Source organism: Campylobacter sp. JH32 (genome assembly GCF_017846535.1).
GTDB lineage: Bacteria > Campylobacterota > Campylobacteria > Campylobacterales > Campylobacteraceae > Campylobacter_D > Campylobacter_D coli.
Map to the genome: position 1 here is coordinate 57,672 of NZ_JAEQBS010000002.1, position 111,283 is coordinate 168,954.

A 111,283-nucleotide genomic window follows, 5' to 3' on the forward strand; every position below is an offset into this window, starting at 1 on the left:
GTTTAAAAGCACGCCCTGCAAGACCAACTAAGCTTTATCAAAAAGATAAAACTTTAGTATTGATTTTACCAGGAAATCCTATGGCAGCTTATCTTTCTGCTTTTATCTTTGCTAGAAAAATCATCGCTTTACTTTACGGGAATTTAGAAAATCCTTTACAAATTCAAGCTTTTATGGGGAGTGATTTAAAAGTAAAAAGTGGAAGAAATAATCTTATCTTAGGGAATTTAGAAAAGGGTATTTTTTATCCTTTTAATGATAATAAATTTGGTTCAGGGATGATACTGCCTCTGATTCAAAGCGAATTTTTACTCATCAGTGAAGAAGAAAAAGTAGATTTTCAAAAAGATGAAAGAATCATGCTTTTTAAACTTTAATATATTAAGATGGTTATTTTAAAAAGTGGATTTATTTTAAAAGATATTTTAGATAAATGAAAAGAAAAATAAATTTGTGAAGTATGGAGCGGGAAACGAGATTCGAACTCGCGACCCCAACCTTGGCAAGGTTGTGCTCTACCCCTGAGCTATTCCCGCAATTTGAAGTCAAATTATAATAAATTTTAATAATTTTTGTCAATAAATTTCATATTTTATTGATAAAAATTTATAGATTTTCACTTTTTTCCAAAACTTCAAAATATTCGCTTTCTAATTTTTCTAATTCTTTTTGTGCTTGTTCTAGCTCTTCATAAAGAGTGTTTATGCCTATTTCTTGATATACGCTTGGGTTTGAAAGATCACTATTGAGTTTAGAAATTTGTTTTTCAAGCATTTCGATTTTTTCGGGATGATTTTTTAAAATTTCATTTTCTTTATAGCTTAGTTTTTTGCTACTTTTTTCTTTTTGCATACGAGTTTGCTCTTGCAAATCAAGACTTGAAACATAATCATCAAATTCTTGCATTTCTTTTTCATTTTCAAGATATTCAGTATAAAGCGTATGCAAAATATTGATCTTAGCGCCGTTCTCAAAAGCATAAAGTTTGGTAGCAATTTTATCTACAAAATATCTATCATGAGATACTAGCAAAATGGCTCCTTCAAAGCTAAGCAAGTACTCTTCTAAAATATTAATAGTCGCTATATCAAGATCATTTGTAGGCTCATCTAGGATTAAAACATCATATTCTTCTGTAAAAAGTAAAGCCAAAGCAACGCGATTTTTTTCTCCGCCACTTAAAATGGAAACGCTTTTATCTAAAAATTCTTTAGGAAATAAGAAATTTTTTAAATACCCATAAACATGCATATTTTTTCCGCGTACTTCAACCCTGTCGCCTCCATTAGGGCAGAAAATTTCAAGCAAGGTTTTATCTGAATTTACAAGACTTCTAGCTTGATCAAAATACCCTATTTTAATCTCTCCACGCTTGATCTCTCCACTATCTTGCTTTAATTCTCCTAAAAGTATTTTTAAAAAAGTAGACTTTCCACAACCATTTTTGCCTACTATAGCAATGCGTTCACCTTGTAAAATACGACTTGAAAAATCTGCAAAAAGAGCTTTTTCTCCTAAATTTTTACTTACATTTTTAAGCTCAAAAAGCATTTTTTTGCGATTAGGAATTTTTTCTCCTGTAAAATTTAAAGCTGCCCTTGAAATTTCAAGCTTTAAACGCTTGATGGAACCAGGATTTTTTTTAGCTTCTTCACGCATTTTAAAAATACGCTCCTTGCGCCCTTCATTTCTTTTAAGTCTTGCTTTAACACCTCTTCTAAGCCATTCTTCCTCGCTTTTTAAATGCTTTAAAAGTGTTTCATGGCTTTTAGCTAAACTTTCTAAAATTTGAGTTTTTTTCTCTAGGTAATTCGTATAACCACCCTTAAACACACTAAGTTTACCTTGATCAACTTCTACACATTTATGCGCAATTGCATCGATGAAATATCTATCATGCGAGATAAAAATCACACACATTTTTGAATTTTTTAACAAATCCTCCAAAAAGCTTGTCATATAAACATCAAGGTGGTTTGTAGGCTCATCAAGCAATAAAATATCAGGATTTTTAAGTAAAAGTATACAAAGACCTACTCTGCGAATTTCACCACCGCTTAAAGTGCAAACCAAACGATCAGAGTAATCTAATAGGCTGAATTCTTTTAAAACACGCGTGATTTTAGCTTCGATATTCCAAGCATCTTTGCTATCGATTAAAGCAATTAAATCATCCATCTGTTTTAAATACTCTTTGTTTGTAGGCTCTTTTTCGAGTTTGCTTTGCGATGCTTCATATTCTTTTAAAGTATTATAAATTTCTTCAAGTTCGATTTTTATGGCTTCTTTAACGCTTAAATTTGCGTTAAAATCAACGGTTTGCGAAAGCATGGCTATACTTTTTCCATTTTGCCTTACCACTCTGCCGCTATCTAGAGCTAGAGTGCCTAAAAATGCTTTTAAAAGACTTGATTTTCCTTCTCCATTTTTTCCTATGATGGCTATTTTTTCGCCTTCATTAGCGCTAAAATTTGCCTCATTTAAAACAATTTTTTCCCCAAATTTTTTTGAAGCGTCAATTAAATCAATAAGTGCCATTTTTTTCCTTAATGAAGTTTAAAACTGAATTTAGAACCCTGCGATACAGTGCTAGAAATTTCTAAATAGCTTTTATGTATGCTTAAAATTTTTTTTACCAAAAAAAGCCCAAGTCCAAAAGAATTATTGCTCTTAGTGTCAATTTTATAAAATTTTTTCGTAATAAATTTTAATTGATTCTTTTCTATACCCTTGCCAAAATCCAAAACACTAATCTTTTGATCTTGCGCAATCAAAATAACCTCTTTTTGGCTGTATTTTAGAGCATTAGAAAGTAAGTTAATAATCACTTGCTCGATTAAAAACTCATCCGCTTTTACTCTAGTGCTTTTTCCGCGTAAAATCACTCTTTCAAAACCTGGGTTTTTAACAATTTTTTCACACAAAGTAAAAAGATCAAATTCTTGCATTTGCAAGGCTTCGTGGTTGAGATTAAAAACAAAATTAAGCTTATGTGTTAAAGCATTCAACTTTAGGCTTTGGCGTGAAATTTTTTCTAGTAATTCGTTTTTGAGTTTTTCATCTTTTAAATTCTCATCCTTAAGCATTTCTAAGCTAAGATCAATCACACTTAAAGGATTTTTAAGCTCATGAGAGATAGCAGAAATAACACTTGCTAATTGAGTATTTTTAAGAGAAATCTTATCACTTTGTTTTTTGTTTTTTTGAGTATTTTTTAAGATTTTTTCCTTTGTTTTTAAAAGTTTTTTGTTTAGTAAATTTAGCTCTTTAAAAATACTCTTTTCTAAAATAATGGGTTTTGAATCGTTGATAAAATTTAAAAATTCTAAAATTTTTTTAAAACTTTTTGCTAGTTTTCTTCCCATAAAAAATACTAAAATAAAAACAAGCATGAAATAAATCCCAAAACTTATGCTGATTTTTAGCCAAAAATTTTGCAAATTTAAAAATCTTGGATAAACAATGATCATATATTTATAGTCTTTATAGGTAAATTTTTTTACAAGAACTCTTTTTGAATTTAAATCATAAATTTTGTTTTCTTCTAAATTTAAAAATAAATCCGCATTTAAAACCGAAGAAATCTCAAAATCATCTTTCAAAATAATAAAATCCGCCCTTGTATCTTGTGCAAATTCTTTGATATTGTTAGAATTTAAATCTTCTAAAAGAGAAAATTTTAAAACATCATCAAGGCTTTTGATTTTTTGTTCGTATTGTTTTAAGAGTAAAAAATTCAAATAAGAATTTGTAAGCGTATAAAATATCACACCAAAACACAAAATCAACAAAACAAAAAAAGTTATAAAAATATTTTTAGTTTTCAACATATCTTATAACCAATGCCCCTAACGCTTATAATATGCTCTTTAAGCTTTGGAAATTTGTTTCTTAGTCTTGTTAATGCTATATTGATCGTCTTGTCACTTGTGGTATCATCTTTCCATACATTTTCACTTAAAAATTGTCGTGTCAATAAAGTATTGGGATTTTCAAAAAAACATTTTAAAAGCTCATATTCCAAATTTGAAACATCTAATTTCTCATTCTTGTAGAAAAATTCATAATTGATCAAATCCAAAGAAAAATCTTTAAAAACTAGCTTTTCTTCTTCTCTTTTGTGGCGTTTTAAAATAGCTTTAATACGAAGTAACAATTCATTAAAATCAAAAGGTTTGCACATATAATCATCGCAGCCACTCTCAAAACCTTCAAGTAAATCTTGATGCAAGGTTTTAGCGGTTAGAAAAATCACCGCTTCTTTATAACCTTGCTTTCTTAGCTCTTTAATCCTATCTAAAGAATCCCCGCTTGGAAGATTTCTATCAACTATCAAAAGATCGATTTGCTCACTATCTAGCAAATCTTCAACTCCTTTAAAATCTAACAAGGAAAAAATTTGATAATCGCAAGCCTTAAGTCTTAAACTAAGCAAATCATTTAAATCTATATCATCTTCTATGATAAGAATTTTAGATTTCGACATATTGTACAAATATACACGCCTCTAGTTGTCTTAATTCTTCTAAAACTTCTTTTTGCACTTTTTCGTCGATCAATACCACTGCTAAAGCATATCCAAAACCATCTCTACCCAATCTAAAATCAGCGATATTGATATTTTTAGATGCTAAGACAGAGCTGATTTTAGCAATAACCCCTGGGATATCTTTATTTTTGAAAATAATCATTTTTCCTTTTGGCTTGAAATCAGTTTGAAAGCCATTTAATCCAACTATGCGTTGTTCATTTTCATTAAATACAGTTCCTGAAACATTAATATTTGAATTCTCTGTGATGATTTTAACACTAAGTTTGTTGTTATAACCGCTATTTGGAAGGGTTTCGCAAGATAAATCTACACCTTTTTCTTTGGCAACAAATTCAGCATTAACATAATTTATTTTTTCACCTAAAATTCCACTTAAAGCTCCTACAGCAGCAAATGTAAGCATTGAAGTAGCATATTCGCCTATCACCCCTTCTGCTTCTAATTTAATACTTTTTATAGGATTTTTATCAATTTGAACTGCTAAAAATGCCATCTTAGAAACAAGCTCGATGTAAGGTGCTACAAAAGGTGGTAAATCCTCAGTTTTAATAGGTAAATTAAGAGCATTAGGATATGCCACACCTCTAGCCGCATTTAGGGCTTGTTCACAAGCTTCTCTTGCAATATTGTCTTGACTTTCTAGAGTATTAGCTCCAAGATGAGAGGTTACTGAAACATTTTCAAAATCTAAAAGAGGATGGTTGGTAGCAGGTTCTTTTTTGAAAACATCGATACCAAGCCAAGCTATTTTACCACTTTTTAAGCCTTCGCATAGAGCTTCTTCTGTATATAAGCCCCCGCGAGCACAATTAATAAGTCTTATACCATCTTTCATTTTTGCGATTTCATTAGCACCAATCATACCATCAGTTTCTTTAGTTTTTGGCGTATGGATGGTGATAAAATCGCTTTGAGTAAGAATTTCATCCAAACTTTTTGCTTGCTCCATATCTAAGTCTGTGATTTTAGAAGCTGAAATATATGGATCGTAGGCTAGAATTTTCATACCAAAAGCTTTGGCACGGATGGCTACACGCGAACCTATATTTCCAAAACCGATAACACCCAAGGTTTTACCCATGAGCTCTACGCCATACCACTTTTCTCTTTCCCATTTTCTTTCATTCTTTAAAAAATTATGTGCATTAACAAAACTTCTAGCAGAACTTAGAAGATGAGCCATAGTAAGCTCTACTGCAGCAATGGTATTAGCAGTTGGGACATTCATTACTATAACACCGCGTTTGGAACATTCAGGGATATCAACATTATCCACCCCTACTCCTGCGCGTATAAGAGCTTTGAGTTTTTTAGCATGATTTAAAAAATTGACATCTACATCAGTAGAACTTCTAGTAATAGCGACTTCTACATCTGCAAGCATATCCATTAACTCATTCTTTGGAACTTTAGCAGCTTCTATAAGCTCAATATCCTCAGCTTTTCTTAAAAGCTCTACACCCTTATCTAAAATTGCATCACAAACAATAATCTTTTTTTTCATAACCAAATCTCCTTCGCTTCTGTGTTAATTTTATATTTTTTAAGTTCTTTGATAATATCATCAATTAAATTTTTATTGCCCGTATCTAAAAAGATTTCAGGACTTTCGCCGGATTTTAATAAAAAATACTTCACGTTAAAAGAATTTAAAGTCTGTCTTAAACAAAACATGGAGTAAATATCATGCTTATTAACAACAAGTTGATAGTATTTGTTTTTTTCTTTAAGCTCACTAGTATCTGCATCAAAATGTAGAGTAAATTGCTCTACGGCTGGAGTAAAATCTTTACTAGGCCATTTGGCTAATTCTTCTCGCCAAGTGAGTTCTTGGGTTTGCCTTTCTTCAATCTGATGCGTATTTGTATCTTTAGCAAATTCGGGAATAAAGTTAGAATTTGCTTTAAATTTCCAAAGCAGTACAAAAACGACAATAAGCAAGATGAGTAATAAAATACTCAAAATGCTTATAGTTGCATATTTTTTCATCATTAAGCTAACTGATCTTTAATGATATCACCTAAAGTTACTTTATCGTCGCTATTGATTTCATTTAATACTTCTCGCTCTTTAATTCTAACCAAATTCTTAACACTTAGGCGAATTCTGTTTTTCTTTTCATCGATAAATGCAATTGCAGCTTCAATTTCATCACCAATTTTTAAATTCTCAAGAGTTGAAGCACTAATATCTTCTTTATGAATAAGCGCATCTACATTTTTATTGAGTTCTACAAATACTCCAAAATCTTTGATATCTCTAATTTTTCCTTTAACGATATCGCCTACTTTATGATTTTTAGCATATTCTTGAACAGGTGATTCGCTAAGTTCTTTAATGCTTAAAGAAATTTTTTGACCCTCTTCGTCGATTTTGATAATCTTAACTTTGATAATATCACCATTGTTAAATTTATCTTTACATTTTTCATTTCTGTCCCAAGATGCATCTTCATTATGCAAAAGACCCTCTACAGAACCAATTTTTACAAAAGCACCAAAAGAAGTCGTTGAAGTAACTTCTCCTTCTATCACATCACCAATTTTGTGATTTTTCATAAATTCGTCAAAAGGTTTAGAAAGTAAATTTCTTAAAGATACTCTTAAGCGTCTTTCATCTGAATTGATTTCAATAACTTCAACATCGATTTCTTGGCCCTTGCTAATATAATCTTTTGGATTTTTTATATTTTTATCCCAAGAAATTTCGCTAATATGCAAAAATCCTTCTATATCGTTACCCAAATCAACAAAAGCACCATATGGCTCTATATTTGAAACAATAACCTTAATGGTATCACCCACTTCTAAGCTGTCTTTAATTTCTCCCCAAGGATCAGGTAAAGCCGCTTTGATAGAAAGGGATAAATGTTTGCGATCTTTGTCATATTTTACTACTTTGACAGGAACTTTATCTCCTTCTTTGTATAAAATACTAGGATTTACAGGTCCTTTATATGAAATTTCACTATAGTGAACAAGTCCATCAACACCACCCACATCAACAAACATACCATAAGTTGTAATTTTTTTTACAACACCTTCGATAAGCCCTTCTTGCTGAGCGATATTATTAATAAGTTCTTTGCGTTTTTTTCTTTCATCATCTAAAGTTTTCTTTCTAGATACAATAATGCTTTGCTCTTCTTTATCAACTTTGATGATTTTAACCTTAAAAGTTTTACCTATAAGATTGTTATTTTCTTTGAAGCCGTATTGTGATTTTGGTAAGAAAAATTCTACATCATCATCATTTACAACAACAAGTCCGCCTTTATTCTTTCCTACTACTTTTACTTCAAAAATATACTCATCATCTTCTTTATAATTTTGAATAAAATCGATAACTTTTTCTTTTCTTAAAGCTTTTTTGTGAGAAAGTAAAGATCTACCACCACGAGAGCCTACAACAGCAACTTTAATGCTATCACCTACTTTAAATAACAAATTAGCATTTTCATCTTGAATTTCATTTAATGCTAAAATACCTTCTGATTTTCTGCCTATATCTACATAGACTTCATCATTTTTAATCTCTACGATTACACCTTCAGTTATAGTTTCTTCTCTTGACTTGTCAAAAGCTTCTAAAAGCTGCCCAAAGTCTTCATCTTCAAGATAGTCCTCTAAATTGTTTTGAACTTTTTTGTTCACCTCGCTCATCATGGTCCTTTTGAAAAAAAATTAAAATTTGACTGATTTTACCTTATTTTTCTTTAATTAGTGTTAAGAATTTTAATTTTTATTAATTTTTTTTAAATTGTAGTTTTATTTACTTTTTGAAAAAATAAAATATCACAATTTTAGCACTTAAACGATTCTATTTTGGCTATAACTTTTTTAATAATCCAATCAGGCGTACTAGCTCCAGCGCTAATTCCGCAATGTGTTTTATTTAAAAACCATTCTTTTTGCAATTCTTCTTCGGTTTCGATCAAATAGCTATCTTCGCAGTTTGCCTTAGCTATTAAAAAAAGTTGTTTGGTATTGGCTGAATTTTTACCTCCGACAACTACCATCACATCACTTTTGACAGAAAGTTCTTTAATAGCATCTTGATTTTTAAAAGTTGCGTCACAAATTGTATTAAAAACTCTTACTTCTTTAACCCTAAGAATTAAAAAATTAACTATTTCCATAAAATGTTCAGGTTTTTTAGTCGTTTGACTTACAACTGCTATTTTATTAGGTAATTTAATATTTTCAAGATCTTTTTTATCTAAAACTACATAAGCTTTTGTGGCTACATAGCTTCTTACACCCTTAACTTCAGGATGATTTTCATCGCCAAAAATTACCACATCGTAGCCTTCTGCACTCATTTGTTCACAAATTTGCTGTGGTTTGGTTACAAAAGGACAAGTTGCATCAAAAATTTCAATATCTTTCTTTTTAAGCTCTTCTAAATCTTGCTTAGTAATTCCATGTGTTCTTATAATGGCTTTTTTTTCATCACTTAAAGCTCTTATGTTCTCTAAGGTTTTAACATTGAAATTCTTTTGCAAGCGAGCAATTTCTTCATTATTATGGATAAGCGGCCCTATGGTTGCCGCATCTTTAATTTGTTCAGCTTTTTTAATTGCTCTTTTTACACCAAAACAAAAGCCATAATTTTTAGCTAATTCAATAATCAATCCTAGCTCCTATTTTTGTAAGAATATCCATAAAGTTAGGAAAAGAAGTTTTAATACACTCACTTTCATCAATCTCCATTCCGCAAAGTAAGCCTAAAATCGCAAAACTCATGGCAATACGGTGATCCCCATAGCTTTTTATTTTAGCTTTTTTGATTTGAGAGCCTTCGATTTCAAAACCATCTTCAAGTTCTTTAGCATTTACTCCACAAAGTTTTAAATTTTCAACCGTAGCAGCAATTCTATCGCTTTCTTTTACCCGAAGTTCTTTGGCATTGATGAGTTTAGATTTACCCTTTGCTAAAGCAAATGCTATAGCTAAAGCGGGTGCTTCATCTATAAGCCAAGCTATATTTTCTTTAACTTCTACTGCTTTTAACTCGCTTGAGCTTGCATGAATTTCGCCTATGGTTTCAAAATCATTTTGTGTAATTTTTATTTCAAGTTTTGCACCCATTTTTTGCAAAATTTTGTAAGCCTCAATACGTGTAGGATTGAGTAAAATATTTTTTAAAACTACTTTAGAATTAGGTAAAATAATCGCAGCTAAAGCAAAATAAAAAGCCGAAGAAGGATCGTTAGGTATAAGAATATCTTGAGCTTTTAAAGCTTGATTTAAAGGAGAAATTTCAAGGCTTAAATAATCATCACTGATTTTTAAAGGTGCATTCATAGCTTTTAGCATGTTTTCACTATGATTTCTACTTAAAGATATCTCGCTAAATTTGGAAGTTTTATCCGCTCTAAAAGCAGATAAAATCATAGCTGTTTTAACTTGAGCTGAAGAAATTTCACTTTTATAATCAAAAGCTTTTAGTTTTTGTCCTTCTATACAAAGTGGAGCTAAATTTGCTTGTTCTCTGCCGTAAATTTTTGCACCAATTTCACTTAAAGGTTTACAAATTCTTTTCATGGGGCGATTGTTAAGATATTTATCGCCACTTAAAACAAAAAAGCCTGAAACACCCGCTAAAAATCCTATCATCAAGCGCATTGCAGTGCCTGAATTTCCGCATTCTAAAACACAATTAGGAGAAAGTATCTCACTAGGCGGCATAATACTTACACTAGAACCTTCTCGCTTTACTTTAGCTCCTAAATTTTCTATTATTTTCAGAGTATTTAAAGTATCTTCAGCTAAAAGATAATTTTTAGCCCTATTTTCACTTTGGGTTAAAAGTGAAAAAATAGCAAAACGATGAGATATGCTTTTATCTGCTGCTATATCAGAAATTTCAGTATTAAAAGATTCTAAGGCATTTATTTTCATCTTAATTCAAGCCCCATTTCTTTAAAGCTTTGTAAAATTTTATCCATATGTTCTGCAACTTGAGCCTCTTCTAAGGTTTTATTCATATCTCTAAAAACAAATTTAAGAGTTAAACTATAAGAATTTTCAAGGCTTGCGTCGCTATACAAATCAACCAAGCGGAAATTTTCTAAATTTTCTAAATCTAATTCTTCTATGCAATTTTTAATTTTTTCATATTCAAAACCCTTAGGTATAAGTATGCTAAGATCTCTGCTAATGCTTGGGAATTTAGAATAAGGTTTAGCCAATTTAAAATGATGTTTAATCAAATTTAAATCAAGTTCGCAAATATATGTTTTTAGCAAATCTCTTTCGTTTTCTATTTTTAAATGCAAGCGACCTGCAAAACCTATTTTTAAATCTTTTAAGTAAATATCAGCTTGCTCGTAAGGACTTAAAATATCATGCTTTGAAGCTTTTAATTTAAAATCTCCTATGATATTTTTAAGATCTAAAAGAAAATCATAAAAATTTACCAATTCAGGCTTTGCTTTATTCGAAATTTTAGGCTCTTCCTGATAGCCTGAATGTACAAAAGCTATATGATTGAGTTCTTCATTATTAGTTCCAAAAACTACTCCAAGTTCAAAAAGCTTAATAATCTTTTTAGAATTTTTCGCATTTAAACTTGCTGCGTTTAAAAGATGGTTTAAAAGCGTTGTTCTTAGAGTGTTTAACTCTGCAGTAATTGGATTGATAAGTTTTAATTTTATAGGATTAAAACCAAGAGATTTTAGCTCCTCTTCATTATCTAAAACATAATGCAAACTTTCAAAATATCCGTTAGCTACCGCTTTTTTTCTAAGTTCTACTAGCTCTTTATAATTTTTATAAGTGGAATTTAAACGATTTTTTTCTGCAAATTCCAAACCTTTTGAAGCGATATTATCAATACCTATAATACGCACTACTTCTTCACAAATATCAGCTAGATTTTTTATATCAGGGCGATGCATAGGGGCTTTAACATTAACAAGTCCATCAGCGGAAATTATAAGTTCAAAACCTAGTTTTTTAAGAATTTTTAAAACTTCATCCTTATCGATTTCTTGACCTATAGTCTTATTAATGCTTTCAATACTGATTGCTATGTTAGACAATTCCTTATTTGTTATAATTTGTTGTGAGGAGCTATAAATAATCAAATTTGGATTTTGTTCTAAAACGCTCAATAAAAAATCCATACCTAAATTCAATTTAGGCTCACTTCCTCTAAAACTTCTATAAATAGTTTGCTCATCTTGCTTTTTATAAGCCATTTTTGCATCTGCAATAATCATTGGATCAGTATAATTTGCCTCGATGATGATTATCTTAGAATCTTCTTTGCATTTAAATTTTTCTTCTTGGTAAATTCCGCTTACACTAAGAAGTTCATCTTGGTAAGAAATTTTAGTCTCACCCCGTGTTTCTTTGACTAAGCTAAAAGTAAATTCTTCATTTTCCTTATAAAAAGAATTGAGATCATAAGCATTAAAGAGTACACCTGTAGAGTGTGTTGCGTAATTTAATAAATTTTCTATAGGGTTTTTTCCAAAATTTTCTATTTGTGCCAATCTTAAACTAATGAGTAGATTGGTTTGAATTTTTTCTTTTAATTCTATAGCTCTGTAATTATAAAGACTGTTTAATTCTTTTTCAGCACTCAAGCGTAAAATACGACCTATGCCTAAAACATTTTCCCCTTCTTTAAAAGGTGGTTTTTCTTTTAAGTTTAAATTCAAAGCCACTGCTAAATCGCGTGCTATACCATAAATACTAAGACAATCTCCCCTATTTGGAGTTAATTCAACTTCGATCAAACCATCATTAAAAATTTCATAAGAATTTAAAGCTTTTCCAAGCTCTAATTTGCCTATACTATCGTCTAAAAGCATAATGCCATCATTGATTTTTTCAAAGCCTAATTCTGTGCTAGAACAAAGCATACCGCAAGAATCTACTCCTCGTAATTTAGCCTCTTTGATCTCCATACCATTTGGCATTAAAGCACCTTTTAAGGCCACTGCGACAAATTGCCCTTGTACGACATTTTGGGCTCCGCAAACTATTTGCAAGATTTCATTTCCAACATCAACTTGACAAATGCTTAATTTGTCAGAATTTTCATGCTTTACTTTTTCTTTGACAAAACCCACTACGATTTTATCCGGCACTTTTAAGGTGCAAATTTTATCTACTTCTATACCTATAGAATTTAATGTATGCGCTATATCATCTAAACTTTTATCTTCAAAATCTAACCAATCACTTAACCAACTTTTAGTAATTATCATCTAAATTGCTCCAATAGTCTTAAATCACCTTCAAATAAAGATCTTAGATCAGGAATTTGATGTAAAAGCATTGCAAAGCGTTCTACACCAAGACCAAAAGCATAGCCACTTACATCTTTATAACCTACAAAATTAAATACATTAGGATCTACAACCCCGCATCCTAAAACCTCAAGCCAACCCGTTTGCTTACAAACCCTACATCCACAACCCTTGCAAAATACACACGAAATATCAACTTCTGCTGATGGTTCTGTAAATGGGAAAAAACTAGGACGAAAACGCACTTTTACATCTCCAAACATATAACGCAAAAAGTCCTCTAAAATACTTTTTAAATTTGCAAAACTTACTCTTTGCCCTTCTTCTACTACAAGCCCTTCTACTTGATGAAACATAGGAGTATGGGTGATATCAAAATCTCTTCTAAAAACTGCTCCTGGAGCTATCATTCTAATGGGTGGTTTTTGTGCAAGCATGGTTCGAATCTGCACAGGAGAAGTTTGAGTTCTTAAAAGTCTTTTATCGTCAAAATAAAAAGTATCTTGCATATCTCTTGCCGGATGAGATTTTGGTAAATTTAAAGCTTCAAAATTATGAAAATCATCTTCTATTAAAGGGCCTTTTTCTATGCTAAAATTTAAATTTACAAAATACTCTATAATTCTATCCATAGTACTCATAACAGGATGTAAAGCACCATTTGTAGGACTTTCATCAAAATAGTTAAAATCAAGAGCATCTTGCTTCATTTTTTCTTCTAAAGCAAGATTTTCCAAAATTTTAAATTTTGATAAATAAGCCTCATTAAAAGCATCTTTTTGAGAATTTAATTTAGCTGCAAATTCTTTCTTTTCTTCGCCCGCTAAATCTTTTAGTTTTGCAAAACTCTCTGTTAAGATACCTTTTTTTCCAAGGACAGCAACTCGAAGAGCCTCTAAGTCATTTAAATTTTTACATTCTTGAATTTGTTCGATAAAATTTTGCAATTTTCTACCTTAATAAGTTATTTTTAGTTTTAATTTTATTAAAAACTATTTTAAATTCAGCATAAAAACTAAAGTTTAAAGATATAATTGTATAAAATTAACACTAAAGAAGGATAAATAATGAAAGAAAAAACTGTTTTTGAACTCATTGTTGAAGGAAAAATTCCTTGCAATAAAGTACTTGAAAATAATGATTTTTTAGCTTTTCATGATATAGCTCCTAAGGCGCCCATTCATATACTTATTATCCCGAAAAAACATTTTAAAGATTTTCAAGAATTTGATCCTAAGCTTATGGAAAAAATGACAAGTTTTATACAAGAATTGGCTGTACTTTTAGGAGTGGATAAAAGTGGATATCGCTTGGTAACAAATTGTGGCAAAAACAGCGGTCAAGAAGTTTTTCATCTACATTTTCATATGTTGGGTGGCTTTAGACTTCCTAAAGAAAAAGATGAGAATGAAAATCCTCAAGCTTTATTTTAATTTATGATAGTGTTTTTTACACTATCATAACAAAATGCTTATTTTGTTAAAGGAATAAGCAAACCTTCATATAATGAATTATAAATTTCATCACCGCATAGTTGCTTTGCAAGCTCTAATCCAAATAAAATAGCCGTTGCAGGACCTGCACTTGTAATAACATTTTTATTTACAACTACAGCTTTATTCACTCTATTTCCTTGAAGACCTGTTTCGCAACTTGGATAGCAAGTAAATTCACCCTCTAAAACTCCAGCAGCATTTAATACTATAGGAGAAGCACAAATTGCAGAAACAATCTTGCCTTCACTGTGTAGTTTTTTAATAATACTTAAAATTTCATTTGAATTTTTAAGATTATTCATACCATCAAAACCACCCGCCAAGGCTATTGCATCGAGATTTTTAGTGTCTACAGCTTCTAAAGAACAATCCGCTTTTATGCTGATCCCATTTGCACCTTTTACCAAAAGTTCATTATCCAAAGAAGCGATAATAACTTCCAAATTCCCACTTAATTCCGCAGCTCTTTTTAATACATCTGCTATACCTATAAACTCAGCTTCTTCAAATCCTTGAGCCAAAGGAATCAATACTTTTTTACTCATTTTTTTCTCTCCTTATTTTTAAATTTTTCTTCCCGAATTTTAGCTTTTTCATTCATTTGATAGTTAAATCCCACTATCAAAAATATCATAAAAAGCACAAAAGCTACGATTAAAATAAAATCTAAAACTATCATATCGCAAAACCTTTTTTAAAATTCTATCATATTATTACAAATCTTTAAAGAAAAATCAAACGATAATTTTATAGAATTTAAGTTAAAAATTTTTGAATAAAGGTTAAGATTTGAATCAAAAAAATATAAGAATATTTGTATTTTTCGCCATCATTCTTTTTTGGGGATATTTTTCTTTTCCTATTGAAATTTTACAAATTAAAGAAGCGGATGGGGCTATAAATTACGGATACACTCCAAATGCGCAAGCTTACATAAAAAGTTATTTTATCACTCTTTTACTTACTGCTTGCTCGGCAATTATTGGTGTAGTTGTTGGTTTTAGTCTTGCCATTTTACACTTTTCAAAGATAAAAGTTTTAAATTTTATCATAGATGAATATATTGATATTATAAGAGGAACCCCTGTAATATTACAACTTATGATTTTTGCTTTTGTAATTTTTACTTTTATTGATAATCTTTATGCAGCAATATTTGCCCTAGGGCTTAATAGCTCTGCTTATATAGCAGAAATCGTAAGAAGCGGGATTAATAGTGTCGATAAAGGACAAATGGAAGCAGCGCGTGCTATGGGGCTTGATTATAAAACTTCAATGAAAGAAATTATATTACCACAAGCGACCAAAAACATTTTACCCGCTTTGGCTAATGAATTTATTTCTTTGTTTAAAGAAACTTCCGTGGTTGGATTTATAAGCGTTATTGATATTACTATGCAAAGCCAAAGCCTTCAAGCGGTATTATACAATCCAAAACCTCTTATTTTTACAGGACTTGTGTATTATGTAAGTGTAAAAATTTTTAGTTATTTTGCTAAAAAACTTGAGTTAAGGATGAGCAAAAATGATTGAGATTAAAAATTTAAATAAAAAATATGGAAATTTAGAAGTTATTAAAAATATCAGCACCAAAATTTCCAAAGGCGATATTATATCCATCATAGGTCCAAGTGGGGGTGGAAAAAGTACTTTTTTGCGTTGTATTAACCGCTTGGAACTTGCAGACAGTGGAGAAATTCTTATCAAAGGACGCAATATCTTAGATGAACAAACTGATATTAATAAAATTCGTCAAAAAGTCAGTATGGTATTTCAACATTTTAATCTTTTTGCCAATAAAAATGTATTGCAAAACTTATGCTTAGCCCCAGTAAAAACAGGAATCTTAAGCGAAGATGAAGCTATAAATAAAGCTGAAATTTTACTTAAAAAAGTAGGATTATCCGATAAAAAAGAGGTAATGCCGCACAAACTTTCAGGCGGACAAAAGCAACGCATTGCCATAGCAAGAAGTTTGATGATGAATCCTGATGTAATTTTATTTGATGAGCCTACTTCAGCACTTGATCCTGAAATGATAGGAGAAGTTTTAAGTATCATGAAGGATTTGGCCGCTGAAGGGCTTACTATGATAGTAGTTACTCATGAAATGGGTTTTGCCAGAAATGTCGCTAATCGCATTTTTTTCATGGATAAAGGAGAACTTGCAGTGGATGCAAGCTCTAAAGAAGTATTTGAAAATCCAAAAAATGAAAGATTGAAAGAATTTTTAAATAAGGTTTTAAATCACTAAAAAGCCTTAAAATTAAGGCTTTTTAATCAGTCCCAGCATTCAGCATTTTTAATACCTAGTTTTAAAGCGCTGAATTTTGGATTTATTTTAGAGTCTTGTTGGGTGTTGAAATCTTTCAATACTTTATTGACTATACCCCCTAAAAGAAGTAAAGAAACAATATTTGTAACTGCCATAAACGCCATAGTTAAATCCGCTAAACTCCAAGCAAGTTTTAAATTCATTTGAGAACCTATAAAAATCATTGCTACAGCAGTAATTCTAAACAAATTCATGACTAATTTGGAATTTGTAAGATATTTTACATTAGCTTGGGCATAATAGTAATTCCCTATCAAAGAAGTGATAGCAAATAAAACAATAGCTATAGTAATAAAATGGACTCCAAAACCGCCATAATATTCACGCATTGCTTCTTGTACTAAAGGCATTGCGGTTAAAAGAGGTTTTCCATCGGCTCCAACATTAAAATATGCCATAGAAAAAAGAACCAAAAATCCTGAACTTGTGCAAACAATAACATCAATCAAAACCGAAAACGCTTGTATAATACCTTGTTTTGCAGGGTGACTTGTAAGAGCAGCAGCGGCAGCATTTGGAGCAGAACCCATGCCCGCCTCATTTGAAAAGAGTCCTCTTTTAATTCCTATAACCAAAGCAGAACCAGCAAATCCACCCAAAATCGCTTTAAAATCAAAAGCACTTTCAAATATAAGCACTATTACAGAAGGAATTTTTTCAAAATTAATCAAAACAGCTATAAAGGCAAGTAAGATATAAGCTAATGCCATAAAAGGGACGATTAAAGAGCTTACTTTACCTATTTTTGTATGATGTGAAAAAAACATCCAAATTCCAAAAAGGGTTAAAATAATACCAATAATCATAGGCCAAGAACTTGAAGCAAAATCTGTTGTAGCATTAGGATTAAACATATCATAATAAACTTTAAAAGCCGAAGTCATAGTTTGACTTTGAAGTCCGTTAAATCCATAAGCATAAGTAATAATAAGAATAAAAGCAAAAAAAGCTCCAAAAAAATGAGAACCTAAAGCTTTTTTTATATAATAAGCAGGACCACCTTTAAATCCTCCTGTATTATCTTTAGACTTGTAAATTTGTGCTAAAGTGCTTTCTGCAAAAGCTGAAGCACCACCAAAAAACGCCATAAACCACATCCAAAATAAAGCACCCGCTCCTCCTGCAGCGATCGCGATAGAGATGCCTGCAATATTTCCTATACCTACCCTAGAAGCTGTTGATATCATCAAAGCTTGAAAAGGAGATATGTGCTCTTTGGTATGGTTTTCATTTCTTTCAGTTAGAATTTTAAAAACGGATTTTAACATGCGAAATTGTACAAATCTAGTTAAGAAACTATAGTAAATTCCGCAGATTATAAGTAAAACTACCATTATAGTATCAGTATATGGCAGAACATATTCGAGAATTTTTAATATCTTTTCATCGAATGGAACTGAGGGGTTTAAAGTTAAATTTTGCTCACCCATATTTCTCCTTTAAAAAAGTAAAATTCGCTACAACTTTAGCATATTTTTTATGAAAAAATATTGATAATTTACAAAATATTTAAAAAAATATAAAGTTAAGTAAGATTATAAACTAAAACGATCAAAATTTTGACGCAAGGCTTCATAAGAAACAATGCCGACACTTGTGGCCAAATTTAAACTTCTACCACAAGCTTTCATAGGGATTGTAATGGCATTATCCCAGTTAAGCTGCATTAATTCCATCGGTAAACCATAGCTCTCGCTACCAAAAAATAAAAAATCATTTTCTTGAAATTTGGCTTGAAAATAAAATTTATTACTTTTTGTTGTCGCAAAGAAAAAACGATCTTTGTAAATGAGATTGTGTTCAAGAAAGATATCTAAACTTTCCCAAATTACAGGCTCAAGCTTTTCCCAATAATCAAGCCCTGCTCTACGCACTGCTTTTTGAGAAATATCAAAAACTATGGGTTTGACAATATGCAATTTAAAACCCGCATTAAAACACATTCTACCTATACTGCCAGTATTTTGAGGAATTCTAGGATGAACTAAAACAATATTAAACATATTTACACCAATACTCTTGGGATATCAGGATGGAGTTTTACTAAAATTTCATAATTGATAGTATTGAAAAAATCTGCCCAAACATCTGCATTATCAAACACACATATTTCCTTTCCAAAATCTTGACAAGAAAAACTATCCATTGAAATTTTACCTAAAATTTTTTGTTTATTGGCTAGCAATAAATCTCCCTTGCCATCATAACGAAACAAACCATCTGCATAACCCAAATCATAGGTAGCTATTTTGATTTTTTCTGTCGCACTAAAAGCTCCACCATAACCTACACTTTGACCTATTTGTAATTCTCTATGACTTAATCTATGAGCATATAAACTTAAAACTTTTTTTAGACTTTCATCACCATAACCAAATTGCGCTAAGCCTGTTCTACAAAGCTCATCTTCGGGTATTTTTACAGCTCTAAATAAAGCCGGGGAATTATGCGAGTGAAATATCAAATTTTTATAAATTTGTTTAGCAATATCTTTAGCTTTAGAAAATTTTTCCCTTTGAATAAAAAAACTTGCATCCATTTCATCTGCACCTGCAAAATGTGTAAATATACCCTCTAGCTTCAATGCAGAACATTTGATTTTCAACAAAGCTTCATTTAAATCCTCAACGCAAACTCCATTGCGATGCATTCCTGTGTCTATTTTAAGATGTATTCTTGTATCGTTTTGATAAGCATTGATTTTATCTATATCATTTAGAGCATAAATAAATTTAGAATTTTCTTTGCCATGTGGATGGTGAGAAAGAATTAAAATATTATCAAAAAAATCTTCGAGCTCATAAGCTTCTTTTTCATTTTTAACTGCTATAAAATTAACGCCCAAAGTACTAGCAATCGGAGCTAAAATTTTTGCTCCATGCCCATAAGCATTATCTTTAAAAACACAAATCAATCTTGAAAAGCTACCTATTTTTTCAGCTATAATTTTTAAATTGCTTTCATAAGCTTTTTGATTGATTTTAATTAAAGACATTATTGTTCTGCTAAGATTTTCATTTTTCCCTTGCTATCAATTTTAACATATAAGATTTTATCCCCTTTAAATTGATAGTTTTTAGTATAATAATCCTCATAAAATGAAATTCTATACATAGTCTCATTTTCTACATTCGGATAAGGGCTGATATTTATATCCGAAAATTTAATCTTTTTGTCTTCTTTTCTAGAAAAAATAGACTTTTTCATAGAAGCAAATTGTTCAAATTTCATTTTATCAAAACGCTTAAATTGTTTCTCATCGTAGAAATTTAAATAAGTATTTATATCGCTATCTGTCCAAGCTAGCTTCCAAGCAAAAAGATCTGCAAGTAAAGCAGCTATATCTTCTTTTTTGGCTCTTACTTTTTCTTTTTCCTCTGTCATAGCAAATACTTTTTTATCTTGTACTACTTTTGCAAATTCTTCAAGATTTTCATTAAATAAGGCTATGCAACCACGCGTTTTAAATTCATCCAATCTTGTTCCATCTAAAGGATAGCCATGTATCCAAATCCCTCCGCCTGTTTTGCCTTGAACTTTATCAAGTAAATTAGGATAAGTTGTTGCAAACGCAAAAGGACCATAATAAGGATCCCCTGGATTAAATTTGCGTCCAAGTTCATAAAAGCCTACTGGAGTTTTTAAATCCCCCTCAACTTGTTTATCCCCCATAAGTCCTGTAATGATAGCTTTTTGTTCAAAGTCTTGTTTAATCTTCCCATCACTATAAGAATAAACACGGAGAATTTTATCTGTCTTATTTGTAAGCACAATAGCAACATCATCATCGTAATATCCTAAAGAGATATTTCTATCGCCTATTTCATCTAACCAAAAATCTTTATTTGTTAATTCTTTTTCAATTGCTACACCTACAGCATCTAAACCCTGATTTAAATAAATTTTTACCAAATCAGAAGCCCCAAGAGCTGAAATGCATATAAAGTAAAATGCTAAAATCTTTTTAAGCAATGCTTTTCCTTAAAACTGTATTTATAATATTTTTTGACAAAAATGTCTGTGATTATATTATTTTTTTTCTTAAAAAATATTAATTATATTAAATTTTTTGTAGAATATCCCAAATCACGAAAAAATCAATTTTAAAGGCATTGTTTTATTATCATGAAAAATTTTTTTATAGCAGCAATATTTCTGATTATATTTTCATTAACCTTTTATATTTTATATGATAAAAAAAGGATAATGTGTTTAAACTCAATACCTGCCTTCCATTAAAATATGATTTAAATTCTCAAGATTACACCTTTTTGTTTAAAGGAAAATAAATTTTGGTATCTGCTTATCCTAAACCTATAAAAATCTTTAAAAATACCGCCATTAAAGTAAGTAATTTTCCCTTTGATCCAAATTTAAAAATTAAAATTTATAGTTTAAACTCATATATAGGAAACATTATCCCACAATTTACAAACACAAAGGATTCAATTATTATAAATTTTACAGGAAAAAGTGTTACAGATGATTCTCGCTTTAGGGTTGAGTTTTTAAACAATGATAAACCCATAGGCTTTTTCTTTGATTTTGATGTTACTTTGCAAAAAATATACAATAGTGCAATCTTACCTCAAAATTAAATTTAATAAAAAATTTCATTTTTTAAAAAAATAATTGATTATTTTCTTTTGTTTTGATATAATTAATAATTATTTAATACTAAAATAATAAGGATAAAACATGAAAAAAATTATCACTTTAAGCGCTTTGCTTGCATTAAGTCTTTATGCTAAAGATATAGAAATCAAAGATGCATTTATTAAACAAACTCCACCTAATGCTGTTAATAGTGCTATATTTCTTACCATTGTTAACAATACCGATAAGGACATCTCTTTAATAGATGCAAAAACTGATATCAATCAAGTGAGCGAATTACACACTCATGAACATAAACATGGTATGAAAGCTATGATACAAATTCCTGAGATACCTGTTAAAGCACATTCTAGTACCGAGTTAAAACCTGGAAGTTATCATATTATGCTTTTTAAGCTTAATCAAGCTATTGATGAAAATACTAAAGCGAATTTGACTTTAACTTTTGACAATAATCAAAGTTTAGAAGTTCGTGACATAGGATCAAAAAAGTTATAGATAATGAAAAAAATATTTTTTATTTTGGCCTCAGGCCTATCTCTTTTAATTCTTTATATCATATTTGATTTTTATGTTTTAAAAGATAGAACGACTTTAAGTCAAACTGAGGTTTTATCACCTCTAAGCTGTGATTTAAATATCGAAAATTGCACTTATAGTTTTAAGGATAGAGAGGTTTTGATTTCTATGGATCCAAAACCTCTCCAATCCTTAGAAATCACCAATTTAAAAATTAAAAATTTAGGAAATTATAAAAATTTAAAAATTAAAATTTATGGCTTAAATATGTTTATGGGAGATATAATGCCTAGAGTTACTAAAATAAATGAAACAGATTATGAGTCAAGATTGGTTTTAGCTGCATGTGTTCTTGAAGTTATGCGTTTTAGAGCTGAAGTTTTTGAAGATGATAAACCTATAGGTTTTCATTTTGATTTTGATCTAAAAAGATGAAAAAGGTTTTTTTATTTGCAGTCGCCTTTGTTGCGATGGGTATACTAGCTTTTTGTTTGATAAATAAAAACCAATACGACTTTAATCTAAGATCTGCCTTTAAAGAGCAAACTACTTTAGAGGATTTTAAGGGCAAGAAACTTATAGTTTATTTTGGTTATACTTTTTGTCCTGATATTTGCCCCTCTACTCTCTCTTTAATCGGTAAAAATTTAAAAGCCCTTAAAGATCCAAAAGCTCATGTTCTTTTTATTTCTTTAGATATTTCTAGAGATGGTAATTTAACTTCAACTAACGAATGGTTAAGATATTTTTATCCCAATGCGGACGCTCTTATTGCAAAAAATGATAGCGTTTTAAAGAAAGTGGCTAAAAATTATGGAGTTCAATATCAAAAAATAGATATCAATGATTCTGTGATGAAATATTCCGTTGCGCATAGTAGCGAAATTTTTCTCATCGATGAAAACGGAAAGCTACAAAAGATCATTAGAGATTTGAATCCTGAAGAAGTTGCAAAAGAGCTTAAAAATTTTCTAAGCTCTAAATAAAATTTTTAAGCAAAAAGATCGGTTGAAAGATATCTTTCAGCTGTATCATTTAGCATAGTAAGAATTTTTTTATCTGGAAATTTTTTAGCCAAAACACTTGCTGCAAACACATTTGCACCACTTGAAATTCCTACCATAAGACCGTTTTTAGCAAGCTCTTTAGCTGTATTTATAGCATCTTCATTGCTAACTGGGATGATTTCATCTATAATATCTTTATTTAAGATAGCAGGGATAAAATTTGCACCTATACCTTGTATCTTATGACTTCCAGCTTCACCCTTACTAAGTAGCGGAGAGGCTAAAGGTTCTACAGCAACGACATGAATTTTTCCTAATTTTTCTTTTAAAATTTCACCAACTCCACTGATAGTTCCACCTGTTCCAAAACCCGCTACAAAAATATCAAGATCATTATCCAAATCTTTTAATATTTCTAAGGCAGTAGTTTTGCGGTGTGCATTTTTATTGGCCAAATTGTCAAACTGCGATGGCATAAAAGAATTTGGGGTATTTTTTAAAATTTCATTAGCTTTATCCACTGCACCTTTCATACCTAAACTTGCAGGAGTTAGTTCAAGTTGTGCTCCAAAAAGAGTTATCATTTTGCGTCTTTCTATACTCATAGATTCTGGCATAGTGGCAACAAATTGAAGTCCTAAATCTGCACAAATCATTGCTAATGCAATACCTGTATTTCCGCTTGTAGCTTCGACTATAACAGTCTTAGAATCGATTTTGCCCTCATTTAAAGCGCTTTGGATCATTGCAAAAGCTGCTCTGTCTTTAATTGAATGACTTGGATTTAAAAATTCGCATTTAGCAAAAAGATTTGCACCAAATTTCTCTAATTGTATTATAGGAGTATTGCCTATAAGTTCATTTACTTTTTTATAAACTCTCATAAAACCAACCTTTCAAAAACTTAGTTTCAAGTAAGTTTATAAAAATAAAGTAAATAAAGGATATAAATTGTCGGATTAATTTAAATTTTTTATTTAAGCAGGGCTAGAAAAATTTCTAGCCTTAATATTATTTTTTCTTTTTAGCTTTTGCAACAGCGTCTTTAAGGTTTTTACCCACTTTAAATTTAGCAACTCTTGTTGCAGGAACCTTAATGGTTTTACCAGTACTTGGCACTCTTGCTTCTCTTGCGGCTCTTTCGGCTGTTGAGAAAGTACCAAAACCTATAAAGCTAACGCTATCACCTTTAGCCAATACATCAGTGATAGTAGAAATAACTGCATCAGTAGCAGCAGTAGCATCTTTTTTTGTTAGCCCAGCAGTTTGAGCAACTTGCGAAATGAAATCTGCTTTAGTCATAAAAGCTCCTTTGTTTTATATTGAAACGCCTAATTCTAGCATATTTAGAAAACAATATCAAGTAAAAACATGTTTTTTAGGATTTTTTTTGCATTTTATAGCGCTCAAATTCCCCACTATTGTCAATTTCATTGCCTATTTTTTCATATAGATCATAGTAGAATTGAACAAATTCTTTGCATTCTGGATGAAGAGGCATAAAAATATCGTTTTTTAAAGCACAAAAACGATTTAAAAATTCTTTAGCATCAAGCTTTAAAGCATAATGTTTAGCTAAATCATGATAATTTTTTAAAGTTGCATCTTTAAAATTTTCATAATATTCCAGATTAAAATTAACATTTAATCTATTGTTTTCAAATTTCAAAACTCCACTTTGAAATAATAGTGATAAATGAATAAGTCCTTCTGTATAATAAGGCTTAACCTCTTCAACTCTTTGCCAAGCTATCAAAGATACAGCTCTTTTAATAAGTTCATGAAAAACAGGTAATTTCAAATCCTCTTGTTCATGATAAAAGAAATTAACAAGTCCGCCACTTGTTGCCTTATATTCTTCGATATTTTTAAAAAAACCACTTTGATTCATAAGTTTTTCACTGTCTTTAGCGATAAAAAATATATGACCAAATTCATGTCCTATAGTAGAAACCTCATAAACTCTTTTCCAAATTTTTTCTTTGAAAAATAAAATATCTCTTCCATAATCCAAAAAATCTTTATTAAAAATTTCACTAGCAATTCTCATAAAAGGTTTTGTTTTAGCATTTTCATAGACAAAATTTAAAAAAGCAAAGATTTTTTTGCCTGCAATAGAACTTACAAATTCATCATTAGGAACAACTTGCGCAGAAAACAAACCCTTAAGCTCAGCTCCATAATAAATCATTGGCGCACAAACATAAAGCTGTGTTTTATCAATATTATGCAAAACTTCATTTTTAAGTTGCTCATCTTGAATTCCGATATTTTCATATACGCGCATAAAGCTTTGCTTGATATCTTTTGAAAATTTCAAGGCATCAAAATCACTCTCATCTTCTATTCTTATATCCCACTCTAAAGCTACAGCATGAGTGTAATTATCTTCATAGTATTCTAAAGGATGACCTACTTGTAATGGAGATTTGACTTTCATCCATGCAAATTCAGCCTCTTGCCACGCTCCTATAACCTTTTCTTCTTCCTTTTCACAAAAAGCTAGTTTTAGCTTTTGAAAATACTCTATATAAGCTAACTCATCTTCATTTTTAGCTATTTGTTTTAATTTATCAATCATATCATCAAAAGCAAATTCAAGTTTTAAAATTTCATCTTCAAAAAATCTTGCATAAGGAACAAATTTCCACATATTTCCTATTCTTACCAAAACACCATAGCTTCTTTCGCAAATATCACCCTTTGGAGTTGTTTGATAGAGTTGATTTTTTCGTAAAAATTCCATCGCATCGTTTAAATTTGGAAATTGAGTTGCTAAAATTTTATTGTTTTTTTCTATAATCTCTTTAGTCCAAGAAACTTCAAAAGCATTGATAACTAAGCCTATATTATGCACTCCTTGGATAAGAACTTGATAAAAATCATTTACGATTTTTCTTTCTTTGATCTCATAGATTAGCTCTTGATGCTCTTTTTCATAAAATTTTCTTATCTCTTCATAGAATTTATGCTTAAGCTTGGTAATTTTTTCTTCTTTGAAATTATTTTTTTTCCACTCCTGTATCAAATTTTCCTCTTTAAGATCTACTAAGCGTCTTAATATAGCCAAAAGAGTTGTTTTATCTCTTTTCAACTCACTAAGAGTTAAAAGTCTCTCAAAATACTCGCCCCATTGCTCAGAATCTAAAAGATCATAAAAAAGATTGATATTTTCTTTACGATTTTTTACAAGTTTTGCTAATTCTTTGAAATTATTCATACTTTTATTCTCCTTTTTTAACTTTATTGAATTATAATTCATTTTTTAAAATAAGGAGTAAAAAATGAGAGATATGGGAGAACCAAAATTAAAAATTGTTGCAATGCCAAGTGATACCAATCCCGCAGGTAATATTTTTGGTGGATGGATACTTTCACAAATTGATTTAGCAGGCGCAATAGCAGCTAGAGAACTTTCTCCTGAACGCGTCGTAACTATATCTATGGATAAGGTAGTTTTTAAAGAGCCTGTTTTTATAGGTGATATAATTTCTTGCTATTCTAAGATTGTTAGCGTAGGAAAGACTTCTATAGGTGTAGAAGTAGAAGTTAGTGCTCAAAGAGTGGATTCACAAGGCTGTACTTCTTGCATAAACGTAACCTCTGCCTTAGTTACTTATGTTAGCGTTACAAGAGAAGGAAAGAAAAAGCCTATTAGTGAAGAATTAAAGAAAATTCATGGATTTACAAATACTTAAAGCTTAATTTTTTGTATGATAAAAACTTTATCCTTGTTAAGCTTATCAGCATTTATTTAAACCGCCGCTGTTATATTTTTTATCTAAACATTCCTTGAAAAATTCTCCTCTAGTTTTTGGGGTTTTTTCAGGATGTTTGTGTTTCATGTGTTCTAAATACTTATCATAACTCGAAAGTCCCACTAAGGGATGAAAAAACCTTTCGGCTTTTTCATAGTAGTGTTTAAACTTTTTGAAATTCATCAAGTTTAATATATTTGGTTTCTTTTAGTGGAATTTTAATCTTACCTAGGCAAATTCCTATGCAAGAGAGTATGACAAGCAATGTGGCCAACATGAAAAACACACAAAGAATGGCATTGATTAAATTTCCGATCTTACTTTGAGTAGCTACAGAAATTTCTTTTTCAATTGCTGCAATTTCATTTTCATCTTTGGCATTGTTTAATTTCAATTCTAAATCTTGAATTTTTTGACTTTGTATAGTAACTGCTGCCACATGGCTTACAGCATTTCCTACTTTATTTCCTTCTTCGTAAGGCATAACTTTTTGTATTCCTCCATATAGGGTTGCTACCAAAACAAATGTAGCAGGAATTAAAGTTACCCAAGTGTATTTTGCCTTGCCCATTTTTACAAGTATGGCTGTAGCAAGAAGTAAAGCCATACCTGCAAGCATTTGATTGCTTACACCAAAGAGAGGCCAAAGGGTATAAATACCGCCTTTAGGATCAATCGCACCTTGATAAAGAAAATATCCCCATCCTGCAACACTCAATGCGGTTGCTAAAAGTCCAGCTGGATAATTATGAATATTTCCCAAAGGTTTATAGACATTACCTAAGATATCTTGCACCATAAAACGGCAAGCTCTAGTTCCAGCATCCACAGCTGTTAAGATAAATAAAGCTTCAAACAATATAGCAAAATGATACCAAAAAGCCATTAGATCAATACCACCAAAAAGCTCATGTAAAATTAAAGCTACACCTATAGCAAAAGTTGGAGCCCCACCTGTTCTAGAAAGTATAGTGTATTCTCCTATATTTGCAGTTAAAGTAGAAATTTCTTCAGGAGTGATACTAAATCCCCAACTTGAAATAGCTTGCGCCGCACTTGCAACATCAGATCCTATTAAAGCAGAACTTGAATTTATAGCAAAATAAAGTCCAGGATGTAAAATACAAGCACAAATTAAAGCCATAATTGCTACAGCACTTTCTGCAAGCATAGAGCCATATCCAACAGGCAAAGCATGAGTTTCATTTTCAAGCATTTTTGGAGTAGTTCCACTTGAAATAAGAGCATGAAAACCACTAATAGCACCACAAGCAATGGTTATAAACAAAAATGGAAAAATAGCACCCGCAAATACAGGACCTGTTCCATCAAAATACTGAGTATTTGCTTTTGGCATTTGCAAATCAGGTGCAACGATAATAATAGCTACAGCCATTACAACAATAACACCAATCTTTAAGAAAGTAGAAAGATAATCTCTTGGAGCCAATAAAAACCATACAGGTAAAACAGCTGCGATAAAGCCATAAGCCATCATAATAATTGCCAAAGTTGGAGCTTCTAATGTGAATATTTTCGCCCAATAAGGATCAGAAGCTATAACACTACCATAATGAATTGCTAAGATTAAAAGCACAAAACCTATAATCGAAGCCTCACCTACTCTACCTGGGCGAATAAAGCGCATATATACTCCCATAAAAATTGCTATAGGAATAGTCATTGCAATGGTAAATAATCCCCAAGGTGACTCTGCGAGAGCTTTTACAACTACCATAGCTAAAATAGCGATGATAATAAGCATGATACCAAAAATTGCTACCATTGCAACACCACCGGTAAATTTACCCATTTCATCTTTGATAATTTCGCCTAAACTTCTACCTCTTCTACGAGTGGATATAAAAAGCACAACAAAGTCATGAACCGCACCTGCTAAAACACCTCCCACTAAAATCCAAAGCATAGAAGGTAAATATCCCATCTGAGCAGCCAAAATAGGACCCACTAAAGGACCAGCACCTGCAATAGCAGCAAAATGATGTCCAAACAAAACTGTTCTATTTGTAGGAACAAAATCGCGTCCATCATTTTCTAAAACTGCAGGTGTAGCACGATTTTTGTCAAGTTCTAAAACCTTATACGCTACAAAGCGTCCATAAAATCTATATCCTATCATATAGATACACACAGCAGCAACTACTAGATAAATTGCTGATACACTCTCGCCATTTTGTAAAGCTAAATGAGCAAAACAAATAGCACCTAAAGCTGCGACAAACAACCATAAAATTTTAGTTCCAAAACGAGCCATAGTTCTCCTAAAATAATAAAAATATTTCAAAGGATACCAAATTTATAAATAAATTTAATAAAATGTTTGTTTAGTTTTTTTACATCGTATAAAAAAATATTCTTTTTGTTTCTTTAAGTGACATTTTCAAAAAAAATAAACATGCAATCTTGTATTATTTTTTATGACTATTTTTAAGACAAGTTTTATTAAAGTTAAAAATATTTATAGAATATTGCTTTATTTTGTTAAAAGTTTGCTTTTATTTTTTAAGTCGTTATTATATTTAAAGATGCACTATCAAATATTTTTTGTCATTAGTAAAAGTAAAAAAATCATAGAACTATCAAAGAGATAGTTCTGATTTATTTTATATTAATATAAGATATTTAAAAAAATATAGAAAATTAAATAAAAAGAGAATTTACACTTTCATTGTGGTAAACGCGGCGTATTACTTCAGCAAATACAGGAGCTACGCTTAAAACTTTTATATTAGGCAATTGCTCTCTTAAAGGAATGGTATCAGTAACTACAAGCTCATCGAGCGCCCCTGAAGCAATTCTTTCATAAGCTTTACCACTTAAAACCGCGTGAGTACAACAAGCCATAACGGATTTTGCACCTTTGTTTTTTAAAGCTTCAGCAGCCTTTACAATAGTACCTGCAGTATCAATAATATCATCGACTAAAATCACCTCTTTATCTTTAACATCTCCGATAATATTCATAACTTCGCTCTCATTAGCTTTTTCGCGTCTTTTATCTACTATCACTATATCAAGTCCTAAATTTTTAGCCACACTTCTAGCTCTTGCTACACCCCCTATATCAGGACTTCCAACAATTGCATTTTTAAAATGCTTGGTTTTGATATAATCATTAAATACTATACTTCCATAAAGATTATCAACAGGTATATCAAAAAAACCTTGAATTTGCCCCGCGTGTAGATCGATAGTAGCCACACGATCAATCCCTGCTGCTTCGATTAAATTGGCAACAAGTTTAGCAGTAATAGGTACCCTTGGATTTGCTTTTCTATCTTGTCTTGCATAACCAAAATAAGGAATAATAGCTGTAATAGAATTTGCACTTGAGCGTCGCAAAGCATCTGTTAAGATTAAAAGCTCCATTAAATTATCATTGGTGGGTACACAGGTGCTTTGGATAATGAAAACATCTTTACCACGTACGCTTTCATCAATTTGAACGCTAATTTCTCCATCGCTAAAACGCTTTACTCCAGCATCACTTAAAGGCAAAGAAAGATATTTAGAAATCTGTTTTGCAAATTCTACATTAGCCGAACCTGAAAAAATTTTATAACCGCGCATAAAAGACCTTTTACTAAATAATATTAAAATAAGATTTTAATAAAATAAAATTTAAAAAATGCTGTAAATTCCATTCTCTTTTAATTAAAATACATATTTTCTAAGAAACATAAGCGGTTTTTTTAGCATAATATCTTACAAGCATGGATAATGAAAAGCATATAGCAAAATAAATCACAGCAACAAAACCTATAGTAGCTAAAATTTCATCAAAACTCGTAAGTCTAGCCAAAATATTTTTAGAATTATAAGTCAGTTCTGCTATTTGTAAACCCGCCAAATAGGCCGTATCTTTTACAGTGGTAACAATTTGAGAAAGCAAAGACGGAACAACCTTTCTAAAAGTTTGAGGTAAAATAATATAAAAAAGAGTAAAAAATTTACTAAATCCTTGAGAATAAGCTGCTTCAAATTGTCCTTTTGGAATAGAATTTAAACCACCACGTATAATCTCAGCCATAACTGAACTTGTGTATAGCGAAAATCCTATAGTTCCCCAAAAAGCTTGTGGCATTTGTGGAAAAAATGATGGCAAAACAAAACAAGCAGCAAGCATCCATAAAAGCAATGGAGTATTTCTAAATATATCAATGTAACAAGTTGCTAATAACCTGCTGAATCTATCTCCATAATTTTTAGTAATAGCTAAAAAAGTTCCAAAAATGATAGATATAATACAAGTCGCCAAGGCAATTTTAAGGGTAAGGACTAGACCTTGCATTAAAAATTCAATATTTTGAGCATTAAAAACATTTTCCATACCAAACCCCTTATCTTGTTAAATGAGCTTTCTTAAGCTTGTCTTCGTAAACTTTTGCAAAATATGCCAAAGGATAACAAATGATAAAATATAAAATCGCCGCAAAAATATATGCAGGTGCGTAATTTCCATAGTCAGCAGCATAACTATCTGCAGAATGCATAAGCTCTGCTCCACCTATAATCAATAATACAGAAGTATTTTTAATCAAATTTACCATTTGATTTGTCATAGGCGGCAGGATAATTTTTATAGTTTGTGGAACTATAATATAACGCATTTGCTGTACATAGGTAAAACCTTGAGAGGCTGAAGCTTCGAATTGTCCCCTAGGAACAGATAAAATTCCACTTCTAACTACCTCACTTACATAAGCACCATGATAAGCACCTATACCCAAAACACCGATGGTAAAAATATCAAGATGAATTCCTAAGCCAGGCAAAGCAAAATATAAAAAGAAAATTTGTATTACCAAGGGAATATTTTGAAAAAGCTCAACATACACTCGAGTGTAGGCTCTTAGGATTTTAATTTTACTTGTGGCCATCACACCACCTATAGTTCCAAAAACAATCGCTATAAGTAATGCAAGAATGCTCACTTCTAAAGTATAAATAAAACCGCTAATAAAAGCATCTCCATTGTCCAAAGCGTCTAGAAATTTCCAAATTGCAAAAGGATTTGTACTACTTTCATCATACAAACCCCAAGAACTAAGGAGTTGCCTTAATTTATCCACAAAGCCTACACTCTCATTCATTTTATAAACCCCATTTTTTAGCTAAAGCGTCGATTTCAGTTTTGTTTTGTTTTACAAAATCATTGACATAATTTGAAAAATTTGCATCATCTTTTTTTGTAACTATGCCATAACTTTGAGGATCGAAACTATCAGGTAAAATTTCATTATTCTCATCTTTATAACCTAGTAAAATAGATTTATCAACTGAAAACGCATCAATTCTTTTTGCATCTAAAGCTGCTTTTATGCTAGGATAATCAGGAAATTCGCTGAATTTTACTTTAACACCTATTTTTTTAGCCGCAGTATTGATAACTTTTTTAGTAGTTGCTGCTTGAGCTACCCCTATAGTAGCACCATTCATATCTGCTAAAGATTTATAATTTTTCTCTTTTAAAACTAAAAGCCCTACAGCATCTTGATAATACGGCTCTGAAAAATTATACACTCTTTTTCTCTCTGGAGTGATAGTAAAAGTTGCTATAACCGCATCAACGCTACCATTATCAAGTAATGGACCTCTTGTTTTAGCATTTACTGCTATAAGTTTAACTTTATTTTCATCTCCTAAAATACTCTTAGCAAGCATTTTAGCAACATCAACTTCAAAGCCTTTAATTTCGCCTGTAGCTTGATCAAGTAAAGCATAGTGTGGTACATCATTTTTTACACCTATAACCAACTCTCCTTTAGCCTTGATAGCTTCAAGTTTTCCTTCAGCTGCATTTGCACTAGTAAAAGCCATACAAGCTCCTAAAGCAAGTGCTGCTAATTTTAATAAAGAATTTCTAAAAACCATTGTTCTCTCCTTTTAAAATTTGGTTTAATTTTTAAGAATTTTTCCTAAAAAGAGTCTTGCTCTTTCAGTTTTAGGATTGGAAAAAAACTCACTAGGAACATTTTCTTCCACAATAGCACCATCTTCCATGAAAATAATTCTATCGGCAACTTCTTTAGCAAAACCCATTTCATGAGTTACCACAACCATAGTTGTATTTCTTTGTGTAGAAATTTCTTTCATTACATCTAAAACTTCTTGTATAGTCTCAGGATCAAGTGCTGAAGTAGGTTCATCAAACAAGATATAAGGTTTTTTAGTACATAGCGCTCTTGCGATAGCAACACGTTGTTGCTGACCACCTGAAAGCGTGGCTGGATAAACATTTGCCTTGTCTACAAGTCCAACCACCTTAAGATATTGATAGGCTGTTTCTTCGGCTTCTTGGCGTAATTTTTTTTGAAGTTTCATAGGAGCTAAAGTTAAATTTTGCAAAACAGTCATATGAGGATAAAGATTGAAATGTTGAAAAACCATAGCACAATATTTCCTACAAATTTCAATCTTATTTTTATGATTTAAAACAAGATTATTTACAACAACTTCACCCGAACTCACCTCTTCAAGTCCATTCATGCAGCGAATAGTAGTACTTTTTCCACTTCCGCTAGGGCCTATGATAACAAGTTTTTCACCTTCTTTAACACAAAGGTTAATATTTTTAAGAACATGATGGGTTCCATAATATTTATTTACATTTCTTAACTCTATCAAAATCTTTCCTTTTTTGATTAAACTTAAAAATTAATAATAACAAGGGTTTATTATATTGACAATATTATAGCGCCAAAATCAAAATTTAAGCTAAAAATAGTAACTTTATTTTAGCGAAGATATAAAAAAGTGTAACTTTTTGTAAAATTTAAGAAAATATAATCAAATTTTTTCATAGTACACACCTCGAGGTGAAAAAACTTTCTTAAAAAATGTGGTTTCAGGAATCAAATCGGCATTGCCCACATACAACCTACCGTTATCAGCTAAAATTTGATAAAAACGCTCCATTAATTTAATTCTAGAATCATAGTCAAAATAAATCATCATGTTCCTAGAGACAATAATATCAAATTTACCCAGTCTTAAAAATTTATCTTCAAAAACATTACATAATTCAAATCTACATGTACAAAGTTCGCTTTTATTAAGGCTAAATGTTTGCTCTCCAATATCTGTGAAAAATCTTCTTTTTTCACTTTCGCTTAAACGCTGTAAAGTTCTACCTTGATATTTACCCACCTTTGCTTTTTCGATGACATTTGAATTTATATCAATTCCTAAGATCATCATATCCTTAAGGAAATTTTGAGCTCCCAAAATCGCCATAGAATACACCTCTTCGCCACTAGAACAAGGAGCACTTAAAATATTTACTGTTTTTTCAAGACTTTTAGCATAAAAAATAATTTCTTTTAATTGCGACAATTCTCTTAAAAAGTATGTTTCCCCTATAGTAACAAAATCTAAAGTGTCTTGTCTAAGCTGTCTATTTATTTGAAGTTTGCTTAAAAATTCAGCAAAGGTTTTTACACCCGTACTTGAAACAAATTTTGATAATTTTAAAACTAAAATATTTCTTTTTTCATTTAAATCTATACCGCTGATTTCATTAATAATCTTAATAAATTCATTAAGCTCTAATTCGCTAGGATTAATTTTTTCTTCCATAAATTTAAACCCTCATTCTTCATTTATAAAATTTAAAATTTCTTGTTTAATTTCTTTTAAACTCATAGGCCTTAGTTTTGGATTTATATCTTTTGCTTTTTTTGGCATACCATATACAATACTATCAGCCTCATTTTCACACAAACATTTAACTCCTACTTTATACAATTCAAACAATCCCTTAGCCCCATCATCTCCCATGCCTGTTAGTATTACAGCTAAAATTTTGTTTGTCTTTACCAAAGGTACAGCTGAGTGAAACAACAAATCTACATTTGGTTTAAAGCTTGTGACAACTTCTTTCCAGTTTGCCATAAGATTTAAATTTCCTGATAAAATAGTATTTTTTTGACAAATATAAATTTTATTTGCCAAAACCTCTTTGTCGTTTAAAAGACTTACTTCGCTTAAGGCTTCTTTATTAAACTGATTTACAAAAGAAGGTATAAAACTTGCACTCATATGTTGAGCTATAACTACGCAAGTATTTTTTATATCCACATCTTTTAATAAAAACTTCAGCTGATTAGGGCCTCCGGTAGATGATCCTATCAATAGGAGTTTCATTTAATTTTCCTTCTATTTGTTAAAATGGATTAAAATTCTTAAAATGTATATTGTAACATATATACAAAAAATAAAGCTTAGTTTTAAATTTATTTTGAAAACAAAAAGCTTTTTTTATGATTTGTTATGTTAATATAGATGCTTTAATTTTTAAATTTTGGATTTTTTATGCTTAGAAAAAAAATTTATATTGCTAGCGATCATGCGGGTTTTATGCTTAAAGAAAAAATTTGTACCTTTCTTAAAGAAAAGCAAATTCCTTTTGATGATCTTGGGACAAATGATCCTACTAGTTGTGATTATCCAGATTATGCACATTTGTTAGCTTCTAAAATAGATGAACAAAGCTTTGGAATTTTAATTTGTGGTTCAGGGATAGGAATTTCCATCGCTGCTAATCGTCATAAAAACATTCGCTGTGCCTTATGTAATGAAAGCCTTAGTGCTAAACTTGCTAGAAAACACAATGATGCAAATGTTTTAGCTTTTGGAGGTAGATTAATAGGCATTGATGCAGCTATCGATATGATAGAAAATTTTATTCAAACCCCTTTTGATCAAGGTAGACATGTAAAAAGAATTCAAAAAATTGAGGTAGATTGTTAATGTTTGCAAATTGGTTTATTTTAACTGCACTTATTTGTGCTACTATTTATCTAGTTGTTATGTTGTTTTATTATAAAACCCTGCTTAATAAAGAAAAAACTTCAAAAGATTTTATAAAAAACAATCTTGATGATACTGAAATAGTCATTAGAAAACTACAAATTCAACTTCAACGCAGTCTTGGGAATATCGATATTTTAACCGAAGAGCTCAATAAAATAAAAGCGGATTTAACTTCTCTAAGAACAAGAAATTCTCAATACCGTTTAGAAAATGATAAACTAAGACAAAGAATTAAAGAGCTAGAAGCAAAAATCGAGGCATTATTATGACAAAACTTACACAAAACGAACAGCAATTTTTATCAGAAAGCATACGCGTTATTCCAAATTTTCCAAAAGAAGGTATTATCTTTCGAGATATTACAACTCTACTTAACAATCAAAAAGCCTTATCTTTTTTACTGGATCATTTAAGTAAGCGTTATCAAACTATGAATTTAGATTTTATAGCAGGAACTGAAAGCAGAGGTTTTATTTTTGCGGCAATGATTTGCGCTAAGCTAAATTTACCTTTTGTTCCTATACGCAAACCCAATAAACTTCCATCAAATACCTATTCTTGCGAGTATGAACTTGAGTATGGGACAGATAGAGTAGAAATTCATCAAGATGCATTTAGAAATATAAAAAATGCAAAAATTTTGCTTGTAGATGATCTTATAGCTACAGGTGGGACAGCACTTGCCTCTTTTGAGCTTATTAAAAAAGCAGGAGGAGAATGTATCGAGGCTTGTTTTTTAATGAATTTGAAAAACTTAGGCGGTGAAGAAAAATTACAAAAGCATTGTTCTGTATATAGTGTTTTAGAATTTTAGGAGGGTGCGATGAGAAAATGGTTTAAATTTTTTATCTTTATCGTTTTAATTGCTCTAATAATTTATGTGATTCATGGTTTGGTTAAAAATGATTTCTCCTTGGAAGAATTTATTATAAGAATTTGGAATGAACATGTTGAAACTTGGGGCTACTTGATACTTTTTTGCTGGAGTATTTTAGAGGGTGAGCTTGGACTTATTTTTGCTGGACTTGCAGCCCATGATGGAAAAATGCATGTAGTATTAGCTATATTTATAGCTGGCTTGGGTGGCTTTGTTGGGGATCAAATTTATTTTTATATAGGAAGATATAACAAACGCTATATTCAAAAGAAACTCCGTTCGCAAAGGCGTAAATTCGCCGTAGCGCACTTACTTTTACAGCGTTTTGGTTGGCCTATTATTTTTATACAACGCTATATGTATGGTTTTAGAACTGTAATCCCTATGAGCATAGGTATTACGCGTTATAGTGCTAAAAAATTTGCCATTATCAATCTTCTTAGCGCTTGGGTTTGGGCTGCTATTACCATACTTTTAGCTTGGCATTTTGGTAATTTAATCCAGAATTTTTTAACCTGGGCTAAAAATCATTGGTATTTAGCTGCTATTATGATAATATGTTTTTTATCTTTACTTGTTTTCACCTTTAAACAAATTGAAAAAGCTATACTTAAAGAAAAAAGGAAAAAAAATGATATTTGAATTAAGTGATAAAAAAATTCATGGTATAAAAGCAGATTTTGAACTTGTTTTTATACAAGATAAAAATCTAAAACCATTCACAAATGAAAAAGATTTTTTTAAATTAAATAACTATACAGGCGAGGGAATTTTACTCGATTTAAACAATAAAAGATTATTTATAGAACTTAAAAGTTTAAATTATGAGGATATAAGATTAGCACTTTACACTGCTTATAAAAATTTAGAAAAATTAAACATTAAAAGCGTAAAACTTCCTAGCATATTAGGTGATTGCGTTGTGAGAAGTTTTACTTCTTTGGTTGAGGGTGTGCTTTTTGGAGCTTATAAATTTGATAAATACAAAAGCGAAAAAAAAGAAAGCACTTTAGAAAAATTTATAATTTCTGCCGAAGAACTAAATGCTAAAAAATTTAATCTCGATGAAGCAAAAATAGGTCTTTTACGCGGTGAAATTCTAGCCAATGCGACAAATTTTGCCAAAGATATAGTTAATGAAATTCCTGAAATTTATACTCCTTTAAAAATGGCGGAAGATGCTCAAAATTTAGCTAAAAAAAATAAAAATATCACATGCAAAATTTGCGATGAAAAATTTCTTGCTAAAGAAAAAATGAATGCATTCTTAGCTGTCAATCGTGCTTCTGCTCATCCGCCGCGTCTGATCCACCTTAGCTATAAAGCTAAAAATGCTAAAAAGCGTATAGTATTTGTAGGCAAAGGCTTAACTTACGATAGTGGTGGCTTGAGCCTAAAACCTGCTGATTATATGCTTACTATGAAAGCGGATAAAAGCGGAGCTGCAGCTGCGATGGGAATTATTAAAGCGGTTGCCGAGCTCGCTTTAGAATTAGAAGTACATTGCATCTTAGGTGCAACTGAAAATATGATAGGTGGAAACGCTTATAAACCAGATGATGTTTTAATTTCGCGCGAAGGCGTGAGTATAGAAGTAAGAAATACCGATGCTGAAGGGCGTTTGGTTTTAGCTGATTGTTTATCTTATGCTCAGGATTTAAAACCTGATTTACTCATTGATATGGCGACTCTTACAGGAGCTTGCGTTGTGGGGCTTGGGGAATTTACAAGTGGTATTATGGGAAATAATGAAGAATTGCAAAATGAATTTTATTTAAGCTCTAAAAAAAGTGGAGAATATACAACCATACTACACTTTAACCCGCATTTAAAAGAACTTATAAAGTCAAATATTGCTGATGTTAGTAATTCTGCTTCTAGTCGTTATGGTGGTGCAATTACAGCTGGGTTATTTTTAGATAAATTCATACGCAAAGAATATAAAGATAAATGGCTCCACCTTGACATAGCAGGACCTGCTTACATAGAAAAATCTTGGGGCTATAATAGCTTTGGTGCGGGTGGAACAGGAGTTAGAATGTGTGTTAATTTTTTAATTCATCTTTTAAGGAAAAATAAATGAGTTTAAGCGTCGGTATAGTAGGTCTTCCAAATGTTGGAAAATCAACTACTTTTAATGCCTTAACCAAGGCACAAAATGCACAAAGTGCAAATTATCCCTTTTGTACCATAGAACCTAATAAGGCTATGGTTGAAGTTCCTGATCTAAGATTAAATGAACTTGCCAAAATTGTAAAACCTGAAAGAATTATGCATTCATTGATAGAATTTGTAGATATTGCAGGGCTTGTAAAAGGTGCGAGCAAGGGCGAGGGATTGGGAAATAAGTTTCTCTCCAATATACGTGAAACAGAAGTAATTTTACACATTGTGCGATGTTTTGATGAAGAAAACATCACCCATGTTGAAGGAGGCGTTGATCCTTTAAGGGATGTTGAGATCATTAATACAGAGCTTATTTTAGCAGATATAGAACAGCTTGGTAAAAAAATAGAAAAACTCAATAAAGAAGCTAGAGCAAATACCAAAGGTGCAAAAGAAAGTCTAGAAATGGCAAATTCTTTGCTTGAACATTTAAATAAAGGTCTTCCAGCTAGCACCTATTTGCAAAAAGAAGATGAGATTTTTCAAGCTTTAAATAAAGAGCTAAGACTTCTTTCTGCCAAAGAAGTGATTTATGGGGCAAATGTTGATGAAAATGGTATTAGCGAAGATAACGAGTATGTAAAAATTTTAAAAGACTATGCTAATAAGAACAATCACGAAGTTATCAAGCTTTGCGCTAAGATAGAAGAAGAATTAGTTGGCTTAAGTAATGAGGAAAGTGCTGAATTTCTAAGCTCTTTAGGTGTAAATGAAAGTGGGCTTGATCAAATCATACGCACTGCTTTTTCTAAACTTGGACTCATAAGCTATTTTACAGCAGGAGTTTTAGAAGTGCGTTCTTGGACTATTAAAAAAGGCTGGAAAGCTCCAAAAGCTGCTAGCGTGATTCATAATGATTTTGAAAAAGGTTTTATCAAAGCAGAAGTGATTTCTTATGAAGATTTTATCACCTACAAAGGAGAAAATGGCGCTAAAGAGGCGGGAAAATTGCGTCTTGAAGGAAAAGATTATATCGTCTTAGATGGCGATGTGATGCACTTTAGATTTAATGTTTAGGCAAAATTAGCCTAAACATTCAAGAAATTTTTCTAAAATTTGAATTTGTTTTTCTACACTAGCAACTGAGCTTGAACCTTCACTTTGTTTAGAATTTAAAGAATTTTCAAAATCAAGCAATTTCATCGCTTTTTCATCAAAGATAGGATCTATTTTTGAAAGATCTTCGATATCACTTATATCAATCCCTTGTTTTTCAGCTTGTGCGACCACATTACCGACTATAAAATGCGCTTTTCTAAAAGGAATATTTTTTTCTCGCACTAAATAATCTGCCAAATCTGTAGCCAACAAATGCCCTTTTTTGCAAGATTTTAACATATTTTCTTCATTGATTTTTACTTCTTTTAACATAGCATTTAAAATAATCAAACTATCTTTTGCTGTTTTAACACTATCAAAAAGTCCTTCTTTATCTTCTTGCATGTCTTTATTGTAAGCTAAAGGAAGTGCCTTCATAATCGTTAAAAGAGAAATCAAATTTCCATAAACACGCCCTGTTTTTCCGCGTATAAGTTCGCAAACATCGGGATTTTTTTTCTGTGGCATGATAGAACTTCCTGTTGAAAAACTATCGCTTATGGTTAAAAATCCAAATTCTGAAGCAGAAAATAAAATCATTTCTTCGCAAAGTCTTGAAGTGTGTGTAAAAATCACTGCTATATCATAAAGTAAATCAAGCGCAAAATCCCTATCACTCACTCCATCCATGGCATTTGGCATAATGTCTTTAAAGCCTAAAATTTGAGCGCTAAGATTGCGATTTGTTGCATAGCTAGTTCCCGCACAAGCACAAGAACCTAGCGGGGAAAAATCCGCAAGCTCTAAACTATTTTGCAAACGCTTGATATCACGCATAAACATAAAAGCATAGCTTAAGATATAAAAAGAAAAACTTATAGGTTGTGCATGTTGCAAATGCGTAAAGCTTGGCATAATAGTTCTTTTATGCGCTCTAGCATGAGAAAGTAGAGTTTGGATAAGTTCTTTTAAAAGCATTATAAGTTCTAAATGGGACTTTTTGGTAAATAATTTAAAATCAGTTGCAACCTGATCATTGCGACTGCGAGCTGTGTGAAGTCTTCCGCCTATTTCACTTCCTATAAGCTCACTTAAACGCTTTTCTATAGCCATATGAATGTCTTCATCTTCTATATTGAAAACAAAGCGATTTTGCTCTATCTCGACTCTAACCTGCTCTAAACCTTTTACAATAGCCTCTAGCTCATCTTTTTTTAAGATTCCGCAATTTTCAAGCATAGTAGCATGAGCAATAGAACCCTGTATGTCTTCCACATACAAAGCTCTATCTATATTTAAACTTGCATTAAATTCTTTTAAGAGTTCGTTACTTGCTTCGCTAAAGCGTCCTGACCACATCTCATTTTTCATCAATGCGCCTTAAATTTTAGGTCCAAACTGACTGTATTCTACACCCTCTTTGACATCTTCATAGCGTTTGAAATTATCGCTGAACATTTTTGCTAATTTATTTCTAGTGGCGATAAATTCATCCTTATCTTTCCAAGTATTGATAGGATTTAAAAGAGAGCTTTCTACACCAGCTAAAGTTTTAGGAATAGCTAAATTAAATACATCAAAATTTTCAAATTCACACTGTGTAATACTTCCATCTAAAATAGCATTAATGCAAGCTCTAGTAGCCTTTATACTCATTCTTTTGCCCACGCCATAGCTTCCACCGCTCCAGCCTGTATTAACAAGATAAACATTTACTTCATGTTTGTCAATTTTTTCTCCAAGCAATCTTGCATAAACTGTTGGATGCAAAGGCATAAAAGGCTCGCCAAAGCAAGCTGAAAAAGTAGCTTGAGGCTCTGTAATCCCTCTTTCTGTTCCAGCTACTTTTGCTGTGTAACCACTTAAAAAATAATACATAGCCTGCTCTTTGCTAAGTTTGCTTACAGGAGGTAAAATTCCAAAAGCATCTGCACTTAGAAAAATAATATTTTTTGGATGACCTGCTTTTAAGCTTGGTTCATGATTTTCTATATGTTCTATAGGATAAGAAACTCTAGTATTTTCAGTCTTTGAAGCATCGCTATAATCTACGCTCTTATCACTTCTTAAAACCACATTTTCCAAAAGTGCATTTCTCTTAATCGCTCCATAAATTTCAGGTTCACTCTCAGGATCAAGATTGATAGTTTTTGCATAACATCCACCCTCGAAATTAAACACTCCTTCATCATCCCATCCATGCTCGTCATCGCCTATAAGCTTTCTTTTTGGATCGGTAGAAAGAGTTGTTTTTCCAGTGCCACTCAGGCCAAAGAAAAGTGCAACATCGCCTTTTTCACCAACATTTGCACTACAATGCATAGAAAGCTTATTTTCAAGAGGTAGCCAATAATTCATCATGGAAAAAATTCCTTTTTTCATCTCGCCGCCATACCAAGTTCCGCCAATAACTGCAATATTTTCTTCTATGTTAAAAATCACAAAAACTTCAGAATTTAAACCATTCTTTTCATAGTCTTTATTGACACATTTGCATGCATTATAAACGATAAAATCGGCTTTAAATTCATCAAGCTCTTTATCATTAGGACGAATGAACATATTTTTTACAAAATGTGCTTGCCATGCAATTTCAGTTACAAATCTTATAGCCTTACGACTTTTCAAAGAAGCGCCGCAAAAAACATCTTGCACATAAATTTCTTTATTGCTTAATTCTTTTCTAGCCTTCATTAAAAGCTCATCAAAAAGTTCTTTAGTGATTGCTTGATTGACTTTACCCCAAGCTATATACTTGCTAGAAGAGTCTTGTTTTACAAAATATTTATCCTTTGGACTTCTTCCTGTAAAAATTCCCGTATCTACAGTAAAAGTTCCATTATCCGTGCATTGCCCCTCTTCATTCTTTTTCTCATGTTCATAGAGTTCATCAAAACTTAAATTATGATAAACTTTTTTTATATTTTCCAAACCTAAATTTTCAAATTTCTTCATTTAAAACCTCAATTATTTTTATATATTGCGACTAAATTATTTTCGCTAACACTATCACCCGTCTTGACACAAATTTTTTCTATTATGCCATCTTTTGGTGCACTAACCTCTATCTCCATTTTCATAGCTTCTAAAATCATAACAACTTGACCCGATTTTACCTCTTCACCTTCATTAATATAAATTTTAAATACATTACCCGAAATTCCAGCTTGTATACCTTCGCTTGAATCCGCATCTTGCATTATATCTTCTTGAGTATCTGCTTTGTGAATACTTTTAATATTTACATCTTTATCAAAGCCTGCACTTATTTCTACATGATATTTGTTTCCATTAACTGAAACTGTAAATTTATTCTCATCAATACCAGTAGAATTTTGTTTTGGCGCAGACACATTCTTGCGCACATTAACTTTAGCTTCACCTTTTAAATACGCTATACCTTTTTCTTTACAAGCTGCTGCAATGAAAATATTTTCCTCGCTTACCGCTATGCCCTCTTTTTCAAGTAAACTCTTAACATAGGCTATACTTTTGGTTTCATCCTTATCCGCTATATCGATAGCAAGTTCTGTAGTGGGCTCTAAATTTAGCTGTTTAGCTGCAAGTTTTTTAACTTCAGCATCAGGCTCGACAGGAGTTTTACCAAAATATCCCAATACCATTTTTCCATAACCTTCAGCAATTTTTTCCCAAGGTCCAAACATGACATTGTTAAAAGCTTGTTGAAAATAAAATTGAGAAACAGGAGTTACAGAAGTTCCAAAACCACCTTTTTCCACAACTTCACGCATAGCATGAATAACTTCTGGGAATTTATCGAGTATATTATTATCCCTCATCATTTGAGTATTGGCAGTTAAAGCTCCTCCTGGCATAGGAGAGAATGGGATTAAAGGACTTACCATTGTAGCTTCAGGCGGTAAAAAATACTCTTTTAAAGAATCTTTTAAAACTGCTTCGTATTTTAAAATCTTTTCTTCTTCTAATCCACCCAAATCATAATTTTTACCTTTTAAAGCATGCATCATAGTTAAAATATCAGGCTGTGAAGTACCCCCACTCACAGGAGCTGCTGCTAAATCTATACCATCAACCCCAGCTTCCAATGCTGCTAAATAACAAGCTATACTCACTCCTGCAGTTTCATGCGTATGAAGTCTTATATGCACATCTTGTGGTAAATTTTTTCTAGCCATTTTAATGGTTTCATAAATTTTATTTGGATTTGAAGTTCCGCTAGCATCCTTAAAACAAATACTATCAAAAGGAATTTCAGCAGCTAAAATTTCTTTTAATATTCTTTCATAAAATGGTACATCGTGGGCACCTTGACAATTTGGTGGTAAATCCATTAAAGTAATTGTGATTTCATGTTTTAAGCCGTATTTTTTAATACATTCTCCACTGAATTTAAGATTATTTACATCGTTTAAAGCATCGAAATTTCTAATTGTTGTAGTGCCATGCTTAGCAAAAAGTTTGGCATGTAAATCAATAAGCTCTTTACTTCCTGTATCCAAAGTAACAGTATTTACACCTCTTGCTAAAGTTTGCAAATTCGCATCTTTTCCAACAATCGAACGGAATTTATCCATCATTTCAAAAGCATCTTCATTAAGGTAAAAATAAAGGCTTTGAAACCTTGCTCCACCTCCAAATTCAAAATGAGTTATCCCTGCTTCTTTGGCTGCTTCTACTGCTGGAAAAAAATCTTGCATTAAGACTCTAGCCCCGTAAACAGATTGAAAACCATCTCTAAAACTTGTATCCATAACATCTATAAATTTTTTAGCCATTTATTTTCCTTATATGAAATAATTAAGAAATTTTAACAAAAATTTGATAACACATTATGCAAATAATTGCTATAGGTGATATAAAACGAATAAAAAATAGCCAAATTGTAAATATTTGACGATTTACAAATTTGGAAAATATTTTATAAATTCGCTTTTTATCCACAAAAAAACCTACAAATATAGAACTTACAATCGCCCCTAGGGGAAGTAATATATTAGAAGTCACCTTATCTAAAAGAGTAAAAAAATCTTTTCCAAAAATACTAAATAAACTAGAAAAATGAGTATTTAAAGATAAAATACAACAAATTCCCAATACAAAAACGATAAAACCTATAAATGATAAAGCTTTAATACGAGAAATTTTATAATTATTAACCACATAGAAAGTCAGAGGCTCTATCATTGAAACCGCAGAAGTAATACCTGCGAAAAAAAGTGCCAAGAAAAAACAAAAGGCTAAAACATAACCTAAAATTCCAAGCTCATTAAATAAACTCATCAAAGATACAAATACTATTCCTGGACCTTGTATATTTGGATTTGCCTCAAATTCAAATATAAAAGTAAAAACTATAAGCCCCATGATAAATGAGATAAGAAGATTAATCAAAACTATAAAAATAGAACTTTTGATAAAATTTATTTTTTTGCTTAAAGCCGCAGAATAAGTCACTATACAGCCTATTCCTAAACATAATGTAAAAAAAGCAAGCCCTAAAGCTTCAGCAATAGAACTTAATTTAAAATTTGAAAAATCAGGATAAAAAAGATAAGAAAAAGCTTGCTTAAAACCATTTTGAAAACTCATACAATAAAGTAGCATAAAAATAAGCATGATAAAAAGACTTGGCATTATAACCACATTCAGTCTTTCAATGCCTTTTATTAAACCCTTAGACACAATCAATAAAGTAAGAAAAAAAGATAAAGAAAAAAATAAAATAGAATTGCTTAAATCAGCACTGATTAAAGTAGAAAAATCACTTCCTGCTTGCTCTAAATTTTTAGGTAAATAATAAAGACTAGTCAAGGCATATTTTAAAACCCAACCCATAATTACCAAATAAAAAGAAAGAACAAAAATTCCACCTAAGGTGAAAATTCCACCATAACGCCATCTTCTGGCATGACTTTTTGCAAGAGTATAGTAAGCATTTGCTAAATCACTTCTACTTAAACGCCCCATTGATACTTCAGCTAAAAAGATACTAAACCCTATACTAAGAGTAAAAAATAAATACAAAAGAACAAAAACAAAACCGCCATTTTCAGCGCTTAGGGTTGGAAATTTCCAAGCATTTCCCAAACCTACAGCCCCGCCTGCAACAGCTAAAATGAAACCTATTTTTGAAAAATATGTTCTCATTTTTAATCCGATTTTACTTTAAAAAAGCACTAATCATAACAACAATAACCGCCAAAGGCGAAATAAATCTTAAAAAGATATACCAAAGTTCAAAAAATATACCCTTCATATAAGGACCAAATAAAATTTGCAAAGCTTCTTTTTTGATCACAAAACCCACAAAAATAGCAGCTAAAATTCCACCCAAAGGCATAATAATTTTACTTGATAAAGTGTCCAAAAGATCAAAAACACTAAGACCAAAAATTTTAAATGCAGTTGAATCCAAAGAAGACAAAATACACAAAATTCCTAAAGTATAAACTATAATTCCTATCAAAATTAAAGCTTTTTTACGGCTCATTCCAAAGCTATTAATTAAGTAAAAAGCAAAAGGCTCTATCATTGAAACTGCTGAAGTAATACCTGCAAAAATCAAAGATATAAAAAAAGCTGCTCCTAAAATATGTCCTATAGCTCCAAGTTTTTGAAATAAAGTCGCTAAAGAAACGAAAATCAGACCTGGACCCTCTTTGCTTGCATCAAAACCAAACTCAAAGATAAAGGTAAAAACGACTAAACCCATTAAAAGTCCGATTAAAAGATTGATAAAAATGATATTTAGAGTGCTGGTAATAAAATTTGTACGCTCAGGTAAACTTGCCGAATAAGTGATAATAGTCCCTACCCCCAAAGATAAACTAAAAAAAGCAAGTCCTAAAGCCTCAAGCACATTAGAAGTACTAATCTTAGAAAAATCAGGCACGAAAAGAAATTCAACCGCCATCATAAAACCATCTTTAGTCATTGCATAAATAAGCATCAAAACAAGTAAGATAAATAAAGCTGGCATCATCCAAACATTTAGTTTTTCAATGCCATTTTTTACACCCTTGGATACTGTGTAAAAAACAATTAAAAAAATCAAGGTAAAACATACAAATTGGCTTACAAAATCACTTGAAATTAATTTTCCAAATTCAGCAGAACTTGTATTAAGATCAGGATATAAATTTCCGCTAATACTTAAATATGCATATTTAAGTATCCAGCCAATTACTAAAGTATAAAAAGAAACGATTAAAATTGCTCCTATCATAGTAAAACCTGCATAAGACCAAGCTTTTTTATTTGAAGGAGCAAGTTTTTCATAAGCATTAACAGGATCTTTTTCACTAATCTTTCCTATACTAAGCTCGGCTAGAAAAATAACAAAACCTACACCCAAAGTTAAAATAATATAAAGCAATATAAAAGCAGAACCGCCGCTTTGTCCTACCAAAGTAGGAAATTTCCAAGCATTTCCTAAGCCCACAGCTGAACCAGCAACTGCTAAAATAAAACCTATTTTCGAAAATTTAGAGTTCAAAATTTACAACCTTGTATTAAAAAATTATTTTAAAGTATTATTAAAGCAAAAAAAGTTTTAATCTTTAATGAAAGTAATAAAAATACTTTAAAAATGTGAAATTTAGTAAATTTCAATAAAATTAAAGATAATTTTTGATATATTTTCAACTTAGTTTTAAATCTTAAGTAGGGATACGCAAGCCGAACTGATTTAAAATTAAAACATTAAAACTCTCTATAAATTTTAAAGAAAGGTTCAAAAATGAAAAAAATCTTTTTTCTATTTTTAGCTCTTGCAGCAACTGCTTTTGCAGCTGAAGCTAATGCACCTGTTGAACAAGAAGCTATCAATGTATGGATCAAAGCGTTTTCTGTTTTAGCGGCAGGTTTAGGACTTGGCGTTGCTGCACTAGGTGGTGCTATCGGTATGGGTAATACTGCAGCGGCTACTATAGCAGGAACAGCTAGAAACCCAGGACTTGGGCCAAAATTAATGACAACAATGTTTATTGCATTGGCAATGATAGAAGCGCAAGTTATTTACGCTCTTGTAATTGCTCTTATAGCACTTTATGCAAATCCTTTTATAGTTTTTGCTTAATCTTAAAAAAGCTCTATTTTAAGTAGGGCTTTTTATTTCTTTGAATTCTAAAATTTGCGGTTATGGTGGAATTGGTAGACACGCCATCTTGAGGGGGTGGTGCGCTCCGCGTGTGCGAGTTCAAATCTCGCTAACCGCACCATTTATACTTCTTTTAGCTTTTTTCAATTTTTTTTACTTCTTTTTAATCATCTATAAAATAGGCTTTTCGTAGATATCTAATTGCTTTAGATTATTTTTAATTTATTTTAATTTATTATACTTGCAGATATTTTTTATTGACTTTGTTATTGACCTAGCTAAAATTTGCTATTGACTTTATTGACCTAAAGGAATAAAAGTGCTAAACGATACCAAAATAAAAGCCTTAAAAGCTAAAGACAAAAAATACTATATTGCTGATTTTGACAACCTACTTCTTTGTATTTATCCGAGCGGTAAGAAAACTTTTATATTTAATTATAAATGTCCTAAAACTTTAAGATACAAAAGAATAACTCTAGGAGAATACCCTACCCTCAATCTTGCTAACGCTAGAAAACAAAGAGATAATCTAAAAGTAAATTTAGCTGAAAATGACAGTATAAGAGAAAAGTATGAAATAACATTTAAAGAATTAGCATTGGAAAAAATGGATCTTAAAAAACTTGAATTAAGCGAAAAAACCTACAAAAGCTATATGAGTTATTTACAAAGATTTGCTTTTGGAATTTATGGAGAAATTATATTAGATAAATTGCAAATCAAGGATATTTTAAAAAGTTTTGAAAAATTTAGAAAAGAAAATATAAGAGAAGGTGCCGATAAGTTCTTTACTCTTTTAAATGAAATTTTTAGACATGGTGTTATAAAAGAATATATTAAAAGTAACCCCATGGCAAATCTAAATAGAAAAGAATTGCTTATAAATAAAGCGAGTAAAAATCATGCCACCTTGTTGGAAACTAAAGAAATTAAAGCATTAGTAGATAATATAATTGATTACAAGGGATATATTAGTGTAAAAATTGCAGCAATGTTTTCTTTATTAACTGCACAAAGAAGCTTTAGTATAAGAAGTGCAAAATGGGAAGATATTGATTTGGAAAATGGTATTTGGTATATACCGCAAGAAGATATGAAGATGAAAAGAGCGCATACTATACCTTTAAATTCTCAATGTGTATATATGCTTAAAAAATACAAAGAGATGAGTATTAATACGGGCTATTTATTTTATAGTTTAAGAAGTAAAAGTGAAATTATAAGCGATAACACAATTAGATCCATGTTTAGAAGAATGGGCTACTCTAATGATGATTTTACACCGCATGGCTTTCGTGCTATGTTTAGCACCCTAGCCCATGAAAATAGAAATAAACACCAAATGAGTAGCGATATTATAGAATTGTGTTTAGCGCATGTAGAAAAAAATAAGATTAAATCTGCATATAATCATGCTTTAAATTTGAAGGAAAAAGCTATCCTTATGCAGTGGTGGGGAGATTATCTCGATGAGATTGCTGATCTAAATCAACAAGTCCGAAATATTTTTTTATAAAATTTTCAATATCTTGTTTAGGATACAATCCCGAACAATTTCTATGTTGTTTAAACTCTCTAAATTTGCCTTGTTTGGCGTATTTGTGAACTATAGGCTCTTTTACTTTTAAAAGATTTGCAACTTCTTTTCTTGTGTAGTAATCTCCGATATCTAATCTAATCATTTTCAACTCCCAGTCTTTTGTCTATAATTTCAAAAATAGTATCCTTGTAATAATTCCAAAGCCATTTTTGCTCCTCATCTTCTATATTATCGACACTTGTGTTGCGCCATTCTTTTATTGTTTTAGTGTCACACCCTAAATTCATCATGGTTTTTGTAAAAGTCATAACATAGGTATCAACGACAACACTAAAGATATTTTTCATATCTCCTATACAGTCCCTAAGATCTACATTTTCAAATATACAATTTTCAAATTCTGTTCTTAGAAAATTACAAAAATGGAAACTTGCTCCACTAAAATCACAATCTATAAAAGATGTATTTTTGCTTGAAATATCATTTAAATTAGAATTTTTAAAACTAGCTCCATTTATAAATGCATTATTAAAATCTAATCCACTTAAATTTAGATTTTCTAAGTTTGCATCATTTAAAGAAATACCTTCTAAAATACAATACTCAACTAATTCTTTTTCACTTTTCCTATCATCTTCGATAATGATAGTTTCATCAAGTCTTTTTAAAATTCCCATTTTAACTCCTTAATTTTTTTCTCCATTTTTCTTCAAATTCATCATAATTTTTCCAATAATTAAGCTCTTTTTCAAGCTTATTTAAAACAGTTTCAAACACTAAATTTTTACCTATTTTTTCTGCAACTAAACTCATTTCCCACTCTTTTATGCAAAGCATATCATAATCCTTGGCTAAGATTTTTCTAAGTTCTAGTAATTCTTCCTTGCTAAGTTTTCTTTTAAAGCTTAGCTCCTTTTTATGTTCTAAGTCGTATTGAAGAGCTTTGATTTTATTTTCATATTTCTCCTTTTGTTGTGCTAATTGAGATTTGTAACCTAAGCTCTGTCTAAAAGCTAGTTTTTGCATCTGTTCAGCTTCAAGGTTTTTTAAGCGTTTTTCACATTCTATAAAATAACGCCTTGCTTGTCTTCCCTTTTCGTTGTTTTCAACCATGCAAAGCTCTTTTGCCATATCTAAGGTTACATAATATTCTTTGCGTGGTCTGCGTCCTGTAAAAACTTCTTTAATAATATAATCTTGATTTTCGATAAAATCATATTGATTAATACGATTTTTAATCCAATCAGCAAATTTAGAATTTACTTCTAAGTAACAAAAAAGATTTTCAACATTGGCTGGAAAAGCACCTTGTAATTCTGTGTGTGGGAATGTTAATTGTAGTTGCATATCATATCCTTATCAAAATATTTATAATTGATATGCGTATTATAACTAATTACTTATCGTTTGTCAATATATTTGATAATGAAATGATATGTAAATATATATTTTTTATTTTTCTAAAATTTTAGAAAAATAGCAAAAGCCCTTATTTAAAGTGCTTTTAAATCCTTTGTAATTAAAAATATTATATATTGAGTAAGCGGCAAACCCACTTCATCAGCCTTTTTTTGCAACTCATCTTTTTGCTTATCACTAAGCCTTATTTGCACAATGTTGCTTCCCTTACTTTCTTTCTCTTCTGCCATTTTATTCCTTTCTTTAAAACTTATTCCACGTTTAATATAACAATTTCTTTGATTTTATTGTATTCTTTTACAATTCTTAGTTTTAATTTTACTTCTTGTTCTTGTATACTAGATTTAGCAAGTTTCATTCTAGCATTAACATCTATTATATCTGCATTAGCCCAATGAGTTTTACCACCTAAAATTATTTTAAATTTTTTTCTGTCATTTGTTTTTTCAAAACCTAAAATTTTAAAATCTCCTTCAGTATCTTCTGTTTGCGTGGTATCTTCTATTTCTTTAAAATTATAATCTTCTTTATTTTGATTAGTAATAACATCATTTCCTAAACTAAAGCTAGCTTTTTCATCATCTTTTAGTATTTTAACTAATGTTGTCTTGGGAGCATTGCAAGCATTTTGTAATTCTTTATTTTTGGCGATTTCGGCTATAATTTTTGCGTTTTCATTTTGAGATTTTATTTTTTCTATATTTTCATTATGAATTAAAAAATTTCCAAATGACCAACAACCTCCAATAATTAATGCTATTGCTATAAAAAGAATGAGCTTATCTCTACTTTCCATATCTTTAATCACTCCTAATAAATTTGTTAAAAGCTCGTCTGTTTTGATTTCTAAACTACCTTCTCCTAAATAAAAACGAATTAATTTATTTTTATCAATACCATCAATTCCAAAATCCTTTTTTAATATATCGGCAACTCTATAAAAACTATCTTGATAAGAATCAATAACTCTTGCGATTTCAGCGTCTATATATCCTATATTATAGTTCTCAAATCTCCCACCCTGCAACTTAATAGTATGTTGTATTGTGCCAACTTCTGTTACTTTAATATTTTCCCCATTTGAAAGTTTTTCAAAAATTACAAGCAAGTCATCAACTGAATTTATTGATAGGCTCATTTTTCTCTCCATAATTTAAGTTTTTTAATTTTACCAAAACTTTTTTTATCTAAATATGAAATTCGGCTGATCTGAGTTTTAAGTTCCGAAGAAATCAGCGGTTGGAGATTTTTTGCATCCATAAAAGCGGGTATTTGATCTAGCCTTGCATTTCCTCTTGGTTCTCTTCCTAAGGCTCTAAATACTCCGCTATGGGTAATAATTCTTACTCCATTTTCTAAAACTGCCACATCAATAGAGCTTTCATTTATTTTTAAAACACCATCTGCCAAAGATTTTAGTAGTTTCTCTTCTGTCATATTACTCCTTTCTTTTAATTTCTTAATTTTATCAAAAAGTTTATAAACACCTTCTAAAGTCCATTTGATTACTCTTTGCCTTCCGCCTTTGGTTTGCTCATAATCGTAGAAATAGTGTATATTTTCTATGAGTTCATCGGCGTGTAAATTTTTGTGAGACATTATTGTAGTGTTATCTACTGCGTAGTTATATGCAACTTCTGTATTTAAAAAACTTCTAGTGATTTGACAAATTTCACATTGTAATAAATTCATCTTAAACCTTTCATTTTTGAAAATATTTAAGAAAATTATATATTATTTATGAAAGTTTGTCAATATATTTCATTCATTTTTGATAAATTATTCTAAAATATTTGCCAAAAATGAAAATAAAGGGTGTGGAAAATTTCCATATCCTTATAATTCTGATATTATTTTATGAGCTTTTTTGATTGTTTCTAGCTTTCGCTTTAATTCTATATTTTCAAGCATTGTTTTTAAAAAAAGTTCTGTAAGTCGTGGCAAATCTCCGCTTTTCCAACGTGCTATAGTACTTTCTGGGATTTCTAACATTTCGCTTAGCTGTCGTTGGGTAATGTTTAACTCTTTGCAAACCTTTTTAACAATGTTTTCTTCTGTATTTATCGCAAAATGCCATTCTATACAATAAAGATTTTCATCTGTTTTTGGATTTTTAAAAATTATATGATTTCCTCCTTCGTGACAAAAGGGTTGGAAACCTAATATATTTGTTATTTGTGGTAAAATTTCATTAATAATTTTTTTTTCATTACCTCTTTTTATTTCAGTGCTTAGCAAAATTTTATCTTTAAGTGTTCCATTTATGACTATTCTTTCGTTTGTTGTGCTATCTAATTTATAAACATCTAGTTTCATTAATTTTCCTTTATCTCATTAATTTCTTTTTTTATAGACCCAATAAACATACCACTATCAAGATAATAATTTGGATAAGCTTTTTTAAGGAGATTAAACTCATCTAAAGAAACTAAAACCACATCAGTATCTCCTTTTTCTTTGGATATTTGTTCTAATAAATCATAATCCCATTGTGCTTTTTGAAAGCTATTCTTTTTATATCCACGAATCATTAAAGTGTTTTCTGTAATATTGAGTTCCACAATAAAATAATAATTTTTCCTATCTGTTTGTTTTTCTATATTTTTACCTAAAATTGCCAAACCTGATAAAGTTTGTAAAATATTAAACTCGCTATCAAGTTTTTGTATCTTTTTGCATATTTCAAGCTTTGTAAATTTGCTATACTCTTCCAAGATATTAGTTTTTTCTATTATTGAAAATAAAGCACTACATAGTTTAAAAAATTCTTTATAATGTTCTTCACCTTCTCCTTGCTTTATTTTTGATTTTGTTTTCATTCCTAAAACTTCTACTGCTGTTGCCCAATTGTGCTGCAACTGTGTTCTTATTTGTAGTTCTAAACATTTTTTTGAACCATCTTTGTATTCAAAAATTTGATGAATTGAACGATAACCATCTGATTTTGGTTGTTCAATATAATTACTTGTTTTTTCAAGCTTAAATTTTATGCTACCTTTTAAATAGGTATCATCCATTATTGTTTTAAACTCATTGACTTGCTCCATGGTTTTAAAAACAATTCTAACACCTGCTATATCTTGCATTCTATCTAAATTCATACTGCTAAAACGCTTTAACTTAATTTCTATAGAATTAAGTCTTTTAAGTCTTCTTGCTACAATTAAAGCTTTTAATTTATGTTTTTTTAGTTTTTTGTTAATAGAATTAACCATACTAGTCATAATAGAAATATGAATGCTACGCCAATTTGATATTATTTCATAATCTTTAAGAGTTGCTATGTTATTTCTAATATTTTCTCCAGCTTTTCTAACTTGCTGTTTTGTAACTTCAGTATCGCCCATAATATCTCCTATAATTCATTAATCCATTGTGTTATATTTATCCTTTTAATCCCCATTTATTGCAAAGTAAATTTAAATCCGTATTTGTCTTTAAAAGCTCATCAAAATAAAGCTCTAATTTATCAATATAAAGTCTAGCCCCTTTTAAATCATCATTTTGTATATTTTTAATTACTAGATTTTTACTATCTTTGATAAGTCTTTGAAGCTCATCTTTTTTATCTTTAAGCTCAGTTAAACGACCTCTTGCGTAAGTAATTGTTTCTTCTTGCATTTTAATCCTTTATCTCATACAAAATTCGATTAAATCATCAATATCATTTAAATCATTTTTAGAAAAGTATAAATAAGCTTTAGGACTGATTAAAACTCCTGAAAAATCGCCATTATTTTCTTTATCGTATTTTAAAACTTTGCATTCTTTTAGAAAATGAGTACAAGAGCTAAAGTCTATTTTATATTCTTTACAATCTTTGTTAAAATCATCTGAAAAAAGTATGCTTTGATTTGGAAAATCATTTAAAAGTGTTTTTATAATACGTTTTGAAATAAGCTTAAAAGCTTTGAAGTTTTCCATTAATTCTCCTTTATTTTATTTTATCAAAATTTTACTTAAGCAAATAGACTTCTTTCTGCATCTTCATCCTTTCAATAATTCTTTATTTTCGTGTATATTGCCTACGACATATACATCTTCAATTGTTTTATTATTTTTATGTCTACGAAGGTCAAATAAGTACCCACCATCTCCATTAGATAATTTAGAACACAATCCCAACTCCATATCAAAACAAATAATTTCATAAAATATTTCTGAATTTTTTTCATTAGTAAATACTAAGCATTCTATAATATCTCCTATATAGATTTTATTACCTTTGTAATCATAGTAGCCTGTAAATAACTCTATCTCTAAATCATTCTTATTCTTTATAAACTCTACTTCATTAATTCTGTCAGTTTCAGTAAATGTGGTTCCTGCTTCTACAGGATATTTGTCATATTTATGAAGTTCTATTTCATTAAGATATCTCTTTTCAGTATTATCCCAAATTCTAAAATCAAAGTCTTTTAGTTTCATTTTTATTCCTTAAAAATTTTTCAACATCTTCAAAAGCTTTCACAATAAGCTTTTTTTCATGAAAGTAATTTCTTCCGCTTGGCTTACTTTTGTAAATTTTGTAAGCCTTTCTGAGTTCTTTTTTACTTATGTGATTTTTATAATTTATTTTTTCAATTGCAATCCCATTGCTTCTTAAAAAACGACAAAAGCAACTTCTCCTCTCGCTAAATGGAACGATTTTTACAATTTCAAGATAATTAGAACGGCAAACTTTCATCATCATCTCCTATTTCGATATATTTTTCATTGTTATTGTTTTTTACTTCATTTCCATAAGGGTTATAGCTTTGATTTTCTTTTGGAATAAATGATTTATTATTGTCGTTATTTAAAGATTTATGCCTTGCTTTAAAAGATTTTATAGATAAAGGCTCTTTATTATTTTGAAACTCATCCATGCTTTGCATTTTTTCATTAAAAATTCTATCAAGAAAGATTTTGTTAGCAAGTTCTCCATTTTTACTTAAATATTCTTCTGTTCCAAAACCTAAAACTAAAAGTTTATTAACTAAAGAATTTAGATAAATAACTTCAGTCTGCACCCCAAAAACATTCTCATTTCCCTTTTCACTAAAATCAAGTTCATCAATTCCAAAGAATTTCATAATGGCATTTAATTGTCTAAATCCTAAATAATTTTCTTTTTCTCCATTTTTATTGATATAGCTAAAATCGTTATTTTTAGCTACAAAAAGATTAAAAATAGCTAGTTTTTGCTCTTTTCTGGTTAAAAATTCAAAACAAATAAAAGTATTATTGCTTCCATCGCTTGCCAATTTATCATATAAAAAGGCTTTGCGGAAAACTCCGCTATAAAGCCCACCTTCACTTAAATACTCTACGCTTGGCGAATAATTTGCCACTTCAAAACTTGCCTTAAATGCTGGTAACATTATAATTCTCCTTTTAATTGTGTTAAAAATTCATCTTTATTGCTTAGAACTTCTCGTATTTTTTCACTTGTAAATAAAGAATGTTTTTTTATAAAATTGTTTTGCTCCCCAGTGTTTAAACCATTATCACTCATAAATTTTCTAAGTTCAGCACCTAAAGCTTTTATCTCTTTTGCTTTATTTTCTATAGCTTTTTCATCACTACCCCAAACTTTTAAATCTTCATTTGGATTTAAAAATCGCTTTTCCTTTATTGTTTCTAATTCACTCTCATCAAGCATTCCAAGTCCGCAAATACTTAAGGTTACACGCCTTTTTGCTTTTGTGATAGCTTTCATTATTGCGTTTGCTAAATTATCGCCACCTAAATTTTTAATATTTAAAGCACCTGTATCGCAATCAGTTCTTCCATCTGGTGTTGCTGCGTAGGCTGTAACCATATAAATATCGCCAACTTGTGCCACTTCTGTTTTTGTAATACTTACTTTTCTTATTTGTCTTAGCTGATCTGTTGCTGATTTATTTGCATATAAAGTAAGTTTGCCATTTAATACTATGTATTCAAAAGGCTTTGTAAGCATGTTTAAGTTTAAACTTTCACAAAGATTTTTAACATAACTCGCTCGTTCTACATCACTAAGTTTTGATAAATCACCTTTTACCAAAGCCAACTCATAAGGATTAAAATTTATTTCTAATTTATTTTCTTCTTTTAATACAACTTCATTACTCATTTTTCATCTCCTTAATATTTTTCTCCATTTTTCTTCGTATTCTTCATAATTTTGCCAATAATTAAGCTCTTTTTCAAGCTTATTTAAAACAGTTTCAAACACTAAATTTTTACCTATTTTTTCGGCAACTAAACTCATTTCCCATTCTTTTATGCAAAGAATTCCATAATCACGGGCTAGTATTTTTCTAAGCTCTAGTAATTCTTCCTTGCTAAGCTTTCTTTTAAAACTCAACTCCTTTTTATTTTCTAAGTCGTATTTAAGGGCTTTGATTTTGTTTTCATATTTTTCCTTTTGTTGTTTAAGCTGTGATTTATAACCTAAGCTTTGTCTAAAAGCTAACTTATCGTGCTTCTCATATTCAATATTTCTTAGTCTTTTTTCCATTTCATTGAAAGCTTTTATAAACAGGATTTTCCATTTATAAGCTTTTTCGCCTGTAAAACCCATCACTAAAAGAGAAAAAGCGTCACGAGTAAGGTTTATCATACGCCTTTGTTCGCTCTTTTTGTCAAAATAGCTATCATATTTAAAATTTGAGCTTTTAAATTCATCGTTTGGTAGTTTATCTATTGCCTTTAACACATTTGAGTGGTCTTTTTCAAATACTTCAGCTATCTGTAAAGAGTTGGCGAATATTTCATCGCCAACAACTTCAAAAACTACATTTACATTATTTATAGGGATTAAAGCACTCATTTTTTAAGCTCCTTAATCTCTTTTTCTAATCTTGAAACCTTAATAGCTAAGCCTAAAACCAAAGTTGCTAAAACTACTAACAAAATTTGCACCATAACCGCTCCTTTATGATATAATTTTAAAAGGTAAAAGATGTCAGGGGGCTTTCGCCCCTTTGGTTACCGCTTCAATGCTTGAATGATTGCAGTCATCAAGCAAATTACCGCAGTGATTAGCTCGAGCACTTCACTAGTTGGCATCTTTTACTCCTTTCGTTTATTTAAAGGTTATGTTTTATAACCTTTATGCGAGAATTATAGCATAATTACGAACTATTGTCAATAGTAAAAGTGTAAAAATATAAACTTTTTTAAAATTTTAGTTATGATTTTATACTTTTGGTGGGTTTTAACCAAGTTAAAAATAACTCGGTTAAGAAATAAAATTTTTAAGAAGTGTTTTTAATTGTTTTTGCTCGTTTAGTTCGGCTTCTAGCTTATGAATTTTGATAAGCATTTGACAAGCTTTTTCTACTTGTTCGCCAACTTCGCCAATCGCAAGTTGTTTTACTCGACCTTCGCTAAGTCCTATCAACTCGCCAAGTTGCCTATAAGTAAGCCCTAATTCCTTGCAAACCTTTTTAACAATGTTTTCTTTCTCTTCTGCCATATTACTCCTTTCTTTTAATTTCTTAATTTTATCAAAAAGTTTATAAACACCTTCTAAAGTCCATTTGATTACTCTTTGTCTTCCGCCTTTTGTTTGCTCATAATCATAGAAATAATGTATATTTTCTATGAGCTCATCGGCGTTTCTTAAAAAATGTTTTGTGATTGAATTTTTGGTAACTTCATAAAATGAAGCAACTTGTATTGAGGTATTATTTTGTATTTGTGATAGCATATTAACCCTTTCATTTTATGCTTTGAAAGGGTTGTTTTGATTTTAGTGCTTACTTTCTTTCGTTTTGTCTTTTAGAGACTTATTTTGCTTATAAAATAGATAGCAAGTATAAGCAAAGAGTATAACGCTTACCCCTGCGATAATGTTTAAACCTATCTCATTCATCCTTTTGCCTCCTTTGCATAAGAATACATATAGCCATAATCCCGACGCTAAAAGCAGTTATGATAAAGCTTTGCGGTTTAAAGTCAAAATTCATTAATGCGAAACTCCCATTAACAAATAAGCCAAGCCCTATGTTTTTAATTAATTCTAACATAGCCAAATTCTAACACAAAAATCTTAAACAACCCTAATTCAAAGAACATAAATTACTAAAATCTCGCTTAACTCCTTTTGCGTGATATTTAACTCTTTACAAACTTCTTTAACAATGTTTTCTTTCTCCATTTTATTCCTTTTCATCTGTGATAAACTCAAATTTTAAAACACTGCTTTTATCTTCAAAAGATTTTAGGCTCTGACGTAAAGTTTTAAAAGGTGCTTCATCATAAGAATTAAAAAAGTTTGTATGACAAGCAGGACAAAAAAGAATGCTTTGCTCAACTTTTGCAATGATTTGCGTATCGCAGTTTCTGCAGGTAATTTTATAGCTTTTCATATTTATTCCTTTTCATCTGTAATAAATCTAAACTCTGCTTTTTTATGCTCTTTTAAGCTTTGCAATATATTTCCTAGTTTAGAAAGTGGAGCTTCATCATAAGAATTATAAAAAGCATTATTGCAAAGTGGGCATACAATGACAGTTTTACCTATATCTAAAGTGATTTTAGTTTTACATTGTTTGCAAGTGATTTCTAAACTTTTTAAATTTAACATTTTAACCCTTCCTTTGTTTTTATAATTTTATCAAAAAGTGCTTTATTTTTATGCTCCTTTTTTGATTTTTAAGCACATTGAAGTACTTTCCTTATAAAATTCTTTAGGCACAGTGATATTTTTTTGCTCTAAAAAGCCCTTATAATCAATTGTAGTTCTACTTTGCGGATAAATTGTAATATCCAAACATCTTGCTTTTTCTCCATTTGCTAAGGCTATGAGTTCTTTTTTAAGACTTTCTAGCTTTTCCTTAATAGGTTTAATCGTGTTTTCAAGCCTTATAATTTCAATCGTTAGATTTTTTGCTTTAGTATCTTCAAGCTCTTTATAATCGCTTTTTTGATCTATGATATAATCTAATATAAATTGCTTTATATTTTTAACCAACCATTCTTGATAAGCTTCATCTCTTAAAACTTCGCACTCTACAATCTCTTCTTCTTTGTTCATAGCTACAAAAACACATTTTTCTTTACCACTGATATAGAGTTGAAATTGCACTTGAGCGTAGTATTTATCACTTGGCTTTTTATTTCTTTTGATAAAATCATACTCATCTTGCGAGTATTTAAACTCATAAATAATTCCATTTTCATCTATTCCATCTAAACTTGCTATAAACATTTCATTTTCTAGACTTTGCAAAACTACAGGAGTGATACTCACAGAATGTAAAAATTCAACCCTAGCTCTAATCAAAGGCTCATATTCATTGCCTCTTCTCATGGCTTCATTTTGATAGACTTCTTTAAGTCCTAAAATGATATCTCTTGCTTCTTCTTTGGAATTAAAAGCACCTTTAATACCTACACAAGATGCTACCATCGATGCACCTATTTTTCCTTTTCTAAAATTTAACCATTCCACACTACCCTGCTCTAAATCAATTATTTTACAATTCATTTTATCCTGCCTTTTTTATTTTTGGAGTGCTTTTTAAAATATAAAAAGTATTTCTCGTTTCTTTGTTTCTAACTGTTTCTATTGCATAACCTTTATTTCTAAGATTATAAATATAAGCTCCAAGTCTTGTAGTAATTCTTGTATCTATGCAATAAAAATTATCTATTTTTCCTTTGTTTAATAAAATATTTAAGACTTGTTTTTCTTGTGATATTGTAGTTACTGACATTCTTTCTCCTTTAATCTTTTTACTTCTTTAATAGCTTTATCATCATTTTTAAAAACCCCTATAAGTCCTAAAGCATCAAGTATTTTTATACGAAAATTACTAAGTTTTACATTGATTTTAATTTCTTCTTCTAGCTTCAATGAAATTTCATTTATAGCAGTATCTTTTAATGCTATTACACCTTTTAGCCTTTGAACTTCTTTTTCTAAGTTTCTGATTTTTTCATTCTTTTTAAATATCAAGAACATAGTTTTGACCTTTCTTTTGCATAAAGAAGCTCATAAATTTTATTTTGCAAAGAGCTAATTTCTTTTATATTTTTCATATTTGCTTCTATTTGGTCTTTTAACTCTTTTAAAAGTTCTATTTTTTCATTTTCAAGATTAGAAATTTCAGTTTTTAAAGATTTATTTTCATCTTTTAAAGACTTATTTAGCTTCATTTCTTTTCTATATTCATCTTTGCTAAGTTTAATGATGACTTGTTCTTTTGTGTGATAAGCTTTCATTTTTTCTCCTTTTAGATTAATGCTTAAAAGGAGCAACTGAGTTCTTTATTAAAAAGGAAAATAAAAACTAAAAAACAAAAAAGACAAATTCTCATTAATGTAAAATAAGTAGTTTTAAAGTTGCCCCATTTAAGCATTAAAGGAGCTTAAGAAAAGCCAAGAGCCTTGCTCTCTTGGCGTGAGTATTGTTTAAGTATAGGCTAAGCAAGGCTATTCTATAATTTTAGTGGTTTTTTAGTTTAGTTGATTGATTATTTCAATCAACTTTTTTACTATTTCTAACAATAAAAAAGCAATTTTTAAAAACTTCTCTATCATCAAAAACAGCTCCTTCCCCACCAAGAGAAATTAGCCACTTAAACAATGTTATTTTATCAAATTTATTTTTATTTTTGATAAAGCCGAGTAAATCCGCAAGTCTCGGCATTGTATAATCGTTTAAGTTTATGCTAAGCGGATTTAGTTAAAATTTATCTGTGTTAAAAAATATTAGAGTTTTATAAACTCTCTAATTAGCTCTAAGATTAAGATTAAAATTGTTAAAATTTTATCCCACATTTTAGAGCCTCCTTTCTCAACACTGAGACAAGTTAGCCACTTAAACTTTATAATTATACTTTCTTTTTCTTAAACCCTTAGTTTTCTGTCGTTTTTAAAGTGCAAGAAAACCTTAAAAATAGCACTATAAACAATAATAACGAGCCAAGTTTATGGATAACTCGCTAACCCTTCCGCTATTCAAAACCATCAACACGATAGCAAAGCTTAATTTCCAAGCAGTCAAAAGCTTAAGAAAGTTCTTTAATAAAAAGAACTTGTTAAACTTTTAATAAAGCTTTTCGTATTTCTTCTCAAATTTCCTTACTTTTTCCAATAAATCATAGGTATCGTTAATAAACTCATCTCCATAGGCTTGCAAAGAAGCTGCAATATCTTCATCATCTTCCAAGCTTACTTCTAAAATATTTTTAAATTCTTGCAAAGAGTTAAAAATATCCGCAAAGTTTTCTCTGCTCTCTAATTCATCTTTAACTAATTCTCTTGCGTAGTTAGAAATTCTTTTTTCTTCTCTATCAAAATAAAAATCTGTAAAACTCATTTTTTATCCTTTTTTAGTTATAATCACTTTCACTCTAGGAAGGTGATATAATGGACGAAATACAAAGCTTAAAAGCTCAACTTAATAATCTTCTTTTAAGAGTTAGCGAGCTAGAAAGTAAAGTCGCAACCCTTGAAAAAAGACTAAATGACAAAAATTTTCAAGTTTTAAACGAAACTCCTAATCTTTGAGAGAAATAACAAATCCTTTGTTTTCAAACGCTTCTTTGGTGATTAAGTTTTTAACTGCATTATGAAGAACATTAGCTAAAAACTCTTCCAAAGAAGCGTAACTTTTTGAATAATTTCTTTCAAAGGCTATTTCTAGCATTTTTTTAATATCAGGTCTTAAATCTAATTTAACCTCTAGCATTTTTTTATCCTTTTTGTTTTGTTGATAAAAGTATATAATAAAGAAACTTAATTAAAATTTAATTTAGTATATTAATTAGAAACTTTTTTAAAAATATTTTTGTGGTATAATTTTTTAATAGAAAATAATTAAAAGGATTGAATTTGTTTATTAGAGCATTAAGAGTTCTTTTCATCTTATCTTTTATTGCGGATTTGACTATCATAGGACTGTTTGTTGGTATTCCTTTGTTTTTGATTTTATGGGGAATTCAATATATTATTTACGGTGAAAAAAATCCTTTTTTTGTATTTGCAAAACACAATTCTAAGCCTTACCAAGAAGATATTATAGATGTTGAAGTTGAAGATGAAAAACCAAAAAAATCCTTAAAAACATTTTTAGAAAATTGGAAGGATTAATGCGATGGATATAAAAGGTTGATGGGGTATTGATAGTATAAGTAAAATAAAGACTAAAATTTACCACAATCAGCTTTATAACTTTTTATACTCTTGCCAACTTGCAAGTAGCTTCACTTGGTTTGTATTGATTATAATCAGCAAAAGCTAAAATAGCTAATAATGATAAGATTATGAGTTTTTCATTTATTTATAAGGGATTTTATTTCAATTCTCATTTCTTCACATATAAAACAAAATAATTTGGCTTTAAATTCTGCTAAGAAATCTTTAAAATTTTTTGTTGCGCAAACTAATAAATCATAAAATTCCACTAATTTCTTTTCATCGAAATTGCGTATTAAATCTAAAATTTCTTTTGCATCACTTTTTTCATTTAATTTTGAAAATGTTACTCTAATATATTTTCCAAATTCACTATAAACATATGTTTCGTTTTTTAATTTATAGGTTGATACTAAAAATCTTATTATATTAATAGCTAAATTTGGAATAGGCATTCGTATTCCTTAGCTTTTTGGTTAATTAAAGCAAATTTATACTTCTCATCTTCTAATTTTTTACCATCTAGCTTTGAGTTAATTCTCTCAAATAAATCTTCAAAAGAATAATTATCAAAGTTAAAATCACAATCGAATGGAGTTAGATTATAAAACACTAAAGAGTGAATATAATCAATCATTTTTTTAAATGATTTTCCCATTGTTTTTTGGTCAAATCTATTAAGATTATATTCTTTTAATATTTCATCTATTTTTTCTTTAACTTCGTTTGAGCATTCTGAATTTGGTTTAGGGTCATCTAAAGCTTTTGCTACATCAAGACTAAAAGGTCCAAATTTATAACTTTTAAAATTTATACCGATAAACGGTCTTGAATGTTGTTGATAATATTTCAACTCTAATAAAAATAATATTTTTTGATAAAGCCTTGCCATTAATGCGTCTTTGCTTATCTTTTTAAGATAAGATACGGCTTCAATTAATCTTTTTTCCGATGCTGCATCCATTTTCCTCATTATATATCCTTTTTTGGAAATTAATATAATCTTTATGATACTAATTTATTTGCTAAAACAACTAAATTCTTTTTATCTTTTTTCTGAAATAACTTTTCTTTCTGTGGCTTGTGCATCTTTAAGCTTATTAGAAATTTTCCATAATTTGATAATTTCATCTTAATTTGCTTACCGTAAAAACCATTCCAAAATGATTGTATTTTTGTCATTAAGTTTTCTTTCTCTATAATTAAACAAACCTAAAATATTTTATATTATACTGCACTTTGTTAAATAAAAACTTTAAATAAAAATAAAACCATTGCTTAAAATTCATCCCACCACTTCTATAAAATTTTTAAAGGTTTCAATCGCCATTTTTGATACTACAGCACCTAAGATCTCGCATTGTTCAAATTCGCTATTATCTACTTTTTTATCTTCATATTTTTTATTTTCAGAAACTAAAAAAATATAATCTGCAAAAGGTTCTTTTTTAATTTTTTTGCAAAATAAATCATCATTTTTTCTAAAAATAACAATATCTGCATTTGAAATAGCCCCAAGTGAATTTTTACTTCTATCTATAATAATAAAATCTCCATTAGATAAAATAGGTTCCATGCTATCGCCATTAATTTTTATAATATCATAACTCTTCTTTATAGGTATATCTAAAATTTCTTTTAGAAAATTTTCATCAACGGAAACTATTTTAACTTCTTCACTTTGAGATGAGGTTCCAAGTCCTGCACTTGCATAAATATCTGGGAAATATCTAAAATTTATTTGATTATCATTTCTGAAAACATCTTGCAATATCACTTCGTTGAAAGGAATATCCAATGCATTACATAAAATTTTTATATATTGTGGTTTAGGTTTTGTTTTATTATCTTCTTTAGACATCAACCATTTTTTTATTGTTGCTTCTGAGCTTTCTATGCCATTTTTATATAAAATTTCCATCAAATCTTGATATGTAACTTTTTTATCTCTATTTTTTAAATAAAATTTAAATTTTTCAGTATCAAAATGAAAATCGAATATATCTCCATTTCTTCCCATATTCTCTCCTTTTTTAGTATAAAAATTATACACTTTTTTCAAGCAAATAATGTTCCATAATTAGAAACATAATTAAATATTTATTAAGTTTCTTTATTTTATACTTTCGTTATGAAAAAAATAGATTTTTTTGATTTTACAAAAATATTGAGTAATCACTATACGGTTATTAGTGTTAAAAAGATTAGAACAAATAAATCACGCCCAAGCTTTAAAAAACAAATAGAGTTTAAAAAACTCTATGGAATACCTCATGAATTTTGGGTGGATGTTCGTAGCAATCTTATAAACATACCTAAGCGTGGGAGAAAGCGAAAGGATAGAGAATTAAAGTGATTGAGCTAAAGGTTAAGATGCCTGATGAGTATTTTGAACTTTTACAAAGTGTGGCAAATGATGGCGGATTTAATAGTATTAATGAGCTTATTACGGATAGGATTGCTCATTTTTTAAAATTTGAAAAATACTATAGAGAACTAGGTAAAAAGGATATTCTAAGCCTTGATAAGACTTAGATTTCTCCTAAGTAATTTGGAGTTTGGGTAGAGTATGGTTTAGGTTGTGCAGCTTGTTCTAGTTGTTTTATCCTGTTTTCTAACTCTTCGATTTTTTCCATAAGATAAGGGATGTTTTTTAACAAGTTTAAATCTTTGTCATCCATTTTGATAAGTCCTTTTCTTGATTGGGTGCAAAAAAATTATAGCAAAGGACTTTTTAAAACGGATTAAGGAATGAAATGCTTGAGAGATTGATTGAGATTATAGGATTATTTATTTTTACTTTGATGATGTTGCATTTTAGACTGTTTCTAGTGGCTGGTATTTCGGCTGGGATTTTAATATCTTGCATTTATCATTATCTAAAACGCATTTTTTATCACGGTAGTAAGGACAAATAATGTATTTAAATTTATCTTTTTTAAAAACCATTTCAAAAGGAGTTTTTTTTGTAACTAATTTATATCCTAAGTTAGGATATAGTCTTTTTGTCAAATCGTTTTCTAGCTTCATATCTTTAATACAAACTCTTTTTAGTTTTTGTTTTTTAGTTAAATATAAAAACAAAGGACGGATACTTAAACCAAATAAAACACCTATTAAAAAATATACTAAATTTTCTAAAGTGGTGGTTTTTAGCATTTCGGATAAGAAAGAATTAAACATAAAAAACCTTTTTAATTTAAATTATAACATAAAGGAGAGTTGGTGATACCAAATTTTATAGCAAGTTTTGATGTAGCTTTGGGGCGTAAAAGCCTAAGAGAGAGAAAAGGCTATTTGAAATTATCAAACACTATAGCTTATGGAGGACTTAGTGTTGATGCTTTAGCATTGTATATTCAATTAGCAAAGCTTAGTGAAAAAACGATTGTAAGTGAAATCTATCTAAGAGAGTTTATAAAAGTTAAAAATAATCAAAGAATGAGTTTAAATAGATTAAGAATTGCTAAAAAAGAATTAATCGAGCTTAGGCTTTTAGAAATTAAAAAGGTTAGGAATGGCTCTTTAAATTTTTATGAGTGGATTTTAAAAGATGAAAATTATCAAGTCAAAAAGCATTTTAACAAATCTTTATCTTTGCTTAAAAACAGTGATGAAAAGCTAAGCAAAACTCTTAAAAATAATGCTTCATCAATCGACAGAAAATTAACCACTGAAAACGAAAAAAATCAAAAATCCCTATATATAGAAACACACACGCACGCACGCGATAATAAATTTATAAATAATATAAATATTAATAATAATAAATTTATAAAAAAAGAGAATTTAGAAAATTTAAAAAATAATCAAGAAAAGAAAGAACGCGTTTTTAATCAAAACGCCTCTTTTGTAGTGAGCTTTTTAAAACTTGATGAAAAGGAATGTGAAAAAATGGCAAAAAAAGAATTTAAAGTCCCAAATGCTAATGAGATTATGGGGCAAATAATAGCTTTTAATGAGAAAAATAATACAAACTTTGGTGAAGAGTTGGCTAATGATTTTATAGGCTATTGGGATGCTAGAGAGTGGAAAAGAAATGGAAAAAGAATGTCAAGCATTGCAGGCAGTCTTTATACTTGGCTTAAATATGCTAAAGAAAACGAGCTAAGAAAAAATCAGCGTTTTAACAGAAAAAAAGAAGCCAATCCTAGTGTGGTTGATAGCTTGATGGAGTATTACGGAATGAAAGATGAGAACAAAGACAAGATCTTAGGATGCTTTTAAGGAGTAAAAAATGCAAGAAAAAATACAAATTTTAATGGACTTATTGGAAATTAATAAGGCTCAGGCAACTGATATTGTAGGTAGATATCTCAAAAGCGTTAAGGATATTCATGCTTTCTTAGATTTTTATTTCGAAACTTTAGAAAGAGAGAATATCGTAGGGACAACCTATGAGAAATTAAGAAGAGTTTGCAAAAGAGCTGAAATCGAGTTTAAAAAGCGTTTTGAAGACAAAGAAATTTTTTTAGAATGGTTAAAAAATAAATATAAAAATAGTCCATTTTTTAGATTGCTTGAAAGTGATTTTAAATACTCATATGTTTGTTATGATGGACAGGGCAACCTTTTTAAACGATTAGCAAAATCAATTAATATGTTGGTTTGTCTAAATAATTTTGGAGAATTAACCTACGAAGATGGAGAAATGCTAAAAAATAACGAATTTAAACACGCTTTAATAGATTTTATATTTAAAAATCAAGAGCGCATAGGAAAAGATATATATATAAATACTTCTTATAAGATAAAAGGATATACATCTTTAAGCCATGAAGAAGAATATAATAACTTTAAGAAGGTGCAGAAAAAAATTTTTAAGGAGAATCAAGAAGAATTTCAAAAGAAAGTAAAAGTCAAAATGGCTTTTAAAAATATAAGCTAAATTTAAGAAAGTCTGAAATGGAAAAGTATATTTTAAAAATTGATTTAAAAAGCAACCCAGTTCCTTATAAAAGAACCACGCAAAGATCTAAATTTGCATGTAAAGATTATCTTAAATATTTAGATTTTAAAAAACTCTTGCAAATGGAGTTTAGAAGACAAAATAATATTAGCTGTTTTCAAGCCTTTGATAAGCAAAAGAAATATGAGTTTTCTTTAAAAATAGGATTTAACAGCAAAAGGCATGGCGATGGAGACAATATCGTAAAATGCGTGTTAGATGCGTTATTTGAAAACGATAAGAATGTTTTAAAAGGCGATTATGAGATTATTAGTTTTAAAAAATCTTTTTTAGACTTAGAAATCAAAGAATTTAATTTTAAAGAAGGGGTGGCTTGATGGCTAGAATGATGACAAATGGCAAAAGCATCACAAAAGAAGAGCTTGTATCAAAGATAGAAAACTACTTTAGTGAAAAAACTGTTTTAAAAGAAACTAAAGAAAGTGTTATTTTTGCACCTAAAACAAAAGTGGGATTAGCTGTGCATTTAGGGATTTCAATGCAAACTTTAAATGAGTGGGAAAAAGATAAAGATTTTGGAGAAATAGTAGCAAATGCAAAACAAAGGTGTGAAATGGATATTTTAAACCATTCCTTAATCGGTACTTATACTCCTAGCGTTAGTATGTTCTTGCTAAAAAATCAGCACGGTTATGTAGACAAACAAGAAGTAGTCAGCGATAATGTTCAAAAAATAGAAATTATAAGAAGTGAAATCAAATGAAATTAAAAATCGATTTTTCTTACACTCCTGCACAACTTAAAGTTTTTAATGATAAAAATCCACGCTTTATAACCGTAGCAAAAGGCAGAAGACTTGGTTTTACAAGGGGAAGCGCTAAGTTTGTCATAGAAAACTTGCTTTTAGGACAAAATGTATTATGGGTAGATACCATACAAGCAAACTTACAAAACTATTACGAGTTATATTTTACACCTGAGTTAAAAAACTTGCCAAAAGATTTTTATTCTTGGAGTGTACAAGATAAGAAATTAATCATTAACGGAGCGGTACTTCATATGAGAAGTGCTGAAAGAAGTGAAAATATCGAAGGTTTTGGATATGACCTTGTTATTTTAAACGAAGCAGGAATTATTTTAAAAGGCAGCAAAGGAGAATATCTTTGGTATAACGCCATACGCCCTATGTTGCTTGATAATCCTAAATCAAGAGCGATTATCGGTGGAGTTCCTAAAGGAAAAAATCTATTTTATGAACTTTGCAGAAAAGAACTCAGCGATAAAAATTGGAAACATTTTCAATTCTCAAGTTATGATAATCCATTTTTAAAAGAAGAGCAAATTAAAGAATTAATTGAAGAAGTGGGTGGCGAAGATAGCGAAGTAGTCAAACAAGAAATTTATGGAGAGTTTATAGATAGCTCGAGTGCGGAGCTTTTTGCATTAACTGAAATTGAAAATGCGATGAGCAAGAACTCTTTTAGTATTGAAAAAATGCAAGGCGAGAATATTTGGGGGCTTGATGTAGCAAGATATGGAGATGATAAGAGTGCTTTAGCAAAAAGAAAAGGTTTTGTAATTGATGAGATTAAAAAATACTCACAACTTGGAACTATAGAATTAGCAAACAAAATACTAGCCGAATACAATCAAAGCGAAGATAAACCAAAAGGTATTTTTATAGATACTTGCGGTCTTGGCGTTGGCGTGTATGATGTCTTGTTAAATTATGGTTTGCCTGTATTTGAGGCAAATTCTGCAAATTCTGCAACTAGCAATGAATACTTAAATAAAAGAGCGCAAATGTATTTTACATTTGCTAAAAACTTAAAACACATGGAGCTTGTTAAAGATGAAGAATTAAAAAAAGATATGAGAATGATTGAGTATGAATATAGCGACAAGGGGCTTTTAAAGATAGTTTCAAAAGAACAATTAAAAAAGAACTATGGCAAAAGTCCTGATGTTAGCGATGCGGTGGCATTAACTTTTTTTGAAAAACTATACAGCAGAAACAATACTAATGAAGATTGGAGTTATGATGGCTGGTGAGTTTTTAATGATCTATGATGCAATTGATGTAAACAAAATAAAAAAGCTTTCAAATTTAAGCGATGAGGCTATAAAGTCAAGTCTTGCAAATGAATTTTTAGAACTTGTATCAGGATTTAATAATATTTCTAAAAAGAAATTTAAAAGAGAATTTGCGGAGTTTTTATTTGAAAAAGGAGTGAATGAAAAAGATATTTTAAAAATAACAAATTTAAGCAAAACAACAATATGGAGAATTATGAATGAAAACAAAAAGAACTAATGATGAGAGAGTATCGTTTTTAACACAACTCATTAGCGAAAGTAAAAGTGGATATGAAAATTACAAACCACACTTTAAAGAATTGCAAGATGCTTATTTGCTTGAAAATAAGGTAATGCAAAAATTGAGAAAAAGAAATAAATCAAGTATCTACATACCAAAAATAAACGCTAAGGTAAAGTATTTAATCACTAGCTTAAATGATGTATATTTTAATAGTGAGAGAATGGCAGATATTGAAACTTACATTAATAGCGATGATACGATTATAGAGCTATGGCAGAATGCAATTGATTTTTATAGTGGTAAAATCAATATGTTTAAGATTTTTCAACCGCTTTTCTTAGATGTTTTACTTGTGGGAACAAGTATAGCTAAGGTTACTTGGCATAAAGGAATGCCACGCATTGAAAGAGTAGATATTGATAGTATATTCTTTGATCCAAATGCATTAAATAGTGAAGATGTAGGTTATATAGTTAATGAAATTTACCTAACTTATAATCAAATCCATGAAAGACAAAAGCTAGGATTTTATAAAAACATAGAAATCCAAAAGCTTTTTGACGAAGATGATGAGTATAAAAAAGTGAAGCTTTATGATATTTATGAAAGAAAAAACGATGATGAGTGGGTGGTTTCTACCTTATTTGAAAATAATTTACTTAGAAATGAAGTTACTTTGCAAGATGGACAGCCTTTTATCTGGGGTTCAATGCTACCACAACTTAAAAAGATAGATAACGAAAACTATGTAAGTGCTTATGGCGAGCCTATAATGGCTTCTGCTATGCCTTTGCAAGATGAAATTAATATAACTAGAAATCTTTTAATAGATGCAGTAAGAACTCATATCATGCCTAAAATAATGATGCCAAAATCAATGGGAGTAAGCAGAGAAGATATAGAAACCTTAGGAAAACCAATATATACAGACGATCCAAAGGGTGTGCAAATATTACCACCACCAAATGTAAATAGTGCGGGAATGAATTTACAGCTTTTAGAAAGCGAACTCACAGAAGTTACAGGAGTTAGTCCACAAAACAATGGAGCTCAAACTGCACAAAATGAAACAGCAACAGAAATTAGCATAAAAGCACAAGAAGGCGGAAGAAGAAGTGCTGACTATATAAGACAGTATAACGAAACTTTTATAGAGCCTTTATTTGATAGATTTGCAATGCTTGTTTTTAAGTATGGAGAAGATAGTTTTTTTAATGGTTTTCAAAGAGAGGATATACCTAGTTTTAGATTTAAAATTCAAACCGGCACAGGTGCCATGAATAAAGAAATTAGACGTGCAGGAATTCAAGCTAGTATGCAAGTTTTTTCACAATTATATCAAATGTATATGAGCATAGGCGATGCAAATTCTGCTTATGGGATTATAAATGCTAGCAAAGAACTTACTAAAGAATTATTACCAATTTTAGGTGTAAAGAATGTAAATAGTTTATTTGCTTTTGAAAACAATGAAGATATTAATCCACAAATGCAAGGAGAAACTAATGCTTAATATTGAAATAAAAAGCGATATATCTAAAACCAAAGGAGGAAAGAAATTAATAGATTTTATCAAAGCAAAATATAGTGAATGTTTTTATATAGCAAAAAATAATGATGAGAAAGAGTTAAGGTTAAAAGCTTTAGATACTATGGCTTTTTTAGACATAATAATCAATAAAATAAAGGATGAAGAAGATGGAAAATGATGCTTTAAAAGATTTAATAAATGTCATAACAGATGATGATAAAGGACAAGTTGCTAATAATGGCGATGAACCTACGCAAGTAGAAGATAATGAATCTATGCAGGTTGCTAATGAGAACGAGCCTGATTATAAGGCGATGTTTGAAGCTTATAAAAGTGAAAATGACAACAAATTAAATGCTTTAATGAGTGAGCTTGAAGCTTTAAAAAATCCAAAAAAAGAGCCAAGCGAACAAGAATTGCAAAGAGAGCAGTATTTAAAAGAATTAGGACTTGATGGACTTGATGAGAAATTAAAAAGGCTTGAAGAGCTTGATAAAAAGCAAAAAGACAAAGAAGAGCAAGATGCACTAATCGCTAAATACGCACAAGTAGAAAGCGAGTTAAGAAAAGCCTATCCTGATGCGGATTTAAAGGCTATGGCAGAACTTGCAACAAAATTAAATGGTTTAGGCGAAGGTAATATTGACAGCTGGAAAACCTTGCTTAATTTGGTCGGAAAATCAAATAATGCCAAAAAAGCTGAAGATTTATCAAGTGCAAATAATAATGTAAGAACTAGTGATTTTAACGATAAGTTAAAAAAAGGCGAAGTTAGCGAGATAGATCTAGGCAAAGAATTATTAAGTTTAGTATAAAGGAGAAATCATGGATTTTATAACAGCTTTAAAAGGTGGTACAGGACTAGGCTCTAGCTTTGCAGATACTTTGATGAAAACAAGCAATTTTACTCCAAATTTAGCAAGTAGCAGTGGTGGTTTTTTAAATGGATTAAAAAATTCTTTTAGTAATTTTGGAGATTGGTTATTTAAAAGTTCTGATGCAAATAAAGTAACTAATTTTGATAGATTAGGAAATGTTTTAGGCGGTGCCGGCGCTTTATATGGTGCTTATAATCAGCAAAAAATGGCAAAGAAAAATTTTGATTTACAAAAAGATGCTTATAACTTCAATAAGTATCTAGCCAATGAAGAGTTAAACAGAAGAAAGAATATGGAAAATAAACTTCAAAATGTTTGGAGTAATTAAATAGATTTGGATTTAAGGAAGCCAAAGGGAAATTATAGCTCCCCTTAAAAAAGGGGAAATCAAGTATTAATAAGCCTTGACTATAATTATACAAAGTAGTATAATTATAACTATAATTTTGGTTAGCAATTTAATCACCTCCCAACTGGGCGGTAAATTAACGCTAAAGGGCGGCAACCCTTTGGCGTTGCACCCTTTTAAAATTATACACAAACTTCCTTAAATCCTTTATTTTAAAAGAAAGAATAAAGGAAACAAAATGGCATTTTATAACCCACAAAGAGTAGTATTTAATCCTGATACAGGCGTTATACAAAACGCAGGAAAAGTCGGTGGTGTCTTATATGACATCATGAGCAAAAGTTTTGATGATAAAGTTAAAGCTAATGAGTTTCAGCAAGAGCAAGATTTAAGAAAGCAACAAATGGAATTTAATCAGGCTATGCAAAATAATCAAATCTTGCAAAATGAATTTAATAATGCTTTAGCCTTGCAAAAATTTGACCTTGAAAGACAAAGACAAGTTCAAGATAATGCTTTAAATTGGGCTAAATATAAAGAAGATAAAGATTATAATCAAAAATATTTAGATTATTTAACTGGTAAAAATAGTAATATAGTTACTAATAAAACAAATAATAATTCAGGCTTTAGTATAGATGCTAATGGTAATTTAAGCGAACCGCAAACAATGAGAGATGTTTTTAGCAAAGAAAGTAATCGCGGGGATTTGTATCATTTTGCAAAAACCGCTAAAACGCAAAATATAAATTTAAATGATATTTATGGATTTGGAGATACCATAAATCAAAAATTAAGAAATACTCCTTTTAGTAATAGTAAAAACTTAAAACAAGAATTCGCAGATAAGCTAAAAGCTGAAATAAATTTAGCACTAGTTAATATCACAAGTGGCAGGATGAGCAATGAAGATAGGCATAGATTAGAAGAATTGGTTAAAACAGATAGTTTTTACTTCTTTGATAAGTATGCTAAACATGATATTGAAAAAGCAGTAGAAATACTATATAGAGTAAAAAATGATGCCTTAAAAAAAGAATATATGGATATTTGGAAAACAGAAAGGTATTTAAAAGATAGAGATAATATAGAAAATTATTATAACAATATGTATAAAAAGCTAGAAAATGAAAAGGCTATGATAAAAGATTTTATAAATGCTGGAAATATTTTAGCTTCTCAAGGGCAAAGAGTGCCATTAAATAAGATTTTATCACAACAACCGCAACAACAATTAAACCAAAATTTTTTACAACAAAACAATATGATTACATTTAGATAATAAGGATAAAAGATGACAATACAAATACCACAAGGTGCAAAAACAATGCAACTTTTTGATATGAATATAGATATACCAGAAGGAAAAACTTATATAGATATTGATGATAATTTTTTGCAGAATAAATATAATCAATTTATGCAAAATAATCAGCAACAAAACAATTTTAATTCACAAGAAGAATTAGCTTTAGATGGTAAGCCTATGAGTATGTATCAAGCACCACAAGTAAGCCAAAATGAGCCACAAGAACAAGGAGTATGGAGTAAAATAAATAAGGGTCTAGAAGATTTTAATAACCTTATAGATCCAAAAAGAATGATATCTGAAGGATTGGATTATCTTTCTCCAAAAGTTACAAGTGGTGAAGAAGGGGCAAGGCAAAAAATAGAAGATGCTACAAATCAGATATCAGGCGGGTTGTTGGCTAGAAATTTTACTAGCCTTGATAATGAAGAGCAAAAACAAATTTTTCAAATCGCATACGATGAAATAAAAAAATTAGGATATGAGCCATTTTTAGAAATAAATAATGGAGACTATAAATATATAGGCGTTGATAAAAATGGAAAAGAAGTTGATTTTACTCCTAGTTTTAGAAATACACTTGCTAGTACTAAAAACGAGTTAGCATTTTCTGTAGCTGGTGGATATGCTGGAAGTTTAGCAAAAACAGCAGGACAAACAATAGCCAAAAAAGCTTTAAATTATTTCGCACCATCTGCAATTGGTGCTGGTAGCGGTGCTATGGCTGATCTTCATTCGCAAAGTAATAATACAGGAATTGAAGCAAGTTATATGGACTATGCTAAAAGGTTTGGAAGTGCAGCCGCAGAAGATGCCTTAGCAGGTGCTGTAGTTGGATCAGCTATAAAGGGAATAGGAAAAACATATAAAAGTGTTGGTGATTTAATAAGCAGTGTTAAAACAGGAGCGCAAGCCGGTAAAGATATGATAGATGGCATGGCGGTAAAAGGTGGTAATTTAGGTAATAGGGTTATAGATAAAATCACCCAAAAAGATATTCCTATGATAGGAAAATTTACAGATGGTGGTTTGCAAAATGCAGAAACAATTTTTAATAATCTTACAAAAAATGTAGAGAATAAAAAACAAATAGATGAACTTATAGCAAAAGAAAATCCAACATACTTAGAAAATGGAAAGCCTACAATAGAAATATTAAAAAACATTGTCGAGCAAGGACTTAACAAGAATAATCCACAATTTATACAAGATAGCGCTAAAAGAACAAGTGCTATTTTAAAAAATATTTCAAATACTTTACAAGGAGTTCCAACTACTCAAAGAAGAGAAATATTATTAAAATCAGCTCAAGCTTATCCCGAAATAGGAAGTTTTTTAGATGATGTTTTGAAGGCTGATAAGGATGCTAGTATTTCTTTTTTAAATATAATTAAAGAACAAGATGAAGTATTTAAGAACAAAACAGGTTTAAATGGCGAGTTTGATTATAAAGCTTGGCAAAAAGATAATAGCTCTTATAAAAAAAGAATTAATAATGAATATGCTCAAGCTATAAAAAGTATAGATGAGCTTAACAACGGCTCAATAAGGTTAAGCAAAGAAGATTTAGCAAAGATTGAAGAGTTTAAAAACAACAATTTTTTAGAGCAAGATATAAAAACAAATATTAGTAGCTTTCTAGAAGATACTATTGATAAAGACTTAAGTGCTGAGCAAATATTTAACTTAAGAAGTGCTATAAATAAGCAATTAGCCACAGGAAATAAGACATATAATACTAAAGAAGCTTATAGGCTAGTAAAAGATACTTTAGATGAAACTATGATAAAAAATGCAAGTGATAAAGAACTAGCAAAGAAGATTTTAGAAAATGCTAATAAAAACTATGCGTTAAAAGAAAATTTTAATAATAGTTATCTAGGAAAAATCAAAGACCAAGAAACACCCGAAGCACTCGCGCAAAGAATAGCTAATGGTGCTAGAAATATCAATGAAGACAAAGATTTAAAAAGAGCTTTTGAAGGTATGAATGAAGCAGAGCGAAAAGCAAATGAAAAACATGCTTTTAATGCATTACTAGCAAAACATAGAATTGAAGATATAGGATATGATTTTAAGAACCTAGCAAAAGATATGGATAATGTAGAATTTGTAAGTAAAGATTTAAAATATGCAAAAGAAGTAGTAAATGTTTATGCAAAAATTTATCAAAACAATAAAGACTTAATAATGACGGCTTTAGCTAGTAGTGGCAAAAAAACAAATTCTTCAATAGCCACAACAATAAGCGGTGTTTTTGATAGAATATTAATAAGTGGTGTTTTTGCTAGAATACATGCTTTAGTTCCTTTTATGAAAAGTGCTAAAGAGCAAGCGTTAAGAAATCAAATATTAGATGCATTAAAACTTGCTAAAACCAATAAAGAAGTTATATCTAATCTTAAAAACATAAAAATAGCGGATAAAGAACAAAGTAGAATTTTTAAAGATGCTTTAGATAATTATATTAAAGTAGACAAAGAACAAAATAAGATATTAAAAGATGCACTAATAAAAGAAGGTGTCATTAAAGGCGACAACTTCTTCATGAATAAAGCTGATCCGAGCAAAGTAAAGAGTGATTTAAATGTAAAAATAAGCGTTTCTCCAAATGTTAGAAATTTAGCAAAGCTTACAAATGATGAGATTATAGCCGACTTAGAATATTTAGCCAATAAACATAAAGAGATGTTTAAAAAGCCTAGTGATGTGTTTAAGCTTATAAAAGAAATTAAAGAAAATCCTACATTTTTTTATAAAAACAATAGAATGGATATAGCTTTAATAGCAAAAAGATTAAATGATAATAAATTAGGAAAACTTGGTGTAAATAAAGATACTGGAGAAGTTAGACATGTGACTAAAGTTAAAGAAAAGGATTTAACAAGGCTTGAAAAAGTTAGTAAGAAAAATACTAAAGAAAATGTTGGCATTATCCAAACTTTCATCCAACCAGGTAGCAAAAATGATAACTCATTGAATGGGCTACCAAATAATCCTAATTCTACCCAAACTAAGCCTAAAAAAAACTTAATGGAAGATATAAAAGAAAATATTGAGGCTAAAGAAGTAGAGAAAAAGAATAAAAAAAGCGTAAAACAAAGTCTTGATGAAAAAATACAAAATGATAAAAAAGCTAGAAAGCAAAGAATTGAGAAAATAAAACAAGTTATAGCTAGAAAGCAAAAAATAGATAAGGTTACAGATAAAAAAAATAACAGGGAAATAGCAGGAAAAATAGGCACTTATACGCTAAAAAATCTTATTAAATTAAAAGAAAGGAGCGAAGATAAATAAAAATTAAGGGTTTTATCCCTTAATTTTATTACAATTGCTTCAATCTTCAAACTATTTCTTAATATTAATAGGAAAAGATAAAGAAAATGTAAATTAATTTTTAGGTTTGTTTTTTATAGAATCAATTATTTTAGGTAAAAGTGTCAATGCTCCTAATATAAAAGCAAAATAAGCACCTTCATTATGCCCATTAAGAATAAGATATAATCCAACACATATACTAGTAATAGTTATAAGTAGAAAAGATACCATTCCAAAACCATTCCAAAAATGATAAGATTTTATATCTTTTTTTCTAATTTCTATATTTTTATTCTCTAAATCTAGTATTTTATTATCGTTATCTTTTTTATACTCTAAAGATTTCTCTAGCATTGTCACAATTCTATCTGCTAAATCTTTAGGCAATTTTCCTATAGCATTAAGTTCATTCTCCATAAGAAAATTAAGCTGAGTATTGAAAGTTTGAGATGGATTTTCTTTATTTTGATTTTCTTGTTTAATAGTATTAGGTGTTTTTTGTTTTTGTGATTTTTTCAATTTGTTTCTCTCTAAATTCAATATTCTCTTTATATAATTTTGCTTGTTTTTCTCTTATAATAGCATTTAAATCCCATAAATTAAAGCATTCGTTTTTTATAGGCTTACCTACAAAACCATCTATAAAAGCTTGTGTTTTTGTCATTTTGGTTTTCCTTATTTTTGTTTTGTGATTTTTTACTTAATGTCTCTTTATGCCCTTCATATTTATTACTCATAAATAGTTTTTCCAAGTCCAACTAGGTTTTAGATGAACCAACACCTGCTAAATATCCAAAAACACTTGCTAATGTTGTACTGAGCAAGCCTAATCCTATTTCTATTTTTTCAGTAAATAAAATAAGATAAAGACTAGCTATCAGAAGAATAAAAACCGCAGTACATGCTATATTCATAGATTTATGCCATTTTTTATTTTCTTTAGTCAGTTTATTAATAGCGAAATCATATTGTCTTTGATTATCTTCTCTAGTGGCTTCAATTTGAGCTAAAGTAGCCTTTTGCTTGCTGACTTCTATTTCAGCCATAACTTTGCCTACTTTTTCAAAAGTTTCAATTTCTTTATTATCTTTAACTATTTCATTTTTCATATTTAAGTTTTACATTATCTTCAAATTTTGTATTGTTTTGTTGTATAGCTTTTAATGCACCTTGTATTATCAATAAATCTGTATTTTGTATTTTTGGATAATACCCTTTATAGTTTAAATAAGAAATAACAACAGCATTGTTTGGTTTTTGTTCTTGAAGTATTTTTGCTTCATTATAGGCATTTAATATACTACTCATTTCAATTCCTTTTGATAATTAAATTATACCTTTTTTATAGTTAATTTATACTTATTTTATATGTTTTATATATATTTATATATTATAATCTTACTTTTTTTAAAATAAATAATTTGCTTTAAAATACACTATTTTTATTTTATAAAAGGTTTTATAGATTTTGAAATTTCATCTAAAACTTTTGCTTTTTCATAATTAATAAGCCAACTATTTACCCAGCCGGGTATAGAATTTGTTTGTCTCCAATTGGTTACGCCGGTATAGCTCATTTTAACCATTTCAGAAAAATCTTTTTTGCTTAAACTGATTGATTTTAATTTATTCTCAAATTCATCATAATTCATTTTAACACCTTTACAAATAAAATATTTATTATTTTACAAAAAAACAACTAAAATATTTATAAAATTATTGACAATATAACTAAATAATGTTATAATTTACTCATAAAACAAATGATTTATTTGTTTTAAATCAAAACAAAAAGGTAAAAAATGGAAAAATTAGCTGTAATTAATGGCGTGGATGTAGAGTTGGAGGTAGCCAACGACCAAGTAACGACTACCTCTTTAGACATCGCGGCGGTTTTTAATAAACGCCACGATAATATTATAGCAAAAATTGAAACTTTCCCAAAGGATAGTTTCACTGACCTTAATTTTAAGGCGAGTAAATATATTGATAGCACGGGTAGAATTTTACCTTGCTACAAAATCACTCGTGACGCTTTTTCTTTGCTTGTTATGGGTTTTACAGGCGAAAAGGCTTATAAATGGAAAATCGAGTTTATCAAAGCTTTTAATGAAATGGAAAAAAGACTAAGAAATATTGAATATGAGAAGCACGATAAGTTAGCTTTTAGACAAAGCTTAGGTTACAAATCTCAATTAAAACAGCAAAAGCAAAAGTATGAGAATGAGATTAAAGCTTTAAAGTATGATTTAGAACAAAGTAAAAACAATTTTAAAGATAAATTAAATTGTATATTGGCTAAAAATGGTTTATATGCCTTTGATTTTAAAACTTTTAAAAATTATGCCTTAAAGCTAGAAAAAATGTTAAAAGATTTAAAAGATGATGAAAACAAAGAGAATAAACTACTTTTAAGAATGCAAAATGATTTCTTAGAATGTTTAGAACTTTATAAAAGTGTAAATATCTAATTTGTTTCAAAACACACTATTTTTGAAATAGCTATTTTTGGAAAAATCCTTAAAACTAAACTAAGGAGAATTCAAAAATGGCTTTACCTTCAATGGGACATACAGCACCCGCAACAGAAAATGTTAAGTTAAAACAATCAATATATGAAACGATTATTAAAATTGGAGCTACTGAAACACCAATTTTAAATAAAATAGGCACTTCAAAGGTTACAAATCCTTTAACTCATAGTTGGCTTACAGACACTTTTGAAGAACCAAAAAAGAACGCAAATTTGGAATTGAGCAAATTTGTAGGGGAAACAAAAAACACAGCTCAAAAAACTACAAATGCTACTCAAATATTCATTACCGAAGCCATGGTATCAAAAGCTTTGTTAAAAGCAAATCAATATGGTGGCAATGAAATGGAGTATCAAATAGGCAAAAAAACCAAAGAACATAAAATGGATATGGAATATGCTTTATTTGGTCTAGGCAGAGATAGTGATGTAAAAAAATCAGTTTTCAAAGATTATGTTCAAGCACAAGAAGCAACAAGTGGAGAAATGGCTGGACTTTTTCATTATATCGCTAAAGGAAAAGATAGCTTTGCTCATGGAAAGCGTGGAAATGTATTAGCTTTTGATGAAACAGGAGATTGGAGCGGAACTGCAACAGAACTAACAGAAGATAAACTTAATCAAATCTTACAAACCATTTGGAATAGCGGAGTTACGCCTAAAGATGTCTTTTTAGGAGCTGACTTAAAAGGAGCTATCAATAAATTTGCTACAAGAATTTTAGGCAATGAAACAAAACTAGCAGGACAAGTAGTAAGCCTTGAAACAGATTTTGGAACGGTAAATTTCCATATGCATAGATTATTAAGCCCTAAATATGGTTTGGGTGATGTTTTAATTGCTGGGGATTTTGAGTATATGAAACATGGGCTTTACATACCTACTACGATTGAAGATGTTCCAACTGATATTACTGCAAAAGCAAAAAGATTTTATACGCAAAGCACTTTAGAAGTAAGAAATGCTGATGCTTTTGCTATAGGCGTGGGATTAACTAGTGGAAATAATGCAAAGGCTAAAGCGGTTTTAAAAGCAGCAAGAGGTGCATAATGCTTTGTATTATGGCTAAAAAACTCATTATCGCTAAAGTTAAAAATTCTTACAAAATGATAGAAGATGATGAAGTTTTGAAAGCCTATTTTATGGAAGCATTTTATTATATTTTATCAAAATGTGTTCCTAGTGTTCTTTTAAAAAATGTAGAACAAAGCGAAAAAGTTTTCAGGCAAGTTAGAAATAATCATTTTTTGATTATTCCTGATGAGCCTGATTTTGACAATGAAAAAGAACATTTAATGATAGATGAAGCACTTAGTTTTGCTGTGATTAATTATGTTTGTTATTTGATTACAAGATGCGAAGAAAAAGACTTTCTGGCATTATGTGACAAGATAATTAATGAGTATATAGCTAACGATGGCAAGGAGCTTGATGATGAAAGAACATGGTTGTGAGTGTAATTTTACAAATAAATTTAATCGAGCTTTGAGTTATAAAGACTATGCTCAAAGTATAAATAGTGCTGATTTTATAGCTTATTTAGATGATAAAAAATGGCTTTTAGCCATGGATGATCTGCTTTTCTTTTGTGAAAAGAGAATTAAAGATAGTGATTATTATGAAGGTTAAAAATGGGAACAAGCTTAAATGAGTTAAAAACAGGTAGAGAAAAACTTGAGATTATAAATCAAGTTTTGGCAAGAATTTCAAATGTTGCTACTGCTTTGGATAATACCAGAATAGAAGAAATTGTAGGACTAAAAGAACAAGTTAATAATTTTTATAATCAAATTTTAGAGCTTAAAAATTTAGTTGTAAAAAATAGCGAGCTTACTCAAAGCAATACTGATTTTACTAAAAACAAAAGAAATGAAATTGAAAAAATAAGCAATGAAATAAAAAATACTTTAAATAATATAGAAGAAATCTACAACAACATTATAAAATCAGAAAAAGATATAAGCAATGGAGTTAATTTTGTTAAAGACAAATATCCTGAACTTAATGAGTTTAATAAAAATTTTGAAATTATAAAAATAAAACTTGAAGAATATTACAACATAGCTGTTGATTTTAATGCAGGTCTTAAAAAAATAGAGGAAAACAAAAATCTTACCAAATCCTATTTAGATTTATCCATAGAACTTAAGCAACAAATCTTACAAGAACTAGAACACGCACAAAGTATTAAAGAAGATTTGCATTCTAATATAGAGCTTGTAAATAAACTTGTTTCAAATATCGTGGCAACAAAGAATGAGATTATATCTATAACCAATAATTTTAAAAATGTAAAATCAGAAGTTCAAAATATAGTTAATGATGCTGAAGCAACAATAAAACTTAAAATAAACACTATTCTTTTTGAAAATCAAAGATTAAATCAAAATATGATTGATTTATTAAAGCGTTGCGAGAAGCTAGAGGATGAAATAGTAGGAAAATATGAAGATATTTTAAAAATAGAAGATCTTATAAACTCATCTACAGAAATTATAAATGATTTGAGAGAAGCAGTAAAACAAAGCGAACAAATAAGCGAAGATATGAGAAATTTTACAGCTATTATCAACGATTTCAAAACAGAAATTTCTAATCTAAAAGCAGATTTAGAAAGCTATGGCGAAAGATTAAAAGGGCAACTTGATTTAAAATTAGCACAAGCAAACTCAAGTGTAGATGCTAAGATTTCAAGCATTGAGACTCTAAAAAATCAAATTGAAGCATATGTAGAAGCTAATAAAAATACCGTAGATGTGGCTTTAGCTAACTTTATAGAAAGATCTAAAATAGCTAATGAAGATTTAGGAAGATTGGCTGAAGTAGCAAGAACAGAACTCGCTAATGATAAAACAGCTATTGAAAGCTATTTGCTAGAACTTAAACAAAGTATGGTTAATGCCATGAAGAAAGTATCCAGTGATATCACAGATGAAACAAGTGGAATATTAGCTCAAAAAAACCAAATAGAGCTTATCATAACACAAGGAAAATCAGATTTAGATACTTTAATCAACAACTTTAACTCAAATTATCAAAACAAACTTAACGAATTTAATTCTAATACTAATGAGAAATTAGCTTCTATTAATTCACTCAGTGAAGAAAGTATAACAAATATACAAAATAAAACAGATGAAAATATAAGCAGATTAGATACAGCCAGCGAAGAAAAACTAACTAAATTTGATGAAATTATAAAAGATAATTTGGGTGGAATTTATTCTCACATTTTTTCAATCGAAAATGTTTTATTTGATAAAAAAATAATTAAATTAAGTTATAAGGAGTAAAGAATGGCGGACTTAGAGCAAGTTGTAAATGATTTAAATTTGGCATCACAAAGCTTACAAGAGTTAAGAGAAAAATATGATGGTGCTTTAGATTTACTAGATAATAAAAATACAGAAATAACAGGTGCGCTAGATAGTGCAAAATCTGATGCACTACAAGAAATACAAACTATAAGCGATACAGCTACAAGTCAAATTTCGCAGTTAAAAGACACATCCTTAAATTTGGTCAACGAAGCTAAAAATACAGCTACAACTGAAATATCAAATAAAAAGGAAGAGCATAAACAAGAGTTAGAAACTAAGAAGAATGAATATATTAATAAAATTGATGCAAAAGCTAATGAGTATGATATTGCCAATATTAATGCGCAAGTTCAAGCTATGGATACCAAAATAACCGAGCAGATCAATGGTGCAAAAACGGAATTAAATTCGAAAATAGACAATAAGGTAACAAAAACTGGAAATGAAACTATAGCAGGCGTTAAGACATTCTCTAGTTCAATAGTAATACCAAATGCAACTGCCAATAACCATGCGACAAATTTAGGTCAATTAAATGGAAAAGTTGCAAAAACTGGAGATGAAACTATAGCAGGTGTAAAAACATTCTCAGTACCACCTGTATCAGCAACTAATCCTACTGCTAACAATCAAGTAGCAAACAAATCATATGTAGATACAGTCGGAAATAGCAAAGTTGCATTAAGCGGAAATCAAACTATAGCAGGTGTAAAAACATTCTCAGTACCACCTATGTGTGGTGCTAATCCCACACAAGATGCACAATTGGCAAGAAAATGGTATGTGGATTATGGCGGCGGAATTAAGAACTTAGGAAATCAAACAGCACCAAAAATAGATTTAAGACAAGCTCAGCATTTTATCTTAACAATGACAGCCAAAGGAGCTATCGGTATAGCAAATTGGGGTGGAGCAGGTAAAAGTGGAACTATCACTGTCAATAATGCTCAAAATATCACTGCTTTTTCGGCACCTTTTAAATTTAGAGTAGCTCAAAGTGGTTTTAGCGGTACCGAAACCTTTGCTTATTTTTGCATAGCTTCAAGCAATGTTTTAATAACTAGGACTTAAGATGACTAGCGTACTATTATCACAAAGCCTTCATGCGATAAGCATAGGTGGAAAAGATGAGTTTTTTGCAAATAAGGATTTATCCATTCCTGTAATAAACACAAATAAAGCTTTAAACGCTAGTAAAAAATATTATTTAATTTTTGAATGTGAATTTGTTAAAAGTTTTAGCTATAAATCAGCCACTCAAGGAAGGGGAATATTTGTAGATGATAAGCTTTTCACGACAGTTGTGTCAACCAGAAGCGGAACCAAAGGACAAAAAATTACATATCAAGGATGGGTAAAAGGAAGCAAAATAAAACATGTTAATCTTGATGCAAGCTGGACTCATTCTCCAGCCTCACAAAATCATATAAAAACCACTAAATTTGAACTTTATTACAACTAAAGGAGAATAAATATGTTTTACGATATTGAAAATCAGACTTTGAAATATGACAATATTTTTTTACAAAAATGTCAAGTTGCAAACTCAAGAAGGTGAAATTGATGCACAGGATACTTATTTCTTAAGTGCTTGCGATGATGGGCTTTTAAAAGAGCTCGGTTTTGCTAAAGTTAAAGAAGAAGAAGCGCCAAGCTTTAATGAAAAAACACAGAAGCTTAACCAAGTTCAAAATTACGATGAAAAAAGTAATCTTTATATTATTTCTTACGAGATTAAAGAAAAAACCTTAGAAGAGTTAAAAGAATTAAAATTAGAAGAGTTAAAAGCAATAAAAGAAGAAAAGCTTTTATTTATGCCTTTTAAAAATACTACATTTCAAATTGATACTGAAGCAAAAATTAATATCAGCGGAAAAGTTAGCGAGATAATGTTAGCAAATCTCAATAATACTCCTTTAGAGAACATTTCTTGGATTGACAAAGATAACAGAATCGTCACATTTAGCAAAGATGAATTTTTAGAATTTGGGGTTAATATTGCTAAATATACGGAAAGTATTATTTTTAAAAATGATGAACTAAGAAATAAAGTGAAAAATGCCACATCTTTAGAAGAATTAAATTTAATTGCATGGGAGAGTGAAAAATGAGTACTGAAAATATAATAAAAGAAGGTGCTATACTCGGTTCTTTAAGCGGATCAGCATTGTTAGGATTAATGGTTTTTGTCTTAGCTGGGATTGCATGGCATTTATATAAAACTTTACATAAAGAAGCTGGGGAAAGAACAAAAGAACTTATAAGTGAAACCAAAAATACTAATGTTCTTATTAGAGAACAAATTGCAGTATCCAGAGCAAGCAATGATAGCTTAATCAAATTTATACAAACGCATTGCTCTAAAACTAACGATAAGCTAGAAGCTATAGAAACAGATCTTATGCGAATGGATGAAAGGCTTGTTAAGCTTACTCAAATAAGAAATGATGAGTTAAGAATGATTTATAAAAGAAAGGAAAACGAATGAAAATTGCATTTTATAAAGTTAAAGAAAATGACAAATCTACTTTTCTTGATAAAGCAATAGCTTTTTTTACTTCATCTTGGAAAGAAAGATTAAATGGAGATTTTTTAAATTCCTATTCTCACTGTGAAATAATCTTAGACAATTTAATGATTAGCTCAAGTCCTAGAGATAAAGGAGTAAGAATAAAAGAATTTAAAGACACTGGCAGATGGGATTTTATAGAAATCAATGATATAAATGAGACAAAAATAAAAGAATTTCTTTACTCTCAAATAGGAAAAAAATATGATTTTTTAGGAATTTTGGGCTTTTTCACATTCACAAAAGATAGTGAAGACAAATGGTTTTGTTCTGAAATCATAATAAGAGCGTTGCAAATAGGTGGTTTGGTTAAGCTAGGAGATATGAATGCAGGAAGTTCAAGTCCTAATAGATTATATAAAAAACTAAAGGATACAAATGAAAATTAAAATCATTAGAAGATACACTGGAAAAACTTGTGTTATAGGCAAATTTAAAGTTTTTAATGATGATGATAAATTGCTATTTGAATGCTTTTCTTTAGAAGAGGATAAAGAAGGAGTTGAAAGAAACAAGGATTTGAGAATACCAGAAGGCATTTACGATTTAAAAAGGCATTCTCCTTCAAGATTTGAAAACACTTTAAGAAGTATCACAAAAAAAGATGATGATACAATGATTAATGTGTTTAATGAAAAAGTCCCATTTGATAGACATATTTTAATACACTGGGGAAACACTGACAAAGACACACAAGGTTGTATCTTGCTGGGGCTTACTAAAGATAATAATAATGAAAGTGTCGGTCAAAGCAGACAAGCTTGTAAAGAATTTTATGATTTGGTGTATGGTAAAAATCTTGAAGACATTAAATTAGAAATAACAAATGAGTTAGCATAGAAAGGAGAAAGAAATTTAAGTAGGTTACCAAATAATCCCCTAAAAAGGGGACAAGACTAATAAGCCTTGACAATAATTATACATAAGAGTATAATTATAACGATTATTTGGTGATATGCAGTCATAAAAATCACCCACTTTCAAGGGTAAAATTTAGCCATAGGGGGCTAGACCTACGGCTAACCCTTAGGGGTATTATATAAAAACCTTACTTAAACTTCTAAAACAAAATATGATAAATCTTTTATTTGGAAATGCAAAACTTTGTATCGCTTTAGTATTAATGGCAATCTTAGCAGGATATTTTTATCTAAGACTTGATAGCACAAAGGCCAAATTAGAAAAAAGTCGAAGTGATTTAGCTTTGGCTTTAAAAGTCAATGAAAATAATCAAGAAAAATTAAAAGAATTAAATCAAATTCATAAAACAGAATTAAAGGCTTTAAATGAAGCAAACAATCAAAAAAATCAAGTACAAGAAAGGGTGCAATATGTTAAAGAATACATTTATAAAAGCAATGAAAATAATATTACCAAGCTTTTTAACGATGTCGTTGATAGGTTGTGGGATGCAAACTCAACAAGTAGTAACCAAAATAGAAATTCAAAAAGTTAGAATTCCGCAAGAGTTATTAACATTAAGTCCCCTTGAAAAGCCAAAGGCAAAAAATGAACTAGATATTTTAAATGCTTATTCTATACTTTTTTACAAATACAAACAGTGTGAAATTCAGATAAGCAAAATAAAGGAGCTAAATAATGAGTGATGCAAATGTTGATTACAACAAAAGACTTAAAGCATTTAAAGAAATTTATCCGCAAATTTTAGAAATGAGCTTAGCAGAAAAATCCCCATTTGGAGAATTTAAAAAACTTTTAGAACAATTTGGAAATGATAATATAATTAGAAACGATACACAATTCCAGAGCTTAGCACAAGCTCTAGTAAGTGTTGGACAAACCATAGTAGCACAAAGTCAAAATACAGCTTTATCCATGATTTTACAAGGCGATGAAAACGAGCTTAATGCTGAAAAAGCTTTACTTTTAAGAGCTCAAACAGAAACAGAAAAAGCAAAACCTGCATTAATAGCTAGACAAACTGCTCAAATAGATGATAACTTAAGAATAGAAGCTGCAAAGGTTACACAAAGTGTTCAATTTGGATATTGCACTGGTGGGCTTGATATACCGCAAGAGATTATGAGTCTTGTTAAAGAAAAAATAGAAAATATAGAAAAATTTTAATAATGCTAATAGATGAAAAAAGGCTTATGAAAAACTACACTCTTAAGCCTGCATACCCTTCAAATATAGGTAAGCTAGATACAGGGGAGGTTTATAAACAATGGTTTACCTATGCTATGATAGGGGTAAATAAATATGTTGAGCTTTTACATAAACAACTCATAAGAAAAGGTAGGAGTTATAGCCAAAACGCAACACATCCTCTTTACCCAAACTCCTATATTGTAAAAAAATATAACATAAAAAGTGCATCGACAGCCCCTTATGATAAACATAGTCACGGCAATTTGGGCTTAAATCAATTTTTCGTGGGTCAAGATCCGTACAAACCCTATAAAGGAGATCCTAGCAGTAAAAATGGAATATATCATGATATTTGCGAGATAAGAACTAAATATAATTTAGGAAATATGCAATATTATTATGGTTTTCCAAACAATTTAACTCTTTTATTTGAAAAAGAAAAAGCTTGGAAATATCACGGAAAAGGATTTTTTTATATCGATGAAAAAATAAATTTTAAAGATATATTAAATAAGGCATTGGAAAATATAAATTATGAAATGCTTATAAACGATATCGAAGTAGTTATTTTTTGCCAAACCATCCAAAAAAATAATGAATGGATATATCCTAGTATTGATGATATTAAAATACCAGAAATTAAAGTAGAAAATGTTGAATTTAAACCAACTTTTGGAAAACCTTATAAAAAATTATGCATTGATGTTGAAAAATTTTATAATGATTTTAAAGAATTAAATAAAAATATATTTAGAATCGAAAAAGTAGAAATAACCTATAAAATATATGAAAAAGCTCAAAAAACTAGAGAAAGTGATTCAGGTAAAACATACTACGCTTTAACAAGCAAAAAAGTATCTTTTTTTGAAGTATTTAACTCTATAAAAGAAATATATAAGTGCAAGTATGCACTCCCCTTGTGTTTTTACAATAGTTTTAATTTTGTTTGTTATGAAGAGCCTTATGTAGCATTTTCTTCTCTAAATAATGCAAGTTGGGGTAAAAAAGATACGAGTGTTACGCCAAGTATATATCCGCTATATAGAAAAAGTTCAAATTTGCCTTATGGGCGCAGAGATAGATGGTTTGCATTATGGGATAGTTTTTATTATCTTTATGTATACGAAAAATCAAGCAAAGGAATTTTAAGCTTTTTAGCACCTATTGTCACTATCGTTTTAGCTGTAGCTACTTGGTGGATTGGCGGGCAAGGTGCATGGCTTGGTACTTTAATAGGAGTGAGCGAAACCATTGCTTCAGGAATCACACTAGGGATTAGCTTAGGTTTAGCCATAGGTTCTCTAACTGGAAATAAAACATTCTCCATTCTTAATGCTGTTTGGGGTCTTGTTAATTTTCTAGGTGCTTGGGGTGCCAATAATTGGAATTTAGCCGCTGATTTTACAAAAAATACAGCACAAATCGCACAAGAGATGACAACTTTTGAATCAACTTTAAATATTGCGGGTAATTTATTAAGCGGAGCTAGTAAGATTTTTGATGTGGTACAAAGCATTACAGCTAATACCCCTGATATGATAAATGAGCAAAAAGGTAGCGATTTAGACAACAATGAAGGCGGAAATGGGAGCGAAGCTTTGGAATTAGCAAAAGATATGATTAATCCTACAATATGGTATAATTTTGAAACCACAGATATACTAAACGAAAAAATAGAAAAAAATAGAAATCTTATTTTTGCATTCTAAAAAGTTATTGACCTATATATTGACTTTGTAAAAATATATAAAATAATTATATGTAAATATAGGCAATATCTCTATATTGTTCAAATCTCGCTAACCGCACCATTTGTACCATAAGCTACTATAAATATCAGACTTATAAAATATAGATAAAATAGGCATTTGTAGCTATATAAAGCCTAAATTAAAGTTTTTTCCATTAAAATCCATTTTGAAACTTTTTTCCTAACTTTTTATTTTTTATTCCAAAAAGTTAGGAAAAATCGATACAAAGAACCTATTTTAAATTACAAATGATATTTTTCAAAAAACATCCAACTATCTCTAGATGATTTTAGTAAAAACCTAAACAATAGATCTTAAAAAATTATAGATAGCTTTTTATCTTTCCTTATTTAAAGCAAAAAACCAAAAATATTTTTTACCCTCTCAAGAGTGATTAGAATACCTTTGGTTCTTTTTATCATAAAACATAGTTAAAATTATATATAATCTCAAAAACCAAAAGGAGCTTATTTTATGGAAAATAATCAAAACAAACAAGAAAAATTAGAAAGCGTTAATATAGACAAACCTATAGAGAAAAAAGAGGAGGATTTGTTCAGTAGAAATTCAGTAGCAGAACAACTAAATACAATTATTAAAAATTATAAAGAAGAAGATAGTATTACTTTTGGAATTATAGGTGATTGGGGTAGTGGAAAGACCTCTTTCGTTAATATGACTTTGGAGGATTTTAAAGATGATGAAAATTTCATTATAGTGAAATTTAATCCTTGGAATATCTCTACTAGAAAAAAACTTATCAGCGATTTTTTTACAACGCTTGCCAAAGAAATTCGTAAAGCTTCATTTCCAAAATTTAAAATTAAAAATTTAAAAAAATATATTCTCATGCAAAATTTAAATTTTTATCTGAAGTACCTAATAAACTAGAAGATTTATCATTGTTATTTAAAATGTCATCTTATATGATTGCAGATCCAGTTGCTTCAGTGGCAATGTCTCGAGCTTCAAGTATTATTAATAATTTTAACAAACTATTAAGTGCAGAGAAAAAGGGTTTAGATGAAATCAAAAATGAAATTAACACCGCTTTATTAAATATAGACATAAAAATAATCGTAGTCATTGATGATCTTGATAGATTGGCCGATACAGATATACAAGAAATTTTTCAACTTGTAAGATCTATAGCTGATTTTAAAAATACCATATATATTCTTTCTTATGATGAAGAGATTGTTTCTAAAGCTTTAGATAAAATTCAAAAAGATAAAGGTGGTAAATATATAGAAAAAATAGTTCAAGTTCCTATTAAATTGTCTAAAGTTAGTCAAGAAAACTTAAAAGATATATTTATAAAAAAACTAAAAACAATTCATATAAAACATGAAGCATTGGATAAAGATGAGTTTATTAAAAAAATAAAAGAAAATAATTTTGCAGATGCTTTTAAAAGTATTAGAGATATGGAGAGGTTTTTAAATGCTTTTAAAATTGAAGTCAATGCTATAAATCAAGAATTATATTTATATGATTTTGCTGTGATCACATTATTAAAAATATTTAAACCTAGACTTTATGATTATATATATGACAATAGAATGTTATTTATTGAACAATATAATCCTTATGATCTTATAAATAATGAAATAAAAATCCCTGAAAACATTGAACAAGAAATAAAAAAAATTACTAAATCAAATAAGGATTTTGCTTTTAATCTAATTGGGTCTATTTTTCCAAAAATAAATAACCAACCGCAAGATTATAGTCAGCTAATTCAAAACAATACAGACAACCAAAAGAAAAGAATAACTTATCCTTCATCTTTTAAATATTATTTTTTATTAAATTTTCCTAAATAAATATTTTTAAAATAGAAAAATTTTATAAAGTAGCTTTGCAAATCGAAGTTTCATTTTTTGACTTTGATTTGTAGTACAAATTTTATATCCATATTTTACCTTTCAAATTAAAAGCTTTTCATTACTTTTTATATTTTTATATTTAAATTTCTTAAAATTAAAATCAAAGGATTTAACATGCAAATGCAAGAAATAATTGAAAAGTTAAAAAGTTATAGGCAAAGAATTAGGTATCAATCCTGATACTTTTAACCTCATGAATTACCTATCTATAAATTCTACTTAAGTAAAAGTAGAGATAAATAACTCGATCGATTATTTTAAAATTTATCGCTTGCTGCGAAAAGAGTATAGAATTTATTATAAAGATAAATCTATCTACACAATAGTAAAACCAAGTTTAAATTACGAAAAATAAAATTTATCAATTATAAGCAACTAAACTATGCTTTTTAACTAGTTGTAAATTTTTATAAAATATTTCATCACATAAAAAATCTATTCTTCAATGATTTTACTGATAAAAACATATTACTGATAAAAACATATTATATGTATAATTTTACATATTTTAACCTATAATCAAATTGTTTTTGTTATTATTCTAAAATTAGATTATCAAGGAAAAATATGCAAGAAAATCCACTTGAAAAACAATTTTTAAATCATCCCCTATTTTCTAAAATTCAGAATTTGAAAGAAGTCGAACTGGATTCTAAGCTTTATTTAGAAGATAGTGTTACCCTAAAAACAAACTCTCAAGCAAAAAAAGAAATTTTAGAACTCACAAAAGAATTAAAACCATGGAGAAAAGGTCCTTTTAAAATAGATGAACTTTTTATCGATACGGAATGGCAAAGCTTTATTAAATTCAATATCTTAAAACCCTTTATGAGTGAAATTTCTCAAAAATGTGTTGCTGATATTGGTTGCAATAATGGCTATTATATGTTTAAAATGCTTGAATTTAATCCAAAAAAACTTATAGGCTTTGATCCTTCAATCAAATATCGCTTACAATTTGAACTCATAAATACTCTTGCTAAAACTCCTATAAAATATGAGCTTTTAGGCGTAGAAGATTTGCCAAAATATGGGTTGAAATTTGATGTGATTTTCTGTCTTGGAGTGATTTATCACAGAAGCGATCCCATAAAAATGCTAAAAGATTTAAAGGCGGGATTAAATAAAAATGGAACTGTATTTTTAGATACCATGTATATAGAAGATCCAAGAGAAATTGCCCTAGTTCCTAATAAAACCTATTCTAAAATCCCTAATATTTATTTTGTTCCTAGCATTAGCGCTTTAAAAAATTGGTGTGAAAGAGCAGGATTTAAAGATTTTGAAGTCCTAGCTACAAAAACAACAGATGAAAATGAACAAAGAAAAACAGAATGGATTGATTCTTTTTCTTTGGAAAATTTTTTAGATCCAAACGATAAAAACCTCACTATTGAGGGCTATGAGGCACCTAAAAGAGTCTATGTTCGCATAAAGGTATAAATTTTTTAATTACTAAGCCGATATAGCATCAAGAAATGTTTTGAAGTAGATAATATAGAACACCAAAGGCGCAAAAATGGCAAAAAAAGATATTTTTGAAGAATATGCACAACTTGAAGAATATGCATCCGCTGAGGATATCTCTCGTGTAAGAGCTGAACTTTTAACTTGTCCAGAACTCAACACCTCCTTAGCAGGAACTATTATCGAGCTTGATAAAAATTTTGCAAAGTCGATACTCATCACTACAAGCGATATGGTTGTAGATGAACAAGGGTTAGTTTTTGATGCTTTTATTTTTGCTGCTGCAAACTATGTCGCACAAGCTTCAATCAATAAAGAATTCTCTGTTGTTATTGGTTCAAAATGTTTCTTTTATGCTCCACTTAAATTAGGCGATGTTTTAGAACTTGAAGCTCATGCTTTGTTTGATGAAACTTCTAAAAAGCGAGATGTAAAAGTTGTAGGACATGTAAAAGAGATTAAAATGTTTGAAGCAACCATACAAGTTGTTAGTATAGATGAGCATATATTTAAACTCAAGCGACCTCCTCTTAATACAGCCAAAGCAGCAGAAAATCCTGATTCCCCAACAAGCACAGTAAATCCTGAAGCGATAGGATCAGCATTATCAGCATCTTTACGCAAATAAATCATCAAGGAGTCATTTTAATATCTACCCAATTTTTAGGGCAGTCCTTATGATAAGTTCCACTTGCATCATAATATTCATGGCAATCATCATAAAACCGATTTGAAATGCCTCTTTCATTTACAAAACATCCTGATATTCCAAAAAGCAAAGCTAGCATTAAAATATATTTTTTCATTACCTGCCTTTAAAATCTATTTTGTTTGCGCCATTTATAAGGCTCTATTGGATTATCATCTTTCCAAAGACCCAGTTTATTTTTTTGAGCTTTTTCTTGCTCTTTAATATAAGCATTGGTGTAATATGTATCCGCCCAAGCATATCCTTGACTCACTAAAAACTGATTAATATCCACATCTTTAAGCTTTACAATAGCGACAATTCTACCATAATTATCTTTGTTTTTAGAAAAAATATAAACTTCCTTATCTTTTAAAATTTTCTCAAGTGCTGCTTTTGATTTTTTGCCAAAATTTTGCTTTAACTCAGGCGCATCTATGCCAAAAAATCGTATTTTACTGGTTTTATTGTTGGTACTAATTTCTATGGTATCACCATCAATCACCCTAATCACTTGAGCTTTAAAACTAGGATTTTGTACTATATAATTTTGTACAAAAGCGATCATTAAAGCAAAAATCAAAAATGCTAAAAGTTTCTTAGGATCGCTTGCAATTTTTCTTAAATTGAATAATTTTTTATAATTTATTCTCATTATTTCCTTAAATTTTTAAAAATATGCCATAATTTTAACAAAAAAAAGGAGATGGAATGCAAAATGTTATAGAAAATTTTAAAAATTTGTGCAAGATTCCACATTGTAGCTATCAAACAGAACAAATGAAAGAATTTTTAAGCTCCTATGCTAAAGATAAAGGCTTTAAAGTAAGCATAGATAAAGCAGGAAATATTCACGCTATTAAAGGAAATCCTAAAATTTGCCTCCAAAGTCATTATGATATGGTTTGCATGGGAGAAGCTCCAAAAGTAGAAGTATATGAAGAAAATGGCTTTTTAAGAGCTAAAAATTCAAGTCTTGGAGCGGATAATGGCATAGGAATAGCCATTATGATGAGCGCTATGGCTGAATTTGAAAATCTAGAATGCCTTTTTACAAATGATGAGGAAGTCGGACTCATGGGAGTAAATTCACTCGAGCACACTTTAAGTTCCAAAATGCTTTTAAATTTAGACCATGAAAGCGATGATGAGATCATGATAGGTTGTGCAGGTGGAGTAGATATAGAAGCTGAGCTAAGCTTTAGCACTCTTAAAGCAAGAGGTAAAATTTATGAACTTCAAGCACAAAATTTTAAAGGGGGACATTCAGGGATCAATATCGTGCGCAATGAAAAAAGTTCTATCAAGGAAATGGCTCAATTTATCAAAGAAAATAAAGGAAAAATCATCTCTTTTGAAGGTGGAGAGAGGATAAATTCTATCCCTAAGCATGCTAAAGCCTTGGTGCATTTTGAAAATGAAGTAAAAGGCAATGGGTGGATAAAATGCGAATTTAAAAAAGAAGGTGAATTTGAAATTTGCGATCAAAATGAAAAGCTTTTAAATACCATCAATGCTTTCGCACATGGAGTTAGAGCTTATGATGAACATTTGAGCATAGTGCAAACTAGCATCAACCTAGCCACTTTAAAAATGGAAAATCAACAAATCAAATTTACACTTTTTGCAAGATCTAATATATTAGATGGTTTAAAACAGATAGAATTTGAAACCATGGAATTTTTTAAAGCTTTTGGCTATAAAGTAAGAAGTTTTAATTTTTATCCCCCTTGGGAAGGCAAAGCTAATGCACTGAGCGATAAAGTGCTAAAAGCTCTTAAAAAAGTATCGCCCAAAGCTAGAGTTTCGGCTATCCATGCAGGATTAGAATGCGGCATCATAGAAAAAAAACAAGAACTTTTATGTGCTTCTATAGGGCCAAATATCCACAATCCCCACTCAACTGATGAGCACTGCGAAATCACTTCGGTAGAAAAAATATCTAGAGTTGTTTTTGAAGTTTTAAAAGACAACGCTTAGTTCTTTTGCCTCGCTCCTTGCAAAAATACGCTTAAGTAAAAATACGCTAAATAAGGAGCAGCATCCTACCACCATAAGATAGACACCCATATATTCTTTATAAAAAGCATTGACTATAAAAGGGGTTAAAAAGCCTAAAAGTGCATAAGAAATATTATAAGCAAAGCTAAGTCCACTGAATTTAAGTTCACTTTTGAAAATTTGAGTCATAAAAACAGGAGCAAAAGTAATAATTCCTTGAGCAAAACAAGCAAGTAAAAAATAAAATAAGAAATTTGCATCATAAAAACTAAAAAGCATGCCAAAAAACATAAAAGTTATGCTAAAAATAGAACAAATTCTATAACTTCCCCACTTGCTAGCCAAAATTCCTTGAATCAATGCCCCTAAAATAACAGCCAAAATAGCGAAATTTTGTATCCATAAAGCCGAGGTTTTATTTATAGACAATAACTCTTCAAGATATTTTGGAAGTATCATCAAAGTCGCTACACCGCTGGTTAAAACAACGGTCATTAAAAAGCATACTAACATGCTTGTTTTATAAGTTTTAAGTGCGTCCTTTAAAGGAAAATTTAAAAGTCTATTTTCTTTTTTTATTCTTTCAAATTCAGGAGTTTCGCTAAGTTTTGTTCTTAAAAATAAGGCAAAAAATCCAAAAAATCCTCCTACAATAAAAGGAATTCTCCAAGCATACTCTTCAACCTCTTGCGCGCTAAAATAAGATCTTATCCCTAAAGTGGCAAGATTTCCTAGCAATAAACCTATAGTCAAAGTTGCTGAAATAAAACCTAAAGCTAAAGGAACTTGACGCCCTTTAACAAATTCACTTACATATACCCAAGCTCCACTTACTTCTGTCCCTACAGCTAAGCCTTGTAAAATGCGAATTAAAAATAAAATCAATGTAGCAAGTATACCTATACTCTCATAGCTTGGCAAAAACACCAAAGCAAAACTAGGCAAAACCATAAAAAGCATAGATATGTAAAAAATATTTTTACGCCCGTATTTATCGCCAAAATGCGCCATAACAATAGATCCAAAAGGACGCGCCAAATAAGCAGCACCAAAGGCTATATAAGCATTTATTTGCATCCAAAAAGTATCATTTTGAGGAAAGAAAACCTTAGCAAAAATATCCAAAAAAAAGGCAAAGAGCACAAAATCATAAAATTCTAAAATTCCGCCCAAAGAAGCATAAATTATATTTTTGTATTTTTTTTGCATATTTTATCCTAAATCAACTAAAGGGCAAAAGCCCTTTTTTTGTTAAATTTTACCGCCTTCAATAACTACATCATCGGCTTTTACATCATCTCCAAAATGACTTTTTAAAGTTTCATCATAAGCTTTATGGAAGAATTGTTCTTCTCCTAATTTTGTGATTAGATTATCAATAAATTCTTTAAGCTCTTTATCACCTTTTTTAACAGCAGGAGCAATTACATCTTTATTGCCCAATTCTTTAATGGCCATTTTAAATTCAGGATGTTCTTTTACCCACGCAAAAAGCAAAGTATTGTCATGACTTAAAGCATCACCTCTTTGATCTATTAAAGCGGCAAAAGTTTCGGTATTTTGATCGTATTTTAATGTTTTAATATCAGGATATTCTTTTGTAAAATACGCATCAGCAGTAGTTCCTTTGTTTAAAAGTAAAGTTTTATCTTTTAAATCTTCTATGCTACTGATATTGCTATCTTGAGGCACAGCCACACCTAAAGCTACCTTCATATAAGGTAAGCAAAAATCCACTTGCTCTGCTCTTTCAGGTGTTTGAGTAAAATTAGCTAAAATAATATCAACTTTATTTGATTTTAAAAATTCCACCCTATTTGCAGCTTCAACTAATACAAACTGCACCTTATTTTCATCTCCTAAGAGTTCTTTTGCTATACGTTTCGCCAAGACTATATCATAACCTTGATTTATGCCTTTTTCATCTACATAACCAAAAGGCGGTTTATCTCCAAAAACTCCTATTCTTACTACTCCATCTTGCTTGATTCTTTCAAGAGAATTTGAAGCACCAGAATCTGAATTTCCTCCACAAGCAGCCAAAAATACTGCAACAAAGGTTGTAAAAATACTTAAGAGCATTTTTTTCATACTTTTCCTTTCTTGGTATAAACCCTAATTTATTTTGCAAAAAATGCAAAAGCATTATACTTTAAAAAAAAGTATATTTCAATTTTTTAAGATAAAATTATTTCTTCTTGTGTAAAAAAGTAATATCAATATCAAAGCATAAAAATTTAAGTATAAGATTGTTATAATTTATAAAACTATATTAAGGAGAAGATTTTATGAAAAAAAGTATTGCTCTAACCCTAGGTGCTATATTTTTCTTTTCAGCGTGCAGCAACTCGCTTGATAAAACAACAGTTGCAAAATATGAGGAGCGTCTTAACACTCAAATAAATGAAACCCTTAAGGATTTTCAACAAGACATGGGTGTAAGAATAGAAATTTCTAATTTTTCTTGTAAAGGCGATGGAATGTTTCTTAGATGTTCAAGCCCTAATTTTAATGTTTTTGCAAAAGACAATACCCAAACAGAGCAAAAACTCATCGAAGCAAAAAATTTAGAAATTTATTCTAATGAAATTTACACAGGAGAGGAGCAAGGCTTAATCTCTTTAAAAGATTATTACGATAATCTATTGAGTAAAAATAAAAATTTAAAAACAAGTTTTACCCTAGAAGGATTTAAACTTGGAGAAAAAGTAATCAGCGATATCAATGCAAGCTTATCTCAAAGCGATCCAAAGATTCAAGATTATCTCGCTAAACTTAGTTCGGGTGTCTTTACACTTTCATTTGAAAATTCACTTTTTGTAAAAAATAGCGATTATAATAACAATTTCAACATGAAAATAAACAATCAAGACTTAAATTTCGATATGAATTTAAATTTTGACTACAAACAAAGCTTGCTTGATTTCTTCGAAAAAGCAGGAATTAAATACAATACACAAACCTATGTAATAGATGAAAAAGCCGTAGAAGAACTTCTAGATCAGCAAGGATTTGCTCAACCTATACAAGAAAGCGTTATCTTAAATAATTTTAAAATTAACTCTTCTTTAGATACCCAGGGTGTTTTTGAAAATTATATAACAATCGCTAAAGGTGGCCTAGAAGCTCTTAAAATTCAAAGTCAAAATGAAGAACAAACCTTGCTTATAGATAAAGCTTTGTTGGCTCTAAATGAAATCACAAAAGATGAAGTCTATAAACTTGATTTAGAAGCTAAATTTAAACCTATTGCATTAAGTGATTATCCTAAAGAAGGTATTAACGCAGTAGAAAAGCTAACTGTTAACAATCAAGACTTTACAGAAACACTTAGAATACTTTTTGGCTTTATGATGATACCTATAATGCTTGGAGGTGCAACAGGCTTTTAAGTAATATGGAGAGAAATCTCCATATACTCTTTTACCTTTTTTAAGCCTAGTTTTATATATTTTTCGATACTTTTTAGTCTTTAATTTTAAAGATTTAAAAAGGACAAAATTGAAAATTTTATTCTCTCCTAGCGAAAGCAAAAACGATACTTGCAAAGAAAAACCTATAGATAAAAGCTCTTTTATATTTGAAAATTTATTTGATTTTAGAATGCAAGCTGTAAAAAAATATGAAGAATATATCAATAACGCTGATTTGAAAGCCTTGCAAGAACTTTTTGGTATAAAAAATGAAAATGAAATTTCTAATTTTCAAAGAGATTTAAAAAATTCTCCTACCCAACAAGCTATAACGCTTTATAGCGGGGTGAGTTATGAGTATTTAAATTTTGATATTTTAGATAAAGAAAGTCAAAAATACATCCTTGAAAACACTCTTATTTTTTCAAATCTTTTCGGGGTAGTTAAAGCAAGCGATCATTTGCCTTTTTATAAATTCAAACAAGGCGCGAAAATAAATAATTTTGCTTTAGAAAAATTTTACAAAGAACATTTTAGTAAAGCTTTAGATGAATATTTAAAAAATGAAGAACTGCTTGATTTAAGAGCGGGTTTTTATGATAAATTTTACACCCCAAAGCGTAAATTTAGTACTTATAAATTTATAAAAAAGGGTAAGGTAGTTAGCCATTTTGCTAAAGCTTATAGGGGGATTTTACTTGCTCTTTGCGCAAGGATTAAAGCTAAAAACAATGCTGAGATTTTAAATCATCTTCCATCTAATTTAAGTCTTAAAGAAATTCAAAACAAGGGTTTAAAAGAAGAAATTGTGCTTGAAATTTTAGATTAATTTCCAAACACAATTTATCTCTCGCCATACCCTCTTATTTAATAATCAATTTTAAAAATATTGTTTCAATATAGATATAATTTTAAAAAATATTTGTTTTATTTTGTTTAATTTTATGAAATTAAAAATTAATACCTAAAATCATCTCTTTTTAAGAAAATTATTTATAGTATTATAGGTGAGAATAAAGGAGAACAAGTGCAGTATTTTTTTGTATTTTTAATTATTATATTTTTATTTATTGTATTTATGCTCATCATGCGCTATGAGAAAAAACTTGAGCTTTTAAATCAAAGCATACAAAATATAAAAGAAGAAGTGAATGAACTTAAAAACACTACTCAAAACAATCGCTCTTTGATTGAAAAAAATCGCTCTGATATTGAAAGTATCAACAAATAATTTCAAGTAAAAAAAGCCTTAAGCTCATAAACTAACTTGTGATTTAACATTAAAACAAATGTTTTCTCACAAGCTAGCTCTTTTTTGTTTTTATAAACAAAACTTTTTAAAAAATCAAGAAGTAAAAGGCTTGGCATTTTTCCTTGTAAAATTATATACATGGTGTTTTGAGAAATTCCATACTTATAACTTGCTCCGCTAGGAAAGGCATCAAGGTCAAAATTCACACTGTCATTACTAGCATCATAATCTAAAATTTCAATCTTTACAAAACTAGCATCTAAATCTTCAATTTTCAATGATTCAAAAATATTCAATTTTTGATTTTTTTCTACCTTCACACTTTCTTTTTGCTCACAATTATCGGATGTAAAAATAAAGCAATCCTTGTTAAAGATTCTTGAAAAAGTATTAAAAGGAGTAAATCTTGTATTATTTTTAGGAGCTTCATCAATCTTTATTTCTAAAGGTGGATTGCGTGGCTCTTCATCTTGTTTTATTTGACTTGTTATAAAAATTTCCTCTACTATGATGGTATTTTCTTCATTTTCATCATACAAGCATTTTAAAATTTCATCAAATTCAAAGCTATGATCACTAAATTCCAAAAGCCTTACACTATCAGTTATAAAGTCGATCTTATCTCTATTGGGAATTTTATCCTTAACTATAAATGCCCTATTGTAAAAATATGATTTTTCTATCTCATATTCATCACTTTTACCTTGAAAAGTTATTTTCATCTATAAGGCTTTCGCTATAAGTTCCAAAGGACTTGCAAAAATTGCTTTACTAGAATTTTGCTCCAAAGCATTTGAAATTTGCATTCTACATGCCGAACATTCGGCACTAACTACACAAGCTTTGCTTTCATCAATCATACTTGCTTTTTTAAGTCCTACGCTCAAAGCCCTATCATAATAATCCGTTTGCATACTTACCCCACCAAAACCACAGCATGCATTAGGATTACTCATTTCAACAAAATGATAATTTGCTTTTAAAAGCTCTCTAGGCTCTTTAAAAACCCCTTGCATCTTTCTCGCATGACAAGGATCATGATAAGTAATGCTATAATTAAGCTTTTTCTTACTTTCTAAAAGCTCTTTTAAATTTGTAAATTTATAAAAATACTCACTAGCCATATAGATGCGAGAGGAAATCTTTTGAGCTCTTTTGGCCCACTCTGGCTCATTTTGCATATTAAAAAAATGTTCTAAATCTATTTTCAACATTGCCGAGCAAGTTGCCTCAGGAATGATAATAGCATCAAGCTTTTCTAATTTTTTTTCAAAATATTCTATATTTTTCTTAGCCAAAATTTCAACACTTTTAAAATCACCTGTAAAAAATTGCGGTGCACCACAACAAACTTGCTCTTTCATTAAATCCACATTGATTTTTACTTCTTTGGCGATTTTAAGTACAGCATTAGCTGTGTCTATGTAAAAATAATTTGCCAAACAACCCACAAAAAAACCTACAGTTTTTTCTCCTCCATTGTCGATAAAATCAGGGTTTGAATTTAAAAAACTTTTTTTATTAAAACTCGTAAGCAATCTTCCTTTTTTAACAAAAGGCATGGAAAATTTAGCCTTCATACCTACATTTTGATCCTGACTTTGAATTTTAAAAGCACAGCTTTGAAACACATAGCCTAATTTCGCGACCAAATCTAAAATTTTACGCCTTCTTAAGAAAAAAAAGATAATTTTTTTATACCATGCTATACCAAATTTTTTAGCTATATCATAGCGCACTTCTTCGATGACATTATCTACTCTTAATTTACTCGGACAAACCTCGACGCAATTTGTACACAAAAAACAGGATTCAAAAATCTTTTTAGCCTCTTTATCTAGCTCTAATTTTTCTTCCTTATAAGCTGCTAAAAGATCTAAAAAACCCCTAGGGCTTGTAGTTTCATCGCGATTTACTTCATGAATAGTACAAACCGGAATACATTTTCCACATTTAACGCAAGCATCACTTATTTGACTAAAATTCATCACCATCCCATCAAACCGTTTTAGAAAAGACTTTTTTATCTTCACTTATATTTTTCATATAAGCATCAAAACACATAGCTATATTTCGTATCAACAAAACGCCTGTTTCATTTACTAAAATAAAATTTTCACTCAAATCAATAAATTCTTTATATTCCTCCAAAGCTTTTAAATCTTCTTTAAAATACTCTTTAAAATTGATTTTAAATTCTTTCTCTATAGCTTTAATATCTAGTCTAAAATTTGCCATCAAATCCATAATCACAGCTTTTCTAAGCTCATCATCATAGCTTAGCTTAATCCCTCTTTCAAAAGGCAATCTTCCCTCGCTAATCGCAGCTTCATAGCTTGGCATATCTTTAAAATTTTGTGCATAATGACTTTGTCCTTCTCCTATACTAGTAAGTCCTATACCGATCAAATCTGCGCCGTCCTTAGTAGTATAGCCTTGGAAATTCCTATGTAAAGTCCCATTTTCCAAAGCTTTAAAAAGCTCGTCTTCTTCTTTGGCAAAATGATCCATACCTATCATTTTATAACCATTTTGAGTCAAAAATTTCTCACAAAATTCCAAAATTTCAAGCTTAACATCAGGGCTTGGCAAAGTATTTTCATCAAATTTTCTCATATTTTTCTTAAGCCAAGGTACATGAGCGTAATTAAAAATAGCCAAACGATCCGGATTTAAAAGCATAGCTTTTTCCAAGGTTTTAGCAAAGCTTTGCAAACTTTGAAAAGGCAAACCATAAATCAAATCCATATTGACAGATTTTATCCCCCTATCTCTTACCAATTTTAAAGCATTTTGCGTTAGCTCAAAGGGTTGAATTCTATGAATTTCTTTTTGCACTCTTTCATCAAAATCTTGCACGCCAAAACTGATGCGATTAAAACCATTTTTGGTTAAAACATCAGCTTGCTCTTCATTTAAAAAACGCGGATCAATTTCACAGCTAATTTCAGCATCTTTGGTAAAATTTCCAAAAACAGATTTAATTTTTAAAATTAAACTTTCTAGCTGTTTAGCACTAAAAAAAGTAGGCGTCCCACCACCAAAGTGCATTTGCACCACTTCTCTTTTAGTATCTATAATAGTGCTTAAAATATCAAGTTCTTGAAAAAGATATTTTAAATATCTCTCCTTACTTTCTTCTTTGGCGGTATAAATAACATTACAGCCACAGAAATAACAAGCACTTCTGCAAAAAGGCAAATGAAAATAAAGCGATAAAGCTTTGTTTTGCTTTTTTAAAATTTCTATATATTCTTCATATTTGAAATTTGTGTTAAATTCCACTGCAGTAGGATAAGAAGTATAACGCGGTCCTGCCTTAGAATATTTCACAAAAGCCTTATAATCTCTCATTATTTTTTACCCTTTCTACCATAGCTTGCATATCTACAAATAAATTTGGATGTTCTTTTTTAATATCTGCAAGCAATTTTTCAAGATCAATACTGATCTCCATAACACCCTCTTGCGCCTTGCGTTTTATCTCATCCATTGCCACTATCCACACATCACTAAAATCAATAGGAATTTGCTGATAAATCGCTTTTTCAAGGCGAAGTTCAAAATTCTCTTTTTGAGTTTGTTTTAAATTTTCTAAAATATTTTTAAGACTATTTAAAGAAATAAGTGTATGAATTTGATCATTTTCATCCATTATAAACCAAGGTTCAGGAGAATCAAAACTACCATTTTTAAGTATCAAGCATTTTTCGTTTTCATTCTCACTTTGCTTCATTTCAAATATAGCTCTATCCTCTTTTTTCATGCCTAAATTTTGGCTAAATTCATCAATGCGTTTTAAGTAATTGCTATATTTTTCAAGTTCTTTCACTAAAAACTCCTTATCCTATCTTCTCCAACTTATGAAATTATATAAAATCTTATTTTTCCTTATTTAAAAAGCAAAGCAAGGCTTTTACCACATAAAGGCGATTTTTTGCTTCTTCAAAAATCACTTTTGAATGCTTTTCAAAGCTCTCTTCGCTTACTTCATAACCCCTATAAGCAGGTAAGCAGTGCAATAAAATCGCATCTTGATTTGCCGCATTCATAGCCTCTTCATCAATAATAAAGCCGTCAAAATCTTTAATTTTCTTTTCTTTTTCACTCTCTTCGCCCATAGAAACCCAAGTATCGGTAATGACTACATCTTTACCTTTTATGGCCTCAAATTTATCATGAGTCAAAAAGATTTTTGCTCCCGAAATTTTTGCTTTTTCTTTGGCAAATTCTAAAATTTCACTATTGATTTCATAATTTTTTGGCAATGCAACACTAAAATCAAATCCCAAAATCGCAGCTGCAATAAGCCAAGAATTACACATATTATTGCTATCGCCCACAAAGGCTACCTTAGCTATATCATCTTTCATTTTGCCACATTCTTTTATAGTGAGTAAATCCCCTAAAACTTGCGTTGGATGATAAAGCTCGCTTAGAGCATTGATAACTGGTGCTTTAGAATATTTTGCAAATTCTACTAAACTTTCATGCTTGTTTACCCTCATCATTACAAAATCAACCATCGCCCCAATAACTCTAGCTGTGTCTTTTATAGACTCACCTCGGCTTAATTGCAAATCATTACTGCTTAAAAATAAAGCCTTTCCACCAAGCTCTGTGATAGCAAGCTCAAAAGCCATTCTAGTTCTTGTGGAGTTTTTTTCAAAAATCATTGCTAAAGTTTTATCTTGCAAAAGCTTTTTGGGATTTTTTTTAAGCTCGCTTGCATGCTCTACAAGACTTAAAATTTCATATTTAGAAAAGTCTCTTAGTGTTAAAAAATGTCTCATTTTTCTCCTTTTAACATTTTAGCTAATTCTTTAGCGTGATAAGTGATAATTAGCTTTGCACCCGCTCTTTTAAAAGCTATCATTGTCTCATATAAAACTTTTTCATAATTAATCACTCCTGCACGACCCGCTGCTTTTAGCATGGCATACTCACCACTTACATTATAAACACACAAAGGCAAATTAGAATGAAGTGAAATTTCTTTCACTACATCAAGATAAGCTAAAGCGGGTTTTACCATTAAAATATCCGCTCCTTGTGCTTCATCTTCCAAGCTTTCTTCTAAGGCTTCTTTTCCATTTGCAAAATCCATTTGATAGCTTTTTCTATCTCCATAACTTGGCGTTGAATCCGCTACATCACGAAACGGCCCATAATAACTTGAAGCAAATTTAGTAGAATATGCCATTATAGGCAAATTTTCAAAACCTTCCTCATCTAAGGCTTTGCGTAAAGTTTCTATAATACCATCCATCATCCCGCTAGGTGCTATCATATCAACCCCCGCTCTTGCATGGACTAAGGCTTGCTTGGCTGAAATTTCTAAAGTTGCGTCATTATCTACACTTTTGGTTTTAGGATCAATTATCCCACAATGCCCATGATCAGTATATTCACAAAAGCAAAGATCGCTGATAACAAAAAGATTTGGAAATTCTTTTTTTATCTCTCTTATACTTCTTGCAATAAGTCCCTCATCGTCCATCGCATCACTTCCGCAGCTATCTTTTTTATCATTTTCAAGAACACCAAAAAGAATAATCGCTTTTATACCCAGCTCGCTTATGATTTTACATTCTTTTAAAATTTCATCTAAACTCATTTGAAATACATCAGGCATAGATGAAATTTCTTTTTTAATTCCTTTACCATTTACAACAAAAAGAGGATAAATAAAATCATTAATACTAAGAGTGTGTTCTCTTACCATAACCCTTAAACTCTCATTAAGTCTAAGTCTGCGGAATCTTTTAAACATTTTTTGTCCTTTTTTTTGCTACAATGTTATCATAATTTTGATTATAAAGAGTAGTAAATGGATATAAAAATTTCAGAAATTGCAAATCTACCTAGCAAATGGGGTAGTTTTCAAATTCAAAGCTTCAAAGAAGGAGAAAAAGAACATTTATGTATATTTAAAAACACTCCACAAGATATCCTAAATTTAAGAATTCATTCAGAATGTTTAACAGGGGATGCCTTAGGAAGCTTAAAATGCGATTGCGGAGAACAACTTGAATTTTCATTAAAATATATAGAAAAACATGGTGGAATGGTGATTTACCTAAGGCAAGAAGGACGTGGAATTGGACTTTTTAATAAAGTCAATGCTTATGCTTTGCAAGATAAGGGTTTTGATACCATAAAAGCTAATCACCAACTAGGCTTTAAGGCTGATGAGAGAACTTATGAAATAGTAGAATTTATACTAAAACATTATAAAATTTCTAAGGTTAATTTACTTACTAACAATCCACAAAAAATTCACTCTATACAAGATAAAATCATGGCGCGCGTTCCTATACTTATAAATCCTAACCGCTTCAATGCAAATTATTTAGAGGTAAAACAAAATCAAATGGGGCATTTACTTTGAATTTGGATTTTTTAAATTTAATTTTATCTGATTTTAATGAAGAAGATTTTAGGGCTAAGCTTAAAATCTATAAAGAAATTCTAAATAAATTTAACCGCATTCATAATCTCACTCAATTAAAAAATATAGATGAAAATATTTTAGATAGCATTGAAATTCTTAAATATTTTGATTTTTCAAAGGCAAAAAATATAGTCGATATCGGTAGCGGTGCTGGCTTTCCTGCTATTTTTTTAGCCTTTATTTTACCAAGCAATTTTCATCTTTTTGAACCCAATCCAAAAAAAGCTGCATTTTTAAGAAGTATCAAAATAGAATGTAACTTAACAAATTTAACCGTATACAAAGAAAAAGTTGAAAATTATAAAAGCTCATTTAAAGCCGATATTATCACTTCAAGAGCTCTTATGGATGTAAAACCCTTAATAAAACTTTGTTTAAATATAAGTGATCAAAAAACAATTTTTATACTTTGGAAAGGAAGTGAAATTTTTGATGAAGTAGAAGGGTTGAAAGATTATGATATTTTTGAAAATGGCTTAAGAAGGTATTGCGTTTTAAAAAATACTCAAAGTGGTATGAATACCACTTTGTAATTATTGTACTACATCAGCGCTAAAAACGATATCTACTAAAGGCCATGAAATTCCGCCATGTCCTGGTGCAACATCACTCAAAGCTTTTAGAGCTTGAGAGCTATTTTTAAAAGCATGTAAATCAAGCTGTCCTTTGGCTACAAATTTATTGTTTTCTATAGTATAGCTTAAAGGCACAAGCGTGCTCTTTTTATCTATAGTTACTCTAGCTGAGATCACGCCTTTATTCTCACCTGTAACTACATCTTTAAAAACCACTTTAATATCTGAATTTCCAAGCAAACTAGGGAAAAATACTTTAGCAAGATTATCTGTAATGATTTCATTGCCCTCACCCATAAAAACGCTGCTTGGATTTACCACTGCTCTAGCACCTTTTAAATAGCTTGCCAAAGTACTAGTATTTTTAGAAAATTTATATTTAACATCTTTAAATTCTCCACCCACTCCTACCATATGTTCGGTCTTATATCCTTCAAAACTAACTTTCAAGCTATCTTGATTGAAAGAAACAGCACTCAAACTTGTTGCAAGTATCAAAGAGGCTGCGATGCCATAAAACATTTTTTTCATTTTTTTATCCTTTTTTAATAAAATTTTGATTTGCGTGAGAATTATAGCATATTTTTATAAAAAAATAATTTTTTCTAAATAGTAATTTTTATTACCAAAGTATACCTCGAAAAAATAGGGTCAGAAAATATCCTCCAAAAACCAAAACCAATCCCAAAACAAAAGCTAAACCAAAAACTCTTGAGCCACTTTTTAAGAATTTTTTAAAGTCGATTTGAAGTCCTAAAGCAGCCATAGCAAAAACAATACAAAGAGTGCAAAGTAATTTTCCAAAAGATATAATATCACTTGTAGAAATTCCAAGAAAATTTTCCCTACTTGCTAAATAAGTATTTATAACAATCACTCCTAAAAAAATAAATGCAAAATAAGGAATGCTTATATTTTTTGCTGTTTTTTCCTTACTTGAATGCTGATTTTTAGCAAAAAAATAAGTTATAATCAATAAAAATGGCACAAGCAAAATCACTCTCATCATCTTTATAATAATGGCAATATTTGAAGCACTTTGATCAAAATTTGCCATATCTTTCGCCATTTCAGCAGCTCCTGCAACATTGGCTACTTCATGTAAAGTTGCACCCATAAATATACCCATAGCATGTTGATTAAAATAAGGAAAAAGATCTAAAGAAAAAGCTATGGGATATAAAAACATAAAAACAAGCCCGAAAATCACCACTGTACCAACGGCTAGAATTCCTTTAAAGGGATCACTTTTTAAGCTTGATTCTAAGGCTAAAACAGCTGCTGCTCCACAAATAGCACTTCCAGCACCTACTAGCATGGAAGTTTCTTTATCTAGTTTAAAAACCTTTACACCCACAATCAAAGCTAAAATAAAAATAAAAAATATAACTATCATAGAAAGTATAAAACCTTTTAATCCCACACTTAAAAGTTCGGTTAGAGTAATATTAAAACCATATAAGATAATACCCAATCTTAAAAGTTTTTTAGCACTAAAGTGCACCCCTGCTTGTAAATGATGTTGGCATTTAAAAAACCAAGGTGAAAGCAATGCTCCTATAATAATAGCAAAAGCAGCTGCTGCTAAATGGGTTGTATCTTTAATACTTTGAACACTTGAAAGATACATTGCAAAAAACACTATAGAGGCTGTAAAAATCAAACCTTTAAAATTTGAAATCAGTATATTTTTATAATGCTCTATTTTTTTTATCATATGTTTTCTCCTTTAATTTGCAATTATAAAATTACAATTAAATATTTTCTTGCCATTATAGTCATTTTTATATTATAATAAAAATATATTATTTTAATTTTTATAATAAATTTTTTTAATCAAAAAAGATAGAAAGAACTTCAATGAAAATCAAAGATATGGAAATTTTTTTAGATCTTTTAAATACTCAAAGTCCTACAAATACCGCCAATAATTTTTCCATCACACAACCTAATGTTTCCATCATTATTAAAAATTTAGAGCAGGACTTAGGCGGAGCATTGTTTGAAAGACTAGGAAAAAAGCTTTTACCTACTCCAAAAGCTTTATATTTGGGTAAAATTTGGCTAAAACTTGTGCAAGATTATTACAAAAGCTTAGAAGAACTTAATGATGAAAATACCCTCTTAGGAGAAATCAAGATCGCTGCTACTCAAAGCATAGCTGAACACTTTCTTGCTCCTATTTTATTTGATTTTAAATCTAAATTTAGCAATGTTAAAATACATTTTCAAACTCAAAATTCAAAAGAATGTTTAAATTTATTAAAAAATGGAGATATAGAATTTGCCATTGTTGAAGCAGAACTTAATCCTACTTTAATCGATCACGAAGGGTTAAAAATGGAATTTTGGCAAAAAGATGAACTTGTAGTTGCTAGTAGTAATAAAAATTTAAGCCAAAAAGAATTTTATATCGATGAATTACTTAAACAAAAATGGATTTTGCGTGAAACAGGCTCAGGGCTTAGAGATAAATTTCTAAACGAAATAGGCGATGTTTCCAAAAAACTTAAATTCTTTTTAGAGCTCGATAGAATGTCTGCTATTAAAGAACTCGTTATCCAAAAAAATGCTATTTCTATTTTTTCTAAAAAAAGTATAGAAAAAGAATTAAAAAATTCAATTTTATATGAGGTAAAATTAAAAAATATTAATCTTTGGCGTAATTTTTATATCTTAAAAAGAAAAAATTATAATTTTAACAGGGCTTTGGAAAAATTTGAAAAAATATTTAAACAATAAGAACTAAATTTTATACAAATATTAAGCAAAATTTAGATAAAATTCAAGGCTTATATAAAAGTTAAGGAAGTTCAATGAATGCCAAAACCCAAGATATGGAACTTGAAGAGCTCTTTAAAGAAAACGAAAAAGATTATATCACTTACGAAAAATTAGTAAAATACTTCAGCAAGCAACCTAATTCAGCCACTGCCAAAAAAGTCCAAACTTTAATGAAAAAGTATAAAGTACAGTTATTTTCGGCTGCTGAAATTGCACAAATGAAAAATATAGAAGATGCAAAAAGATTGCAAGAAGAAAAACAAAAATTGCAAGATACTAGTCTTGAGAATGAATTTGATTTAGCCAATGAAAATGATTTGCTAGAATGGAGCAGATCGGATTCTCCTGTGCGTATGTATCTAAGGGAAATGGGGCAAATTGCACTTTTAAATAAAGATGAAGAAATCGAAATTTCCAAAAAAATTGAACTTGGTGAAGATATTATCATAGATGCTTTTTGTTCCGTGCCTTATTTGATTGACTTTATTTTAGATTATCGTGAACCACTGATCAATAGAGAAAGAAGAGTAAAAGAACTTTTCAAAAGCTTTGATGATGAAGAAAAAAATGATGATAAGCTTGATGAACTAGAGGACGAGGATGAAGAAAACGATGAAGAATTAGAAAATGAAGAAGAAACTCCTAAAAAAACAAGCAAAAAAGAAGATGAAAGAACTTTAAAAGTCATAGAAAAATTTAAAGCTTTAGAGAAGGCAAAAAAAGATTGGCTAAAAGTTTCTAAAGATAAAGAAAGTGGAGATGAAATTTTAGACAAACTTGGAATTGCTTTTAAGAAAAATATTCTAAAAGAAAAGCTGATGGATCTAGGTCCAACTTCTAAACTCATCAGTGAAATTGTAAAATCAATGGAAACTGCCTTAAAAAGCGATGAAGAATTCGATAAAGAATTAAAACGCCTAGAATACCGTTTGCCAATGTTTTCTGAAGAATTAAAAAATCGTCATGCTAATATCTTAAAAGATATTACAAAATTAAGCAAGGAAGAAATTACCGAAAGAGCGCTTGAAACGACTATGGTAAGCACTTACATGGAGATAAAAAAACTTTTTCAAACTAAAGAAGCGAGCGAGAAAAGCTTTGACTTAGAAAAAGAGCGCTTGAAAGAAATTTTAGAGCAAATCAAACGAGGTAAAAAAATTTCTGATGAAGCTAAAACTAGAATGGCTAAATCAAATTTGCGTCTTGTTGTAAGTATTGCTAAGCGTTATACAAACCGTGGTT

Annotated in this window: 141 protein-coding genes, 2 tRNA genes and 1 pseudogene (2 of these 144 only partly in view); 61 read left to right on the plus strand and 83 right to left on the minus strand. The window is 29.7% G+C overall.

Going from position 1 to position 111,283, the window contains the following annotated elements; translation table 11 throughout:
- Nucleotides 1-377, plus strand: the final stretch of a protein-coding gene (locus tag KAR67_RS01620; protein ID WP_002776957.1) for a molybdopterin molybdotransferase MoeA. Its footprint begins 790 nt before the window's first position; 377 of the gene's 1,167 nt are visible here — the last part of the coding sequence; the start codon falls outside the window, past its left edge; the stop codon is at nt 375-377.
- 84 nt (nt 378-461) lie between these two features.
- Here KAR67_RS01620 and KAR67_RS01625 read toward each other — a convergent pair.
- The 11 genes from KAR67_RS01625 to pheS form a co-directional block, all read right to left on the minus strand.
- Nucleotides 462-536: transfer RNA gene (locus tag KAR67_RS01625), tRNA-Gly, on the minus strand.
- Nucleotides 537-606: 70 nt separating this feature from the next.
- Nucleotides 607-2,538, minus strand: coding sequence for an ABC-F family ATP-binding cassette domain-containing protein (locus KAR67_RS01630; RefSeq protein WP_072239351.1), 1,932 nt, complete (start codon nt 2,536-2,538; stop codon nt 607-609).
- 8 nt (nt 2,539-2,546) lie between these two features.
- Nucleotides 2,547-3,830: a HAMP domain-containing sensor histidine kinase gene (locus KAR67_RS01635; RefSeq protein WP_002776969.1), complete on the minus strand. Its 1,284-nt coding sequence runs from the start codon at nt 3,828-3,830 to the stop codon at nt 2,547-2,549.
- Nucleotides 3,824-4,486: a response regulator transcription factor gene (locus KAR67_RS01640; RefSeq protein ID WP_002776972.1), complete on the minus strand. Its 663-nt coding sequence runs from the start codon at nt 4,484-4,486 to the stop codon at nt 3,824-3,826. The genes KAR67_RS01635 and KAR67_RS01640 overlap by 7 nt, the downstream gene beginning before the upstream one ends.
- Complete coding sequence (gene serA, locus KAR67_RS01645; RefSeq protein ID WP_002781748.1) at nt 4,473-6,056, minus strand: phosphoglycerate dehydrogenase; 1,584 nt, start codon at nt 6,054-6,056, stop codon at nt 4,473-4,475. Before serA ends, KAR67_RS01640 begins: the two co-directional genes overlap by 14 nt.
- Nucleotides 6,053-6,541 (minus strand): hypothetical protein, encoded by a 489-nt coding sequence (locus KAR67_RS01650; protein ID WP_002776976.1) that lies wholly within the window; start codon nt 6,539-6,541, stop codon nt 6,053-6,055. Before KAR67_RS01650 ends, serA begins: the two co-directional genes overlap by 4 nt.
- A 2-nt stretch (nt 6,542-6,543) precedes the next feature.
- Complete coding sequence (locus tag KAR67_RS01655) at nt 6,544-8,214, minus strand: 30S ribosomal protein S1 (RefSeq protein ID WP_002776978.1); 1,671 nt, start codon at nt 8,212-8,214, stop codon at nt 6,544-6,546.
- Nucleotides 8,215-8,354: 140 nt separating this feature from the next.
- Nucleotides 8,355-9,185, minus strand: coding sequence for a 4-hydroxy-3-methylbut-2-enyl diphosphate reductase (locus tag KAR67_RS01660; protein WP_002781744.1), 831 nt, complete (start codon nt 9,183-9,185; stop codon nt 8,355-8,357).
- Nucleotides 9,175-10,455, minus strand: a complete 1,281-nt coding sequence (gene aroA, locus KAR67_RS01665; RefSeq protein WP_002776983.1) for a 3-phosphoshikimate 1-carboxyvinyltransferase — start codon at nt 10,453-10,455, stop codon at nt 9,175-9,177. Before aroA ends, KAR67_RS01660 begins: the two co-directional genes overlap by 11 nt.
- Entirely contained in the window at nt 10,452-12,773 is a 2,322-nt protein-coding gene (gene pheT, locus KAR67_RS01670; RefSeq protein WP_170876369.1) for a phenylalanine--tRNA ligase subunit beta, read from the minus strand. Before pheT ends, aroA begins: the two co-directional genes overlap by 4 nt.
- Nucleotides 12,770-13,762: a phenylalanine--tRNA ligase subunit alpha gene (pheS, locus tag KAR67_RS01675; RefSeq protein WP_002776986.1), complete on the minus strand. Its 993-nt coding sequence runs from the start codon at nt 13,760-13,762 to the stop codon at nt 12,770-12,772. Before pheS ends, pheT begins: the two co-directional genes overlap by 4 nt.
- 120 nt (nt 13,763-13,882) lie before the next feature.
- On the opposite strand from pheS, the gene KAR67_RS01680 reads away from it, so the two are divergent.
- The gene (locus KAR67_RS01680) at nt 13,883-14,248 is read left to right on the plus strand and encodes a histidine triad nucleotide-binding protein (RefSeq protein WP_002776987.1); all 366 of its coding nucleotides are present in this window, start codon (nt 13,883-13,885) and stop codon (nt 14,246-14,248) included.
- A 38-nt stretch (nt 14,249-14,286) separates the two neighbouring features.
- Here the strand turns inward: KAR67_RS01680 and KAR67_RS01685 are convergent, their stop codons facing one another.
- Both KAR67_RS01685 and KAR67_RS01690 read right to left on the minus strand, forming a co-directional pair.
- Nucleotides 14,287-14,856 carry a DJ-1 family glyoxalase III gene (locus KAR67_RS01685; RefSeq protein WP_002776988.1) on the minus strand — a complete coding sequence of 190 codons (570 nt, stop codon included), beginning with the start codon at nt 14,854-14,856 and terminating at the stop codon, nt 14,287-14,289.
- The gene (locus tag KAR67_RS01690; protein ID WP_002776989.1) at nt 14,853-14,990 is read right to left on the minus strand and encodes a hypothetical protein; all 138 of its coding nucleotides are present in this window, start codon (nt 14,988-14,990) and stop codon (nt 14,853-14,855) included. The genes KAR67_RS01685 and KAR67_RS01690 overlap by 4 nt, the downstream gene beginning before the upstream one ends.
- Nucleotides 14,991-15,100: 110 nt before the next feature.
- Here KAR67_RS01690 and KAR67_RS01695 point away from each other — a divergent pair, with 110 nt between their 5' ends.
- Nucleotides 15,101-15,844: an amino acid ABC transporter permease gene (locus KAR67_RS01695; protein ID WP_002784340.1), complete on the plus strand. Its 744-nt coding sequence runs from the start codon at nt 15,101-15,103 to the stop codon at nt 15,842-15,844.
- A complete protein-coding gene (locus KAR67_RS01700; protein ID WP_002822815.1) occupies nt 15,837-16,565 on the plus strand; it encodes an amino acid ABC transporter ATP-binding protein in 729 nt (242 codons plus the stop codon). Before KAR67_RS01695 ends, KAR67_RS01700 begins: the two co-directional genes overlap by 8 nt.
- Before the next feature lie 26 nt (nt 16,566-16,591).
- On the opposite strand, the gene KAR67_RS01705 is transcribed toward KAR67_RS01700, so the two are convergent.
- The 4 genes from KAR67_RS01705 to KAR67_RS01720 all read right to left on the minus strand — a co-directional run bounded on the left by KAR67_RS01705 (nt 16,592) and on the right by KAR67_RS01720 (nt 20,618).
- Nucleotides 16,592-17,980, minus strand: a complete 1,389-nt coding sequence (locus tag KAR67_RS01705; RefSeq protein ID WP_225893308.1) for a sodium:alanine symporter family protein — start codon at nt 17,978-17,980, stop codon at nt 16,592-16,594.
- Between the two features lie 201 nt (nt 17,981-18,181).
- The gene (locus tag KAR67_RS01710) at nt 18,182-18,649 is read right to left on the minus strand and encodes a tRNA (cytidine(34)-2'-O)-methyltransferase (protein ID WP_002786427.1); all 468 of its coding nucleotides are present in this window, start codon (nt 18,647-18,649) and stop codon (nt 18,182-18,184) included.
- A 2-nt stretch (nt 18,650-18,651) separates the two neighbouring features.
- Nucleotides 18,652-19,641, minus strand: a complete 990-nt coding sequence (locus KAR67_RS01715; RefSeq protein ID WP_002786429.1) for an alanine racemase — start codon at nt 19,639-19,641, stop codon at nt 18,652-18,654.
- Nucleotides 19,641-20,618 carry a murein L,D-transpeptidase family protein gene (locus KAR67_RS01720; protein WP_002779591.1) on the minus strand — a complete coding sequence of 326 codons (978 nt, stop codon included), beginning with the start codon at nt 20,616-20,618 and terminating at the stop codon, nt 19,641-19,643. Before KAR67_RS01720 ends, KAR67_RS01715 begins: the two co-directional genes overlap by 1 nt.
- 320 nt (nt 20,619-20,938) lie before the next feature.
- Here KAR67_RS01720 and KAR67_RS01725 point away from each other — a divergent pair, with 320 nt between their 5' ends.
- The 4 genes from KAR67_RS01725 (at nt 20,939) to KAR67_RS01740 (ending at nt 22,768) form a co-directional block, all read left to right on the plus strand.
- The gene (locus KAR67_RS01725; protein WP_002779592.1) at nt 20,939-21,244 is read left to right on the plus strand and encodes a hypothetical protein; all 306 of its coding nucleotides are present in this window, start codon (nt 20,939-20,941) and stop codon (nt 21,242-21,244) included.
- A 100-nt stretch (nt 21,245-21,344) separates the two neighbouring features.
- Nucleotides 21,345-21,761, plus strand: a complete 417-nt coding sequence (locus KAR67_RS01730; protein ID WP_002779593.1) for a copper chaperone PCu(A)C — start codon at nt 21,345-21,347, stop codon at nt 21,759-21,761.
- A gap of 3 nt (nt 21,762-21,764) precedes the next feature.
- The gene (locus KAR67_RS01735) at nt 21,765-22,217 is read left to right on the plus strand and encodes a hypothetical protein (RefSeq protein ID WP_002779594.1); all 453 of its coding nucleotides are present in this window, start codon (nt 21,765-21,767) and stop codon (nt 22,215-22,217) included.
- Nucleotides 22,214-22,768, plus strand: coding sequence for an SCO family protein (locus KAR67_RS01740; protein WP_002779595.1), 555 nt, complete (start codon nt 22,214-22,216; stop codon nt 22,766-22,768). The genes KAR67_RS01735 and KAR67_RS01740 overlap by 4 nt, the downstream gene beginning before the upstream one ends.
- A 5-nt stretch (nt 22,769-22,773) precedes the next feature.
- On the opposite strand, the gene cysK is transcribed toward KAR67_RS01740, so the two are convergent.
- The 3 genes from cysK to ciaB form a co-directional block, all read right to left on the minus strand.
- Nucleotides 22,774-23,673 carry a cysteine synthase A gene (gene cysK, locus KAR67_RS01745; RefSeq protein ID WP_072240294.1) on the minus strand — a complete coding sequence of 300 codons (900 nt, stop codon included), beginning with the start codon at nt 23,671-23,673 and terminating at the stop codon, nt 22,774-22,776.
- Between the two features lie 127 nt (nt 23,674-23,800).
- Nucleotides 23,801-24,091 (minus strand): HU family DNA-binding protein, encoded by a 291-nt coding sequence (locus tag KAR67_RS01750; protein WP_002779597.1) that lies wholly within the window; start codon nt 24,089-24,091, stop codon nt 23,801-23,803.
- 76 nt (nt 24,092-24,167) lie between these two features.
- Nucleotides 24,168-26,009 (minus strand): invasion protein CiaB, encoded by a 1,842-nt coding sequence (gene ciaB, locus KAR67_RS01755; RefSeq protein WP_002787848.1) that lies wholly within the window; start codon nt 26,007-26,009, stop codon nt 24,168-24,170.
- 64 nt (nt 26,010-26,073) lie between these two features.
- Here ciaB and KAR67_RS01760 point away from each other — a divergent pair, with 64 nt between their 5' ends.
- Nucleotides 26,074-26,487, plus strand: a complete 414-nt coding sequence (locus KAR67_RS01760; RefSeq protein ID WP_002781726.1) for an acyl-CoA thioesterase — start codon at nt 26,074-26,076, stop codon at nt 26,485-26,487.
- A 45-nt stretch (nt 26,488-26,532) separates the two neighbouring features.
- Here the strand turns inward: KAR67_RS01760 and kcuS are convergent, their stop codons facing one another.
- The 9 genes from kcuS to KAR67_RS01805 all read right to left on the minus strand — a co-directional run bounded on the left by kcuS (nt 26,533) and on the right by KAR67_RS01805 (nt 34,713).
- On the minus strand, nt 26,533-26,730 hold the full coding sequence (gene kcuS / locus KAR67_RS01765; protein WP_002779600.1) for a KCU-star family selenoprotein: 198 nt from the start codon (nt 26,728-26,730) through the stop codon (nt 26,533-26,535).
- Nucleotides 26,711-28,822, minus strand: coding sequence for a carbon starvation CstA family protein (locus KAR67_RS01770; RefSeq protein ID WP_002784343.1), 2,112 nt, complete (start codon nt 28,820-28,822; stop codon nt 26,711-26,713). The genes kcuS and KAR67_RS01770 overlap by 20 nt, the downstream gene beginning before the upstream one ends.
- A 386-nt stretch (nt 28,823-29,208) precedes the next feature.
- Nucleotides 29,209-30,138, minus strand: a complete 930-nt coding sequence (locus KAR67_RS01775) for a ribose-phosphate pyrophosphokinase (RefSeq protein WP_002779602.1) — start codon at nt 30,136-30,138, stop codon at nt 29,209-29,211.
- Between the two features lie 100 nt (nt 30,139-30,238).
- Entirely contained in the window at nt 30,239-30,898 is a 660-nt protein-coding gene (locus KAR67_RS01780) for an amino acid ABC transporter permease (protein WP_002779603.1), read from the minus strand.
- A gap of 10 nt (nt 30,899-30,908) precedes the next feature.
- On the minus strand, nt 30,909-31,661 hold the full coding sequence (locus tag KAR67_RS01785; protein ID WP_002779604.1) for an amino acid ABC transporter permease: 753 nt from the start codon (nt 31,659-31,661) through the stop codon (nt 30,909-30,911).
- 1 nt (nt 31,662) lies between these two features.
- Nucleotides 31,663-32,442, minus strand: coding sequence for a bifunctional adhesin/ABC transporter aspartate/glutamate-binding protein PEB1a (gene peb1A / locus KAR67_RS01790; RefSeq protein ID WP_002781720.1), 780 nt, complete (start codon nt 32,440-32,442; stop codon nt 31,663-31,665).
- 24 nt (nt 32,443-32,466) lie between these two features.
- Nucleotides 32,467-33,195, minus strand: a complete 729-nt coding sequence (locus tag KAR67_RS01795) for an amino acid ABC transporter ATP-binding protein (RefSeq protein WP_002784344.1) — start codon at nt 33,193-33,195, stop codon at nt 32,467-32,469.
- Between the two features lie 162 nt (nt 33,196-33,357).
- Complete coding sequence (locus KAR67_RS01800; RefSeq protein ID WP_002844882.1) at nt 33,358-34,146, minus strand: CheR family methyltransferase; 789 nt, start codon at nt 34,144-34,146, stop codon at nt 33,358-33,360.
- Nucleotides 34,147-34,158: 12 nt separating this feature from the next.
- Nucleotides 34,159-34,713, minus strand: a complete 555-nt coding sequence (locus KAR67_RS01805; RefSeq protein WP_002779608.1) for a chemotaxis protein CheB — start codon at nt 34,711-34,713, stop codon at nt 34,159-34,161.
- 168 nt (nt 34,714-34,881) lie between these two features.
- Between KAR67_RS01805 and rpiB the strand changes: the two genes are divergently transcribed.
- The 6 genes from rpiB to ychF all read left to right on the plus strand — a co-directional run bounded on the left by rpiB (nt 34,882) and on the right by ychF (nt 39,442).
- Entirely contained in the window at nt 34,882-35,319 is a 438-nt protein-coding gene (rpiB, locus tag KAR67_RS01810) for a ribose 5-phosphate isomerase B (RefSeq protein WP_002781710.1), read from the plus strand.
- Entirely contained in the window at nt 35,319-35,651 is a 333-nt protein-coding gene (locus KAR67_RS01815) for a hypothetical protein (RefSeq protein WP_002779610.1), read from the plus strand. The genes rpiB and KAR67_RS01815 overlap by 1 nt, the downstream gene beginning before the upstream one ends.
- Nucleotides 35,648-36,196 (plus strand): adenine phosphoribosyltransferase, encoded by a 549-nt coding sequence (gene apt / locus KAR67_RS01820; RefSeq protein WP_002779611.1) that lies wholly within the window; start codon nt 35,648-35,650, stop codon nt 36,194-36,196. The genes KAR67_RS01815 and apt overlap by 4 nt, the downstream gene beginning before the upstream one ends.
- Before the next feature lie 99 nt (nt 36,197-36,295).
- Nucleotides 36,296-36,901 carry a DedA family protein gene (locus tag KAR67_RS01825; protein ID WP_002781708.1) on the plus strand — a complete coding sequence of 202 codons (606 nt, stop codon included), beginning with the start codon at nt 36,296-36,298 and terminating at the stop codon, nt 36,899-36,901.
- Nucleotides 36,891-38,342 carry a leucyl aminopeptidase gene (locus KAR67_RS01830; RefSeq protein ID WP_002786435.1) on the plus strand — a complete coding sequence of 484 codons (1,452 nt, stop codon included), beginning with the start codon at nt 36,891-36,893 and terminating at the stop codon, nt 38,340-38,342. The genes KAR67_RS01825 and KAR67_RS01830 overlap by 11 nt, the downstream gene beginning before the upstream one ends.
- Nucleotides 38,339-39,442, plus strand: coding sequence for a redox-regulated ATPase YchF (ychF, locus tag KAR67_RS01835; RefSeq protein ID WP_002779614.1), 1,104 nt, complete (start codon nt 38,339-38,341; stop codon nt 39,440-39,442). Before KAR67_RS01830 ends, ychF begins: the two co-directional genes overlap by 4 nt.
- A 6-nt stretch (nt 39,443-39,448) precedes the next feature.
- Here ychF and argH read toward each other — a convergent pair whose 3' ends face one another.
- From argH to KAR67_RS01860, 5 genes are read right to left on the minus strand one after another with little or no spacing between them, the layout of a single operon-like run.
- Nucleotides 39,449-40,834, minus strand: a complete 1,386-nt coding sequence (gene argH / locus KAR67_RS01840) for an argininosuccinate lyase (protein ID WP_002779615.1) — start codon at nt 40,832-40,834, stop codon at nt 39,449-39,451.
- 9 nt (nt 40,835-40,843) lie between these two features.
- Nucleotides 40,844-42,418: a phosphoenolpyruvate carboxykinase (ATP) gene (pckA, locus tag KAR67_RS01845; protein ID WP_038846137.1), complete on the minus strand. Its 1,575-nt coding sequence runs from the start codon at nt 42,416-42,418 to the stop codon at nt 40,844-40,846.
- Between the two features lie 8 nt (nt 42,419-42,426).
- Nucleotides 42,427-44,220: a biotin/lipoyl-containing protein gene (locus KAR67_RS01850; protein ID WP_002781704.1), complete on the minus strand. Its 1,794-nt coding sequence runs from the start codon at nt 44,218-44,220 to the stop codon at nt 42,427-42,429.
- A 22-nt stretch (nt 44,221-44,242) separates the two neighbouring features.
- The gene (locus KAR67_RS01855) at nt 44,243-45,592 is read right to left on the minus strand and encodes a sodium-dependent transporter (protein ID WP_002790562.1); all 1,350 of its coding nucleotides are present in this window, start codon (nt 45,590-45,592) and stop codon (nt 44,243-44,245) included.
- 13 nt (nt 45,593-45,605) lie between these two features.
- Entirely contained in the window at nt 45,606-46,940 is a 1,335-nt protein-coding gene (locus tag KAR67_RS01860) for a sodium-dependent transporter (protein WP_002785017.1), read from the minus strand.
- 243 nt (nt 46,941-47,183) lie between these two features.
- Here KAR67_RS01860 and KAR67_RS01865 point away from each other — a divergent pair, with 243 nt between their 5' ends.
- The 3 genes from KAR67_RS01865 (at nt 47,184) to KAR67_RS09870 (ending at nt 49,062) form a co-directional block, all read left to right on the plus strand.
- Nucleotides 47,184-47,522 (plus strand): F0F1 ATP synthase subunit C, encoded by a 339-nt coding sequence (locus KAR67_RS01865; RefSeq protein WP_002785015.1) that lies wholly within the window; start codon nt 47,184-47,186, stop codon nt 47,520-47,522.
- Nucleotides 47,523-47,578: 56 nt separating this feature from the next.
- Nucleotides 47,579-47,664 (plus strand) — tRNA-Leu (locus tag KAR67_RS01870).
- Nucleotides 47,665-47,862: 198 nt separating this feature from the next.
- Nucleotides 47,863-49,062 (plus strand): site-specific integrase, encoded by a 1,200-nt coding sequence (locus KAR67_RS09870; protein ID WP_002783946.1) that lies wholly within the window; start codon nt 47,863-47,865, stop codon nt 49,060-49,062.
- Here the strand turns inward: KAR67_RS09870 and KAR67_RS01880 are convergent.
- From KAR67_RS01880 to KAR67_RS02010, 25 genes are all read right to left on the minus strand, one after another.
- Nucleotides 48,989-49,228, minus strand: coding sequence for a helix-turn-helix domain-containing protein (locus tag KAR67_RS01880; RefSeq protein ID WP_002811742.1), 240 nt, complete (start codon nt 49,226-49,228; stop codon nt 48,989-48,991). The two genes, KAR67_RS09870 and KAR67_RS01880, sit on opposite strands and share 74 nt — an antisense overlap.
- Nucleotides 49,221-49,763, minus strand: a complete 543-nt coding sequence (locus KAR67_RS01885; RefSeq protein WP_170876367.1) for a pentapeptide repeat-containing protein — start codon at nt 49,761-49,763, stop codon at nt 49,221-49,223. Before KAR67_RS01885 ends, KAR67_RS01880 begins: the two co-directional genes overlap by 8 nt.
- A 1-nt stretch (nt 49,764) precedes the next feature.
- Entirely contained in the window at nt 49,765-50,433 is a 669-nt protein-coding gene (locus KAR67_RS01890; RefSeq protein WP_170876366.1) for an antA/AntB antirepressor family protein, read from the minus strand.
- 146 nt (nt 50,434-50,579) lie between these two features.
- The gene (locus tag KAR67_RS01895; RefSeq protein ID WP_002826691.1) at nt 50,580-50,735 is read right to left on the minus strand and encodes a hypothetical protein; all 156 of its coding nucleotides are present in this window, start codon (nt 50,733-50,735) and stop codon (nt 50,580-50,582) included.
- Nucleotides 50,736-50,755: 20 nt separating this feature from the next.
- Entirely contained in the window at nt 50,756-51,655 is a 900-nt protein-coding gene (locus tag KAR67_RS01900) for a hypothetical protein (protein WP_170876365.1), read from the minus strand.
- A complete protein-coding gene (locus KAR67_RS09565; RefSeq protein ID WP_225893291.1) occupies nt 51,640-52,197 on the minus strand; it encodes a hypothetical protein in 558 nt (185 codons plus the stop codon). Before KAR67_RS09565 ends, KAR67_RS01900 begins: the two co-directional genes overlap by 16 nt.
- 144 nt (nt 52,198-52,341) lie before the next feature.
- Nucleotides 52,342-52,821, minus strand: coding sequence for a helix-turn-helix transcriptional regulator (locus tag KAR67_RS09570; protein ID WP_225893290.1), 480 nt, complete (start codon nt 52,819-52,821; stop codon nt 52,342-52,344).
- Entirely contained in the window at nt 52,821-53,852 is a 1,032-nt protein-coding gene (locus KAR67_RS01920) for a RelA/SpoT domain-containing protein (protein WP_131235491.1), read from the minus strand. The genes KAR67_RS09570 and KAR67_RS01920 overlap by 1 nt, the downstream gene beginning before the upstream one ends.
- 37 nt (nt 53,853-53,889) lie before the next feature.
- Complete coding sequence (locus KAR67_RS01925; protein WP_131235490.1) at nt 53,890-54,126, minus strand: hypothetical protein; 237 nt, start codon at nt 54,124-54,126, stop codon at nt 53,890-53,892.
- A gap of 9 nt (nt 54,127-54,135) precedes the next feature.
- A complete protein-coding gene (locus KAR67_RS01930) occupies nt 54,136-54,429 on the minus strand; it encodes a hypothetical protein (RefSeq protein WP_131235489.1) in 294 nt (97 codons plus the stop codon).
- Nucleotides 54,430-54,492: 63 nt separating this feature from the next.
- Nucleotides 54,493-54,933 (minus strand): YopX family protein, encoded by a 441-nt coding sequence (locus tag KAR67_RS01935; protein ID WP_131235488.1) that lies wholly within the window; start codon nt 54,931-54,933, stop codon nt 54,493-54,495.
- Nucleotides 54,914-55,192: a hypothetical protein gene (locus KAR67_RS01940; protein ID WP_002846449.1), complete on the minus strand. Its 279-nt coding sequence runs from the start codon at nt 55,190-55,192 to the stop codon at nt 54,914-54,916. Before KAR67_RS01940 ends, KAR67_RS01935 begins: the two co-directional genes overlap by 20 nt.
- Entirely contained in the window at nt 55,173-55,868 is a 696-nt protein-coding gene (locus tag KAR67_RS01945) for a hypothetical protein (RefSeq protein WP_002783960.1), read from the minus strand. Before KAR67_RS01945 ends, KAR67_RS01940 begins: the two co-directional genes overlap by 20 nt.
- Nucleotides 55,868-56,602, minus strand: a complete 735-nt coding sequence (locus KAR67_RS01950; RefSeq protein ID WP_057035384.1) for a hypothetical protein — start codon at nt 56,600-56,602, stop codon at nt 55,868-55,870. Before KAR67_RS01950 ends, KAR67_RS01945 begins: the two co-directional genes overlap by 1 nt.
- 3 nt (nt 56,603-56,605) lie before the next feature.
- Nucleotides 56,606-57,301: a Rha family transcriptional regulator gene (locus KAR67_RS01955; RefSeq protein WP_162284696.1), complete on the minus strand. Its 696-nt coding sequence runs from the start codon at nt 57,299-57,301 to the stop codon at nt 56,606-56,608.
- A 411-nt stretch (nt 57,302-57,712) separates the two neighbouring features.
- Complete coding sequence (locus tag KAR67_RS09575; RefSeq protein ID WP_225893289.1) at nt 57,713-58,183, minus strand: hypothetical protein; 471 nt, start codon at nt 58,181-58,183, stop codon at nt 57,713-57,715.
- Nucleotides 58,184-58,225: 42 nt separating this feature from the next.
- Entirely contained in the window at nt 58,226-58,348 is a 123-nt protein-coding gene (locus KAR67_RS09815; RefSeq protein ID WP_002783964.1) for a hypothetical protein, read from the minus strand.
- 286 nt (nt 58,349-58,634) lie between these two features.
- Entirely contained in the window at nt 58,635-58,844 is a 210-nt protein-coding gene (locus KAR67_RS01975) for a hypothetical protein (protein ID WP_002783968.1), read from the minus strand.
- A gap of 2 nt (nt 58,845-58,846) precedes the next feature.
- On the minus strand, nt 58,847-59,062 hold the full coding sequence (locus KAR67_RS01980; protein ID WP_002783970.1) for a hypothetical protein: 216 nt from the start codon (nt 59,060-59,062) through the stop codon (nt 58,847-58,849).
- Nucleotides 59,063-59,110: 48 nt separating this feature from the next.
- Entirely contained in the window at nt 59,111-59,965 is an 855-nt protein-coding gene (locus tag KAR67_RS01985; protein WP_162284695.1) for a lambda exonuclease family protein, read from the minus strand.
- Nucleotide 59,966: 1 nt separating this feature from the next.
- On the minus strand, nt 59,967-60,194 hold the full coding sequence (locus KAR67_RS01990) for a helix-turn-helix domain-containing protein (protein WP_002783979.1): 228 nt from the start codon (nt 60,192-60,194) through the stop codon (nt 59,967-59,969).
- On the minus strand, nt 60,185-60,442 hold the full coding sequence (locus KAR67_RS01995) for a hypothetical protein (protein ID WP_002840504.1): 258 nt from the start codon (nt 60,440-60,442) through the stop codon (nt 60,185-60,187). Before KAR67_RS01995 ends, KAR67_RS01990 begins: the two co-directional genes overlap by 10 nt.
- Nucleotides 60,433-60,702, minus strand: a complete 270-nt coding sequence (locus KAR67_RS02000; RefSeq protein WP_002783984.1) for a hypothetical protein — start codon at nt 60,700-60,702, stop codon at nt 60,433-60,435. The genes KAR67_RS01995 and KAR67_RS02000 overlap by 10 nt, the downstream gene beginning before the upstream one ends.
- Before the next feature lie 256 nt (nt 60,703-60,958).
- Nucleotides 60,959-61,129 carry a hypothetical protein gene (locus tag KAR67_RS02005; protein ID WP_002786775.1) on the minus strand — a complete coding sequence of 57 codons (171 nt, stop codon included), beginning with the start codon at nt 61,127-61,129 and terminating at the stop codon, nt 60,959-60,961.
- Nucleotides 61,130-61,528: 399 nt separating this feature from the next.
- Nucleotides 61,529-61,801 (minus strand): hypothetical protein, encoded by a 273-nt coding sequence (locus tag KAR67_RS02010; RefSeq protein WP_002783985.1) that lies wholly within the window; start codon nt 61,799-61,801, stop codon nt 61,529-61,531.
- 50 nt (nt 61,802-61,851) lie between these two features.
- Here KAR67_RS02010 and KAR67_RS02015 point away from each other — a divergent pair, with 50 nt between their 5' ends.
- The gene (locus KAR67_RS02015) at nt 61,852-61,992 is read left to right on the plus strand and encodes a hypothetical protein (RefSeq protein WP_170876363.1); all 141 of its coding nucleotides are present in this window, start codon (nt 61,852-61,854) and stop codon (nt 61,990-61,992) included.
- On the opposite strand, the gene KAR67_RS02020 is transcribed toward KAR67_RS02015, so the two are convergent.
- Nucleotides 61,982-62,173, minus strand: a complete 192-nt coding sequence (locus tag KAR67_RS02020) for a hypothetical protein (protein WP_002783990.1) — start codon at nt 62,171-62,173, stop codon at nt 61,982-61,984. The two genes, KAR67_RS02015 and KAR67_RS02020, sit on opposite strands and share 11 nt — an antisense overlap.
- 143 nt (nt 62,174-62,316) lie before the next feature.
- On the opposite strand from KAR67_RS02020, the gene KAR67_RS02025 reads away from it, so the two are divergent.
- Entirely contained in the window at nt 62,317-62,574 is a 258-nt protein-coding gene (locus tag KAR67_RS02025) for a hypothetical protein (RefSeq protein WP_048818571.1), read from the plus strand.
- A gap of 182 nt (nt 62,575-62,756) precedes the next feature.
- On the opposite strand, the gene KAR67_RS02030 is transcribed toward KAR67_RS02025, so the two are convergent.
- The 4 genes from KAR67_RS02030 to KAR67_RS02045 form a co-directional block, all read right to left on the minus strand.
- Nucleotides 62,757-63,074: a hypothetical protein gene (locus tag KAR67_RS02030; RefSeq protein ID WP_131235483.1), complete on the minus strand. Its 318-nt coding sequence runs from the start codon at nt 63,072-63,074 to the stop codon at nt 62,757-62,759.
- Nucleotides 63,056-63,592: a type II toxin-antitoxin system antitoxin SocA domain-containing protein gene (locus KAR67_RS02035; RefSeq protein WP_002819544.1), complete on the minus strand. Its 537-nt coding sequence runs from the start codon at nt 63,590-63,592 to the stop codon at nt 63,056-63,058. Before KAR67_RS02035 ends, KAR67_RS02030 begins: the two co-directional genes overlap by 19 nt.
- Nucleotides 63,593-63,624: 32 nt before the next feature.
- The gene (locus KAR67_RS02040) at nt 63,625-63,801 is read right to left on the minus strand and encodes a hypothetical protein (protein WP_002819537.1); all 177 of its coding nucleotides are present in this window, start codon (nt 63,799-63,801) and stop codon (nt 63,625-63,627) included.
- A gap of 103 nt (nt 63,802-63,904) precedes the next feature.
- Entirely contained in the window at nt 63,905-64,639 is a 735-nt protein-coding gene (locus KAR67_RS02045) for a S24 family peptidase (protein WP_002825861.1), read from the minus strand.
- A 111-nt stretch (nt 64,640-64,750) separates the two neighbouring features.
- Between KAR67_RS02045 and KAR67_RS02050 the strand changes: the two genes are divergently transcribed.
- The gene (locus tag KAR67_RS02050; protein WP_011049708.1) at nt 64,751-64,975 is read left to right on the plus strand and encodes a hypothetical protein; all 225 of its coding nucleotides are present in this window, start codon (nt 64,751-64,753) and stop codon (nt 64,973-64,975) included.
- The gene (locus KAR67_RS02055; protein ID WP_057038126.1) at nt 64,966-65,154 is read left to right on the plus strand and encodes a hypothetical protein; all 189 of its coding nucleotides are present in this window, start codon (nt 64,966-64,968) and stop codon (nt 65,152-65,154) included. The genes KAR67_RS02050 and KAR67_RS02055 overlap by 10 nt, the downstream gene beginning before the upstream one ends.
- Here KAR67_RS02055 and KAR67_RS02060 read toward each other — a convergent pair.
- Both KAR67_RS02060 and KAR67_RS02065 read right to left on the minus strand, forming a co-directional pair.
- Complete coding sequence (locus KAR67_RS02060) at nt 65,151-65,300, minus strand: hypothetical protein (RefSeq protein WP_002785586.1); 150 nt, start codon at nt 65,298-65,300, stop codon at nt 65,151-65,153. The genes KAR67_RS02055 and KAR67_RS02060 overlap by 4 nt on opposite strands.
- A gap of 136 nt (nt 65,301-65,436) precedes the next feature.
- A complete protein-coding gene (locus tag KAR67_RS02065) occupies nt 65,437-65,802 on the minus strand; it encodes a hypothetical protein (RefSeq protein WP_162284694.1) in 366 nt (121 codons plus the stop codon).
- 42 nt (nt 65,803-65,844) lie between these two features.
- On the opposite strand from KAR67_RS02065, the gene KAR67_RS02070 reads away from it, so the two are divergent.
- From KAR67_RS02070 to KAR67_RS02125, 12 genes are all read left to right on the plus strand, one after another.
- Nucleotides 65,845-66,846 carry a hypothetical protein gene (locus tag KAR67_RS02070; protein WP_162284693.1) on the plus strand — a complete coding sequence of 334 codons (1,002 nt, stop codon included), beginning with the start codon at nt 65,845-65,847 and terminating at the stop codon, nt 66,844-66,846.
- 10 nt (nt 66,847-66,856) lie between these two features.
- Nucleotides 66,857-67,507, plus strand: a complete 651-nt coding sequence (locus KAR67_RS02075; RefSeq protein ID WP_002795631.1) for a hypothetical protein — start codon at nt 66,857-66,859, stop codon at nt 67,505-67,507.
- Between the two features lie 17 nt (nt 67,508-67,524).
- Nucleotides 67,525-67,905: a hypothetical protein gene (locus KAR67_RS02080; RefSeq protein ID WP_002788333.1), complete on the plus strand. Its 381-nt coding sequence runs from the start codon at nt 67,525-67,527 to the stop codon at nt 67,903-67,905.
- Nucleotides 67,905-68,291: a terminase small subunit gene (locus tag KAR67_RS02085; RefSeq protein WP_002795630.1), complete on the plus strand. Its 387-nt coding sequence runs from the start codon at nt 67,905-67,907 to the stop codon at nt 68,289-68,291. The genes KAR67_RS02080 and KAR67_RS02085 overlap by 1 nt, the downstream gene beginning before the upstream one ends.
- Nucleotides 68,288-69,580, plus strand: a complete 1,293-nt coding sequence (locus KAR67_RS02090) for a terminase family protein (RefSeq protein ID WP_170876362.1) — start codon at nt 68,288-68,290, stop codon at nt 69,578-69,580. The genes KAR67_RS02085 and KAR67_RS02090 overlap by 4 nt, the downstream gene beginning before the upstream one ends.
- On the plus strand, nt 69,570-69,842 hold the full coding sequence (locus tag KAR67_RS02095) for a hypothetical protein (protein WP_002781524.1): 273 nt from the start codon (nt 69,570-69,572) through the stop codon (nt 69,840-69,842). Before KAR67_RS02090 ends, KAR67_RS02095 begins: the two co-directional genes overlap by 11 nt.
- The gene (locus KAR67_RS02100) at nt 69,823-71,361 is read left to right on the plus strand and encodes a hypothetical protein (protein ID WP_061405738.1); all 1,539 of its coding nucleotides are present in this window, start codon (nt 69,823-69,825) and stop codon (nt 71,359-71,361) included. Before KAR67_RS02095 ends, KAR67_RS02100 begins: the two co-directional genes overlap by 20 nt.
- On the plus strand, nt 71,354-71,557 hold the full coding sequence (locus KAR67_RS02105) for a hypothetical protein (RefSeq protein ID WP_000931940.1): 204 nt from the start codon (nt 71,354-71,356) through the stop codon (nt 71,555-71,557). The genes KAR67_RS02100 and KAR67_RS02105 overlap by 8 nt, the downstream gene beginning before the upstream one ends.
- Nucleotides 71,547-72,194 (plus strand): hypothetical protein, encoded by a 648-nt coding sequence (locus tag KAR67_RS02110; RefSeq protein WP_002784021.1) that lies wholly within the window; start codon nt 71,547-71,549, stop codon nt 72,192-72,194. The genes KAR67_RS02105 and KAR67_RS02110 overlap by 11 nt, the downstream gene beginning before the upstream one ends.
- Before the next feature lie 10 nt (nt 72,195-72,204).
- Entirely contained in the window at nt 72,205-72,585 is a 381-nt protein-coding gene (locus tag KAR67_RS02115) for a hypothetical protein (protein WP_052784634.1), read from the plus strand.
- Between the two features lie 259 nt (nt 72,586-72,844).
- Entirely contained in the window at nt 72,845-73,888 is a 1,044-nt protein-coding gene (locus KAR67_RS09580; RefSeq protein WP_162284691.1) for a hypothetical protein, read from the plus strand.
- 12 nt (nt 73,889-73,900) lie between these two features.
- Nucleotides 73,901-77,212 carry a hypothetical protein gene (locus tag KAR67_RS02125; protein WP_192801050.1) on the plus strand — a complete coding sequence of 1,104 codons (3,312 nt, stop codon included), beginning with the start codon at nt 73,901-73,903 and terminating at the stop codon, nt 77,210-77,212.
- A gap of 93 nt (nt 77,213-77,305) precedes the next feature.
- Here KAR67_RS02125 and KAR67_RS02130 read toward each other — a convergent pair whose 3' ends face one another.
- From KAR67_RS02130 to KAR67_RS02150, 5 genes are all read right to left on the minus strand, one after another.
- A complete protein-coding gene (locus KAR67_RS02130) occupies nt 77,306-77,752 on the minus strand; it encodes a hypothetical protein (RefSeq protein WP_002846375.1) in 447 nt (148 codons plus the stop codon).
- Entirely contained in the window at nt 77,721-77,897 is a 177-nt protein-coding gene (locus KAR67_RS02135; protein ID WP_165696653.1) for a hypothetical protein, read from the minus strand. The genes KAR67_RS02130 and KAR67_RS02135 overlap by 32 nt, the downstream gene beginning before the upstream one ends.
- 94 nt (nt 77,898-77,991) lie before the next feature.
- Nucleotides 77,992-78,342, minus strand: coding sequence for a hypothetical protein (locus tag KAR67_RS02140; RefSeq protein WP_002782210.1), 351 nt, complete (start codon nt 78,340-78,342; stop codon nt 77,992-77,994).
- The gene (locus KAR67_RS02145; RefSeq protein ID WP_057993453.1) at nt 78,332-78,541 is read right to left on the minus strand and encodes a hypothetical protein; all 210 of its coding nucleotides are present in this window, start codon (nt 78,539-78,541) and stop codon (nt 78,332-78,334) included. Before KAR67_RS02145 ends, KAR67_RS02140 begins: the two co-directional genes overlap by 11 nt.
- A gap of 134 nt (nt 78,542-78,675) precedes the next feature.
- On the minus strand, nt 78,676-78,885 hold the full coding sequence (locus KAR67_RS02150) for a hypothetical protein (protein WP_002846748.1): 210 nt from the start codon (nt 78,883-78,885) through the stop codon (nt 78,676-78,678).
- A 150-nt stretch (nt 78,886-79,035) separates the two neighbouring features.
- Between KAR67_RS02150 and KAR67_RS02155 the strand changes: the two genes are divergently transcribed.
- The 19 genes and pseudogenes from KAR67_RS02155 to KAR67_RS02245 all read left to right on the plus strand — a co-directional run bounded on the left by KAR67_RS02155 (nt 79,036) and on the right by KAR67_RS02245 (nt 93,502).
- Nucleotides 79,036-79,704 (plus strand): Rha family transcriptional regulator, encoded by a 669-nt coding sequence (locus KAR67_RS02155; RefSeq protein ID WP_060794079.1) that lies wholly within the window; start codon nt 79,036-79,038, stop codon nt 79,702-79,704.
- Between the two features lie 77 nt (nt 79,705-79,781).
- Nucleotides 79,782-80,816: a DUF5309 family protein gene (locus KAR67_RS02160; protein WP_060794078.1), complete on the plus strand. Its 1,035-nt coding sequence runs from the start codon at nt 79,782-79,784 to the stop codon at nt 80,814-80,816.
- Nucleotides 80,816-81,220, plus strand: a complete 405-nt coding sequence (locus KAR67_RS02165) for a hypothetical protein (protein WP_002782213.1) — start codon at nt 80,816-80,818, stop codon at nt 81,218-81,220. Before KAR67_RS02160 ends, KAR67_RS02165 begins: the two co-directional genes overlap by 1 nt.
- Complete coding sequence (locus KAR67_RS02170; RefSeq protein ID WP_002782214.1) at nt 81,201-81,395, plus strand: hypothetical protein; 195 nt, start codon at nt 81,201-81,203, stop codon at nt 81,393-81,395. The genes KAR67_RS02165 and KAR67_RS02170 overlap by 20 nt, the downstream gene beginning before the upstream one ends.
- A gap of 2 nt (nt 81,396-81,397) precedes the next feature.
- Nucleotides 81,398-83,059 carry a hypothetical protein gene (locus KAR67_RS02175; RefSeq protein WP_162284689.1) on the plus strand — a complete coding sequence of 554 codons (1,662 nt, stop codon included), beginning with the start codon at nt 81,398-81,400 and terminating at the stop codon, nt 83,057-83,059.
- 3 nt (nt 83,060-83,062) lie between these two features.
- Nucleotides 83,063-84,157 (plus strand): hypothetical protein, encoded by a 1,095-nt coding sequence (locus tag KAR67_RS02180; RefSeq protein WP_162284688.1) that lies wholly within the window; start codon nt 83,063-83,065, stop codon nt 84,155-84,157.
- 1 nt (nt 84,158) lies between these two features.
- Nucleotides 84,159-84,548 carry a hypothetical protein gene (locus KAR67_RS02185; RefSeq protein WP_052784919.1) on the plus strand — a complete coding sequence of 130 codons (390 nt, stop codon included), beginning with the start codon at nt 84,159-84,161 and terminating at the stop codon, nt 84,546-84,548.
- Nucleotides 84,549-84,560: 12 nt separating this feature from the next.
- A pseudogene (locus tag KAR67_RS02190) lies at nt 84,561-85,197 on the plus strand (DUF4376 domain-containing protein).
- Nucleotides 85,194-85,574: a hypothetical protein gene (locus KAR67_RS02195; RefSeq protein WP_002810252.1), complete on the plus strand. Its 381-nt coding sequence runs from the start codon at nt 85,194-85,196 to the stop codon at nt 85,572-85,574. Before KAR67_RS02190 ends, KAR67_RS02195 begins: the two are co-directional and overlap by 4 nt.
- Nucleotides 85,571-86,044: a hypothetical protein gene (locus KAR67_RS02200; RefSeq protein WP_002792595.1), complete on the plus strand. Its 474-nt coding sequence runs from the start codon at nt 85,571-85,573 to the stop codon at nt 86,042-86,044. Before KAR67_RS02195 ends, KAR67_RS02200 begins: the two co-directional genes overlap by 4 nt.
- Nucleotides 86,034-86,495, plus strand: a complete 462-nt coding sequence (locus tag KAR67_RS02205; protein WP_057990447.1) for a DUF5675 family protein — start codon at nt 86,034-86,036, stop codon at nt 86,493-86,495. The genes KAR67_RS02200 and KAR67_RS02205 overlap by 11 nt, the downstream gene beginning before the upstream one ends.
- Nucleotides 86,496-86,727: 232 nt before the next feature.
- Nucleotides 86,728-87,111: a hypothetical protein gene (locus KAR67_RS02210; RefSeq protein WP_131235474.1), complete on the plus strand. Its 384-nt coding sequence runs from the start codon at nt 86,728-86,730 to the stop codon at nt 87,109-87,111.
- Nucleotides 87,065-87,262: a hypothetical protein gene (locus KAR67_RS02215; RefSeq protein WP_131235473.1), complete on the plus strand. Its 198-nt coding sequence runs from the start codon at nt 87,065-87,067 to the stop codon at nt 87,260-87,262. The genes KAR67_RS02210 and KAR67_RS02215 overlap by 47 nt, the downstream gene beginning before the upstream one ends.
- The gene (locus KAR67_RS02220) at nt 87,255-87,743 is read left to right on the plus strand and encodes a hypothetical protein (RefSeq protein WP_131235472.1); all 489 of its coding nucleotides are present in this window, start codon (nt 87,255-87,257) and stop codon (nt 87,741-87,743) included. Before KAR67_RS02215 ends, KAR67_RS02220 begins: the two co-directional genes overlap by 8 nt.
- Nucleotides 87,744-87,745: 2 nt before the next feature.
- Nucleotides 87,746-89,476: a hypothetical protein gene (locus KAR67_RS02225; protein WP_162284687.1), complete on the plus strand. Its 1,731-nt coding sequence runs from the start codon at nt 87,746-87,748 to the stop codon at nt 89,474-89,476.
- 516 nt (nt 89,477-89,992) lie between these two features.
- A complete protein-coding gene (locus KAR67_RS09820) occupies nt 89,993-90,409 on the plus strand; it encodes a P-loop NTPase fold protein (protein WP_002778951.1) in 417 nt (138 codons plus the stop codon).
- 35 nt (nt 90,410-90,444) lie between these two features.
- Nucleotides 90,445-91,344, plus strand: coding sequence for a P-loop NTPase fold protein (locus KAR67_RS02235; protein WP_162284711.1), 900 nt, complete (start codon nt 90,445-90,447; stop codon nt 91,342-91,344).
- A gap of 630 nt (nt 91,345-91,974) precedes the next feature.
- Nucleotides 91,975-92,850 carry a tRNA 5-methoxyuridine(34)/uridine 5-oxyacetic acid(34) synthase CmoB gene (cmoB, locus tag KAR67_RS02240; RefSeq protein WP_002778955.1) on the plus strand — a complete coding sequence of 292 codons (876 nt, stop codon included), beginning with the start codon at nt 91,975-91,977 and terminating at the stop codon, nt 92,848-92,850.
- A 76-nt stretch (nt 92,851-92,926) separates the two neighbouring features.
- Nucleotides 92,927-93,502 (plus strand): PaaI family thioesterase, encoded by a 576-nt coding sequence (locus tag KAR67_RS02245; protein ID WP_002778957.1) that lies wholly within the window; start codon nt 92,927-92,929, stop codon nt 93,500-93,502.
- A 4-nt stretch (nt 93,503-93,506) separates the two neighbouring features.
- On the opposite strand, the gene KAR67_RS02250 is transcribed toward KAR67_RS02245, so the two are convergent.
- Both KAR67_RS02250 and KAR67_RS02255 read right to left on the minus strand, forming a co-directional pair.
- Complete coding sequence (locus KAR67_RS02250; RefSeq protein ID WP_002778960.1) at nt 93,507-93,680, minus strand: hypothetical protein; 174 nt, start codon at nt 93,678-93,680, stop codon at nt 93,507-93,509.
- A gap of 9 nt (nt 93,681-93,689) precedes the next feature.
- On the minus strand, nt 93,690-94,217 hold the full coding sequence (locus tag KAR67_RS02255) for a thermonuclease family protein (RefSeq protein ID WP_002778962.1): 528 nt from the start codon (nt 94,215-94,217) through the stop codon (nt 93,690-93,692).
- Nucleotides 94,218-94,273: 56 nt separating this feature from the next.
- On the opposite strand from KAR67_RS02255, the gene KAR67_RS02260 reads away from it, so the two are divergent.
- Nucleotides 94,274-95,542 (plus strand): M20/M25/M40 family metallo-hydrolase, encoded by a 1,269-nt coding sequence (locus KAR67_RS02260; protein WP_002786613.1) that lies wholly within the window; start codon nt 94,274-94,276, stop codon nt 95,540-95,542.
- Here KAR67_RS02260 and KAR67_RS02265 read toward each other — a convergent pair.
- A complete protein-coding gene (locus KAR67_RS02265; RefSeq protein WP_052780326.1) occupies nt 95,525-96,772 on the minus strand; it encodes an MFS transporter in 1,248 nt (415 codons plus the stop codon). The two genes, KAR67_RS02260 and KAR67_RS02265, sit on opposite strands and share 18 nt — an antisense overlap.
- 42 nt (nt 96,773-96,814) lie before the next feature.
- Nucleotides 96,815-97,654 (minus strand): cysteine ABC transporter substrate-binding protein, encoded by an 840-nt coding sequence (locus KAR67_RS02270; protein ID WP_002805643.1) that lies wholly within the window; start codon nt 97,652-97,654, stop codon nt 96,815-96,817.
- A 197-nt stretch (nt 97,655-97,851) separates the two neighbouring features.
- On the opposite strand from KAR67_RS02270, the gene KAR67_RS02275 reads away from it, so the two are divergent.
- From KAR67_RS02275 to KAR67_RS02285, 3 genes are all read left to right on the plus strand, one after another.
- Nucleotides 97,852-98,955 carry a JlpA family lipoprotein adhesin gene (locus tag KAR67_RS02275; protein WP_052780327.1) on the plus strand — a complete coding sequence of 368 codons (1,104 nt, stop codon included), beginning with the start codon at nt 97,852-97,854 and terminating at the stop codon, nt 98,953-98,955.
- A gap of 109 nt (nt 98,956-99,064) precedes the next feature.
- Nucleotides 99,065-99,805 carry a peroxide stress protein YaaA gene (gene yaaA / locus KAR67_RS02280; RefSeq protein WP_002778968.1) on the plus strand — a complete coding sequence of 247 codons (741 nt, stop codon included), beginning with the start codon at nt 99,065-99,067 and terminating at the stop codon, nt 99,803-99,805.
- A gap of 198 nt (nt 99,806-100,003) precedes the next feature.
- A complete protein-coding gene (locus KAR67_RS02285) occupies nt 100,004-100,207 on the plus strand; it encodes a hypothetical protein (protein WP_002778970.1) in 204 nt (67 codons plus the stop codon).
- Nucleotides 100,208-100,209: 2 nt separating this feature from the next.
- Here the strand turns inward: KAR67_RS02285 and KAR67_RS02290 are convergent, their stop codons facing one another.
- From KAR67_RS02290 to hemB, 6 genes are read right to left on the minus strand one after another with little or no spacing between them, the layout of a single operon-like run.
- A complete protein-coding gene (locus KAR67_RS02290) occupies nt 100,210-100,950 on the minus strand; it encodes a DUF5416 family protein (RefSeq protein WP_002778973.1) in 741 nt (246 codons plus the stop codon).
- Nucleotides 100,951-102,216, minus strand: coding sequence for a (Fe-S)-binding protein (locus KAR67_RS02295; protein WP_002793933.1), 1,266 nt, complete (start codon nt 102,214-102,216; stop codon nt 100,951-100,953). It abuts the gene before it with no gap.
- 10 nt (nt 102,217-102,226) lie between these two features.
- A complete protein-coding gene (gene hemN, locus KAR67_RS02300) occupies nt 102,227-103,582 on the minus strand; it encodes an oxygen-independent coproporphyrinogen III oxidase (RefSeq protein WP_002778977.1) in 1,356 nt (451 codons plus the stop codon).
- Nucleotides 103,569-104,060, minus strand: coding sequence for a DUF2603 domain-containing protein (locus KAR67_RS02305; RefSeq protein ID WP_060785254.1), 492 nt, complete (start codon nt 104,058-104,060; stop codon nt 103,569-103,571). The genes hemN and KAR67_RS02305 overlap by 14 nt, the downstream gene beginning before the upstream one ends.
- A gap of 49 nt (nt 104,061-104,109) precedes the next feature.
- Nucleotides 104,110-105,021: an ornithine carbamoyltransferase gene (gene argF, locus KAR67_RS02310; RefSeq protein ID WP_002778981.1), complete on the minus strand. Its 912-nt coding sequence runs from the start codon at nt 105,019-105,021 to the stop codon at nt 104,110-104,112.
- On the minus strand, nt 105,018-106,001 hold the full coding sequence (gene hemB, locus KAR67_RS02315; protein WP_002845355.1) for a porphobilinogen synthase: 984 nt from the start codon (nt 105,999-106,001) through the stop codon (nt 105,018-105,020). The genes argF and hemB overlap by 4 nt, the downstream gene beginning before the upstream one ends.
- 57 nt (nt 106,002-106,058) lie before the next feature.
- Here hemB and ribA point away from each other — a divergent pair, with 57 nt between their 5' ends.
- Nucleotides 106,059-106,619, plus strand: a complete 561-nt coding sequence (ribA, locus tag KAR67_RS02320) for a GTP cyclohydrolase II (RefSeq protein WP_002778984.1) — start codon at nt 106,059-106,061, stop codon at nt 106,617-106,619.
- Nucleotides 106,616-107,215, plus strand: a complete 600-nt coding sequence (gene rsmG, locus KAR67_RS02325; protein WP_002781929.1) for a 16S rRNA (guanine(527)-N(7))-methyltransferase RsmG — start codon at nt 106,616-106,618, stop codon at nt 107,213-107,215. The genes ribA and rsmG overlap by 4 nt, the downstream gene beginning before the upstream one ends.
- Here the strand turns inward: rsmG and KAR67_RS02330 are convergent, their stop codons facing one another.
- Both KAR67_RS02330 and KAR67_RS02335 read right to left on the minus strand, forming a co-directional pair.
- Nucleotides 107,216-107,788, minus strand: a complete 573-nt coding sequence (locus tag KAR67_RS02330) for a hypothetical protein (protein WP_002845354.1) — start codon at nt 107,786-107,788, stop codon at nt 107,216-107,218.
- A 91-nt stretch (nt 107,789-107,879) separates the two neighbouring features.
- The gene (locus tag KAR67_RS02335) at nt 107,880-108,974 is read right to left on the minus strand and encodes a YeiH family protein (protein ID WP_002845353.1); all 1,095 of its coding nucleotides are present in this window, start codon (nt 108,972-108,974) and stop codon (nt 107,880-107,882) included.
- Nucleotides 108,975-109,117: 143 nt separating this feature from the next.
- Between KAR67_RS02335 and KAR67_RS02340 the strand changes: the two genes are divergently transcribed.
- Both KAR67_RS02340 and rpoD read left to right on the plus strand, forming a co-directional pair.
- Nucleotides 109,118-109,999, plus strand: a complete 882-nt coding sequence (locus tag KAR67_RS02340) for a LysR substrate-binding domain-containing protein (RefSeq protein ID WP_002778993.1) — start codon at nt 109,118-109,120, stop codon at nt 109,997-109,999.
- A 74-nt stretch (nt 110,000-110,073) separates the two neighbouring features.
- Nucleotides 110,074-111,283, plus strand: the 5' portion of a protein-coding gene (gene rpoD, locus KAR67_RS02345; RefSeq protein ID WP_002778994.1) for an RNA polymerase sigma factor RpoD. Its footprint extends 656 nt past the window's final position; only the first 1,210 of its 1,866 coding nucleotides appear in the window; it begins with the start codon at nt 110,074-110,076; the stop codon falls past the right edge of the window.

Bases quoted from the DNA above. Each gene is read 5' to 3' on its own strand.
- KAR67_RS01630 (WP_072239351.1), bottom strand. From the start codon at position 2,538: ATGGCACTTATTGATTTAATTGACGCTTCAAAAAAATTTGGGGAAAAA.
- KAR67_RS01635 (WP_002776969.1), bottom strand. From the start codon at position 3,830: ATGTTGAAAACTAAAAATATTTTTATAACTTTTTTTGTTTTGTTGATT.
- KAR67_RS01640 (WP_002776972.1), bottom strand. From the start codon at position 4,486: ATGTCGAAATCTAAAATTCTTATCATAGAAGATGATATAGATTTAAAT.
- serA (WP_002781748.1), bottom strand. From the start codon at position 6,056: ATGAAAAAAAAGATTATTGTTTGTGATGCAATTTTAGATAAGGGTGTA.
- KAR67_RS01650 (WP_002776976.1), bottom strand. From the start codon at position 6,541: ATGAAAAAATATGCAACTATAAGCATTTTGAGTATTTTATTACTCATC.
- KAR67_RS01655 (WP_002776978.1), bottom strand. From the start codon at position 8,214: ATGAGCGAGGTGAACAAAAAAGTTCAAAACAATTTAGAGGACTATCTT.
- aroA (WP_002776983.1), bottom strand. From the start codon at position 10,455: ATGAAAATAAATGCCTTAGAATCTTTTAATACTGAAATTTCTGATATA.
- pheT (WP_170876369.1), bottom strand. From the start codon at position 12,773: ATGATAATTACTAAAAGTTGGTTAAGTGATTGGTTAGATTTTGAAGAT.
- KAR67_RS01680 (WP_002776987.1), top strand. From the start codon at position 13,883: ATGAAAGAAAAAACTGTTTTTGAACTCATTGTTGAAGGAAAAATTCCT.
- KAR67_RS01685 (WP_002776988.1), bottom strand. From the start codon at position 14,856: ATGAGTAAAAAAGTATTGATTCCTTTGGCTCAAGGATTTGAAGAAGCT.
- KAR67_RS01690 (WP_002776989.1), bottom strand. From the start codon at position 14,990: ATGATAGTTTTAGATTTTATTTTAATCGTAGCTTTTGTGCTTTTTATG.
- KAR67_RS01700 (WP_002822815.1), top strand. From the start codon at position 15,837: ATGATTGAGATTAAAAATTTAAATAAAAAATATGGAAATTTAGAAGTT.
- KAR67_RS01705 (WP_225893308.1), bottom strand. From the start codon at position 17,980: ATGGTAGTTTTACTTATAATCTGCGGAATTTACTATAGTTTCTTAACT.
- KAR67_RS01710 (WP_002786427.1), bottom strand. From the start codon at position 18,649: ATGTTTAATATTGTTTTAGTTCATCCTAGAATTCCTCAAAATACTGGC.
- KAR67_RS01715 (WP_002786429.1), bottom strand. From the start codon at position 19,641: ATGTCTTTAATTAAAATCAATCAAAAAGCTTATGAAAGCAATTTAAAA.
- KAR67_RS01730 (WP_002779593.1), top strand. From the start codon at position 21,345: ATGAAAAAAATTATCACTTTAAGCGCTTTGCTTGCATTAAGTCTTTAT.
- KAR67_RS01735 (WP_002779594.1), top strand. From the start codon at position 21,765: ATGAAAAAAATATTTTTTATTTTGGCCTCAGGCCTATCTCTTTTAATT.
- KAR67_RS01740 (WP_002779595.1), top strand. From the start codon at position 22,214: ATGAAAAAGGTTTTTTTATTTGCAGTCGCCTTTGTTGCGATGGGTATA.
- cysK (WP_072240294.1), bottom strand. From the start codon at position 23,673: ATGAGAGTTTATAAAAAAGTAAATGAACTTATAGGCAATACTCCTATA.
- KAR67_RS01750 (WP_002779597.1), bottom strand. From the start codon at position 24,091: ATGACTAAAGCAGATTTCATTTCGCAAGTTGCTCAAACTGCTGGGCTA.
- ciaB (WP_002787848.1), bottom strand. From the start codon at position 26,009: ATGAATAATTTCAAAGAATTAGCAAAACTTGTAAAAAATCGTAAAGAA.
- KAR67_RS01760 (WP_002781726.1), top strand. From the start codon at position 26,074: ATGAGAGATATGGGAGAACCAAAATTAAAAATTGTTGCAATGCCAAGT.
- kcuS (WP_002779600.1), bottom strand. From the start codon at position 26,730: ATGAATTTCAAAAAGTTTAAACACTACTATGAAAAAGCCGAAAGGTTT.
- KAR67_RS01770 (WP_002784343.1), bottom strand. From the start codon at position 28,822: ATGGCTCGTTTTGGAACTAAAATTTTATGGTTGTTTGTCGCAGCTTTA.
- KAR67_RS01775 (WP_002779602.1), bottom strand. From the start codon at position 30,138: ATGCGCGGTTATAAAATTTTTTCAGGTTCGGCTAATGTAGAATTTGCA.
- KAR67_RS01780 (WP_002779603.1), bottom strand. From the start codon at position 30,898: ATGGAAAATGTTTTTAATGCTCAAAATATTGAATTTTTAATGCAAGGT.
- KAR67_RS01785 (WP_002779604.1), bottom strand. From the start codon at position 31,661: ATGAATGAGAGTGTAGGCTTTGTGGATAAATTAAGGCAACTCCTTAGT.
- peb1A (WP_002781720.1), bottom strand. From the start codon at position 32,442: ATGGTTTTTAGAAATTCTTTATTAAAATTAGCAGCACTTGCTTTAGGA.
- KAR67_RS01800 (WP_002844882.1), bottom strand. From the start codon at position 34,146: ATGGAAGAAAAAATTAATCCTAGCGAATTAGAGCTTAATGAATTTATT.
- KAR67_RS01805 (WP_002779608.1), bottom strand. From the start codon at position 34,713: ATGAAACTCCTATTGATAGGATCATCTACCGGAGGCCCTAATCAGCTG.
- rpiB (WP_002781710.1), top strand. From the start codon at position 34,882: ATGCTTAGAAAAAAAATTTATATTGCTAGCGATCATGCGGGTTTTATG.
- KAR67_RS01815 (WP_002779610.1), top strand. From the start codon at position 35,319: ATGTTTGCAAATTGGTTTATTTTAACTGCACTTATTTGTGCTACTATT.
- apt (WP_002779611.1), top strand. From the start codon at position 35,648: ATGACAAAACTTACACAAAACGAACAGCAATTTTTATCAGAAAGCATA.
- KAR67_RS01830 (WP_002786435.1), top strand. From the start codon at position 36,891: ATGATATTTGAATTAAGTGATAAAAAAATTCATGGTATAAAAGCAGAT.
- ychF (WP_002779614.1), top strand. From the start codon at position 38,339: ATGAGTTTAAGCGTCGGTATAGTAGGTCTTCCAAATGTTGGAAAATCA.
- argH (WP_002779615.1), bottom strand. From the start codon at position 40,834: ATGAAAAATGAGATGTGGTCAGGACGCTTTAGCGAAGCAAGTAACGAA.
- pckA (WP_038846137.1), bottom strand. From the start codon at position 42,418: ATGAAGAAATTTGAAAATTTAGGTTTGGAAAATATAAAAAAAGTTTAT.
- KAR67_RS01850 (WP_002781704.1), bottom strand. From the start codon at position 44,220: ATGGCTAAAAAATTTATAGATGTTATGGATACAAGTTTTAGAGATGGT.
- KAR67_RS01855 (WP_002790562.1), bottom strand. From the start codon at position 45,592: ATGAGAACATATTTTTCAAAAATAGGTTTCATTTTAGCTGTTGCAGGC.
- KAR67_RS01865 (WP_002785015.1), top strand. From the start codon at position 47,184: ATGAAAAAAATCTTTTTTCTATTTTTAGCTCTTGCAGCAACTGCTTTT.
- KAR67_RS01880 (WP_002811742.1), bottom strand. From the start codon at position 49,228: ATGATTAGATTAGATATCGGAGATTACTACACAAGAAAAGAAGTTGCA.
- KAR67_RS01885 (WP_170876367.1), bottom strand. From the start codon at position 49,763: ATGGGAATTTTAAAAAGACTTGATGAAACTATCATTATCGAAGATGAT.
- KAR67_RS01890 (WP_170876366.1), bottom strand. From the start codon at position 50,433: ATGCAACTACAATTAACATTCCCACACACAGAATTACAAGGTGCTTTT.
- KAR67_RS01895 (WP_002826691.1), bottom strand. From the start codon at position 50,735: ATGGCAGAAGAGAAAGAAAGTAAGGGAAGCAACATTGTGCAAATAAGG.
- KAR67_RS01900 (WP_170876365.1), bottom strand. From the start codon at position 51,655: ATGGAGAGAAAAATGAGCCTATCAATAAATTCAGTTGATGACTTGCTT.
- KAR67_RS09565 (WP_225893291.1), bottom strand. From the start codon at position 52,197: ATGAATTTATTACAATGTGAAATTTGTCAAATCACTAGAAGTTTTTTA.
- KAR67_RS09570 (WP_225893290.1), bottom strand. From the start codon at position 52,821: ATGAAACTAGATGTTTATAAATTAGATAGCACAACAAACGAAAGAATA.
- KAR67_RS01920 (WP_131235491.1), bottom strand. From the start codon at position 53,852: ATGGGCGATACTGAAGTTACAAAACAGCAAGTTAGAAAAGCTGGAGAA.
- KAR67_RS01925 (WP_131235490.1), bottom strand. From the start codon at position 54,126: ATGCAAGAAGAAACAATTACTTACGCAAGAGGTCGTTTAACTGAGCTT.
- KAR67_RS01930 (WP_131235489.1), bottom strand. From the start codon at position 54,429: ATGGAAAACTTCAAAGCTTTTAAGCTTATTTCAAAACGTATTATAAAA.
- KAR67_RS01935 (WP_131235488.1), bottom strand. From the start codon at position 54,933: ATGAAACTAAAAGACTTTGATTTTAGAATTTGGGATAATACTGAAAAG.
- KAR67_RS01940 (WP_002846449.1), bottom strand. From the start codon at position 55,192: ATGAAAGTTTGCCGTTCTAATTATCTTGAAATTGTAAAAATCGTTCCA.
- KAR67_RS01945 (WP_002783960.1), bottom strand. From the start codon at position 55,868: ATGTTACCAGCATTTAAGGCAAGTTTTGAAGTGGCAAATTATTCGCCA.
- KAR67_RS01950 (WP_057035384.1), bottom strand. From the start codon at position 56,602: ATGAGTAATGAAGTTGTATTAAAAGAAGAAAATAAATTAGAAATAAAT.
- KAR67_RS01955 (WP_162284696.1), bottom strand. From the start codon at position 57,301: ATGAGTGCTTTAATCCCTATAAATAATGTAAATGTAGTTTTTGAAGTT.
- KAR67_RS09575 (WP_225893289.1), bottom strand. From the start codon at position 58,183: ATGCTATCACAAATACAAAATAATACCTCAATACAAGTTGCTTCATTT.
- KAR67_RS09815 (WP_002783964.1), bottom strand. From the start codon at position 58,348: ATGAATGAGATAGGTTTAAACATTATCGCAGGGGTAAGCGTTATACTC.
- KAR67_RS01975 (WP_002783968.1), bottom strand. From the start codon at position 58,844: ATGAAAAGCTATAAAATTACCTGCAGAAACTGCGATACGCAAATCATT.
- KAR67_RS01980 (WP_002783970.1), bottom strand. From the start codon at position 59,062: ATGTTAAATTTAAAAAGTTTAGAAATCACTTGCAAACAATGTAAAACT.
- KAR67_RS01985 (WP_162284695.1), bottom strand. From the start codon at position 59,965: ATGAATTGTAAAATAATTGATTTAGAGCAGGGTAGTGTGGAATGGTTA.
- KAR67_RS01990 (WP_002783979.1), bottom strand. From the start codon at position 60,194: ATGTCAGTAACTACAATATCACAAGAAAAACAAGTCTTAAATATTTTA.
- KAR67_RS01995 (WP_002840504.1), bottom strand. From the start codon at position 60,442: ATGTTCTTGATATTTAAAAAGAATGAAAAAATCAGAAACTTAGAAAAA.
- KAR67_RS02000 (WP_002783984.1), bottom strand. From the start codon at position 60,702: ATGAAAGCTTATCACACAAAAGAACAAGTCATCATTAAACTTAGCAAA.
- KAR67_RS02005 (WP_002786775.1), bottom strand. From the start codon at position 61,129: ATGCCGAGACTTGCGGATTTACTCGGCTTTATCAAAAATAAAAATAAA.
- KAR67_RS02010 (WP_002783985.1), bottom strand. From the start codon at position 61,801: ATGAGTTTTACAGATTTTTATTTTGATAGAGAAGAAAAAAGAATTTCT.
- KAR67_RS02015 (WP_170876363.1), top strand. From the start codon at position 61,852: ATGGACGAAATACAAAGCTTAAAAGCTCAACTTAATAATCTTCTTTTA.
- KAR67_RS02020 (WP_002783990.1), bottom strand. From the start codon at position 62,173: ATGCTAGAGGTTAAATTAGATTTAAGACCTGATATTAAAAAAATGCTA.
- KAR67_RS02030 (WP_131235483.1), bottom strand. From the start codon at position 63,074: ATGCCTATTCCAAATTTAGCTATTAATATAATAAGATTTTTAGTATCA.
- KAR67_RS02035 (WP_002819544.1), bottom strand. From the start codon at position 63,592: ATGAGGAAAATGGATGCAGCATCGGAAAAAAGATTAATTGAAGCCGTA.
- KAR67_RS02040 (WP_002819537.1), bottom strand. From the start codon at position 63,801: ATGACAAAAATACAATCATTTTGGAATGGTTTTTACGGTAAGCAAATT.
- KAR67_RS02045 (WP_002825861.1), bottom strand. From the start codon at position 64,639: ATGGGAAGAAATGGAGATATATTCGATTTTCATTTTGATACTGAAAAA.
- KAR67_RS02050 (WP_011049708.1), top strand. From the start codon at position 64,751: ATGAAAAAAATAGATTTTTTTGATTTTACAAAAATATTGAGTAATCAC.
- KAR67_RS02060 (WP_002785586.1), bottom strand. From the start codon at position 65,300: ATGGATGACAAAGATTTAAACTTGTTAAAAAACATCCCTTATCTTATG.
- KAR67_RS02065 (WP_162284694.1), bottom strand. From the start codon at position 65,802: ATGTTTAATTCTTTCTTATCCGAAATGCTAAAAACCACCACTTTAGAA.
- KAR67_RS02075 (WP_002795631.1), top strand. From the start codon at position 66,857: ATGCAAGAAAAAATACAAATTTTAATGGACTTATTGGAAATTAATAAG.
- KAR67_RS02080 (WP_002788333.1), top strand. From the start codon at position 67,525: ATGGAAAAGTATATTTTAAAAATTGATTTAAAAAGCAACCCAGTTCCT.
- KAR67_RS02085 (WP_002795630.1), top strand. From the start codon at position 67,905: ATGGCTAGAATGATGACAAATGGCAAAAGCATCACAAAAGAAGAGCTT.
- KAR67_RS02090 (WP_170876362.1), top strand. From the start codon at position 68,288: ATGAAATTAAAAATCGATTTTTCTTACACTCCTGCACAACTTAAAGTT.
- KAR67_RS02095 (WP_002781524.1), top strand. From the start codon at position 69,570: ATGGCTGGTGAGTTTTTAATGATCTATGATGCAATTGATGTAAACAAA.
- KAR67_RS02100 (WP_061405738.1), top strand. From the start codon at position 69,823: ATGAAAACAAAAAGAACTAATGATGAGAGAGTATCGTTTTTAACACAA.
- KAR67_RS02105 (WP_000931940.1), top strand. From the start codon at position 71,354: ATGCTTAATATTGAAATAAAAAGCGATATATCTAAAACCAAAGGAGGA.
- KAR67_RS02110 (WP_002784021.1), top strand. From the start codon at position 71,547: ATGGAAAATGATGCTTTAAAAGATTTAATAAATGTCATAACAGATGAT.
- KAR67_RS02115 (WP_052784634.1), top strand. From the start codon at position 72,205: ATGGATTTTATAACAGCTTTAAAAGGTGGTACAGGACTAGGCTCTAGC.
- KAR67_RS09580 (WP_162284691.1), top strand. From the start codon at position 72,845: ATGGCATTTTATAACCCACAAAGAGTAGTATTTAATCCTGATACAGGC.
- KAR67_RS02125 (WP_192801050.1), top strand. From the start codon at position 73,901: ATGACAATACAAATACCACAAGGTGCAAAAACAATGCAACTTTTTGAT.
- KAR67_RS02135 (WP_165696653.1), bottom strand. From the start codon at position 77,897: ATGACAAAAACACAAGCTTTTATAGATGGTTTTGTAGGTAAGCCTATA.
- KAR67_RS02140 (WP_002782210.1), bottom strand. From the start codon at position 78,342: ATGAAAAATGAAATAGTTAAAGATAATAAAGAAATTGAAACTTTTGAA.
- KAR67_RS02145 (WP_057993453.1), bottom strand. From the start codon at position 78,541: ATGAGTAGTATATTAAATGCCTATAATGAAGCAAAAATACTTCAAGAA.
- KAR67_RS02150 (WP_002846748.1), bottom strand. From the start codon at position 78,885: ATGAATTATGATGAATTTGAGAATAAATTAAAATCAATCAGTTTAAGC.
- KAR67_RS02155 (WP_060794079.1), top strand. From the start codon at position 79,036: ATGGAAAAATTAGCTGTAATTAATGGCGTGGATGTAGAGTTGGAGGTA.
- KAR67_RS02160 (WP_060794078.1), top strand. From the start codon at position 79,782: ATGGCTTTACCTTCAATGGGACATACAGCACCCGCAACAGAAAATGTT.
- KAR67_RS02165 (WP_002782213.1), top strand. From the start codon at position 80,816: ATGCTTTGTATTATGGCTAAAAAACTCATTATCGCTAAAGTTAAAAAT.
- KAR67_RS02170 (WP_002782214.1), top strand. From the start codon at position 81,201: ATGAAAGAACATGGTTGTGAGTGTAATTTTACAAATAAATTTAATCGA.
- KAR67_RS02175 (WP_162284689.1), top strand. From the start codon at position 81,398: ATGGGAACAAGCTTAAATGAGTTAAAAACAGGTAGAGAAAAACTTGAG.
- KAR67_RS02180 (WP_162284688.1), top strand. From the start codon at position 83,063: ATGGCGGACTTAGAGCAAGTTGTAAATGATTTAAATTTGGCATCACAA.
- KAR67_RS02185 (WP_052784919.1), top strand. From the start codon at position 84,159: ATGACTAGCGTACTATTATCACAAAGCCTTCATGCGATAAGCATAGGT.
- KAR67_RS02195 (WP_002810252.1), top strand. From the start codon at position 85,194: ATGAGTACTGAAAATATAATAAAAGAAGGTGCTATACTCGGTTCTTTA.
- KAR67_RS02200 (WP_002792595.1), top strand. From the start codon at position 85,571: ATGAAAATTGCATTTTATAAAGTTAAAGAAAATGACAAATCTACTTTT.
- KAR67_RS02205 (WP_057990447.1), top strand. From the start codon at position 86,034: ATGAAAATTAAAATCATTAGAAGATACACTGGAAAAACTTGTGTTATA.
- KAR67_RS02210 (WP_131235474.1), top strand. From the start codon at position 86,728: ATGATAAATCTTTTATTTGGAAATGCAAAACTTTGTATCGCTTTAGTA.
- KAR67_RS02215 (WP_131235473.1), top strand. From the start codon at position 87,065: ATGCAAACTCAACAAGTAGTAACCAAAATAGAAATTCAAAAAGTTAGA.
- KAR67_RS02220 (WP_131235472.1), top strand. From the start codon at position 87,255: ATGAGTGATGCAAATGTTGATTACAACAAAAGACTTAAAGCATTTAAA.
- KAR67_RS02225 (WP_162284687.1), top strand. From the start codon at position 87,746: ATGCTAATAGATGAAAAAAGGCTTATGAAAAACTACACTCTTAAGCCT.
- KAR67_RS09820 (WP_002778951.1), top strand. From the start codon at position 89,993: ATGGAAAATAATCAAAACAAACAAGAAAAATTAGAAAGCGTTAATATA.
- KAR67_RS02235 (WP_162284711.1), top strand. From the start codon at position 90,445: ATGATTGCAGATCCAGTTGCTTCAGTGGCAATGTCTCGAGCTTCAAGT.
- cmoB (WP_002778955.1), top strand. From the start codon at position 91,975: ATGCAAGAAAATCCACTTGAAAAACAATTTTTAAATCATCCCCTATTT.
- KAR67_RS02245 (WP_002778957.1), top strand. From the start codon at position 92,927: ATGGCAAAAAAAGATATTTTTGAAGAATATGCACAACTTGAAGAATAT.
- KAR67_RS02250 (WP_002778960.1), bottom strand. From the start codon at position 93,680: ATGAAAAAATATATTTTAATGCTAGCTTTGCTTTTTGGAATATCAGGA.
- KAR67_RS02255 (WP_002778962.1), bottom strand. From the start codon at position 94,217: ATGAGAATAAATTATAAAAAATTATTCAATTTAAGAAAAATTGCAAGC.
- KAR67_RS02260 (WP_002786613.1), top strand. From the start codon at position 94,274: ATGCAAAATGTTATAGAAAATTTTAAAAATTTGTGCAAGATTCCACAT.
- KAR67_RS02265 (WP_052780326.1), bottom strand. From the start codon at position 96,772: ATGCAAAAAAAATACAAAAATATAATTTATGCTTCTTTGGGCGGAATT.
- KAR67_RS02270 (WP_002805643.1), bottom strand. From the start codon at position 97,654: ATGAAAAAAATGCTCTTAAGTATTTTTACAACCTTTGTTGCAGTATTT.
- KAR67_RS02275 (WP_052780327.1), top strand. From the start codon at position 97,852: ATGAAAAAAAGTATTGCTCTAACCCTAGGTGCTATATTTTTCTTTTCA.
- KAR67_RS02290 (WP_002778973.1), bottom strand. From the start codon at position 100,950: ATGAAAATAACTTTTCAAGGTAAAAGTGATGAATATGAGATAGAAAAA.
- KAR67_RS02295 (WP_002793933.1), bottom strand. From the start codon at position 102,216: ATGAATTTTAGTCAAATAAGTGATGCTTGCGTTAAATGTGGAAAATGT.
- hemN (WP_002778977.1), bottom strand. From the start codon at position 103,582: ATGAGAGATTATAAGGCTTTTGTGAAATATTCTAAGGCAGGACCGCGT.
- argF (WP_002778981.1), bottom strand. From the start codon at position 105,021: ATGAGACATTTTTTAACACTAAGAGACTTTTCTAAATATGAAATTTTA.
- hemB (WP_002845355.1), bottom strand. From the start codon at position 106,001: ATGTTTAAAAGATTCCGCAGACTTAGACTTAATGAGAGTTTAAGGGTT.
- ribA (WP_002778984.1), top strand. From the start codon at position 106,059: ATGGATATAAAAATTTCAGAAATTGCAAATCTACCTAGCAAATGGGGT.
- KAR67_RS02330 (WP_002845354.1), bottom strand. From the start codon at position 107,788: ATGAAAAAAATGTTTTATGGCATCGCAGCCTCTTTGATACTTGCAACA.
- KAR67_RS02335 (WP_002845353.1), bottom strand. From the start codon at position 108,974: ATGATAAAAAAAATAGAGCATTATAAAAATATACTGATTTCAAATTTT.
- KAR67_RS02340 (WP_002778993.1), top strand. From the start codon at position 109,118: ATGAAAATCAAAGATATGGAAATTTTTTTAGATCTTTTAAATACTCAA.